The sequence below is a fragment of the Phreatobacter sp. genome, from assembly GCF_022843985.1.
In the GTDB taxonomy this organism is placed as follows: Bacteria; Pseudomonadota; Alphaproteobacteria; order Rhizobiales; family Phreatobacteraceae; genus Phreatobacter.
Genome location: NZ_JALHMP010000005.1, coordinates 111328 through 205061, shown reverse-complemented (window position 1 = coordinate 205061; position 93734 = coordinate 111328). Strand labels below are relative to the sequence as shown.

At 68.1% G+C, this 93734-nt stretch carries 87 protein-coding genes and 2 tRNA genes (1 of these 89 running past the window's edge); 55 read left to right on the top strand and 34 right to left on the bottom strand.

The genetic code is table 11. The features are described from left to right. Positions 1-433 precede the first annotated feature (433 nt). Both Q0C57_RS05510 and Q0C57_RS05505 read right to left on the bottom strand, forming a co-directional pair. On the bottom strand, positions 434-2122 hold the full coding sequence (locus Q0C57_RS05510) for an aconitase family protein (RefSeq protein WP_296573183.1): 1689 nt from the start codon (positions 2120-2122) through the stop codon (positions 434-436). Beyond that, complete coding sequence (locus Q0C57_RS05505; RefSeq protein ID WP_296573181.1) at positions 2119-2652, bottom strand: thioredoxin family protein; 534 nt, start codon at positions 2650-2652, stop codon at positions 2119-2121. The genes Q0C57_RS05510 and Q0C57_RS05505 overlap by 4 nt, the downstream gene beginning before the upstream one ends. 328 nt (positions 2653-2980) lie before the next feature. Between Q0C57_RS05505 and Q0C57_RS05500 the strand changes: the two genes are divergently transcribed. The 23 genes from Q0C57_RS05500 to Q0C57_RS05390 all read left to right on the top strand — a co-directional run bounded on the left by Q0C57_RS05500 (position 2981) and on the right by Q0C57_RS05390 (position 27682). Beyond that, positions 2981-3289 (top strand): hypothetical protein, encoded by a 309-nt coding sequence (locus tag Q0C57_RS05500; protein WP_296573179.1) that lies wholly within the window; start codon positions 2981-2983, stop codon positions 3287-3289. A 108-nt stretch (positions 3290-3397) separates the two neighbouring features. After that, positions 3398-4708, top strand: coding sequence for a TAXI family TRAP transporter solute-binding subunit (locus Q0C57_RS05495; protein WP_296573176.1), 1311 nt, complete (start codon positions 3398-3400; stop codon positions 4706-4708). Positions 4709-4847: 139 nt separating this feature from the next. Then, positions 4848-5012, top strand: a complete 165-nt coding sequence (locus Q0C57_RS05490) for a hypothetical protein (protein WP_296573174.1) — start codon at positions 4848-4850, stop codon at positions 5010-5012. A 103-nt stretch (positions 5013-5115) separates the two neighbouring features. After that, positions 5116-6384, top strand: a complete 1269-nt coding sequence (locus Q0C57_RS05485; protein WP_296573170.1) for an ABC transporter substrate-binding protein — start codon at positions 5116-5118, stop codon at positions 6382-6384. Positions 6385-6418: 34 nt separating this feature from the next. Further along, on the top strand, positions 6419-7546 hold the full coding sequence (locus Q0C57_RS05480) for an iron-containing alcohol dehydrogenase (protein WP_296573167.1): 1128 nt from the start codon (positions 6419-6421) through the stop codon (positions 7544-7546). A gap of 226 nt (positions 7547-7772) precedes the next feature. After that, on the top strand, positions 7773-8540 hold the full coding sequence (locus Q0C57_RS05475; protein ID WP_296573164.1) for an AraC family transcriptional regulator: 768 nt from the start codon (positions 7773-7775) through the stop codon (positions 8538-8540). Positions 8541-8656: 116 nt separating this feature from the next. Beyond that, on the top strand, positions 8657-9673 hold the full coding sequence (locus tag Q0C57_RS05470) for a branched-chain amino acid ABC transporter permease (protein WP_296573160.1): 1017 nt from the start codon (positions 8657-8659) through the stop codon (positions 9671-9673). 3 nt (positions 9674-9676) lie between these two features. After that, complete coding sequence (locus tag Q0C57_RS05465) at positions 9677-10753, top strand: branched-chain amino acid ABC transporter permease (RefSeq protein ID WP_296573157.1); 1077 nt, start codon at positions 9677-9679, stop codon at positions 10751-10753. Next, positions 10750-11538 (top strand): ABC transporter ATP-binding protein, encoded by a 789-nt coding sequence (locus Q0C57_RS05460; RefSeq protein ID WP_296573154.1) that lies wholly within the window; start codon positions 10750-10752, stop codon positions 11536-11538. Before Q0C57_RS05465 ends, Q0C57_RS05460 begins: the two co-directional genes overlap by 4 nt. After that, a complete protein-coding gene (locus Q0C57_RS05455) occupies positions 11531-13756 on the top strand; it encodes an ABC transporter permease (protein ID WP_296573153.1) in 2226 nt (741 codons plus the stop codon). Before Q0C57_RS05460 ends, Q0C57_RS05455 begins: the two co-directional genes overlap by 8 nt. A 3-nt stretch (positions 13757-13759) precedes the next feature. After that, on the top strand, positions 13760-14590 hold the full coding sequence (locus Q0C57_RS05450; protein ID WP_296573148.1) for a phosphoenolpyruvate hydrolase family protein: 831 nt from the start codon (positions 13760-13762) through the stop codon (positions 14588-14590). Positions 14591-14645: 55 nt separating this feature from the next. Beyond that, the gene (locus tag Q0C57_RS05445) at positions 14646-17261 is read left to right on the top strand and encodes a flotillin domain-containing protein (RefSeq protein WP_296573146.1); all 2616 of its coding nucleotides are present in this window, start codon (positions 14646-14648) and stop codon (positions 17259-17261) included. A gap of 11 nt (positions 17262-17272) precedes the next feature. Further along, positions 17273-17710 (top strand): SRPBCC family protein, encoded by a 438-nt coding sequence (locus tag Q0C57_RS05440; protein WP_296573144.1) that lies wholly within the window; start codon positions 17273-17275, stop codon positions 17708-17710. 1 nt (position 17711) lies between these two features. Further along, entirely contained in the window at positions 17712-18164 is a 453-nt protein-coding gene (locus Q0C57_RS05435; RefSeq protein WP_296573142.1) for an SRPBCC family protein, read from the top strand. 2 nt (positions 18165-18166) lie between these two features. Next, positions 18167-18985 carry an FAD binding domain-containing protein gene (locus tag Q0C57_RS05430; protein ID WP_296573139.1) on the top strand — a complete coding sequence of 273 codons (819 nt, stop codon included), beginning with the start codon at positions 18167-18169 and terminating at the stop codon, positions 18983-18985. Between the two features lie 10 nt (positions 18986-18995). Then, a complete protein-coding gene (locus tag Q0C57_RS05425; protein WP_296573136.1) occupies positions 18996-19481 on the top strand; it encodes a (2Fe-2S)-binding protein in 486 nt (161 codons plus the stop codon). Between the two features lie 11 nt (positions 19482-19492). Then, complete coding sequence (locus tag Q0C57_RS05420) at positions 19493-21241, top strand: molybdopterin cofactor-binding domain-containing protein (protein ID WP_296573127.1); 1749 nt, start codon at positions 19493-19495, stop codon at positions 21239-21241. Between the two features lies 1 nt (position 21242). Further along, positions 21243-22277, top strand: a complete 1035-nt coding sequence (locus Q0C57_RS05415; RefSeq protein ID WP_296573124.1) for a molybdopterin cofactor-binding domain-containing protein — start codon at positions 21243-21245, stop codon at positions 22275-22277. Between the two features lie 5 nt (positions 22278-22282). Then, positions 22283-23167, top strand: a complete 885-nt coding sequence (locus Q0C57_RS05410; protein ID WP_296573120.1) for a MoxR family ATPase — start codon at positions 22283-22285, stop codon at positions 23165-23167. After that, positions 23164-24294: a VWA domain-containing protein gene (locus tag Q0C57_RS05405; RefSeq protein ID WP_296573116.1), complete on the top strand. Its 1131-nt coding sequence runs from the start codon at positions 23164-23166 to the stop codon at positions 24292-24294. Before Q0C57_RS05410 ends, Q0C57_RS05405 begins: the two co-directional genes overlap by 4 nt. After that, entirely contained in the window at positions 24291-25160 is an 870-nt protein-coding gene (locus Q0C57_RS05400) for an amidohydrolase family protein (RefSeq protein WP_296573111.1), read from the top strand. The genes Q0C57_RS05405 and Q0C57_RS05400 overlap by 4 nt, the downstream gene beginning before the upstream one ends. Before the next feature lie 18 nt (positions 25161-25178). Then, positions 25179-26027: an MBL fold metallo-hydrolase gene (locus tag Q0C57_RS05395; RefSeq protein WP_296573107.1), complete on the top strand. Its 849-nt coding sequence runs from the start codon at positions 25179-25181 to the stop codon at positions 26025-26027. A 53-nt stretch (positions 26028-26080) separates the two neighbouring features. Next, positions 26081-27682: an isochorismatase family protein gene (locus Q0C57_RS05390; RefSeq protein WP_296573103.1), complete on the top strand. Its 1602-nt coding sequence runs from the start codon at positions 26081-26083 to the stop codon at positions 27680-27682. Between the two features lie 84 nt (positions 27683-27766). On the opposite strand, the gene Q0C57_RS05385 is transcribed toward Q0C57_RS05390, so the two are convergent. Both Q0C57_RS05385 and Q0C57_RS05380 read right to left on the bottom strand, forming a co-directional pair. Then, positions 27767-30058, bottom strand: a complete 2292-nt coding sequence (locus tag Q0C57_RS05385) for an FG-GAP-like repeat-containing protein (RefSeq protein ID WP_296573101.1) — start codon at positions 30056-30058, stop codon at positions 27767-27769. Between the two features lie 12 nt (positions 30059-30070). Next, positions 30071-30256 (bottom strand): hypothetical protein, encoded by a 186-nt coding sequence (locus tag Q0C57_RS05380; RefSeq protein WP_296573098.1) that lies wholly within the window; start codon positions 30254-30256, stop codon positions 30071-30073. 954 nt (positions 30257-31210) lie between these two features. On the opposite strand from Q0C57_RS05380, the gene Q0C57_RS05375 reads away from it, so the two are divergent. The 9 genes from Q0C57_RS05375 to soxA all read left to right on the top strand — a co-directional run bounded on the left by Q0C57_RS05375 (position 31211) and on the right by soxA (position 42079). Continuing rightward, positions 31211-32983, top strand: a complete 1773-nt coding sequence (locus Q0C57_RS05375; protein WP_296573095.1) for a type I secretion system permease/ATPase — start codon at positions 31211-31213, stop codon at positions 32981-32983. After that, positions 32980-34308: an HlyD family type I secretion periplasmic adaptor subunit gene (locus Q0C57_RS05370; RefSeq protein ID WP_296573092.1), complete on the top strand. Its 1329-nt coding sequence runs from the start codon at positions 32980-32982 to the stop codon at positions 34306-34308. The genes Q0C57_RS05375 and Q0C57_RS05370 overlap by 4 nt, the downstream gene beginning before the upstream one ends. Positions 34309-34801: 493 nt before the next feature. Beyond that, positions 34802-37048 carry an FG-GAP-like repeat-containing protein gene (locus Q0C57_RS05365; protein ID WP_296573090.1) on the top strand — a complete coding sequence of 749 codons (2247 nt, stop codon included), beginning with the start codon at positions 34802-34804 and terminating at the stop codon, positions 37046-37048. A 387-nt stretch (positions 37049-37435) separates the two neighbouring features. Further along, positions 37436-37894 carry a (2Fe-2S)-binding protein gene (locus Q0C57_RS05360; protein ID WP_296573087.1) on the top strand — a complete coding sequence of 153 codons (459 nt, stop codon included), beginning with the start codon at positions 37436-37438 and terminating at the stop codon, positions 37892-37894. Positions 37895-37905: 11 nt separating this feature from the next. After that, positions 37906-40080 (top strand): molybdopterin cofactor-binding domain-containing protein, encoded by a 2175-nt coding sequence (locus Q0C57_RS05355; RefSeq protein ID WP_296573084.1) that lies wholly within the window; start codon positions 37906-37908, stop codon positions 40078-40080. Next, the gene (gene soxX / locus Q0C57_RS05350) at positions 40077-40517 is read left to right on the top strand and encodes a sulfur oxidation c-type cytochrome SoxX (RefSeq protein WP_296573081.1); all 441 of its coding nucleotides are present in this window, start codon (positions 40077-40079) and stop codon (positions 40515-40517) included. Before Q0C57_RS05355 ends, soxX begins: the two co-directional genes overlap by 4 nt. A gap of 3 nt (positions 40518-40520) precedes the next feature. Further along, entirely contained in the window at positions 40521-41000 is a 480-nt protein-coding gene (locus Q0C57_RS05345) for a thiosulfate oxidation carrier protein SoxY (protein ID WP_296573078.1), read from the top strand. Positions 41001-41003: 3 nt separating this feature from the next. Next, on the top strand, positions 41004-41333 hold the full coding sequence (locus Q0C57_RS05340) for a thiosulfate oxidation carrier complex protein SoxZ (protein WP_296573075.1): 330 nt from the start codon (positions 41004-41006) through the stop codon (positions 41331-41333). Then, positions 41330-42079 (top strand): sulfur oxidation c-type cytochrome SoxA, encoded by a 750-nt coding sequence (gene soxA / locus Q0C57_RS05335; protein ID WP_296573072.1) that lies wholly within the window; start codon positions 41330-41332, stop codon positions 42077-42079. The genes Q0C57_RS05340 and soxA overlap by 4 nt, the downstream gene beginning before the upstream one ends. Before the next feature lie 26 nt (positions 42080-42105). Here the strand turns inward: soxA and Q0C57_RS05330 are convergent, their stop codons facing one another. The 3 genes from Q0C57_RS05330 to Q0C57_RS05320 form a co-directional block, all read right to left on the bottom strand. Next, complete coding sequence (locus Q0C57_RS05330) at positions 42106-42435, bottom strand: hypothetical protein (protein WP_296573069.1); 330 nt, start codon at positions 42433-42435, stop codon at positions 42106-42108. A 205-nt stretch (positions 42436-42640) separates the two neighbouring features. Next, a complete protein-coding gene (locus tag Q0C57_RS05325; RefSeq protein ID WP_296573066.1) occupies positions 42641-43324 on the bottom strand; it encodes an EAL domain-containing protein in 684 nt (227 codons plus the stop codon). A gap of 164 nt (positions 43325-43488) precedes the next feature. Beyond that, positions 43489-44403 (bottom strand): LysR substrate-binding domain-containing protein, encoded by a 915-nt coding sequence (locus tag Q0C57_RS05320; protein WP_296573063.1) that lies wholly within the window; start codon positions 44401-44403, stop codon positions 43489-43491. Between the two features lie 211 nt (positions 44404-44614). On the opposite strand from Q0C57_RS05320, the gene katG reads away from it, so the two are divergent. After that, positions 44615-46819: a catalase/peroxidase HPI gene (katG, locus tag Q0C57_RS05315; protein WP_296573199.1), complete on the top strand. Its 2205-nt coding sequence runs from the start codon at positions 44615-44617 to the stop codon at positions 46817-46819. A 54-nt stretch (positions 46820-46873) separates the two neighbouring features. On the opposite strand, the gene Q0C57_RS05310 is transcribed toward katG, so the two are convergent. Genes Q0C57_RS05310 through Q0C57_RS05300 form a run of 3 tightly spaced genes read right to left on the bottom strand, consistent with a single transcriptional unit; the run spans position 46874 to position 51860 of the window. Beyond that, a complete protein-coding gene (locus Q0C57_RS05310) occupies positions 46874-47524 on the bottom strand; it encodes a TetR family transcriptional regulator (protein ID WP_296573060.1) in 651 nt (216 codons plus the stop codon). A 4-nt stretch (positions 47525-47528) separates the two neighbouring features. Next, positions 47529-50669 (bottom strand): efflux RND transporter permease subunit, encoded by a 3141-nt coding sequence (locus tag Q0C57_RS05305; protein WP_296573058.1) that lies wholly within the window; start codon positions 50667-50669, stop codon positions 47529-47531. 12 nt (positions 50670-50681) lie between these two features. Next, the gene (locus Q0C57_RS05300) at positions 50682-51860 is read right to left on the bottom strand and encodes an efflux RND transporter periplasmic adaptor subunit (protein WP_296573056.1); all 1179 of its coding nucleotides are present in this window, start codon (positions 51858-51860) and stop codon (positions 50682-50684) included. A gap of 288 nt (positions 51861-52148) precedes the next feature. On the opposite strand from Q0C57_RS05300, the gene Q0C57_RS05295 reads away from it, so the two are divergent. The 5 genes from Q0C57_RS05295 to Q0C57_RS05275 all read left to right on the top strand — a co-directional run bounded on the left by Q0C57_RS05295 (position 52149) and on the right by Q0C57_RS05275 (position 57697). Further along, on the top strand, positions 52149-52412 hold the full coding sequence (locus Q0C57_RS05295) for a hypothetical protein (RefSeq protein ID WP_296573054.1): 264 nt from the start codon (positions 52149-52151) through the stop codon (positions 52410-52412). A gap of 130 nt (positions 52413-52542) precedes the next feature. Continuing rightward, on the top strand, positions 52543-53304 hold the full coding sequence (locus Q0C57_RS05290; protein WP_296573053.1) for an SDR family NAD(P)-dependent oxidoreductase: 762 nt from the start codon (positions 52543-52545) through the stop codon (positions 53302-53304). After that, positions 53301-54497, top strand: coding sequence for an acyl-CoA dehydrogenase family protein (locus Q0C57_RS05285; protein WP_296573051.1), 1197 nt, complete (start codon positions 53301-53303; stop codon positions 54495-54497). Before Q0C57_RS05290 ends, Q0C57_RS05285 begins: the two co-directional genes overlap by 4 nt. Before the next feature lie 51 nt (positions 54498-54548). Then, on the top strand, positions 54549-55709 hold the full coding sequence (locus Q0C57_RS05280; protein ID WP_296573049.1) for an acetyl-CoA C-acetyltransferase: 1161 nt from the start codon (positions 54549-54551) through the stop codon (positions 55707-55709). A 134-nt stretch (positions 55710-55843) separates the two neighbouring features. After that, positions 55844-57697 carry a heavy metal translocating P-type ATPase gene (locus Q0C57_RS05275; protein ID WP_296573045.1) on the top strand — a complete coding sequence of 618 codons (1854 nt, stop codon included), beginning with the start codon at positions 55844-55846 and terminating at the stop codon, positions 57695-57697. Positions 57698-57710: 13 nt separating this feature from the next. Here Q0C57_RS05275 and Q0C57_RS05270 read toward each other — a convergent pair whose 3' ends face one another. After that, positions 57711-58325 (bottom strand): glutathione S-transferase, encoded by a 615-nt coding sequence (locus tag Q0C57_RS05270; RefSeq protein ID WP_296573042.1) that lies wholly within the window; start codon positions 58323-58325, stop codon positions 57711-57713. Positions 58326-58460: 135 nt separating this feature from the next. Between Q0C57_RS05270 and Q0C57_RS05265 the strand changes: the two genes are divergently transcribed. Then, positions 58461-58628: a hypothetical protein gene (locus Q0C57_RS05265; RefSeq protein WP_296573040.1), complete on the top strand. Its 168-nt coding sequence runs from the start codon at positions 58461-58463 to the stop codon at positions 58626-58628. Positions 58629-58652: 24 nt separating this feature from the next. On the opposite strand, the gene Q0C57_RS05260 is transcribed toward Q0C57_RS05265, so the two are convergent. Together Q0C57_RS05260 and Q0C57_RS05255 are read right to left on the bottom strand one after the other, a co-directional pair. Next, positions 58653-59879, bottom strand: a complete 1227-nt coding sequence (locus Q0C57_RS05260; protein WP_296573036.1) for an MFS transporter — start codon at positions 59877-59879, stop codon at positions 58653-58655. A gap of 130 nt (positions 59880-60009) precedes the next feature. Continuing rightward, positions 60010-60085: transfer RNA gene (locus Q0C57_RS05255), tRNA-Ala, on the bottom strand. A gap of 293 nt (positions 60086-60378) precedes the next feature. Here Q0C57_RS05255 and Q0C57_RS05250 point away from each other — a divergent pair. Next, positions 60379-61479: a DUF2336 domain-containing protein gene (locus Q0C57_RS05250; RefSeq protein ID WP_296573034.1), complete on the top strand. Its 1101-nt coding sequence runs from the start codon at positions 60379-60381 to the stop codon at positions 61477-61479. Between the two features lie 33 nt (positions 61480-61512). Here the strand turns inward: Q0C57_RS05250 and Q0C57_RS05245 are convergent, their stop codons facing one another. The 8 genes from Q0C57_RS05245 to rsfS form a co-directional block, all read right to left on the bottom strand. Further along, positions 61513-61761 carry a DUF1150 domain-containing protein gene (locus tag Q0C57_RS05245; RefSeq protein WP_296573031.1) on the bottom strand — a complete coding sequence of 83 codons (249 nt, stop codon included), beginning with the start codon at positions 61759-61761 and terminating at the stop codon, positions 61513-61515. A gap of 54 nt (positions 61762-61815) precedes the next feature. Further along, positions 61816-62244: an Hsp20 family protein gene (locus tag Q0C57_RS05240; RefSeq protein ID WP_296573028.1), complete on the bottom strand. Its 429-nt coding sequence runs from the start codon at positions 62242-62244 to the stop codon at positions 61816-61818. 192 nt (positions 62245-62436) lie between these two features. Then, positions 62437-63513, bottom strand: a complete 1077-nt coding sequence (locus tag Q0C57_RS05235) for a sn-glycerol-3-phosphate import ATP-binding protein UgpC (RefSeq protein WP_296573025.1) — start codon at positions 63511-63513, stop codon at positions 62437-62439. Between the two features lie 9 nt (positions 63514-63522). Next, a complete protein-coding gene (ugpE, locus tag Q0C57_RS05230) occupies positions 63523-64398 on the bottom strand; it encodes a sn-glycerol-3-phosphate ABC transporter permease UgpE (protein WP_296573022.1) in 876 nt (291 codons plus the stop codon). Further along, positions 64398-65279 carry a sn-glycerol-3-phosphate ABC transporter permease UgpA gene (gene ugpA / locus Q0C57_RS05225; protein WP_296573020.1) on the bottom strand — a complete coding sequence of 294 codons (882 nt, stop codon included), beginning with the start codon at positions 65277-65279 and terminating at the stop codon, positions 64398-64400. Before ugpA ends, ugpE begins: the two co-directional genes overlap by 1 nt. Positions 65280-65437: 158 nt before the next feature. Beyond that, positions 65438-66778 (bottom strand): extracellular solute-binding protein, encoded by a 1341-nt coding sequence (locus Q0C57_RS05220; protein WP_296573018.1) that lies wholly within the window; start codon positions 66776-66778, stop codon positions 65438-65440. Between the two features lie 224 nt (positions 66779-67002). Beyond that, positions 67003-67479: a 23S rRNA (pseudouridine(1915)-N(3))-methyltransferase RlmH gene (rlmH, locus tag Q0C57_RS05215; protein ID WP_296573016.1), complete on the bottom strand. Its 477-nt coding sequence runs from the start codon at positions 67477-67479 to the stop codon at positions 67003-67005. A 46-nt stretch (positions 67480-67525) separates the two neighbouring features. Continuing rightward, positions 67526-67990, bottom strand: a complete 465-nt coding sequence (gene rsfS, locus Q0C57_RS05210) for a ribosome silencing factor (protein WP_296573196.1) — start codon at positions 67988-67990, stop codon at positions 67526-67528. Between the two features lie 136 nt (positions 67991-68126). Here rsfS and Q0C57_RS05205 point away from each other — a divergent pair, with 136 nt between their 5' ends. The 3 genes from Q0C57_RS05205 (at position 68127) to Q0C57_RS05195 (ending at position 69513) form a co-directional block, all read left to right on the top strand. Then, positions 68127-68516 (top strand): hypothetical protein, encoded by a 390-nt coding sequence (locus Q0C57_RS05205; protein ID WP_296573012.1) that lies wholly within the window; start codon positions 68127-68129, stop codon positions 68514-68516. A gap of 112 nt (positions 68517-68628) precedes the next feature. Then, positions 68629-68886 carry a hypothetical protein gene (locus tag Q0C57_RS05200; protein ID WP_296573007.1) on the top strand — a complete coding sequence of 86 codons (258 nt, stop codon included), beginning with the start codon at positions 68629-68631 and terminating at the stop codon, positions 68884-68886. A 153-nt stretch (positions 68887-69039) separates the two neighbouring features. Continuing rightward, complete coding sequence (locus tag Q0C57_RS05195; protein WP_296573005.1) at positions 69040-69513, top strand: DUF1579 domain-containing protein; 474 nt, start codon at positions 69040-69042, stop codon at positions 69511-69513. A gap of 4 nt (positions 69514-69517) precedes the next feature. Here Q0C57_RS05195 and Q0C57_RS05190 read toward each other — a convergent pair whose 3' ends face one another. From Q0C57_RS05190 to Q0C57_RS05160, 7 genes are all read right to left on the bottom strand, one after another. Then, on the bottom strand, positions 69518-71047 hold the full coding sequence (locus Q0C57_RS05190) for a hypothetical protein (protein ID WP_296573004.1): 1530 nt from the start codon (positions 71045-71047) through the stop codon (positions 69518-69520). A 58-nt stretch (positions 71048-71105) separates the two neighbouring features. Continuing rightward, positions 71106-71300: a hypothetical protein gene (locus Q0C57_RS05185; protein WP_296573002.1), complete on the bottom strand. Its 195-nt coding sequence runs from the start codon at positions 71298-71300 to the stop codon at positions 71106-71108. Positions 71301-71420: 120 nt separating this feature from the next. Next, positions 71421-72077 (bottom strand): methyltransferase, encoded by a 657-nt coding sequence (locus tag Q0C57_RS05180; protein ID WP_296573000.1) that lies wholly within the window; start codon positions 72075-72077, stop codon positions 71421-71423. 100 nt (positions 72078-72177) lie between these two features. Next, positions 72178-72663, bottom strand: coding sequence for a protein-export chaperone SecB (secB, locus tag Q0C57_RS05175; protein WP_296572999.1), 486 nt, complete (start codon positions 72661-72663; stop codon positions 72178-72180). A 110-nt stretch (positions 72664-72773) separates the two neighbouring features. Next, positions 72774-73238, bottom strand: a complete 465-nt coding sequence (locus Q0C57_RS05170; protein WP_296572997.1) for an FxsA family protein — start codon at positions 73236-73238, stop codon at positions 72774-72776. Between the two features lie 65 nt (positions 73239-73303). After that, on the bottom strand, positions 73304-74281 hold the full coding sequence (locus Q0C57_RS05165; protein ID WP_296572996.1) for a threonine dehydratase: 978 nt from the start codon (positions 74279-74281) through the stop codon (positions 73304-73306). A gap of 1 nt (position 74282) precedes the next feature. After that, on the bottom strand, positions 74283-75200 hold the full coding sequence (locus Q0C57_RS05160) for a hydroxymethylglutaryl-CoA lyase (RefSeq protein WP_296572994.1): 918 nt from the start codon (positions 75198-75200) through the stop codon (positions 74283-74285). Positions 75201-75339: 139 nt separating this feature from the next. Here Q0C57_RS05160 and Q0C57_RS05155 point away from each other — a divergent pair, with 139 nt between their 5' ends. Further along, entirely contained in the window at positions 75340-76320 is a 981-nt protein-coding gene (locus tag Q0C57_RS05155) for a quinone oxidoreductase (protein ID WP_296572992.1), read from the top strand. Positions 76321-76415: 95 nt separating this feature from the next. Here the strand turns inward: Q0C57_RS05155 and hrpB are convergent, their stop codons facing one another. Further along, positions 76416-78875 carry an ATP-dependent helicase HrpB gene (hrpB, locus tag Q0C57_RS05150; RefSeq protein WP_296572988.1) on the bottom strand — a complete coding sequence of 820 codons (2460 nt, stop codon included), beginning with the start codon at positions 78873-78875 and terminating at the stop codon, positions 76416-76418. Between the two features lie 526 nt (positions 78876-79401). On the opposite strand from hrpB, the gene Q0C57_RS05145 reads away from it, so the two are divergent. Then, complete coding sequence (locus Q0C57_RS05145) at positions 79402-80613, top strand: pilus assembly protein TadG-related protein (RefSeq protein WP_296572986.1); 1212 nt, start codon at positions 79402-79404, stop codon at positions 80611-80613. A 100-nt stretch (positions 80614-80713) separates the two neighbouring features. On the opposite strand, the gene Q0C57_RS05140 is transcribed toward Q0C57_RS05145, so the two are convergent. Next, complete coding sequence (locus tag Q0C57_RS05140) at positions 80714-81550, bottom strand: catalase (RefSeq protein ID WP_296572983.1); 837 nt, start codon at positions 81548-81550, stop codon at positions 80714-80716. Between the two features lie 282 nt (positions 81551-81832). Here Q0C57_RS05140 and Q0C57_RS05135 point away from each other — a divergent pair, with 282 nt between their 5' ends. Continuing rightward, complete coding sequence (locus tag Q0C57_RS05135; RefSeq protein ID WP_296572981.1) at positions 81833-82027, top strand: hypothetical protein; 195 nt, start codon at positions 81833-81835, stop codon at positions 82025-82027. A 182-nt stretch (positions 82028-82209) separates the two neighbouring features. Beyond that, positions 82210-82283, top strand: a tRNA-Gly gene (locus tag Q0C57_RS05130). Between the two features lie 17 nt (positions 82284-82300). On the opposite strand, the gene Q0C57_RS05125 is transcribed toward Q0C57_RS05130, so the two are convergent. From Q0C57_RS05125 to Q0C57_RS05115, 3 genes are all read right to left on the bottom strand, one after another. Next, positions 82301-82765: an MgtC/SapB family protein gene (locus tag Q0C57_RS05125; RefSeq protein ID WP_296573195.1), complete on the bottom strand. Its 465-nt coding sequence runs from the start codon at positions 82763-82765 to the stop codon at positions 82301-82303. A gap of 82 nt (positions 82766-82847) precedes the next feature. Then, complete coding sequence (locus Q0C57_RS05120) at positions 82848-85022, bottom strand: TRAP transporter permease (protein WP_296572977.1); 2175 nt, start codon at positions 85020-85022, stop codon at positions 82848-82850. 99 nt (positions 85023-85121) lie between these two features. After that, entirely contained in the window at positions 85122-86093 is a 972-nt protein-coding gene (locus tag Q0C57_RS05115) for a TAXI family TRAP transporter solute-binding subunit (protein WP_296572975.1), read from the bottom strand. 335 nt (positions 86094-86428) lie between these two features. Here Q0C57_RS05115 and Q0C57_RS05110 point away from each other — a divergent pair, with 335 nt between their 5' ends. The 8 genes from Q0C57_RS05110 to Q0C57_RS05075 all read left to right on the top strand — a co-directional run bounded on the left by Q0C57_RS05110 (position 86429) and on the right by Q0C57_RS05075 (position 93631). Beyond that, on the top strand, positions 86429-86947 hold the full coding sequence (locus tag Q0C57_RS05110; RefSeq protein WP_296572973.1) for a peptide deformylase: 519 nt from the start codon (positions 86429-86431) through the stop codon (positions 86945-86947). Next, positions 86944-87876, top strand: coding sequence for a methionyl-tRNA formyltransferase (gene fmt / locus Q0C57_RS05105; RefSeq protein ID WP_296572971.1), 933 nt, complete (start codon positions 86944-86946; stop codon positions 87874-87876). The genes Q0C57_RS05110 and fmt overlap by 4 nt, the downstream gene beginning before the upstream one ends. After that, positions 87876-88658, top strand: coding sequence for a tRNA pseudouridine(38-40) synthase TruA (gene truA, locus Q0C57_RS05100; protein ID WP_296572967.1), 783 nt, complete (start codon positions 87876-87878; stop codon positions 88656-88658). Before fmt ends, truA begins: the two co-directional genes overlap by 1 nt. 42 nt (positions 88659-88700) lie before the next feature. Beyond that, positions 88701-90146, top strand: a complete 1446-nt coding sequence (locus Q0C57_RS05095) for an AMP nucleosidase (protein WP_296572964.1) — start codon at positions 88701-88703, stop codon at positions 90144-90146. A gap of 95 nt (positions 90147-90241) precedes the next feature. After that, on the top strand, positions 90242-91324 hold the full coding sequence (locus tag Q0C57_RS05090; protein WP_296572961.1) for an AI-2E family transporter: 1083 nt from the start codon (positions 90242-90244) through the stop codon (positions 91322-91324). A gap of 85 nt (positions 91325-91409) precedes the next feature. Beyond that, entirely contained in the window at positions 91410-92621 is a 1212-nt protein-coding gene (coaBC, locus tag Q0C57_RS05085) for a bifunctional phosphopantothenoylcysteine decarboxylase/phosphopantothenate--cysteine ligase CoaBC (protein ID WP_296572958.1), read from the top strand. Next, complete coding sequence (gene dut, locus Q0C57_RS05080; RefSeq protein ID WP_296572955.1) at positions 92618-93073, top strand: dUTP diphosphatase; 456 nt, start codon at positions 92618-92620, stop codon at positions 93071-93073. Before coaBC ends, dut begins: the two co-directional genes overlap by 4 nt. Before the next feature lie 123 nt (positions 93074-93196). Further along, entirely contained in the window at positions 93197-93631 is a 435-nt protein-coding gene (locus Q0C57_RS05075; protein WP_296572951.1) for an Rrf2 family transcriptional regulator, read from the top strand. Positions 93632-93674: 43 nt separating this feature from the next. On the opposite strand, the gene Q0C57_RS05070 is transcribed toward Q0C57_RS05075, so the two are convergent. Beyond that, on the bottom strand, positions 93675-93734 hold the end of the coding sequence (locus Q0C57_RS05070; protein ID WP_296572947.1) for an aminotransferase. 1095 nt of this gene lie beyond the right edge of the window; the window shows 60 of its 1155 coding nt (coding positions 1096-1155); its start codon lies beyond the right edge, outside the window; the stop codon is at positions 93675-93677.

Genomic DNA, 93734 nt, shown 5'->3' with positions numbered 1-93734 from the left:
AGTAGCTTTGGCGGAGAAGAAATGCAAATTGTTTAGCGTTTACAGGGAGATAGGCGGACATCGGCGGCTCCTTGCGCTTATTGGCGGAGCTAGCCATATTCCCTCCGAAGGCAAAGGTCGCACGTTCGAATCGTGCCGGGTGCGCCAGTTCCTTAATGCCGCAAAATCAGCGGGTTAAGGCAGGACCGACCCGCAGGACAGAGCCGCGTCGGATCAGCCGCTGACACAGTTGATCACGACGGACGAGAGACGAAGGCTGCACCTTCGCCAACGCCCCAGAGCGGTTCGGGCAGGTGCCCAATCGGCAAAGGTCACCGCCGGCCTGCTGGCGGGGAGCTGCTTGTGCGGCTCACCACGGCAGAACCCTACCTGTGAGCCATCGAAACGGGCGAAGCGCCAGTCCAGCGATGAAAGCCGATGGCGCAGTCTCGGGTCATCCAGCGCCAAGCCAGTCGGGTAGCGTCGCGGGCGCCTTGCCGGAACAGGCGGCCTCGACACATTGGGCGATGGAACCAAAGCGCATCCGGCGCCCGGTCAGCCCCGGTCCGTAATGCGCATATTTTCCGGAGTTGGTCATCACCACGCGGGCTGTCGGCGGAAAGACGGGTTCCGAAATCGAGCACCAGCAAAGATCCGGCACGACCTTCACGCCGGCGGCCCGCAACCGGCCGAGCGTTCCGTCCCGCTCGATCTCCGCCAGGGTCGTCCGGCCGGCCGTCACGATCAGCGCCGTTGCCAGGCTGCGGCTCTCCGGGAGGAGGCTTGCCAGGAAGCGGCATTCGCAGGCCGAGGCGTGCGGGCTGCCGATGGCGATCAGGTCGACTTTTTCGGGGGCCGCGTTGAACAACGCCCAGAGCCTGCGGAAATCATCGACGGTCAGGGTCACGGCATCGGCCCCGTCGACCGGCGGCAAGCTGGCTTCGGGCGTATGCCCGGCGACATGGAGCATCGGCGCCGCCGATGTCGTGCCGAAGGCCGCGCAGAGGGCCTTGAGGTCGTCGGTCGAGGCGGCCAGCCCCTCGCATCCGAGGACGACCGGAATGCGATCGGGAGCGGCCTCGCCGACCAGCCAACCGAGCATCGGCCAGAAGGCGTCGTCCACGGCCGCCGGCGCCGCGATGCGGATGACCCGCTGCGGACGGCGATTGTCCGGCAGATAGACGCCTGAGAGCGGGGCGCGGCCCGTCAGCGCGATGCAGAGATCGAGGAAGTCGGGATGCTTGACCGTCCGGGCACCCAGGACGGAATTGGCATAGATCACCGCGTTCGACTCGGACCAGCCGATATCCTCCCCGGCCTTCGGCGGGTCGGGCAGCAGATAGGGCGCGCAGGTGAAGCTGGGCCGCGCCCCCATCGCGACATAGGCATCGGCGAGGCGGCTGGCCGGCGCCCCGAAATCCTCGGGCACGCCCTGCGCGCGCCAGTTCTCGCGATCAACCGAGATCGCATTGGTGGTTGTCGGCACCACGACCCGCCCGCCCATGGCCACCATCTCTTCGGCGAAGCGCAGATTGGCCGGGCTGGCATAGATGCAGCCGTCGATGTGCACCCGGGTGACGGAGCACAGGGACGTCGCGCCCTGGCTCGCGGCCATGGCAACGAGGATCTCCATCGCGCATTGCGCGGCGAGGCCCTGACCACCGGCGAGGATGGCGCGGTCGCTGTCGGTCAGCCCGAGGACACCAGCCGCCGGCGGCGTCAGGGCGATCGCCTCGCCATCCGCAACCAGGGCTGCCTCGGTGATCGCCACCCTGCCTGCCTTCGCCACGCGATCGAACACCGGGCGCGCAAGCCGTACCACCGGCACGCCGCAGCGGAAGAGCCGCGCGGCAACGAGCGCGCCGAGGGTCAGCACATCCTCGCTCTCGCAGAAGATCAGCGCGGCCGGGGCACGCCGGTTCAGAGCGAGATCGAGGAGGACGCCGCTCCCCGTGCAGGAACCGCGGCTGGTGGGCATCATGAGCACGGCACCGGCGACGCTCACCCCCTGCAGCGGGTGATGCACGTCGATCACCTTCGCTGTCGCCGGATCGACGCCGCCCCAAAAGCTCAAGCCCTCGGAGGTCGCGACGACGGGACCCGCGGCCTCACCGGCCAGGACGATACGTGCACTCAGGGTCATGGGGCGGCCAACCTTGCGTCGCGGGATATGCCTCGCCGCTCTGAACGGCACGGGCTGATAGCGATGGTCCCGGCTGACCGGCCCCGTGCATGGCCACACGTCCCAGTCTGGCCCGAGACAGGTTGGCGCAAGTCCGGCCCGCACCGCAAGCTGGACCGGCGGGCGCTGCCGGGCACCGTGGCGAATGAGCACGAGGGACGGCACCGGTCCGGAGTTGCGCGCGCAACCCGTGAATGACGGACTCCCCGCGCAGGGCAGCTGTGCGCTGCCCTGCTGCGCTTTGCGCCCGCGCCTTCCGCTGCAGGTGCCCCTCGGGCCGGCAGCCAAGCAGCGATAGCGTCCAGTTTGGGCGGGTCACGCGCATGGACGGCCTTGCCGTCGATGACCGCACCCAGTGTCGAGATGCCGAACCCCGCGATCGCGACATCGTCCGTCACCCTGTCGCGCTCGACCGCGATCCCCAGCCTGTCGGCGACCGCCCGAACCATTTCTTCGGTCGCGCTGCAGCGTGCACATCCCCGCCAGCGCACCGGAGGACCGCGGACGGCTCCGGGCCGGGCTGCAGAGACAGGGGGCTCATGTGACGCGGCCCTTCTGGCTGTGCGGAATGGCCCTGATCACAGAGGCAACCGATACGACCATGACCTCTGCGGGCCGGGCCCGAAACCGCGAGATTGCCGCATGGCTGCGGCGGGCATGCTCAGCCGCTCACGGCGCCCATGTCTCACGCTGTGACGGCCGCAGGCATTGGCGCGATGAGGCACATCAATGCCTTGACCGAACGCCGCGGCTAGGGTCCATCAACCCTGAGGCGACTGTCCGGCAATGTTCGAATCTCGCTCCCGCAGAACGGTCCTGATGGCGATGGCGGCAATGGCGGCCACGGACTGCCGTGCCGGTGAGTTGGCGCCCGGTACCACCGAGATATCCGACAGGGTCAAGACCTTGCTGGCCGCGGCCAGCAGAGGCCGAAGCTGGACCACGCCGCGCGGCGTCCAGCGATGGCCGTTGATGGTAGGCGGAGAACAACGCGGCACGCTCTGGGAGGACGTGGATCCCCGCAGCCTGGCCGCCGGCGATTCCTGGGAATCCGGATCGGGGCTACGGGTCGAACTGGTCCACGCCGGACGCGTCGTTGGCATGATGTGGCTCTACGGTGATCGATGATCTGCACATGAAGCGACGGGCATGATGGCCGGATGGCGGAGCGCACTGGGTCTTGGCATCATTCTGGCCGCCGTTCTCGGTGCAGGCGGGGTCTATTGGCGTGTCTACATGGCTCCCATACCCTTGCGGATGGCCGTTGCGCCGGCCGGGAGCGAGGCAGCCACCTTCTTCGCGGCATTTGCCAAGATCAGCGAGGCCCAGGGCTTTCGGGTCCGACTGACCCTCGCGCCCTTGACCAATCTGGCGGAGACGTCGGCTGCCATCGACGCAGGAGACGTCGACCTCGCGATCGCCCGGGCCGATTTCCGATTGCCTGCTTCGGGGCTCGCCGTCGCGAACCTCCACCAGAACATCGCCGTTCTTGCGGTCTGCAACACTCAGGCCGCCCCGTCTCCTGCCCGCCGCGGCACGTCACCGCCCCCGGCCAGACCCAACACGATCCAGGGAATTGCCGATCTCAAGGGGCGGCGGATCGGCATTCTCGGCCGTGGCCCCGGCAATCGCGCCCTTTTCGCCACCCTTGCGGCCTATCATGGCCTGTCGGGCAGCGACGTCACGATCGTCAACCTCACGGATGTGTCGGAGATCGCAAGCCAGACGCGGGTCAAACCGCTCGACGGGCTCTTCATGGCCATGCCACGGGGAGACCAGACGACGGGAATGGCCATCCATGCCATGAACTGTGCGGCGGACCGCCGCATGGTCGTCCTTCCCCTCACCGAGGGAAGCGTTTTCCAGGCACGCAACCGGATTTTTTCCACGGTCGAACTCGTCGCGGGGGAGTTCGGCGCCAATCCGACATTGCCGGCGGAGGCCATCACGACCTTGGCGTTCCCCTCCATCGTCGTCGCCCGGCGCGGGCTCGACAACGACGTGGTCGAAGAATTCGCGAAACAACTCTTCACCCTTCGCCATGGCTTGATTTCGCAGTATCCCGCCGCCGCGCGGCTGGAAGCGCTCCCCACGGACCGTGGTTCAGCCTTCACCCTTCATCCGGGAGCAGCAGCCTATTTCGATGGCGAGACCAAGAGCTTCTTCGAACGCTACGAGACCTTGATCTACATCCTGCTGTTCGGATTCAGCGGCATTCTGTCGGGTATCGTCTGGATCTGGCGCTCGCTCTTTCCGACCCGGCGCCTCCTCGTCCACGAAGAGCACCAAGCCTTCGAACAGCTTCTCGACCGGACGCGCCGAGCGGCCAGCGCCGGAGATCTCGATGTCATCGTCCATGAGATGGACGAGCTTCTCGCCGTTCTGTCGCGAAACATGCTCGACGGGCGCATCGATCTCGAACTGAAACCGGCCTTCGACATTCTTAGTGAGAGGCTCGACACGGCCATCCAGCAGCGGCGGGCCACGATCGCGGAGGAGGCCCCGCCTGCCGCCCCGGAGCCCAGGCCAGCGCCGCCTGCCGACTAGCTCGGCGGATTGACGCAGATCTCCCGGTCCGCTCATCGGTCAGCCGGTGTCATCGATCGGACCCGGTGTCGCGCCTCTCGTGAGGGGATCATCATCATGGCCGGACCTTGCGGTTGTCCGCGGCTCATGACCCGGCTCCATGACCGACGACACCCATGACCTGTGTCATGTCGATCGCGGGGCCAAAGGCCTCGCCGCGATGCGTCTCGCCGGCGAAAAGCAGACGCTTGGGTATGGGCCAGACGCGGCGCTCGCCTCAGCCTTCGTGGCAGGCGTGGCAGGTCAGCTTGCGCTGAAAAAATGACTGAGCCCGCACGTGGCTGAGCCAGGAAACGACTGAGCAAAGACCTCGCCGGCTGCGGTGGAAGCTGCAGACGAGACGAGCCGTCGAACAGGGAGGATCATCGATGCGCAGGACAATTCTCGCCGCATTCGCGGCCTTGGCCATCTGGATGCCAGGCGCCGCCTTCGCCCAGGGCAGCGGCACCATCAAGATCGGCATTCTGGTCGCGCTGGAAGGCGCCTTTGCCGCTGGCGGCGCCGATGGCGTCCGCAATGTCGAACTGGCGCTCAGGCAGATCAACAGCACCATCGGCGGCCGGCGGATCGAGACCGTCGTCGCCCCCACCGATACCCGTCCGGACACGACGGTCCGCATGGCGCGCAAGCTCATCGAGCAGGACAAGGTCGACATCATCATCGGGCCCCTGTCCGGGTCCGAGGGCATCGCCATGCGCGATTTCGCCAAGACGATCCCCGGCAATGTCGTGATCAACGGGATTTCCGGCGCGCTCGAGACGACCTGGGTCGATCCGGCGCCCAACTTCTACCGCTTCAACCTGGACGGCGCCCAGTGGGGCTTCGGCCTCGGCAGCTATGTGGTGAAGCAGAAGAACTGGCGCCGCGTGGTCAGCATCGCCGGCGACTATTCGTTCGGCTATACCAACTTCATGGGCTTTGCGATCGACTTCTGCCGAGCCGGCGGCGACATCGTCCAGCGCTTCTGGCATCCGCTCGGCCAGGCCGATTTCGGCGCCATCATCGCCCAGCTTCCCGACAACGTCGACGCGATCTATCTCGGTCTCGGCGGCACCGATGCCATCAACTTCCTCAACCAGTACCAGCAGGCCGGCGAGCGGACGCGGCTCATCGGCGGCACGATCATGGCCGACCAGACGGTGCTGACCGCCCGCGGCCGCGCCAAGGACGTGCTGCGGGGCACCCCGACCTCCGGCCCCTTCGCCGTCGACAATCCCGACGCCGCCTGGCAGGCCTATGTGAAGCTCTATCAGGACAGCTTCCCGGCCAACCAGCGTTTCCCGACTCCCTCGCTCTTCGGCCTCGGCTACTACATCGCCACCCTCGCCGCGATCCGGGGTCTGGAAGCCGTCGGCGGTGACCTCAGCAACGGCCAGGCGCGCTTCAAGGAGGCCCTGAACAAGATCCAGCTCGACAGCCCGATCGGCCGGATCACCCTCAACGAGAACCGCCAGGCCACCGGCACCGTCTTCATCAACGAAGTTGTCGAAGGCACCGACGGCAACCTGACGAACAAGATGGTCGGCAGGACGGAAAACGTCACCCAGACGCTCGGCATGACCGCCGAACAGTACCGGGCGATCGGACTGCCTTCCCGCAACGTCGTCGACTGCGCCCGGCTGCGCGCCGGCGGCTGACCCCACGGGACCGCTCGCGGGAGAGGCCGGCACCATGCCGGCCTCTTTCGATCAGGCTCCTCTCGCGGATCGACCCGGCACCATCCGGGGCGACAAGGCGGACCGGATGACGTTGATCGGCTATCTCACGCGAACGCAGTTCGCGGATGGCGCCATCGACGATGCCCTGCCCGAAGAAGCTTCGCGGCTCGGCAAGGCGCTGGTGCTCATCGACACCGAACCCGGTGCGGCGGAGGCATTCGCCCGCGTCAGGGATGCCCTGCCGCATCTGCGGCTGGCAACGACCACCGTCAGTGCCGACGCGCCGCTGCGTGCGGAGATCGCCCGTGTGGCGGATGAACTGAAGCGCGCCGATGCCGCCACCATCATCGCCATCGGCGGCGCCGGGGCCATCGGCCAGGCGCGTCTGGCCGCCGATGCGGCTGTCCGGCGCGGCCGGCTCTGCGCCGTCATCGCGGTGCCGGTCAGCCTGTTCGACCTCGGCCTCGGCCGGCAGGTCCGTCCGCGCGACGGCGAGCCGGTATCCTGCCCGCGGCCCGAAAGGGTGATCGCCGACCCGACGGCTCTGGCCCATGTCCCGCCACGACGGCTCGCCGCGGCGGGCATGGAAATTCTGGTCCATGCCATCGAGGCCTATGCCAGTCCGACCTTCAACCCGCCGGCCGACGGCCTGGCCCTGGAAGCGGTCCGCCGCCTCGCCCGCTGGCTGCCTGTGGCCGTGGCGGCGCCGGACAATGCCGAGGCACGGCGGGAGGCGCTGGCCGGCGCCCTGACGGCAGGGCTTGCCATGGAAAAGAGCATTGGCGGCGTCGATGCGCTCGCCCACCCTCTCGAGGACGCATTGGTGGGACGGGCCATGCCGGGCGAGTTGCACGCGCCAGTCCTGGCGGCCTTCGTCGGTTTCAACGCCCGCGCCGTCGGCGACCGCTATGGCGCCCTCTCCGACACCATGGGCCAGGGCGGCGCGGTGACCGGGCTAGACCTCCAGCTCGCCGCCTTCGCCCGTGCGCTCGGCCTGCCGGCGGCCTTGCGGGAAACGGCCACCGACCCCAACCGCTTCGCCCAGGTCGCCGTGCGGGCGGCCGATGATCCTGCCGCTTTCGCCAATCCGCGACTCCTCACCCCCGGTGACTGCGAGCGCATCCTGGAGGCAGCATGGTGAGCCGGCCCAACTCTCTCCCCGTCTCCCCGCCATCGTTCGCGGGGAACCGCGGCAGGCGCGGCGAATCGCCCGTTGCCAGCACGAGAGCCTGCGGTAAGGTCAAGAAAAACGGGCAGCGACAAAAAGAAGCGACGCCCGTTCATCAGGGAGGATCGTTGTGAGTGTTGCTCACGCTGTCGCGCACGGCGTGTTTGGTCGCGTCTGCCTCTACGTGATGGACAAGGCCATGGCGCCGCATGCGCATCGGGAAGGTCACCTCATCTTCCACATCCATGGCCCGCCGGCCGAGGTCGTGGTGGATGGCCGGGCCTATCCGGTGTCTGCCGGCCGGGCCGTCGCGGTCAGCCCCTGGCAGCCGCATTTCTATCGGCCCCTGGTCTCGCGCGAAAACGTCCTCGCCCTGGTGCTCTATATCCGTCCGGGCTGGTTCGTCCATGCGAGCTGTCAGGCCTCGGAAATCCTGCGCTTCGGGCGCGTCGGCGTCGAAGTCTCCGACAGGCTGGGGCGCCTGGTGGCCGATACCAGCCAATTGCTTTCAGCCCGGCGCGGCAACGACGGCGACTTCGAGGATCGCCTGAGCGCCCTCACCCAGGCCTGCTTCGACCAGACCTGGCAATGGACGGCCGAGGGCCAGCACTTCATCGGCCAGGAACGGCCCTTGCGCGATTTCCGCATCCGCCGCGCGCTCCGGCTTCTCGACGCCACGCTCGGGGAACCGGTCGATCTCGCCCGCCTGTCGCGCGCCGCCGGTCTGTCGCGCCCCCACTTCTTCAAGCTGTTCCGCGAACAGATCGGCCTTCCCCCCACCATCTATGTGAATGCGCTGCGGATGGAACGGGCGATCGAACGTCTGGCGCTCGGCAAAGAAACGGTGGCCGATATCGGCCTCGACCTCGGATTCTCGACGCCGGCCAGCTTCTCCCGGTTCTTCATCGCCAATGGCGTCGTGCCTCCGAGCACCTACCGGCGCAGTGTCATGACCCATGCACAGTGACACCGGCGACACCCTCGAAAGAAAAGACCCTCGGTAAAGCCGACCGTCGCAAGTCGGCCTAGCCTTGTTTCGGCTGACGGCGACGGTGCCGCGAGCCTTCATGTGTCGACGGTGTGATGGAAAAGTTCGCCAAGAACCATCCTCTCTGGACGTTGGTGATCGCGCTCCTGGTGGCGGCCTTCCTCTGGCTCGTCTTCGCCCCATGGCCTCCGGAGCTCGAGGCGGCGGTCGGACGCAAGCGGGTTTTCCTCAATGCCCTGCTCGGTGGCGTGACCCTCGGTGCGCTCTATTTCCTCGTCGCCTCGGGGTTCACGCTGATCTTCGGACTGATGCGGACCGTCAACCTGGCCCATGGCTCACTCTTCCTGCTCGGCGGCTATATCGGCTACGAGGTCGCCACCCAGTCGGGATCGTGGCTCCTGGCCTTTCCCGTCGTCTTCGTTGTGGTCGGCTTCGTCGGCCTCGTTATGCAGCGCTTCATCTTCTCGCACATGGAAGGCGAGGAACTGCGCCAGACCCTGGTCAGCATCGGCCTGTCGATCGTGCTGGCGGATCTGATGCTCTGGTACTGGGGCGGGCAATCCTACACGACGCTCGCACCGGCCCTGCTCCGCGGTCCGGTCGAACTGCCCATCATCTCCTCGATCAATCCGACCAGCGGCGAAGCCATCTACATCCGCTATCCCTCGGTGCGCGTCTGGATCCTCGTGGCGGCGATCGTCATCGGTCTGGCCATGTGGCTGGTGCTGAACCGCACCTCGCTCGGCATGGTGATCCGTGCCGGAGTCGACGACCGCGAGATGCTCGCCGCCTCCGGCGTGCGGATCAAGCTGGTGTTCCTGGCCGTCTTCGTCTTCGGGGCCGGCCTCGCCGGCATGGCCGGGATCATCGGCGGCACCTTCCAGTCGCTGTCACCGGGCGAAGACACGCGGTTTCTCCTCGCCAGCCTGGTCGTGGTGATCGTCGGCGGCATGGGCTCGATCGCCGGCGCCGCCATCGGCGCAATCATCATCGGCGTGACCGAACAGATGGGACTGGTCTATGCGCCGACCTATTCGGTGGTCTTCACATTCCTGATCATGGCGGCGGTCCTGGCCTTCCGGCCGCAGGGCCTTCTCGGCGCGGGACGGTGAGCGATGCCGCTGGCTGATCAGGCCCCGCCCCGGGCAAGCAAGGGCGCCACCAAGACCGCCGGGCCGACCTCATGGATCGAGCAGATCCCGGCGGCCTGGTGGGCCGCCGTCCTGGTGCTTCTCGCGATGCCTCTCGTCGCCAATAATTTCTGGCTGTTCCAGGTGATGGGCTGGACCTTCATCCTCGGCATGATCGCGGTCAGCCTGACCTTCCTCGCCGGCTATGGCGGCATGGTGAGCCTGCTGCAGATGAGCATCGCCGGCCTCGCCGGCTACATGGTGGCCATCCTCGGTCCCTCGGGAACGACGTCGATCAGCCTCGGCCTGTCCTGGTGGATCGTGCTGCCTGCGGCCTTCCTGATCGCAGCGATCTTCGCCACCCTGTCGGGTGCGCTCGCGGTCAGGACCGAGGGCATCTACACGATCATGATCACCCTGGCGATCGCCGCGGCGTTCTTCTATTTCACCCGCCAGAACTACACGATCTTCAACGGCTATTCAGGCTTCAACCTGGTTCTGCCGCCCCGGCTTTTCGGCATCGACTGGCGCGATCCGACGGCATTTTACTATCTGTGCCTGGGGTGTGCCGCGCTGTGCTACGGCACCGTCGTCTATGTCTCACGTTCGCCCTTCGGCCTCGCGCTGCAGGGCGTGCGCGACAATCCCCGGCGCATGGCGGCCCTCGGCTTCAACGTCACAGCCCACCGCGTTGCCGCCCATGCCTTCGCCAGCATCTTCGCCTCCATGGGCGGGATCCTGCTGGTCTGGCAGAACGCCCAGATCGCGCCGGGAACGATCGGCATATCCTCGGCCATCGACGTGCTGGTCGTGGCCGTCGTCGGCGGCATGCGGCGCCCGCTGGGCGCCTTCGTCGGCGCCTTCATCTACGTCATGCTCCAGACCTTCTCGCCCGACGTCCTCGGGGCCTTCGGTTTCTCGGCCGAACGCTTCAAGCTGATTATCGGCATCGGCTTTCTGGCTGTCGTGCTGTTCTCGCCCGACGGCGTGATGGGCCTTTGGGACCGCTGGCGCGCCCGGGTCGCGCGACGGGTCGACCCTCTGACGGGGCAGCCGCGATGAGCCTCTCGACCGTCAACGAGCGCCCCGGCCAGATGAACACCGGCAATGCGCTGGAGCTGCGCGGCATCACCAAGATGTTCGGCGCCCTGGCTGCCATCGCCGACGTCACGCTTTCGGTGCGTCCGGGCGAGCGGCGCGCCGTCCTCGGCTCCAACGGTGCGGGCAAGACCACGCTGTTCAACTGCATCACCGGCGACTTCCCGGCGACCGCCGGCATCATCCGCTTTTTCGGCGAGGACGTGACGGCCTTCCCGCCCTATGAGCGGATCCGCCGCGGCCTGCGCCGCACCTACCAGATCTCCTCGCTCTTCGCCGGCCTCAGCGTCCTCGACAATGTCTACCTGGCCTGCCGCGGCGTCTCGCGGAACCGCTATTCGCTCCTGCGGCCGCGCAGCGACGATGCCCTCATCCATGCCGCCGAGATGCTGGTGGAGGCGGTCCAACTCACAGCGGTCAAGGACCGCCTGGTCGGCGAACTCGCCTATGGCCAGCAGCGCCAGCTTGAGATCGCCCTGGCGATGTCGGGCGCTCCCCGCTTCATCCTGTTCGACGAGCCGGCGGCCGGCCTGTCGCCGACCGAGCGCCGCGACCTGGTCACCATCCTGACCTCCCTACCCGCCCATATCGGCTACATCGTCATCGAGCACGACATGGACGTGGCGCTGCGCGTCGTCGAGAGCGTGACGATGATGCACAACGGACGGGTCTTCAAGGAGGGCAAGCCGAGCGAGATCGAGGACGATCCGGAGGTCCAGGAACTCTATCTGGGAGGTGGGCATGGCTGAACGCTTCCCCGTCCCGGCGAAGGCCGGCGTCCCGGTCCTGCAGCTGCAGGGCGTCAATGTCTTCTACGGCCGCAGCCATGCCGTTCAGGGCGTCGACCTGACGCTCCAGTCGGGCGTGCTCTCCGTGGTCGGCCGCAACGGCATGGGCAAGACCACCATGTGCAAGGCCATCATGGGCCTTGTGCCGATTTCATCGGGCTCGATCCGGTTCATGGGCGAGGAGATCGCCGGCCTGCCGCCGGCGGATGTCGCCAGGCTCGGCATCGGCTACGTGCCGCAGGGGCGCCGGCTGTGGCGCTCGCTGACGGTGCACGAGCACCTGCGGCTGATGTCCAAGCCGAAGGGGCGATGGACGCCGGAGCGCATCTACGAGGTGTTCCCGCGGCTGGCGGAACGGCGCAACAATGGCGGCGCGCAACTGTCCGGCGGCGAGCAGCAGATGCTGGCCATCAGCCGCGCCCTGCTGATGAATCCGCGCCTGCTGATCATGGACGAGCCGACCGAGGGACTGGCCCCTGTCATCGTCGCCCATGTCGAGGAAACGCTGGTCCGTCTCGCCGCCGAGGGCGACGTGTCCATCCTGGTCATCGAGCAGAATATCGGTGTCGCCACCCAGATGTCCGACCCGGTGGCGATCATGGTCAACGGGCGGATCAACCGCGTCATCGCCTCGGCGACGCTGGCCGCGGACCGCGACCTGCAGCAGCGGCTGCTCGGCGTCGGGCGACACGGCCATGACGATGCCGAGGCGGGAACCCAGGACGCGAGGGCGGGCGCGACGCCGGCTGCCGCGCCGGCCCCGGCCAGCCAGGGACCGATACGGGTCTTCATGGCCAATCCGGTCATCCCGACACGCTGGTCGAAGGATGTGCCGGCGGCCCAGATCGAGGCCGCGGCCCGCACCGTCTCGCGCCCGACGCTCGCCACCATCGACGGCCGGGTAATCGGCGACACCTCGGCCCTCGCCGCCCGCGGACCGAGCGAGCCCCATGTCATCATCGCCGGGACTCTCGACACCAAGGGCGAGGAGTTGCGCTACATCCGCGATATCATCAAGGCGGCGGGGTTGCGCACCCGGCTGGTCGATGTCTCGACGCAGGGGCGCAACCACGGGGCCGACGTGTCGGCGCAGGAAGTGGCGCTCGCCTCCCCCCGCGCGCTTCCCGGTCTCGCCTCCGGCGATCGTGGTGCCGCCGTCGCGGCGATGACGGAGGCCTTCGCCACCTGGATCGCCGGGCAGCAGGACGTGCTCGGCCTGATCTCGGCCGGCGGCTCCGGCGGCACGGCCATCGCGACCGCCGCCATGCAGACGCTGCCCATCGGCGTGCCCAAGATCATGGTCTCGACCATGGCCGCCGGCAATGTCGCGCAATATGTCGGCTCCACCGACATCACCATGATGCATTCGGTCACCGACGTTCAGGGGCTGAACCGCATCTCGCGGGCCGTGCTCGGCAATGCAGCCCATGCCATGGCCGCGATGGCCAAGGCCCATCTGGCGACCCCCCGGCCGGATCCGCTGCGGGACCGGCCGCTCGTCGGCCTGACCATGTTCGGCGTGACCACGCCCTGCGTCCAGCAGGTCGCCAAACTCATCGCGGCCGACTGGGAGCCGCTCGTGTTCCACGCCACCGGCGTCGGCGGACGTTCGATGGAAAAGCTGGTGGACTCACGGCTGCTGCAGGGCGTCATCGACGTCTCGACGACCGAGGTCTGCGACATGCTGATGGGGGGCCTCCTGCCGGCGACCGAGGACCGCTTCGGCGCGGTCATCCGCACCAGGCTTCCCTATGTCGGATCGGTCGGCGCCCTCGACATGGTCAATTTCGCCGCGCCCGACACGGTCCCACAGCACTATCGCGGCCGCAACCTCTACCCCCACAATCCGCAGGTGACGCTGATGCGCACCACCGCCGACGAAAACACCCGCATCGGGCGCTGGATCGGCGAAAGGCTCAATCTGATGGAGGGGCCGGTGCGGTTCCTCATTCCCGAAGGCGGGGTCTCGTCTCTCGATGCGCCGGGCAAGCCGTTCTTCGATCCGGAAGCCGATGCCGCACTCTTCCAGGCCCTCGCCGACACCGTCCGCATTACGGCCAACCGGCAGCTGATCCGGCTGCCGCACCACATCAACGATCCCGCCTTCGCCCAGGCTCTGGTCCGCGAGTTCCTCGCGCTTCACCAGGGCCGCCGCGGCGCCGCGCGCAAAAGGACTTAAGGCATGCCGCGCTTCTCCAAGTCCGAGTTGCTCGACCGCTACAGGGGCATGGTCGCCCGCGGCGAACCGATCGTCGGCGGCGGCGCCGGAACCGGCCTGTCGGCCAAATGCGAAGAGGCCGGCGGCATCGACCTGATCGTCATCTACAATTCGGGCCGCTTCCGCATGGCCGGCCGCGGGTCGCTGTCGGGGCTGATGCCCTATGGTGATGCCAACCAGATCGTCATGGAGATGGCGGGCGAGGTCCTGCCGGTGGTGACGAAGACCCCGGTCATCGCCGGCGTCTGCGCCACCGACCCGTTCCGCCAGATGGACGTGTTCCTCGACGAGGTGAAGCGCATCGGCTTTGCCGGCGTGCAGAATTTCCCCACCGTCGGGCTGATCGACGGCGTCTTCCGGGCCAATCTGGAAGAGACAGGCATGGGTTACGGCCTGGAGGTCGACATGGTCGCCCTCGCCAACGCCAAGGACCTGCTGACGACGCCCTATGTCTTTTCGCCAGAGGATGCCCGGCGGATGGCGGGCGTCGGAGCCGACATCATCGTCTGCCATCTTGGCCTGACGACCGGCGGCTCGATCGGCGCGGAAACCGCGCTGAAGCTGCAGGACTGCCCCGCCATTGTCGACGCCTGGGCGACCGCGGCCCTCGCCGTGAAGCCGGACGCCGTGATCCTGGTTCATGGCGGCCCCGTCGCCACGCCCGCGGATGCCGACTTCATTCTCAAGAACACCCGCCACTGCCACGGCTTCTACGGAGCCTCGTCCATGGAGCGCCTGCCGGTGGAAGTGGCGATCCGCGATCAAACCCGCGCCTTCAAGGCAATCGGCCGCTGAGGCGGCGCACCCAACACGACGGGCCCACCAAAAGAAACGTCGGGAGGAACATGACATGACCGGACAGCTCATCGGAGCCCTGATCCTCTGGCTGATCGTTGCCGTGATCGCCATCGCGATCATCGTCTATCTCGTCAACTGGCTCTACCGGCGCTCGTCGAAGGAAGTGTCGTTCGTCCGGACCGGCCTCTTCGGCGAAAAGGTGGTGATCAACGGCGGCGCCTTCGTCCTGCCGATCATCCACGACGTCACCCCGGTCAACATGAACGTGCTGCAGATGGCGGTGACGCGCAGCAAGGACACTGCCCTGATCACCCGCGACCGGATGCGGGTCGACATCGATGCCGAGTTCTATGTGCGGGTCAGGCCGGACAAGCCCTCGGTGGCCATCGCCGCCGCCACGCTTGGCCGGCGCACGCTGCAGCCCGACCAGCTGAACACCCTGCTGTCGGGCAAGTTCATCTCGTCGCTGCGAACCGTCGCCGCGGCGATGTCGATGGAGGAGATGCACGAGCAGCGCGGCGTCTATGTCCAGCGCGTCAAGGAGGCCGCCGCCGAGGCCCTCAACCAGAACGGCCTCGTGCTGGAATCGGTGGCGATCACCGACCTCGACCAGACCGACCTCCAGTACTTCAATCCGTCCAACCGCTTCGACGCCGAGGGTCTGACCCGAATCATCGAGGAGATCGAGGAAAAGCGGAAGCTCCGCAACGACATCGAGCAGGAATCGATGATCAAGATCCGCACCCGCAATCTGGAGGCCGAGCGGCAGGCGCTCGACATCGAGCGGGAGAGCGAATCGGCCCGCCTGGAACAGCAGCGCGAGATCGAGATCCGGCGGGCTGTGCAGCGCACCGAGATCGCCCGCGAACGCGCCGCCCGCGACACCGAGGCCGAGCAGGCCCAGATCGTCTCCCGGGAAGAGATCGAAAAGGCCAAGATTGCCAATGAGCGGGCGATCAGCGAGGCGCGCATCGCCTCCGACCGTGACATCCGCCAGCAGGAAATCGCCAGGACGAAGGCGGTCGAGAGCGCCGAAATCGCCGCGCGCGAAGAGATCGAGACCGCCAGGATCGCCAATGATCAGGCGATCCAGGCTGCCCGCATCGCGTCGGACCGCGAAATCCGCCAGAAGGAGATCGAGCGCACGAGATCGCTCGAACAGGCCGAGATCGCCGCACGGGAGTCGGTCGAACGCTCGCGGATCGCCCAGGAGGCGCAGGTGAGCGCCGAACGCATCGATCGCGAGAAGGACATCAAGAACCTCGAGATCGCCCGCAACAAGGCCCTCGACGAAGCCGAGATCGCGGCCCGCGAGGCCGTCGAGAAGGCCCGGATCGCCCAGGACATCGCTCTCACCGCCGAGCGCATCGCCTCCGACGAGGGCAAGCGCAAGCTGGAGATCGCGCGGAACCGCACCATCGAGGAGGCCGAGATCGCCGCGCGCGAGGCGACCGAGGCCACGCGGATCGCGCAGGAGAAGGCGACTGCGGCCGAGCGGATCGCCTCCACCCTCGCCACCCGGCAGCTGGAGATCCAGAGCACGGAGCAACTCGAGGCCGCCGAGATCAAGCGGCGCGATGCGGTCGAACGGCAGCGCATCGCCGCCGAGCTGAAGATCGAGGAGGAGCGGATCGCCTCCTCGCAGACCCGCGAGGTGCTGCAAATCGAGCAGAAGAAGGCGGTGGAGGTGGCGGAGGAGAACCGCGCCATCGTCATGGCCGCCAAGCGTGCCGAGCGCTCGGAGGCCGACAAGACCCTGCGCCAGACCGAGATCGTCGCCAAGCAGGAAGTCGAGAAGGCGGACGTCGCCCGCGAACAGGCGCTGGAAGCGGCCCGGCTGGAGCGCCGCCGCGCCATCGAGCAGCTGGAGGTCGCCCGGGCCCAGGCGCTGCAGGAATCGCAGATCGCCTCCAACGAAGAGGTGGAGCGCGCCCGCATCGCCTCCGACCGCGGCCTCGACGAGGCGCGCGTCGGCCGGCAGCGCGACCTTCGCCGGCTCGAGATCGAGCGGGAGCGCGACGTCGAGAACGCCGCGATGGAGAAGGCGATCACGCTCTACGCCAAGTCTCTCGAGGAGAGTGCCGCAGCCGTGAAGGCCGAACTGGCCAAGGCCAAGGCCGTCGAGGCGGCCGAGCTCGTCCAGACCGTCAAGGAGAGCGAGGGCGCCAAGCGCCGCAAGACCGTCGAGGTGATCAATGCCGAGAAGGCGGCCGAAGAGGTGCGCATCGCCGCCGAGGCCGACAAGATCCGCAAGGCCATCGACGCCGAGGCCCAGAAGCTGCTCTACGAGGCCGAGAACGTTCTCACCGACGGGGCCCGCTACGGGCTCTTCCGTCGCCGCCTGCTCGACCGGATCGAGGGCATCGTGCGCGAAAGCGTCAAGCCTATGGAGAAGATCGAGGGCATCCGCATCCTGCATGTCGACGGCCTGCAGGGCATGGCCGGTGGCGGGGGCGGATCGTCGCGCACGCCGACCGACGAGGTGATCGAGTCGGCGCTGCGCTACCGCGTCCAGGCGCCGCTCATCGACCAGGTGCTGAAAGAAATCGGCATCGAGGGCGGCAACCTTGCCAAGATGGGCGGCCTCATGCGCGAGGCCTCCGACATGCAGCGCGTCGCCAAGGACGCCCAGCCTCCCAAGCCCAAAGATGACGGCGAGAAGAAGTAAGGCAGACGATCATGGCCCGCGTCTATGTCTCCAGTGTCGTCAATGCTCCCGCGGCCCGGGTCTGGGCGAGGGTGCGCGACTTCAACGGTCTGCCCAACTGGGTCCCCGCCGTGGCGGAGAGCCGGATCGAGAATGGCGAGCCCGCCGACAAGGTGGGCTGTGTCAGGGCCTTCTCCCTGCGCAACGGCGACAAGCTGCGCGAGAAGCTGCTCGGCCTCTCCGACTTCGACATGTTCTGCACCTATTCGATCCTCGACAGCCCCATGCCGCTGACGGACTACGTGGCGACCCTGCGGCTGACGCCGATCACCGATCAGGATCGCACCTTTGTCGAATGGTCCGCCGAGTTCGATTGCGCGCCGGAGCGGGAACAGGACCTCGTCTCCAACATCGGCACCAACGTCTTCCAGGCGGGGTTCGACTCGCTCAAGCGCGCCTTCGGAGGGTGATGTGCCCAAGGTCGTCCGCAGCACCATCATCAATGCGCCGGTCGATGCCCTCTGGGCCGTCCTGCGCGACTTCAACGGTCACGACCAGTATCACCCGATCGTCGCCGCCAGCGCCATCGAACGCGGCCATCCCTCCGACAGGATCGGCTGCGTCCGCAGGTTCACCCTGCAGGATGGCAGCGAATTGCGCGAACAGCTCCTGTCCCTGTCGGATCTGGAGATGACCTACAGCTACTGCCTGCTCGACACGCCGATCCCGCTGTTCAACTACGTCGCCCACATCCGGCTCTTGCCCGTGACCGACGGCAACCGCAGCTTCTGGCACTGGGAAAGCCGCTTCACCACGCCCCCGGGCCGCGAGGCGGAGCTGGCCGAGACGGTCGGCAACGACGTGTACTCGGCCGGCATGGAGGCTGTCCGCCACCTCCCCGAACTCCAAGGTGGAGTGCCCTGACCATGCCGATCGAGTTCCGCACCGCATCGACCTTCTCGGACGCCGCCGGCCTCATCGCGGGCGACCGCACCGCCCGGCTGCTGTCCGGCGGAACGCTGATCATGCGTGACATCAACGAGGGCCGGCTCACCGACGGACTGATCCTGCGTCTGGTCGATCCGGCCTACCGGCAGATCAACCTGTCCGGCAGGGTCGAGCTCGGCGCGGGCGTTACCATGGCGGCAATCCTGAAACGCCGTGAACTGGCCTATCTGCATGCTCCGGCCCAGGCCATCGGCGGCCCGGCGGTACGCAACATGGCCAGTATCGGCGGCAATCTTTTCGCCGAGAGCCCCTATGGCGACTTCACCGTGGCGCTGCTGGCCCTCGATGCCCAGGTGATGGTCATGCAGGGCTTCGGTGCGCCGCGCGCCGTGCCGCTGGAGGAGTTCCTCGCCGGCCGGGCGCGTGGCGGCCAGGGCCTGGTGACGGCGGTCCAGTTCGCGCCGCCGCAGAATGCCGCCGATTTCCGCTTCCGCAAGGTGAGCCGGGTCAGGCCCAAGGGCCTCGCCGTCCTGTCGGTGGCGGCGCACCTGCCCATGTCGGGCGGCCGGGTGAGCGGTGCGCGGGTCGCATTCGGCGCCATGGCGCCGGTGCCGATGCGCGCGAAGGCGGTGGAGCGCGTGCTGGAGGGCAAGGCGCTCGATGCCGCCGCCATCACCGCCGCCCGCGCCGCAGCCGCGGAGGGCATCCGGCCTGTCACCGATGCCATCGCCAGCGAATGGTACCGGCGCGAGGTCCTGCCGGTGCATCTGGCCCGGCTCCTGTCGGGTCAGGACTGAGGAGGCACCCATGGCCAAGATTCCCGTCCAGTTCCGCCTCAACGGCTCCGACCGCGCCGCCTTCGTCGGCCCCTCCGATAATCTCCTGACGCTGCTTCGCCGCGGCCTCAACGATTTTGGTCCCAAGTACGGCTGCGGCCAGGGAACCTGCGGGACCTGCACGGTGCTGGTCGACGGCGACCTGCAGCTGTCCTGCCTGACCTTGGCGGCCACCTGCGAGGGCAAGCATGTCGAGACCGTCTCCGGCATGGCCGAGGGGCCGGTCCTGCATCCGCTGCAACAAGCTTTCATGGACCATTTCGCGGCCCAGTGCGGCTTCTGCACGCCGGGGATGCTGACGGCGGCCAAAGCCCTTCTCGCGGCGAACCCGAACCCGACCCGCGCGGAGGTGATCGACGGCATCTCCGGCAATATCTGCCGCTGCACCGGCTACGACGCCATCATCGAGGCCATCCTGGCCGCCGCCCGCGGCGGGCAGGCCAAGCGCACATATTGACGGAGGCGACGATGCTGGAATTCCGCAAGGATCTCTTCGCCGCCGAGCGCGACGACAATCTCAACATCGTCGGCAAGGGCGCCCAGCGCCAGGACATGCCCGGCCATGTCACGGGACGCTCGCCCTTCTTCGACGATCACGCCTTCGAGGGGCTGCTCCATCTGAAGGTGGTGCGCAGCCCGCATCACCACGCCCGTATCCGGGCCATCGACACCACCGCCGCCGAGCGGGCGCCGGGCGTCAAGCGCATCCTGCGCGGCGCCGACGTGCCGCTGAACAAGAACACCCTCCTCAGCCTGATCAATTTCGGCAAGGACGACGAGCCGACGCTGGCGGTGAGCAAGGTCTCCTACAAGGGCGAACCCGTTGTGGCGATCATCGCCGAGACCGAGCAGCAGGCCCTGGCCGCACGGGCGCTGGTGCGCGTCGACTACGACGTGCTGCCCCATGTCTTCGACGTCGAGGAGGCACTGAAGCCAGGCGCACCCGTCGTCAACGAGACCTATCCGAACAATTATTTTGAATATCACGACCGCTACGATCACTCGAAGCTGCGTTTCGGCGACGTCGACAGGGCCTTCGCCACGGCCGACTTCATCGTCGACGACCGCTACCAGATGTCGCCCATCGAGCACGCGCCAACCGAGACCAACGGCTCCATCGCCGCGCCCGAGCAGAACGACCGCTTCGTCGTGCATTCCTGCGCACAGGGCCTGTTCTTCTCCCTCGGCACGGCGGCCAAGATCCTCAAGCTCGAATCCAACCGCCTGCATTTCATCGGCGGCACGGTGGGCGGCGGCTTCGGCGGCAAGGTCGACTCCCTGACCGAGCCGCTGTCGATCCTCGGCGCCATGATGACCGGCCAGCCGGTCCGCTATGTCCTCGATCGCGAGGAGGAGATGCTCTACGGCTCGCCGCGCGGTGCCGAGCGCATCTACATCAAGGACGGCATCCTGCGCGACGGCCGCATCGTCGCCCGCCGCATCCGCAGCTATTTCGACGCCGGCGCCTATACGCGCCTGTCGAGCTACGCCGCGATCAAGTGCACCGCGCATCTGCCGGGGCCCTACACGATCCCCAATGTCAGCGCCGACATCTATGTGGCCTATACCAACCGCTGCCCTTCGACCGCCATGCGCGGCTTCGGGATCACCGCGGTCGATTTCGCGCTGGAGGTCCATATGGACAAGGGCGCGGAGGCCTGCGGCATGGACCCGATGGAATTCCGCATCCTCAACGCCTACCGCGACGAGGACATGAAGGCGCATCGCCGGGTCGCCAAGAACACGGCCCTCATCGAATGCGTGCAGGTCGTGGCGGAGAAGGCGGGATGGCCACTGTCCGACGAGGCGCGACGCCAGTCCTCCCTGACCGGTGGCGGCGGCGCCCGCGCGCTGATCCCGGCGACGCCCATCGACGATAATGGCCGCATCGGCAGGCCGGAAACCCGGACGGGTCCCGCCACCGAGACTCTGCCGGCGGGCGCCATGCGCATTCCCATGACCAAGCAGCCGATCATGGAGGGGTCTGCCGAAGCCCGGCCGACACCCGCTGCCGTGCCGCAATACGAGCCCTACCGGCCGACGCCGGCGAGCATGCCGCCCGCCTACCAGCCGATGCCGGCGGCCCCGCCGCCCGCCATGCCGCCAACGGCCGCCACCGCACCGCCCCCCGCTGCGGCCCCGGCCCCGGCCCCGGCGCAGCCGACACAGCACGGCGCCGTGCGCTTTTCCTCCGTCTTCGGCACGAGGAGGCGCTGACATGGCCCGGCACCGGGGGCGCGGCATGGCGTCCGTCAACTATCCCATCGGCATGAATCTCGGGGGAGACCCGAGCCAGGCACTGATCCACTCCAATCCGGACGGCAAGTTCACCGTCGCGCTCTCGGCCATCGACCTCGGTCAGGGCATGAAACAGGTGACGCGTCAGGTCGCGGCGGAAACGCTCGGCGTGCCGATGGAGGACGTCTATGTCGACACCGCCGACAGCGACACCGGCCCCCACGACATGGGCAGTTTCGCCTCGCGCGGCACGCATCGCATGGGCAATGCCGTCATCGCCGCCGCCCGCGAGGCGCGCGGCGTCCTGCTGGAGGCGGCTGCCGAGGAACTTGAGGTCAATGCCGGAGATCTGGTCACCGACGGGCGTGGCAACATTCACGTGAAGGGGGCGCCGTCGCGGTCGATCACGGTCAAGGCCACCGCCCAGGCGGCGCAGTTCAAGCAGGGCAAGACCATCGCAGGGCGCGGCATCTTCCTCATCCCGCTGTCGACGGTCGATCCGCAGACCGGCGAGTTGAACCCCAACACCGCCTTCGCCCATGCCTGCCTCGTCGCCGATGTCGAGGTCGACGACGAGACCGGCGAGGTCACCGTGCTGAAGATGGCCTCGGCCTACGAATTGGGGCGGGCGATCAATCCGAAGATGGTCGAGCAGCAGCTCGTCGGCGGCGCCTGGATGGGCATCAGCCACGCGCTCTACGAGACGCCGGAGCCCTATTATCCCGACCCAAGCCACGGGCCGCGCGACTTCAACGAATATCTGATGCCGGGCCCCGGCGACACCGCGCCCTATTCGGTGACGATTCTTGAGCGGCCCGCCCCCGACGGCCCCTTCGGCGGTAAGGGACCGGGCGAGATGTGCGCCAACCCGGTGCTGCCGGCCATTGCCAACGCGGTCTACAACGCCGTCGGCGTCCGGGTGAACGACCTGCCGATCACGCCGGAGAAGGTGCTGCGCGGCATCAAGGCCAATGGCGGGGCAAGGCCCCAGCCGCGCCGTGGCGGGGGAGGCTGAGGGCCATGGCGCTGCAACCGCCCATCGCCGGCCTTGCGAGCCCCGAGGCCCTGGCCGAGGCGCTGAGGGCCGCGCTCTATCTCGCCGATGACGGCATCGCCACGGCCGGATTCCTGGCGCTGGCGCTCGGCAAGCCGTTGCTGCTTGAGGGGGCGCCCGGCGTCGGCAAGACCGAGGCGGCCAAGGCGCTGGCGGGCATCCTCGGCCGGCAGCTCATCCGCCTGCAATGTTTCGAGGGCATCGACGCCTCCGCGGCCCTCTACGAATGGAACTATCCCCGCCAGATGCTCGCCATCCGCCAGGCGCGGGAGGGCGACACGGTCGACATCTACCGCGACGATTTCCTCATCGAGCGGCCGATGCTGGCGGCGCTCAGGCGGCCGGAGTCCACCGTGCTGCTGATCGACGAGATCGACCGTTCCGACCATGAATTCGAGGCCTTCCTCCTCGAATTCCTCTCCGACTTCTCCATTTCCATCCCCGAACGTGGCACGCTGCGCGCCGCCGATCGGCCCGTCGTCGTCCTCACCTCCAACCGCACCCGCGACCTGCATGAGGCGCTGCGCCGCCGCTGCGTCTACCACTACATCCCCTATCCCGACCCGGCGCGCGAGGCGGCCATCATCATGCTGCGCTCCTCCGCCGTGGCCGAGGGCACGGCGCGGGCGATCGTCCATGCCGTGGGCCTGCTGCGGCAGGAGCCGCTCACCAAGCCGCCCGGCGTGGCGGAAGCCGTCGACTGGGCGGAGGCGGCGACCGCCCTCCACCGCACCGGCGCGTCCTGGCCTGACGCCTTCCGTCGCTCGATCGGCACAGCCCTGAAGGACGAGGAGGACTTCGCGCTCATGCGCCCGCGCATGGACGCGTTCATCCGGGCGGTGGCGGCATGAGCGCCCCCCTCGCCCCGCCGCGACTGCCGGCCGCCGCCCGGCCCCTCGTCGCCTTCACCACGTTGCTGCGCGCCAACGGCTTCGCCGTCGCGCCGGAGCAGACCGTCCTCTTCCTCAGCGCGGTGCAGCTTCTCGGACCGCGCTCCATCGAGGATGTGCGCAAGGCTGCGGTGGCGACGATCGGCCCCCCCTTCGAGCGGCGGGACACGTTCGACGCGCTCTTCGACAGCCATTTCCTCGGCGCCGCCGGCGAGCCCGGCGAGGACGATTCATGGCAGCCCGACGACGAGATGAAGGTCGAGGAGGAGGGCGCCGGTCAGGAAATCCTGATCGGCGAAGAGGTGCATGAGACCGGCCGCGAGGCGACCAGCGCCGAAGCCCTGGCCGTCCGCCAGTTGCAGCCCCCGGACGACAGCGACACCCTCAACCGATTCACACGCGACCTTCCCGAGGCCCTGCCCCGGCGGCGCGGCTATCGTCAGCGGCGCGCCCGGCGTGGCCCCGGCTTCGACCTCGCCGCCAGCCTCAAGGCCGCCATCCGCAATGACGGGGAGGTCATGGCGCTGAAGCGCTGGCGGCGGAGCAGCCGCGTGCGGCCGGTCCTGCTGCTGATCGACGTGTCGGGTTCGATGAAGCAGCGGACCGACGCCAATCTCGCCCTCGCCCATGCCCTCGTCCAGGGGGCCCCGCGGGTCGAGGTCTTCACCTTCGGAACGCGGCTGACCCGCCTCACCACGGCGCTGAAGCGCCGCAACCGCAGCCGGGCCCTCGGCATCGCCGCCGATCTGGTCGCCGACTGGGATGGCGGAACGCGGATCGGTGACGCCCTCGAGACCTTCCTCGCAGTACCACGATTTGCCGGCTATGCACGCGGCGCCGTCGTCCTGATCCTGTCGGACGGGCTGGAGCGCGGCGACCCCGGCGCCATGATCCGGGCTGTCCGGCACCTCGCGGCACGGGCGCACCGCATCGACTGGCTGTCGCCCCTGGCGACCGGGCGCGACTACCGCCCCGCAACCGAGGGGCTCGCCGCCATCCGGCCCTTCATCACCTCGCTGACCAATGGCGGGACGACCGCCGCCATTTGCCGCCATGTCCTGTCGATCGGCCGGGAGCGCGCGGCATGATCGACGCCCATTTCCATATCTGGCGTCAGGCCGACCTGCCATGGCTCACCGGGCCCATGCAGCCGCGGATCTTCGGCCCCTATGAACCGATCCGGCGCGACTATCCGGTGACCGAATATCTCGCCGATGCCGCGGTGTCGGGCCTGACCGGGGCGGTCTATGTCCAGGCCAACTGGCCGGTGGACCGCTTCCTCGCGGAAGCGGCCTTTGTCGCCCAAGCCGCCGCGGAGAGCGGCTTTCCCATCGCCATCGTCGCCTATGCCGACATGCTGGCCGGCGATGTCCGCCCGCAGCTCGAGGCCCTCGCCCGCAATGCCAGCATCCGTGGCGTGCGCCAGCAGTTGCACTGGCACGAGAACCCGCTCTACCGCTTTGCCGCCGATCCGGATCTGGCCACCAATCCGACCCTGCAGCGCAACATCGCCCGCCTTTCCGACTATGGCTGGAGTTTCGACCTGCAGGTCTTCGCCGGGCAGATGGCGGGGGCTGCCGCTCTCGCCGACGCCTGTCCCGGTGTGACCTTCGTCCTGCAGCATGCCGGCATGCTGGAGGATCTTTCCGAGGGCGGCATGGAGGCCTGGCGGGCTGGCATGGCCATGCTCGCAGCAAGGCCGAACGTCGTCAGCAAGCTATCCGGGCTCGGCACGTTCCTGCGCCGCAACGATCCCGGCCACGTGGCCATGGTCGTCCGGGAAACCCTGGCGCTGTTCGGCGCCGAGCGCTGCCTGTTCGGATCCAACTTTCCGATCGAGAAGCTCTGGACCACTTATGCCGCGCTCCTCGACGCCCATCGGGCCGCCGTCCCCGCGGGGGATCACGCCGCTGTCTTTTCATCAACCGCCAAGCGGGTCTACCGGCTGGCCTGACAACAATCGGAGGGAACGATGCCACTTGAGATCAAGGTCCTCGACTACGGCGACATCGAGCTGGAATCGAGCTTTCTCGTGCTCGGGCGGGGCTGCGGCCAGCGCAAGCGCACCTATACCTACGGCTTCCTCATCCTCGGCGGCCCCTGGCCCGTTGTCGTCGATACCGGCTACCGCCACAACCAGATCATGGAGAGCCTCGGCATGCGCGGGCTCCAGTTCCACGAGAACATGATCGAGAACCAGCTGATGAAATACGGCGTGCGGATGGGCGATGTCCGCTATGTCGCCCATACCCACCTGCACATCGACCATGCCGGCAAGGACGAGCTGTTCCCGATGAACACCACGGTGATCATCAACCGGCGGGAGCTGGAATACTCGGTCTCGGGCCTGATGCACCCGCAATATCCGGCCCCCGACATCAAGCATCTGATCGACCGGCTGCACACGAAACATGCGCTGCGGCTCGAAGATCTCGAACTGACCGGGATGATCGAGCTCTTTCCCGGCTGCTACCTGGAAGCGGCCGGCGCCCACACCGAGGGTTCGATGAATGTCCACGTCGACACGGCCGAGGGCCGGGCCACGATCTGTGGCGACGTGATCTACGATTTCAACGACCAGATCATCAATCCTTTCCATGAGATCCATGCCGACGAGCCCCGGGTCACCGGCAACCACGGGACCTCGAAGCGCCAGGAGAAGGCGGCGATCAAGAAACTCCTGAACTCGTCCCGCTTCCTCCTGCCGGTGCACGACAAGCCGGCCAAGATCGAGGCGGGCCAGGTCGTTGCACGGCTCGACATGTCTGTGCCGGGGCCGGTGACGCAGTCATTGCCGCCACGGTCCTGGTTCCCCGCCTGATCCCTGTCGTCCCCAGGGCCTCCCGGACGGAGGCCACCGAGCGAGATCGCCCCATGACCACCCATGTCGCCGTCACGCCGGCCTTCAACGGCCTCATCGACCTCTGGGCGCCGGTGCGCCAGTTCGGCACCGGCTTCCAGTTCACCGAAGGGCCGATCTGGCACCCGCGCGACGGTCATCTCCTGTTCTCCGACATGCCCGGCGACGTGCGCCGGCGCTGGGACAGGACGGGCATCCGCGAGGTCATGCGGCCGGCCAACAAGTGCAACGGGATGACCTATGACGGCGATCTCAACCTGATCGTCTGCGAGCATGCGACCTCGACCCTGGTGCGCGAGCGGCCGGACGGCCGGCGCGAGGTGATCGCCTCCCATGTCGACGGACGCGAGCTCAACAGCCCCAACGACGTCGTGGTGAAATCCGACGGCGCCATCTATTTCTCCGATCCCTGGTATGGCCGCATGCCGGTCTATGGCGTGGAGCGGCCGCGCCAACTCGGCTTCCAGGGGGTCTATCGCATCCCGCCGGGTGGCGGCGCGCCCCAGCTTCTGGTCGACCGTTACCTGTTCGAACAGCCGAACGGCCTGTGCTTCTCGCCCGACGAGAAGCAGCTCTACATCAACGACACGGTGCAGCAGTTGATCCGCGTCTTCGACGTCCTGCCGAACGGATCCCTCGGCGCCGGCCACGTCTTCGCCTCCGGCATTGCCTCCCCCTCAGAGCCCGGCGTGCCCGACGGCATGAAATGCGACGCGCTGGGCAATGTCTGGGTCTGCGGCCCCGGTGGCGTCTGGGTCTATTCCCCCGCCGGGATTCTGATCGGTAAGGTGCGGGTCCCCGAACTCGTCGGCAACCTGACCTGGGGCGGGGCCGATTTCCGCACCCTGTTCCTCACGGCCACCCACTCCCTCTACGCCGTCGACACCAAGGTCGGGCCGCGCAGCGAGCCCTACATGATCGCCGCCGGCGCGCCGCAGCGGACAGATGGGGGGACGAAACCGGTCGCGGCCGCGGCGGTGTCCCGCAACGGCACGCTGAAATGCGCACCCGGCTATGAACTCGATCCCGGGCGTTGCGCCGTCATCGTGCAGGACATGCAGAACGACGTGGTGATCGAGGGTGGCGCCTTCGCCGCCTCCGGGTCACCGGCCCATTGCCGCGAGCAGAATGCCATCGCCAATGCCGCACGCCTCGCCGCCGCCGCGCGCAGCAAGGGCGTCCCCGTCATCCATGTCTGGTTCCTCGTCGATCCCGGCTGCCCCGGGGTCACCATGAACGCCCCCCTCTTCGAGGGACTTGCCGACGCCAAGGCCCTGGTGCGCGGCACCTGGGGCGCCGCGCCCGTGCCCGGCCTCGAGGCGATGGCCGGCGACCACGTGGTCGAGAAGCAGCGCATGAGCGCCTGGGAGGGCTCCCGCCTCGAAACCGTGCTGCGGGCCCTTGGCCGCGACATCGTCATCGTCACCGGTGCCTGGACCAACATGTCGATCGAGCACACCGCCCGCACCGGTGCCGACAAGGGCTACTACATGATGGTCCCCGAGGATGCCTGCTCGACCATGAATGCCGAATGGCACACGGCCTCGGTCAATTACGCGCTCCAGAACGTGGCCGTGGTGACCGACGTCGACGCCATCATCCGGGCCTGGGACTGACGTACCGGACGCGGGCGCCGCCGGGCTGGGCCTCAGCGCCGGGCGGCCGCGTTTACCCGCGCGACGGCTCGCCGGGCCCCCGCCTCACGCCACCGCGAGCCATTGGGTGCCAAGCGCACCGGAGATCGTGCCCCAGCCATTGAAGACGCCGGCGTCCATGTTGGCGTAATAGGTGATGCCGCTGGAGGTGTTCTGGATGATGACGTCGCGATGGCCGTCGTTGTCGACATCGGCGGTCCCTCGGACCTCCCAGCCGGAGAGGCCGTTGGCCACCACGCCCCAGCCTGCATTGGTGCCGCCGAGCATGTTCACCCACCAGATGTCGCCGGTCACCGAATTGCGGAACACGACGTCGACATAACCGTCGCCGTTGAGGTCGGCGGCCTCGCGCGCCACCCACTGCGCCCCTGCCGGACCCGACACCGTGCCCCACTGGTTGTTGACCAGGTCGCGATAATAGGTCGTGCCGGTCGCGATGTCCTGCACCAGGATGTCGGAGGCACCGTCGCGGTTGAAGTCGCCGAGCCCGACGGTGCGCCAACCGGTGCCGATATTGGGCCCCATGACCCAGCCGCCAAAGGTGCCGCCGGCATTCATGTCGGCGATGTAGTTGATGCCGGTCGTGTTGTCGCGGACCAGCACGTCCGGCGTGCCGTCGCGGGTGACATCACCGATGGCGATCGCCTGGAAGTTGCTGGTCAGGCCCGTGCTGACAACGCCCCAGGCCGGCGTCCCCGACGCAATGCTGAGCGTGTAGATCGCGCCGTTGCTCGTGTTCTGCACCAGAGCGTCAGCCCGCCCGTCACCGGTGAAATCACCAGAGCCCACCAGCCGCCAGCCGGCCGGCAGCGAGCCCAGGACATTGCCAAAGCCCGATGCCGTGCCCGCATTCATGTTCTGGTAGATGATCTGGCCGGTGGCGCTGTTCTGGAACAGCACGTCGTCGAAGAACGAGCCGTCTATGTTGGAGACGAGGTTCTGCTGGATGCCGGCAAGCCCGAAGGCCTGGGCGCCGTTGTTGAAGCCGAGCGTCTCGATGCGGACCAAGGTGTCGACGCCGTCCGTGCCCGTCGCAGCCGTCACCTGGGTGAAGAACTGACCGCCGGACACGAAGGACCGCACGAAGTAACTGGCGCGGCCCAGGGAGAACAGTGCAGCGTCAGCGCCGGTGCCGCCGTCGAGCCCGTCATTGCCGGAGCCACCAACCAGGATATCGTTGCCGTCCCCGCCAAGAACCGTGTCGTTGCCGGCGCCACCCATCAGGTAGTTGTTCGCGGCATTGCCGATGATCGTGTCATTTCCCGAGCCGCCGATGGCATTTTCGATCAGGGAGCGGGCATCGCCGTTGAACTGCAACGCATTGAAGATATTGCCGGGGGCGATATTGAAGTTGCCGAGATTGGCCAGTTGCACCGATGAGGTGATGGAAAAGGCTCCGGGTGTCAGATTGACCGACAGATTGGACGTGTAGTTGGAGAAGTTGTAGGTATCGTTGCCGTTGCCGTCCCAGATGGTCAGGAAAATCCGGTTTCCACCGGGCGCGCCCTGCCCGACGCCGTTGATGAACATCTCACCGGTGGTCGGGCTCCAGCTATAGGTGGTGTTGCCCGAATTGGTGTTGAAGTTCGCACCGTACATGGTCTGCAGCGCGGCGATGTCATACATCATGAACGTCTGTGCATAGCCGTTCGTTTCGTTGGTATAACCGGTCACCGGGCCGCCCTGGTAGGAACGATAGGTCATCACCGAATAGGCCATCTGGTCGAAGGCGGACTGCATCGAGGTGTTTGCGACACCGGCCGTCTCGTGCCCGTGTTTCAGGCCGAGCGCATGACCGAGCTCATGAATCACGGTCGCCCAGGCATATTGGCCGCGAACCGGGTTCTGAAAACTGGCAGTGCTGGTTCCATACCAGATGTCGCCGCCCTTCGTGCCGTCCGAAGGATAGTAGGCCCAGGCCGTCGGAGGCAAACTCGAGAAGGCCGTCCGCACGTCGGCTGCCGACCCGGCGCCGACCTCCGTCGTGACGAGGTTCGTATATTGCGACACCAGGTTCATGGCAAAACGCGTGGCTGTCTGTAACGCAGCCGTCGCCGCGCCGAAATTATTGGCAGCCTCCGAGTACCCCGCTTCATACTGCGAGGCCAGCGTCGGGAAGGAATAGGTCAACGTGGCACCGCCCCAGCGGCTGCCCCAGAGCAGACCGTCGATGTTGATGTTACCCGTCGCTCCCTGGAACGCCCAGAAATTCGGGCCGCCACCACCATGGATCGGTCCGTCCTGTCCGTCATAGACGTCTTGCGCGACGAAGGTCGGCAGCGTCACGCCGACGTTGTCATTCTGCCAATAGGCGTTTAACGCGCAGACTCGGCACATGGTGAGTTCCCCTTAAGGCGAGGGCGACTGGACTGGAGGGGTGATACCGAGCTTCCGCAGACGGGCTTCGGCCTCAGCGCGATAGCGGCTGGCCGGATGGCGCTCGATGAAGAGGATGTAGGCTTCTGCCGTGCCCTTGATGTGCGCGGCGTCAAGCTCCTCGCGCTCGGCAACATGACCGGGGCGGGGCAGTGGCATGGATGCCGACCGGATCGCCCCAGGGACAAGGCCTGACAGTCGCGATCCCTGTTCGGCGGGTGCCTGCTGGGAATAGGCCGGTTCCCCGACATGATCTGGCGGTATCGGCATCATCGTGTCCCGTCGATCCCTATCGTCCCATGCACGATGACAGCTTTCGTGTTACGCGGTAGCTAACAATGTATGCGTCGATGTCACAACAAATGGCGCGAGCCGAAGCGGATGCGATCTCCACCGAATGGGGCCCCAGAAACTCAAACCCCCGTCGCGCGAGAAATACGCGAATGGGCTTGGTGTCCCGAACTTCGACGCATCCCCAGAGACGAGCGACGGAAAGAGGCTCAAAGGAGCCGCAACTGCGATGCCAAAGACGAAGAACCTTTCACCCGCCGCCACAGACTTGACAGAAGAAAATGATAGCCAGCCTCACCTTCTGTTAGCAAGGCATATTTTTCAGACCCAAGCAGAGGTCAGCCGCCTCACAAGCAATGCGGGGGAACTTATGCCCTTGACCGCAGAGTCATGGCGCCTGATGCTTCATGTCGTCAATTGTTTCGGTGTCCCTCTAGTGGCGCGCCTGAGGGTTCCGGTCGAGCCAAAGCGGCCGGCCGGGAAGGCTCGGAGCAATCGGACGCTTGATCGGTGCGACCGTCGCCGTGATCGAAAGACGATGATGTCGGGGTGGCGGAAGCGCAGAGACGGAGATGACGGCCTTTCCAAGCCGAAGTTCGGACACGCCGTCGCGCGATGCGGCCAAGACCCCTTCGCCGCGCTTTCGCTCGCGCCGGCTCGCGCTGACTGTCCTTCCGACAGTCCGCAGCGACGAGCGACCCGCATGAGTGCCCTGGGTGCAGCCCACGTGCGACTGCTTCGACGGGTGAAGCGGTTTCGTTGCGATAACAGGCGCAGCGCGGAGGACAGCCCTCCCGGCAACGACGGATTTCGGAGCCTGGCATGAACACCACCCCGCACATGATGAGGACGGGCGGGCCCGACCCCGTGCTCCGCGCCTTTCGCACGGTTCGCGGCGACTGGTTTCATGTCGCCGTCTTCTCGGCCTTCGTGAATGTTCTGATGCTCACCGGCCCGCTCTACATGCTGCAGGTCTACGATCGGGTCCTCGCAAGCCGCTCGATCCAGACGCTGGTCGCGCTGTCCCTGATAGCCCTGGCCGCATTCCTGCTGCAGGGCGCGCTCGATGCGCTCCGGCTGAAGCTGCTGAGCCGCATCGGTGCCAAGATCGACCGCGAACTCTCGCCTCTCGCTGGGCGTGCCGTCGTCACCTTGCCGCTGATGGGCGCCAAGCCGGGCGCCCCGCAGCAGCCGATCCGCGATCTCGACGCCCTGCGCAGCTTTCTCGGCAGCCTGGGTCCGACGGCGCTGCTCGACATGCCGTTCATGCCGCTGTTCCTGGCGGCCTGTTTTCTCCTCCACCCGCTGCTCGGATGGCTCACGGTGGCCGGCGGGGTGGTGATCCTCGCCCTGACCTGGCTGACGGACCGCAAGAGTGCCGGACCAACCCGCGACGTCACGGTGAGCGGTGCGGAGCGCATGAGCATCGCCGAAAGCGGCCGCCGCAATGCCGAGGCGATCCGCGCCCTTGGCATGACCTCGGCGTTCAGCGCCCGTCACCAGAAGGCGCATGACGGCCATGTCAGGGACGGGCTGGCGCTGTCCGATGCCGCGAGCGGCATAGGCGCCTATGCCAAGGTGGTGCGCTTCGGACTGCAATCGGCGGTGCTCGGCCTCGGGGCCTGGCTCGTGGTGCGCGGCGAACTGACCCCAGGCGCGATGATCGCGGCCTCCATCCTGACGAGCCGGGCCATGGCGCCGATCGAACTGGCCGTCGCGCATTGGAAGAGCTTCGTCGCAGCACGTCAGGGCTATCAGCGCCTGAAGTCGATCGCTGTGCATCTGCAGGATCAGGACAAGGCGATCGAACTGCCGAGGCCCCACAAATCGCTTCAGGTCAGCGAGGCGACGGTCGCCGCGCCGGGGTCCCAGCGAATCATCGTACACGGCGTCAGCTTCCAGTTGAAGGCGGGACAGGCGGTCGGTCTGGTGGGGCCCTCCGGCTCGGGCAAGTCGACGCTCGCCCGCGGGCTCGTCGGCGTCTGGCCGCTGGTCGGCGGCGCGGTCCGCCTCGACGGGGCACGCCTCGACCAGTGGCATCCCGAGCAGCTCGGCCGCGCGCTCGGCTACCTGCCGCAGGACGTCGAGCTGTTCGACGGCACGGTCGCCGAGAACATCGCCAGGCTCGATCCCGCCATGACCTCAGATGCCGTCCTCAAGGCGGCGGCGGCGGCCGGCGCGCACGACATGATCGTCGGTCTGGCGAACGGCTACGATACGGTGATCGGCGAGCGTGGCACGGCCTTGTCTGGCGGGCAGCGGCAAAGGATCGCCCTGGCGCGGGCGCTCTATGGCGACCCATTCCTCGTCGTCCTCGACGAGCCGAACGCCAGCCTCGACAACGAAGGCGACGAGGCGCTCACCGATGCGATCCGAGCGGTCAAGGCTCGTGGCGGTATCTGTGTCGTCGTCACCCATCGGCAATCGGGACTCGTGGCTGTGGATATGGTGGGCGTGATGGCGCTTGGACAGCTGCAGGCATTCGGCCCCTGCGACGAGGTGATGCAGAAGCTGAGGCGGCCGCCGGCGACGGCGCGATCGGTCCCCGCGCGCCAGCCGTTCGGCTCAGTTCGCAGCACCGGAGGTCAGCCATGAGCCGGGATGATCGTCAGCCCGGCCTTGCGCCGGACATCGACCGGGCCAGCGGCAAGGCGAAGCGCGCGGGCTACCTCGCCCTCGTCATTTTTCTCGGCACGCTCGGCGTCTGGGGGGCCCGCGCCTCGATCGCGGGTGCGGTCGTCGCCCAGGGCCACTTCGTCGTCGAGAGCAATGTCAAGAAAGTGCAGCACCAGCAGGGCGGCATCGTCGGAGAACTGCGCGTCCGCGAAGGCCAGGTGGTCCGGGAAGGCGACCTTCTGATCCGCCTTGACGACACCATGGCGCGCGCCAACCTGCAGATCCTGACACGCCAGATCGACGAGTTCATCGTGCGTTCGTTACGGCTGGAGGCCGAGCGCGACCAGGCGGATGCCGTTGTCGTCCCCGAGGGCATTGAAGCGCGTGCCGGCACCGACCCCACTGTGGCCGCCCTCCTGGTCGCCGAAAAGCGCCTCTTTGCCATCCGCAAGACGGCGCTCGAGGGGCAGCGGGCCCAACTCGCCAAGCGCATCGGACAGATGCAGTCCGAGATCGAGGGCCTGTCGCAGCAGCGAGCGGCCAAGATCCGGGAAGCCCAGTTGATCGAGCGCGAGCTGTCGGGGGTCCGCGACCTGTTCACCCGGAACCTCGTACAGATCACCCGGCTGTCGCAGCTCGAACGCGAGGGATCATCCCTCGAAGGGCAGAAGGGCCTGCTCACCGCGCAGATCGCCCAGGTCCAGGGCCGCATCGCCGAGACGGGGCTGCAGATCATCCAGCTCACCGAGGAGCGGCGCTCAGAGGCCATGAAGGAGCTGCGCGACATTCAGGGGCGCATGGGCGAGCTCTTGGAGCGGCGTACGGCCGCGGAGGACCAGCTGAGACGGGTCGACATCCGCGCCCCGGCGTCCGGGATCGTCCACCAGATGCAGGCGCATACGGTGGGCGGGGTGATCAGCGCGGCCGAACCAGCGATGCTGATCGTTCCCTCCGGCGAACTGCTGCATCTCGATGCGCAGGTCGCGGCCACCGACTACGACCTCGTCTCGCTCGGCCAGCAGGCCCAGATCCGGCTGCGCGCCTTCAACCAGCGGACGACGCCGGAACTCACCGGAACCGTCTCGCGTCTCGCGCCCGATGTCACCCGCGAACAGCAGACGGGGCTGACCTACTACATCGTCCGCATCACCATTCCGCCGGCCGAGCTCGCCCGCATCGCACCGCTGACCATCAGTGCCGGCATGCAGGCCGACGTCTTCCTCGCAACCGGCGACCGCTCCCCGGTGAGCTATCTCGTCAGGCCGGTCCTCGACCAGTTCGCCAAGGCTTTCCGGGAACGCTAGCATCGGAACCCGGTCGCCGCAGAAGGTGGACCTCCAGAACCTGAACGCCGGCCGGCGGCTTCGGCATGATGACCGGCGCACTCGGCACGCAATGGCTCGCGGTGGCGTGAGGGCCGACCGCCTGATTGGACCCGGAGAAGGGTGAGCAAGTCGCGACGGCGCATCTGGAGTGCGCCGTGGACGGCCTGCGAAAGCGCGGCTCCGAGATGCCGCCCCCGGCACGAGCGCGCACTCTGTCTCAATTCACCTGCACCTTGTCTCAGGGTGCAGAGGTTCCTCCGCCGATTGATTGACGTCCCGTATCTCTCTCCATAAACGCCACCAAGCGCTCCGCCTGCAGCACGAGTCACGGCTTTCCACGCGCCTCGTTCCCGCAGGCTGGACGCACCACCACGCGCCGTCATCTCAGACGAAGCGGCGGATCATGGGGCAAGCCCAGCGAGCGGCTTTCAGCCTGCCTGGACACCAATCAGACCCGAGAGAGACGTCACTCATGCCCGGTCCGACACGCACATTCACTCCCCTGGTCGGTGCACCCAATTCGATCAACGCCAATATCAACAGTCTGGTCCTGAACACCCAATGGGCGACGGGACAGTTGACGTATTCCTTCCCGACCGACGGTGCCCAGTTCACCGGCTACGCTCCCGGTGACGAACCCTTCGTCGGTTTCGAGGCCGCGGGAGCGCCGTATCAGGCCGCCGCGCGTTTCGCCTATCGCACGGTCGCGGAGTTCACCAATGCGACCTTCACAGAAATCGCGCCTTCCGCCGCGAACCCGGCGACCATGCGCTTCGGCATCACCGCCGATCCGGCACCGCGGCCGGGAACCACCGCGGATCTCGCGGGTTGGGGTTATCTGCCTGGAACGAACGACAACGCCGGTGATGTGTGGATCGTCGCCCGCCAGAACATGAACACACCCTTCCCGGTCGGTGACTTCCGCTGGTCGCTCGTCATCCACGAGATCGGCCATGTTCTGGGCCTCGGGCATCCTTTCGAGCCCGGCGCTGCCGGCGGCACCGTCGTCATGGACCCTTCCCGGGACTCGACCGAATACACCATCATGGCTTACCGCGCCTCGACTTCGGTCCCCTCGGTGAACACGGTCGGCTTTCCCGAGACGGGCGGGGAACCGCAGACCTGGATGCAATATGATGTCGCCGCTCTGCAGGCGATCTATGGCGCCAATTTCAACACGCGCTCGGGAAATACAGTCTATACTTGGAACCCCAATACGGGCCAATCTTTCGTCGACGGAATCGCCTATATGGATGCGCCGGGGATCAACCGCATCCTGATGAACATCTGGGACGGCGGCGGGACCGACACTTACGATTTCTCCAACTACACGACGAATGCGCGGATTGACCTGCGACCCGGCGAATGGTCGGCGCCCTCCGAGGCCCAGATCGTCCTCACCAATACCGACGCCAACCCCGGCGTCCGGGCGCCGGGTTCCATCTCAAACTCCCTCCTGTTCAATGGTGATCTGCGCTCGCTGATCGAGAACGCAAATGGCGGTTCGGGCAATGACACGATCCATGGCAATGTCGCCAACAACGGTCTGAACGGCGGTGACGGCAACGATACGATTCTCGGCGATGCAGGCAACGACCTCATCACCGGCGGCGCCGGCAATGACGGGATCGACGGCGGCACCGGCGCCGATGCCGCGCTGTTCTCGAGCGCCCGCGCCAACTATTTCGTGCGCTCCTTCGTCTCGAACGGGCAGATGTTCACGCAGGTGTCGGCGGCGTCCGGCACCGACGGGGTCGACACGCTGGTCAATGTCGAGGCGCTAGGCTTTGCCGGCAATGCTTTCGGCCTGGCCGGCATCCAGCAGAACCTCGTCTCCAACATGGACGGTTCGCTGTTCGACGACGTCCTCTTCCAGAACAGCGCCACGGGTCAGGTCGCCTTCCAGAACATGAATGCCGGAACCGGCTCCGGCTTCGTCAATGTCCTGGGCTCCCTGCCCGCTGGCTGGCGGCTGGTCGGATCAGACGACTTCACCGGTGACGGGCGGGCCGACACGCTGGTGCAGGACACCAACACGGGGTCGATCTACACGGTCAACATCGCCTCCGGCGCCCCGGTCTGGGGCGTGGTCAACGCCGGGCTGACCAGCGCCTTCCAGGCCATCGCCTCGGGTGACGTGACGCGGGACGGCACTGCGGATGTGCTGGTGCGCGACAATGCCACCGGCTTCAACTATATCGCCGACATGGATTCCGGCGGCACCTTCGGCGGCTGGGTGCTCGGTCCGAACCTCGGCACGGGCTGGCGCACCGTCGGCCTCGGCGACTTCAACACCGACGGCGCCTCGGATGTCCTCGTCCAGAACATTGCCGACGGCACCACCTTTTACCGCGACATCGCCAATGGCCAGTGGGGCTTCGTCTCGGGTGCCGTCGGATCTCAATGGGTGGCGCGCGAGGCCGCCGACATCAACGGCGACGGCTATGCCGACGTCGTCTTCCGCAACACCACCACCTCCGACATCTGGTGGGTCAACATGCTCGGCGGCACCAATGCCGGCTGGAACGTCGTGGCCAACGGCCTCGCCGGTTGGGACGTCCGCGGCTCGGCCGATGTCGACAATGACGGCTGGCGCGACGTCATCGTCCAGAACCTCGCTGACGGCACCACCTACTATGCCGACATGAACGCAGGTGGTTTCGGCGGCTGGGGCCTGGTGAGCGGGGCGCTTGGCACCCAATGGCTCGCGGTGGCATGAGAACTGCCCGGGTGGTTTGAAGCCTGCCATAACGGCATCCTGCACCGGAGGCACCGGCATAGGGCAGGGCCGGCGCGGCCACAGCCGCGCCTTCAAACCCGGCGAACATCCGTCCACCGTTGACGCTGCAAGGTCTGCGATACAGCCTCATGCAAGCGACGACGGAGCGTGGAGCAACCGGCCGGCCGCCCAATGGCACGGTGAGAGCGTGCCGCCAGCCCGCAGAGGCACGACCCTCCACCGGCGCGCCCCTGCCGGCTGATTCGCTGCCCCCTCTCGACAACGTGAAGCGCCAACTTGCAGATACGGGTTGTGCCCCGAGCCGGACGAGGCTCGACTCGGGCTGGCAAAGACTGGTGTCAACCCAGCGATCGGGGGAGAGGGCGCGTGGCAAAGCTGAACATCAACGGCCATTTGGTCGAGGTCACCGCGGCGGATGATACGCCGCTCCTCTGGGCGCTGCGCGAACAGGTGGGGCTGACCGGCACCAAATATGGCTGCGGGATCGCCGCCTGCGGCGCCTGCACGGTGCATATCGACGGCCAGGCGGTGCGCTCCTGTGCATTGCCCCTCAGCGGGGTCACCCCGGAGCAGAAGATCGTCACCATCGAGGGCCTGTCGCCGACCGGGATGCACCCGGTCCAGGTCGCCTGGCGCGACCTCGACGTTCCCCAGTGCGGCTATTGCCAGTCCGGCATGATCATGGCGGCGGCCGCACTCCTTGCCGAGAAGCCCAACCCGACGGACGCGGACATCGACAATGCGATGACCAACATCTGCCGCTGCGGCACCTACAACCGTGTCCGCGCCGGCATCAAGCAGGCCGCCGCGAACCGCCAGGGCTGAGGGAGGCCGACATGACGCTCATCGAGACCACGACGACCTCCCGCCGCGCCGTCCTCAAGGCGGCCGCCGGCCTGACCGTCGGCTTCTATCTGCCGACCGGCGCCATGGCCCAGCAGCCGGCGCCCGCGGCCGCGCCCGAGATCAATGCCTGGGTCGTCATCCGGCCGGATGACACGGTGGTCCTGCGCATGGCCCGCACCGAGATGGGCCAGGGCACACGCACCGGCCTCTGCCAGATGATCGCCGAGGAACTGCACTGCGACTGGTCGAAGATCGTCACCGAATATGTGACGCCCGGCCAGTCCCTGGCCCGCAACCGCGCCTGGGGCGCCTTCCTCACCGCCGGCAGCCAGGGCATCCGCCAGAGCCAGGACTATGTCCGGCGCGGCGGTGCCACCGCCCGCGTCATGCTGATCCAGGCCGCCGCCGATGCCTGGGGCGTTCCCGCGGCGCAGTGCACGGCGAAGGACAGTGTCGTCACCCATGCCGCCTCCGGTCGCCAGGTCCGCTACGGTCAGGTCGCCGCCGCCGCCGCGCGCCTGTCGCCGCCGGCCAATGTGCCCTTGAAGGACCCCAAGGACTGGACCGTCATCGGCACCTCGGTGAAACGTCTCGACACCGCCGCCAAGACCACCGGCGCCCTCGTCTACGGCTCCGACCTGAAGATGCCGGGCATGCTGGTGGCGGTGCCGAAGGAATGCCCGGTCTTCGGCGGCAAGGTCGCCTCCTTCGATGCTGCCAAGGTCGCCTCCATGCCGGGCGTGCGCCACGTCCTCAAGGTCGGCGAAACGGCCGTCGCCGTGGTCGCGGACACGTTCTGGCAGGCCAAGACGGCGCTCGACGCCCTGCCGGTCACCTGGGATTACGGCCCCAACCGCGCCGTATCGTCGGAGACCATCGCGGCCAGCCTGCGCGAGGGCCTGGAGGCCACGGAAGCCTTCGTCGGCAACACCAACGGCGATGCCCGCGCCGCCATCGCCAGTGCTGCCCGCAAGGTCGAGGCGGTCTATTCCTATCCCTTCCAGAACCACGCGCCGATGGAGACGATGAACGCCACGGTGGTGTGGACGCCGACGCGCTGCGACGTCTGGTGCCCGACCCAGAACGGCGAGGCGGCGCTGGCCGCCACCGCCCAGGCCGCCGGCCTGCCACAGACGGCCTGCGACGTCCACCGCGTTGACCTCGGCGGCGGTTTCGGCCGGCGCACGACCCATGACTGGCTGATCCAGGCGGTGACCATCGCCCGCCAGGTCCCCGGCGTGCCCATCAAGACGCAGTGGACCCGCGAAGAGGACATGGTGCAGGGGCGCTACCATCCCGTGACCATGTGCAAGCTCACCGGCGGCCTCGACGCCCAGGGCAATGTCGTCGGCCTGCACATGCGCATCTCCGGCCAGTCCATCCTCTCCTACGTCTTCCCGACGGCGTTGCAGAACGGCCGTGACCCCGTGCAGTTCCAGGGGCTCAATGCCGGCGGCAACGAGGGCCAGATCGGCTATGCCTTCCCCAACCTGCTCATCGACCACGCCATGCGGAACACCCACGTGCCGCCGCATTTCTGGCGCGGCGTGAACCATAACCAGAACGCCATCTATCTCGAGTGCTTCCTCGACGAGCTCGCCCATGCGGCCGGCCAGGATCCCCTGGCCTTCCGGCGCAAGCTGATGGGTAACCACCCGCGCCACCTCGCCGTGCTGAACGCCGTGGCCGCCAAGATCGGCTGGGACACGCCGCCGGCGGCCGGCATTCACCGGGGTATCGCCCAGCAGATGGGTTTCGGCAGCTACGTCGCCGCCGCCGCCGAGGTGTCGGTCGACACCGCAGGCCGGCTAAAGATCCACCGCATCGTCGCGGCCACCGACTGCGGCGTTGCCGTCAATCCGCGCCAGATCGAGATGCAGGTCGAGGGCTCCTTCGCCTACGGGCTCTCGGCCCTGCTCTATGGAGCCTGCACGGTGAAGGACGGTCAGATCGTCGAGACCAATTTCGACAGTTACAATGTCCTGCGCATCGACGAGATGCCGGCCGTCGAGACCATCGTCATGCCCTCCGGCGGCTTCTGGGGCGGCGTCGGCGAGCCGACCATCATGGTTGCTGCGCCCGCGGTGCTGAACGCGATCTTCGCCGCCACCGGCAGGCGCATCCGCACGGTCCCGCTGAAGGACCAGGACCTCAGGCGGGCGTGAGGGCTCCCGTCGCCGCCTTCGCCCTTCTCGGCCTCGCCGGCCCTACGGCGGGGCAGGAGGTCGTCCCCCATGTCGTGGTCGGCGATGCCGTCGCTGCGCCGCTCGGCGGGCAGATCGGCGTAGCGGAGCGCGGGGCACGGATCATACGCAACCGGGAGACGGCGAATTGCCTCATCTGCCATTCCCTGCCTGACCGGTCCGAGCCCTTCATGGGCGAGGTCGGACCGCCGCTCGCCAGGGTCGGCAGCCGCCTCACGCCCGGCCAGATCAGGTTGAGGCTGATCGATCCGACCGTGGTGAATGCGGAGGCGGTGATGCCGGCCTATCATCGCGTCACCGGGCTCGCCCATGTCGACGAGCGCTGGCGCGGCCGTCCCGTCCTGTCGGCCCAGGAGATCGAGGACGTCGTCGCCTATCTGTCCGCCCTGAAGGAGTGAATGATGACCGCCCATCCCTCTTCGAGACGGGTCCTCCTGACCCGGCGCCATGCCCTCGCGGCGACCGCCGCGACCGCGCTGCTGCCGCCGGCTGCGGCGGCCCAGTCGGCATCGTCTGAGAGCTTCGCCGCCGCCCAGCAGGCGATCCTCGCCGGACGCGTGCCGGTGACCACGGGGCTGTCGCTCGACATGCCGACGCTCTCCGAGAACGGCAATGCGGTCGACCTCGCCATCAAGGTCGACAGCCCGATGAGCGCCGATGACCACGTCGCCCGCATCCACATCCTCGCCGAGAAGAACCCCTTCCCGCGTGTGGCGACCTTCCATATCGGACCGCGGGCCGGCCGCGCCGATGTCGCCACCCGCATCCGCCTCGCCGAGACCCAGACCATCGTCGTCCTGGCCGAGACGAGCCGCGGCTTGGTGCATCGCGACAGCCGCGAAGTGATCGTCATCCTCGGCGCCTGCGTGGACGGAGGCTGAGCCATGGCCAATGTCACCATCCCCGCCCGCATCACCATGCCGCCGGAGGCCAGGCACGGCGAGATCGTCGAGATCCGCGTTCTCGCCCGTCACCCGATGGAGCGGGCCATCGACGCCGCAGGCCTGCGCCCGGTACCGCGCAAGATCATCCACACCCTGCGCGTCACCCAAGAGGGGACGGAGATCTTCCGCATGGACCTGTCGACCGGGATCGCCGCCAATCCCTATGTCGCCTTCACCACCCGCGCCACCGCGACCGGCGAGCTCGTCTTCCAGTGGGTCGAGGATGGCGGGGTCACCTATGAGCGCCGGCAGGTCCTGACAGTGACATGACACGCCTGGCCGTCCTTGTCCTGCTGCTCGCCCCGACGGTTGTCGCCGCCGGAGAGGTGCGGGCGCCTGCGACCTTCCTCTCGCCGGACCTGCGCGCCCTGCAGGACGATCCGTCCCGCCATCCCGGCTGGCTGTGGATCGACACCGGCGAGGCCCTGTGGCGGGCGGCACCGGCCGGCGGGCGCCCCTCCTGCCAGGGATGCCACGGCGACATCACGGGGATGCGCGGCGTCGCCACACGCTATCCCCAGGTGGCGCAGACCGGCGATCTCCTCAACCTCGAAGGCCGGATCGAGACCTGCCGCAGCCGCCATCAGCAGGCTCCCGGCTTCGGCTACGAGAGCGAGGCGCTGTTGTCGCTGACGGCGGCCATCGCCTTGCAGTCCCGCGGCCTGCCGGTCTCGGTCGCCACGGACGGGCCGGCGGCGCGCTTCGTCGCGGAGGGCCGCCGCCTCTACACCCTGCGTCAGGGCCAGCTCAATCTGTCCTGCGCCCAATGCCATGACGAGAATGTCGGCCTGCGCCTGCGCGGCGATGTCATATCGAGCGGAGTCGGCACCGGCTTTCCCGCCTATCGCCTCGAATGGAACACGATGGGCTCGCTGCACCGCCGGCTGCGCGCCTGTTCGCTCGGCGTCCGGGCGACGCAGTTTCCGCTCGGCGGCCCGGACTATCTCGCCCTTGAGCTCTATCTGGCGGTGCGGGCGAAGGGCCTTCCCGTCGAGACGCCGGGCATCCGGCGCTAGGTACGCGGCGGCCCGTCCGCATCGTCTCAGGCAATGGACCGGGACGATTCCCTGACCTTGCGCGCCGCCATGTCGATATCCGTCATCGATCGGGCGATCGTGCCCATCGACCGGGAGATGGCCGGCACCCCTGCGGCGGCGACCCGCATGTTGGACGACATCTCGGCCGTCACCGCGCTCTGCTCCTCACCGGCGGAGGCAATCGCCGTGGCGATCTCGCTGATGGTCGAGATGGTCGCGGAGATATCGCCGATGGCGTTGACGGTCGAGGACTGGACGGAGGCGATCTGCCGCTGGACCTGCTTGCGGCCCTGCTGCTTCTTGATGTCGGCGGTGATGTCGGTGGCGAATTTCACCACCTTTGAACGGCTTGCCGTTCATGTCGAGGATCGGATTGCAGGAGGCCTGGACTCTGCACATGACTGTGCTGCGATTGCACGCGATCGGGCCGGAACCTTTTCACCAGAGAGCTGTTCTGCATCGGCGCGGGGATGCGGGTCCGGAGGCCGGGCGAGACAGGCGGTCAGGGACCGTTCGGCATACCCCGGACGGGATGACCCCTCAGGCGACGAATTGCGGCGTCTCGAACCGTTCGAAGGCGGGTCGGGCCAGGGCGTAGCCTTGCAGCAGTTCGACCCCGAGATCGCGCAGAACAGCGAGTTCGCCCATCGTCTCCACCCCCTCGCAGATGGTGACGATGCCGAGATCCGAGAGCATCGCCAGCATATGGCGCACCATGATCCGCTTCGCCCGGTCGGTATCGATGTCACGGATCAGATCCATGTCGAGCTTGACGATGTCCGGCTGGAAGCGGGCGAGCAGTGTGAGGCCAGAATGGCCGGCGCCGAAATCGTCGATCGCGGTGGCGAAGCCGATATCCTTGTAGGTCCGGACGATGTTGAGCAGATGCGCCGTCTCGATCCTCTCGTTTTCCGTGAACTCGAAGATGATGCGCTCGGGCGCGAAACCGACCCGCTCGGCCGTCGCCAGGGTGAGACGGATGCAGGCGCGCGGCTCATAGACCGCGTTCGGCATGAAGTTGATCGACAGGCGCGCCGCGCCGGGTGCGCCGCGACCGGCGAGTTCGATCGCCTTGACGCGGCACTGCTGGTCGAAGGCGTAGCGATTGGTCTCGTTGACGGCACCGAGCACGGATGCGGCGCCCTCGCCCGCCGGCCCCCGCACGAGGGCTTCGTAAGCGAAGACCGCGCCCGTGACCGTATTGACGATTGGCTGGAACGCCATCGAAAAGGCGAACGGCAAGGTGTTTGCGTTACGGCAGACATTACAGCTCATGACAACTCGCCCGAAAAGCCAATCACCTTTTCTACAAGTCATCCCTTAATGATGTCTGGCTCGACCGGCGGCCGGTATACGCGTCGCGAGCGGTAGGACAACAACGCGCACCCTCACAGGGCCGCATGCATGCGCCGCATCGTCTGCGCCGACAGGCGCACGACATCGGCGACCTCCGACAATTGCTTGGCGAGCGGACTCGTCCGGCGCCAGATCATGCCGATGGTGCGCGAGGGCCGCGGATCCTCGAAACGGACAATCGAGACCGGCGCCGACCGCGTCTCCACCGCGACCGCCATGTCCGGGATCAGGGTCACGCCGACCCCGACACCGACCATCTGCACCAGGGTCGACAGGGTGCTGCCATCGAGCATTTCCTTCGGCCTGGCGGCAGTCAGGCCGCAGAACGAGAGCGCCTGGTCGCGGAAGCAATGGCCTTCCTCCAGCAGCAGGAGCCGCATCTCGCGCAGCATCTCGGCGCTCGGCACCGCCTTGCCGGCATCGACGCTGGGCCGCACCAGCACGAAATCCTCGCGGAAGAGGGCGGTCTCTGTCATCGAGGGCTCGGAGACCGGCAGGGCAACGATGGCGGTGTCGAGCCGCCCCTCGTTCAGCTCCTGGATGAGTTTGGGCGTCTGCGTCTCGCGGATGCGGAGGTCGAGCCCGGCATGGCTGCGTCCGAGATCGCCGATGACCGCCGGCAGCAGATAGGGCGCCACCGTCGGAATGATACCGATGCGCAAGCGCCCCACGAGGCCGGCCCGCGAGGCGCGGGCGAGGTCGCCCAGTTCATCGACCGCCCGCAGGATGTCGCGGGCCCGCGCCGAGAAGGCCTCGCCGAAGGCAGTCAACCGCACCTGCCGGACACCCCGCTCGAACAGCGGCGTCCCGAGGCCGTCCTCCAGCTCGCGGATTTGCATCGACAGGGCGGGTTGCGAAATGGCGCATGACTCCGCCGCCCGGCCGAAATGACCGTGGCGCGCCAGCGCGTCGACATAGCGCAACTGCTTGAAAGTGACGTTGATCATAATTCGAGCTTATCGTCACAATCAGATAATTCAACTTAGTCTAATGAAATGACTTCGCTAGAAGGGGTGATCGCCAGCCGGTTGCCAGTCCCGCGCTCCTGTCGGTGGTGACCGTCCCCCGACGGCCGGCGACGGCATTGACGAGAAACAGGGGATTGCGCGCCGCAAGGCCGATACCCCTCCAAGACGATCGGAGATCACCATGGACGGAATGAATCTTGAGGCCGGCAAGTGCCCGGTCATGCACGGGGCGACCAACAACGCGATCCGCTCCAACCGCGACTGGTGGCCGAACCAGCTGAACCTGAAGATGCTCCATCAGAACTCGGCCCTCTGCGATCCCATGGGCGGCGAGTTCGACTACAAGGCCGCCTTCGGCCGCGTCGATTACCAGGCGCTGAAGCAGGACCTCTATGCGCTGATGACCGACAGCCAGGAATGGTGGCCGGCGGATTACGGCCATTACGGGCCCTTCTTCATCCGCATGGCCTGGCACAGCGCCGGCACCTACCGCACCGCCGACGGCCGCGGCGGCTCCTCCTCCGGTACCCAGCGCTTCGCGCCCCTGAACAGCTGGCCGGACAACGCCAATCTCGACAAGGCCCGCCGCCTGCTCTGGCCGATCAAGCAGAAATACGGCAATGCCATTTCCTGGGCCGACCTGATGATCCTCGCCGGCAATGCCGCGCTTGAATCCATGGGCTTCAAGACCTTCGGCTTCGGCGGCGGCCGCGCCGACATCTGGGAGCCCGAGGAGGACATCTACTGGGGCGCCGAGACCGAATGGCTCGCCGGCAGCGACAAGCCCAACAGCCGCTATACCGGCGATCGAGTCCTGGAAAACCCGCTCGCTGCGGTCCAGATGGGCCTCATCTACGTCAACCCGGAAGGACCGGACGGACGGCCCGATCCGCTCGCCTCGGCCCGTGACATCCGCGAGACCTTCGCGCGCATGGCGATGAACGACGAGGAAACCGTCGCGCTGGTCGCCGGCGGCCATACCTTCGGCAAGACCCACGGCGCCGGCGACGCCGCCCTCGTCGGTCCCGAGCCGGAGGCCGCCCCCATCGCCGAACAGGGTCTCGGCTGGATCTCGGCCTACGGCACCGGCAAGGGCGCCGACACCATCACCAGCGGCCTCGAGGGTGCCTGGACCTCCAATCCGATCCGTTGGGACAACGGCTATTTCGACGTCCTCTTCGGCTATGAGTGGGAACTGGTGAAGAGCCCGGCCGGCGCCCACCAGTGGCACGCCCGCAACCTCGCCGCCAAGGACATGGCGCCCGACGCCCATGATCCGGCGAAGCGCGTGCCGATCATGATGTCGACGGCCGACATGGCCATGCGCATGGACCCGGCCTATGAGGCCGTGTCGCGCCGGTTCCACCAGAACCCGGACCAGTTCGCCGATGCCTTCGCCCGCGCCTGGTTCAAGCTCACCCACCGCGACATGGGCCCGAAAGTGCGTTATCTCGGTCCCGAAGTCCCGGCCGAAGACCTGATCTGGCAGGATCCGGTGCCGGCCGTGGACCACCCGCTGGTCGACGCCGCCGACATCGCCGCTCTCAAGGGACAGATCCTCGCCTCAGGTCTCAGCCCGGCCGAACTGATCCGCACCGCCTGGGCCTCGGCCTCGACCTTCCGCGGCTCGGACAAGCGCGGCGGCGCCAACGGTGCGCGCATCCGCCTCGCGCCCCAGAAGGACTGGGAGGCCAACGAGCCGGCCCAGCTCGCGAAGGTCCTCGCGACGCTTGAGGGTATCCGTCAGGCCTTCAACGCCTCTGCCCCCGGCGGCAAGAAGGTCTCGCTGGCCGACCTGATCGTGCTCGGCGGCGGTGCCGCCATCGAACAGGCGGCCAAGGCTGCCGGCCATGCGCTCGAGGTGCCCTTCGCACCCGGCCGCACCGACGCGGCGCCGGAGCAGACCGACGCCGAGTCCTTCGACGTGCTGGAGCCGCTCGCCGACGGCTTCCGCAACTACCAGAAGACGGCCTTCACCGTGTCGGCCGAGGAACTGCTGCTCGACAAGGCCCAGTTGCTGACCCTGACCGCGCCGGAGATGACCGCCCTGGTCGGTGGCCTGCGCGTGCTCGGTGGCAATCACGGCGGCTCGCCGCACGGCGTCTTCACCACAAGGCCGGGCGTCCTCACCAACGACTTCTTCGTCAACCTGCTCGACATGGGCACGGTCTGGCGGGCGGTCTCGGAGGACCAGGACGCTTTCGAGGGCCGTGACCGCAAGACCGGCGCGGTGAAGTGGACGGCGACCCGCGTCGACCTTGTCTTCGGCTCGAACTCGCAGCTGCGGGCGCTGGCCGAGGTTTATGGCCAGGCCGACAATGCGACGAAGTTCGTGCGCGACTTCGTCGCCGCCTGGACCAAGGTGATGAACGCCGACCGCTTCGATCTCGCCTGACCGCCACGCCGATCCCGCACGCGGCACCAAGCGGCCGCGTGCGGGCGCCCGGCTTCACGCCGGCGCAAGAACGGGGATGCCGGCCGGCACGCAGCGGTGCCGATAGGCCTGGAACTGCGCCCGGATCACGCTGCTGCCCCGCTCGACGAGGTCGAAGCGGCGACCGAATTTCAGCCAGTCGACAATCAGCCCGTGCAGCAGCCACTGGAAGGCGGCCGCCGCCGTTCCGTGCGGCCATGACGGCGCCAGGATGCCGCGCCGGTCCGCCTCGGCGAAGGCGCTGGCGAACTGCGCATGGGCACGGTCCATGGTCTCCAGGGTGCGCTGCAGGACCACGCCGAATTCGTCCCGATACTCGCACAGGGTCAGGATCGTGTAGATGCGCTGACGACGCGCGTCGCCGGCCAGCAGCGTCAGCGCGCCGATGGCCAGCTCTTCCACCAGCGCCAGCGGGTCGGGATGCTCACTGAGTGCCAGCGGCGCCAGAAGGTCGTCGTGGATCAGCGGCGCATCGTCGAACAGCGCCATGAACAGGTCCGCCTTGTTGGCGAAATGCCAGTAGACCGCCCCGCGTGTCACCCCGGCCTCGGCGGCGATCTCCTCAAGCGAGGTCGTCGCCACCCCCTTGGCATGGAAGATCCTCTCGGCCGCGTCGAGGAGACCGCGACGCGTCTCCTCCGCCTCCGCCTTGGTGCGTCGCGCCACGGCCCTAGTTCCGAGGATCGGAGGCCGCAGGCGCCTCTGCTGGCGCCGGCTTGTCCCGCCCGCCCATCAGCCGCGTCACCACGACGAAGAAGACGGGGACGAAGAACACGGCGAGGACCGTGGCCGAGATCATGCCGCCGAGCACGCCCGTGCCCAGCGCCTGCTGGCTGGCCGCGCTGGCACCCGAGGCGATGGCGAGGGGCAGCACGCCGAGCGCGAAGGCCAGCGAGGTCATGATGATCGGCCGGAAGCGCAGATGCGCCGCCTCGATCGTCGCCTCGAGGATACCCTTGCCCTCCGCCCTCAGGTCCTTGGCGAACTCGATGATGAGGATGGCGTTCTTTGCCGACAGCCCGATGATCGCGACCAGGCCGACCATGAAATAGACGTCGTTCGGCATGCCGCGCAGGGTCACCGCCGTCACCGAGCCGATGACGCCGAGGGGGACGACCAGCAGCACCGAGATCGGGATCGTCCAGCTTTCATAGAGCGCCGCGAGGCAGAGGAAGACGAGGATGCAGGACAGCGCGATGAGGAGTGGCGCCTGCGAGCCCGCCAGGATCTCCTGCAACGACTGCCCCGTCCATTCATAGCCGAAGCCCGGCGGCAATTGCCCGGCGAGGCGCTGCATCTCGGCGATGGCGTCGCCCGAGGAATAGCCCGGAGCGGCTGAGCCCGAGATGCGGATGGCGGGATAGCCATTGTAGCCGACGATCTGCGAGGGGCCGCGCTGCCACTCGATGCGGGCGAAGGCCGAGAGCGGCACCATGCCGCCGTTGGAATTGCGCACGTTGAGGTTCAGGAGGTCCGAGGTCTGCATGCGGCTCGCTGCATCGCCCTGCACCAGCACCCGCTGCAGGCGGCCGGCATTGGGGAAATCGTTGACATAGGCCGAGCCGAGATGGGTGGAGATCGTCGCGTTGATGTCGGCGAAGGTGACCCCGAAGGTGTTCGCCTTCTCGCGATCGACGATCAGCGACACCTGGGCGGCGTCGGGGAGGCCCTCGACGAAGACCTGCGTCAGGATCGGGCTGCGCATGGCGGCACCGATCAGTTGGTCGCGCGCCGCGGCGAGCTGCTGCTGGGTCTGGCCGCCGCGCGCCTGCAGGCGGAAGGAGAAGCCGTTGGAATTGCCGAGGCCCTGGATGGGCGGCGGCGACAGGCCGAAGACGATGGCGTCGCGCAGCCGCGACAGCGCGATCGTGCCGCGCAGCGCGATGGCATTCGCCGCGTCACCCGGGCCGCGTTCGCTCCAGTCCTTCAAGGTCACGAAGGCCAGGGCGGCGTTCTGTCCCTGCCCGAAGAAAGAGAAGCCGCGCACCGTCACGATACGGGCGACGCCCGGCTCACCGGCAAACTGCTTCTCGGCGGTTTCGATGGCGGCCAGGGTGCGGTTGACGGTGGCGTCCGAGGGCGCCTGGAAGTTGACGATGATGTAGCCCTGGTCCTCGTTCGGCAGGAACGAGGTCGGCAGCCGCATGTAGAGATAGCCGAGGCCGGCCAGCAGCACGACGTAGATGATCATGAAGCGGCCGCCGCGGCGGACCATATAGGAGACGACGCTGCCATAGCCGCGGGTCGTCCGGTCGAGGCCGCGGTTGAACCAGCCGAAGAAGCCGCGCTTGCCGTGATGGTGGCCCGCGGCCACAGGCTTGAGGAAGGTCGCCGCCAGGGCCGGCGTCAGGCTGAGCGCCAGGAAGGCCGAGAACAGGATCGACACGACCATGGTCAGGCTGAACTGCTTGTAGATCACGCCCACCGCGCCGGGGAAGAAGGCGAGCGGGATGAACACCGAGACCAGGACCGCGGTGATGCCGATGACCGCCCCGGTGATCTGGCCCATGGCCTTGCGGGTCGCCTCCTTCGGCGGCAGTCCCTCCTCCGCCATGATCCGCTCGACATTCTCCACCACGACAATGGCGTCGTCGACGAGGATGCCGATGGCGAGCACCATCGCGAACATGGTGAGCACGTTGATGGAGAAGCCGGTGACATACATCACCGCGCAGGTGCCGAGCAGCGCCACCGGCACCACGATCGCCGGGATCAGCGTGTAGCGCAGGTTCTGCAGGAACAGGAACATGACGAGGAAGACCAGCACCATGGCCTCGAGCAGCGTGTGCAGCACCTTCTCGATCGACACCCTGACGAAGGGCGAGGTGTCGTAGGGCACCGCATGTTCGACGCCCGGCGGGAAGAAGGGCGCGAGTTCATCCAGCCGCTTCTTGACCGCTTCGGCGGTCGCCATGGCATTGCCGGTCGGCGACAGCTGGACCGCGAGGGCGGCGGCCGGCTTGCCATTGAGGCGCGCCGAGGTCGCATAGGCCTGGGCGCCGACCTCGATCCGCGCGATGTCCCTCAGCCGGACCAGCGAGCCGTCGCGATTGGCGCGCAGCACGATGGCGCCGAACTCGTCCGGCGACGCGAGCTGCCCCTTGACCATGACGGTCGCGGTCACCTGCTGGTTGATGGGGTTTGGCAGCGAGCCGATGGACCCCGCCGAGACCTGCGCATTCTGCGCAGTGACGGCGGCGGTGACGTCGGCGGCGGTCAGGTTGAGGCCGACCATCTTGTCCGGGTCGAGCCAGATGCGCATGGCGCGCTCGGAGGCGAAGAGCTGGGCCCGGCCAACCCCCGGCACGCGCCGGATCTCGCCAAGAATGTTGCGGCTCATGTAGTCGCCGAGGCCGATATCGTCCATCGAGCCGTCGGTCGAGGTCAGCGTCGCGACGAGCAGGAAGTTCGACCGGGCCTGGTCGACCTGCACGCCCTGCTGGCTCACCGCGCGCGGCAGGCGCGGTTCGACGCGGCGCACGCGGTTCTGCACCTCGACCGCCGCGGCGGCACCGTTGGTGCCCGGCCGGAACGTGGCGGTGATCTGGATCGCCCCGGTCGTGTCGGCGACGGATTCGAAATAGATCAGGCCCTCGATGCCGTTCAGCTCCTCCTCGATCGGCCGGGTGACCGACTGGTAGGCGTCCTCCGGCGAGGCTCCGGGATAGGCCGTGTTGATGGTGATCTGCGGCGGCGCGACGTCGGGATACTGCGCGATCGGCAGCATCGGGATGGCGATGAGGCCGGCCAGCATGATGAGGATGGCGATGACCCAGGCGAAGATGGGCCTGCCGATGAAGAACTGGGGCATGGTCCTGGGTCCTTATCGGCCAGCGGCAGCGGCCGGGGCGGCGCCTTGCGCCGGCGGCGCCCAGGGGCTCGCGGCGACCTTTCCACCCGGTCGCAGGCGCTGGAAGCCCTCGACGACGACGCGATCGCCAGCCGAGAGGCCCTCGTCGATCACTGCATTGGTGCCGACCATGCGGCTCGTCCTGACGATGCGAACCTCCACCGTATCGTCCGCCTTGACGACGTAGAGCTGCGCCCGGCCCGCCGTGTCGCGCTGGATCGCCTGCTGCGGCACGGCGATGGCGTTCGGCTGGATGCCCTGTTCGATCAGCACGCGGACATACATGCCGGGCAGGAGGTCGCCGTTGGGATTGGGGAATTCGCCGCGCAGCGTCACCTGACCGGTGCCGGCATCGACCGTCGCCTCGGAGAACAGGAGGCGGCCCGTATGGGGATAGGGGCTGCCGTCGTCGAGGATCAGCTTCACCGCCGCTTCATCGCCCTGGTCGGGCGTCACGGCACCCGCCTGCATGGCGCGGCGCAAGCGGATGAGGTCGGTCGCCGACTGGGTGAAGTCGGCATAGATCGGGTCCAACTGCTGGATCGTGGCGAGAGCCTCGGCGCCGTTGGCCGCCACCAGCGCACCCTCGGTGATCAGCGCCCGGCCGATGCGGCCGCTGATCGGCGCGGTGATGTCGGCATATTTCAGGTTGAGCTCGGCTGCCGCGAGGCCCGCCTTGGCGCTGGCGACGTCGGCATCGGCCTGGGCGAGTGCCGCGACGGCGCTGTCGAGCTGCTGCGGGCTCGCCACATTGCGCTCGCGCAGCTGCTCGACGCGCTCGTTCTGCTGCTGGGCGAGGAGGCGCGTCGCCTGGGCGCGCTGCATGGTCGCCCTGGAGCGCTCGACCTCCACCCGGAAAGGCTCGGGGTCGATGCGGTAGAGCACGTCGCCCTCCTTCACCAGGCTGCCCTGCTGGAACACCCGGGCAACGATGATGCCGGAGACGCGAGGACGCACCTGGGCGATCCGCGTCGGCGCGATCCGGCCGGGCAGTTCGCTGATGATCGGGACGGCGCCGGCCGTCACCGAGACGATGCCGACGGGCGCCGGCGGCGGCGCCGCCGCCGGCCGCGGCGCCGTGCTGCCGGAATCGTTGCAGGCGGCGAGGCCGACGAGGAGGAGCGCCATGGACAGAAAACGGAAAAACGACATCGGAGGCCCCGATCCCCGCGCCGGCCCGAGGGTCGATCGCCAGAAAAAAGAAAAATACATACAATCGTGAATGTATCGGACTTGCTGCGACGCGGCAAGAGCGCGAAGGCCGGCATCACCTGGATGTGACGACGGTTCGCGCCGGTCGGTCCCGACGCGGCGACAGCGCTTGTGAGCCGACTCCCTGAAGGCTACACGGGAAAGGTCCCGTGATTGGCAGCAGGCCGCAGCCAGGATCCGGGCCAGCCGGCAAAGGCCCGGCCGTTTCCTCCGGTGGATGCCTGCGCCATGAGACACAACCTCGATGACCCCGCAGTCCGGCGCAAATTGGTCGGCGCCCTGCTGAAATTGTCCCCGATCATGTTTGTCGGCTGCTGGATCCTCGGCACCCTCCAGGGCGCTGGAGCCATCGAAGCCACCGTGATCGCCGGTGTGATCGCCGCGATGTGTCTGGCCGGCGCGCTCGGCCTCCACCTGTTCGGCTCATCCGCCCGGTACATTCTCCTCGCCATCACCGGCGTCCTCGGCCTGCTTGCCTTCCTGGTCCGATAAATTGGCAGCCATCCCCCGCTCGACTGATTGACCATCCGCCGTCCCCCGACAAAGGTGCAGGCCTTCGGGACAGGACAACAGCACGGCCGACCGGCAGGCCGGAGGGTCGCGGCGCAGGAGGCAGCGGATCATGGACGCACGGGGTATGGCGGCGATCGTCACGGGAGGGGCCTCCGGGCTCGGCGGCGCCACGGCGGCGCGGCTCGCCAGGGCCGGCGCCAAGGTGACCATCTTCGATCTCAACGAGGAGCTCGGCCGCAAGCACGCTGCCGAGATCGGCGGCCATTTCGTCAGGGTCAATGTCGTCGACGAGGCGGCGGTCGACGCTGCCCTCGCCGAGGCCGAGGGCCTGCACGGCAAGGCGCGCATCTGCGTCAACTGTGCCGGCATCGGCCCGCCCGCCAAGGTCATCGCCCGCGACGGCTCGCCCCTGCCGCTGGGCGACTTCAACAAGATCATCCAGGTGAACCTGATCGGCACCTTCAACGTGCTGTCCAAGTTCGCCGCCCGCCTGCACACCGCCGATCCCGTCGGCGAGGAGCGCGGCGTCATCGTCAACACCGCCTCGGTGGCCGCCTTCGACGGCCAGATCGGCCAGCCTGCCTATGCTGCCTCCAAGGGCGGCATCGTCGGCATGACCCTGCCCATCGCCCGCGAGCTCGCCCGCTACGGCATCCGCGTCGTCACCATCGCCCCCGGCCTCTTCCTGACGCCCCTGATGGGCTCGCTGCCCAAGGAGGCGCAGGATTCGCTCGGCGCCCAGGTGCCCTTCCCCTCGCGCCTGGGCCACCCGGACGAATATGCCATGATGGTCGAGGCCATCGTCACCAACCCCATGCTGAACGGCGAGACCATCCGCCTCGACGGCGCCATCCGGATGACACCGAAATGAGCGGCCACGCCGCCGTCGAGCCCGCCGGTGCCACGCCGCGGGCCAAGGCCATTGCGGCAAAGGTCGAGGCCTTCGTCCGCGATGTCGTCATCCCCTACGAGAAGGACCCGCGCCAGGGCCCGCACGGCCCGACCGAGGAACTGGTCCACGAGATGCGCGGCAAGGCCCGCGCCGCCGGCGTCCTCACGCCCCACATCCTCGGCGACGGCGACCACCTGACCCAGGCCGAGACCGCCTATGTGCTGATCCGCTCCGGCCTCTCGATCCTCGGGCCGACCGCCGTCAACACGGCAGCTCCCGACGAAGGCAACATGTATCTGCTCGGCAAGGTCGGCTCGGAGGCCCAGAAGGCGCGCTTCCTGAAGCCGCTCGTCGAGGGCCGAGCCCGCTCTGCCTTCTTCATGACCGAGCCGGCCATGGAGGGGGGCGCCGGCTCCGATCCCTCGATGATGAAGACCACCTGCCGGCTCGACGGCAACCACTGGGTGATCAACGGCCGCAAGGCCTTCATCACCGGAGCCGAGGGCGCCAGGGTCGGTATCGTCATGGCGAAGTCCGACGACGGCGCCTGCATGTTCCTCGTCGACCTGCCGGACCCGGCCATCCGCCTCGAACGGGTGCTCGACACCATCGATTCTTCGATGCCGGGCGGCCATGCCGTCGTCACCATCGACAATCTGCGCGTACCGGCCGACCAGATGCTGGGGGCGAGCGGCGAGGGCTTCAAATATGCCCAGGTACGCCTCTCACCCGCCCGCCTGTCGCATTGCATGCGCTGGCTTGGCGCCTGCACCCGCGCCAACGAGATCGCCACCGACTATGCCTGCCGCCGCGAGGCCTTCGGCAAGACGCTCATCGACCACGAGGGCGTCGGCTTCATGCTGGCCGACAACCTCATCGACCTGAAACAGGCCGAACTGATGATCGACTGGTGCGCCGGGGTCCTCGATGGCGGCTCGCTCGGCACCGCCGAGAGCTCCATGACCAAGGTGGCCGTCTCCGAGGCGCTGATGCGCATCGCCGATCGCTGCGTGCAGGTCATGGGCGGCACGGGCGTCTCCGGCGATACCATGGTCGAGCAGGTGTTCCGCGAGGTCCGGGCCTTCCGCATCTATGATGGCCCGACCGAAGTCCACAAATGGTCGCTGGCCAAGAAGATCAAGCGCGACTGGAAAAACGCCCGCGCCGGCTGACGCGGCAAGACCCGGCGCCGCACCGGCGGTTGCCCCGAGGGAGGATCGACAATGGCCGAAGCCTATATCGTTGAAGCCGTCAGGACCGCCGGCGGCCGTCGCGGCGGCAAGCTTGCCGGCTGGCACCCGGCCGATCTCGGCGGCGAGGTGCTCAACGCCCTCGTCGAGCGCACCGGCATCGATCCCGCGGCCATCGAGGACGTCGTCGTCGGCTGCGTCACCCAGGGCGGCGAGCAGTCCTTCCATATCGGCCGTAACATGGTGCTGGCGTCGAAACTGCCGCAGAGCGTGCCGGCGGTGACCATCGACCGCCAGTGCGGATCCTCCCAGCAGGCCATGCAGTTCGCCGCCCAGGCGGTCATGTCCGGCACCCAGGACCTCGTCATCGCCGCCGGCGTCGAGAGCATGACCCGCGTGCCCATGGGCTCGGTCACCGGCCTCTACGCCAAGGCCGGCATCGGCGAGGGTCCCTTCTCGCAGCGCATCCAGCGGCGTTTCGGCGTCGAGGGCTTCAGCCAGTTCACCGGCGCCGAGATGATCGCGACGAAATACGGTTTCACCCGCGACGAACTCGACCGCTTCGCGCTGGAGAGCCATCGCCGCGCCGCCGCCGCGACCGAAGCTGGCGCCTTCGCCCGCGAGATCGTCGCGGTGGACGTCGACGGGGAGGCCCACCTGCGCGACGAGGGCATCCGCTTCGACGCCACGCTGGAAGGCATCGGCCAGGTGAAGACCCTGGTCGAGGGCGGCGTCATCACCGCCGCCAATGCCAGCCAGATCTGCGACGGCGCCTCCGGCGTCCTCATCGCCAACGCGCGCGCGATAAAGGCCCATGGCCTGACGCCCATCGCCCGCATCCACACCCTGACCGTCACCGGTGGCGACCCGGTCATCATGCTCGAGGAGCCCTTGCCCGCCACCGACCGCGCCCTCAAGCGCGCCGGCATGCGCATCGAGGACATCGACCTCTACGAGGTGAACGAGGCCTTCGCGTCGGTGCCGCTCGCCTGGCTGCGACATACCGGTGCCGACCCGGCACGGCTCAACGTCAACGGCGGCGCCATCGCCCTCGGCCATCCGCTCGGCGCCTCCGGCACCAAGCTGATGGCAACCCTGATCCATGCGCTGAAGGCGCGTGGCCAGCGCTACGGCCTGCAGACCATGTGCGAGGGCGGCGGTCTTGCCAACGTCACCATCGTCGAAGCGCTCTGACACCCCCGCGCCAGCGCCTCGGCGCCTTTTGTTTTGAATCATTCCACTTTGTGCCGCTGGTCTGTTAGCAGGGACCGGCAGCACGAAGTGGAATCGATCATGGCAGCGGCCCACCGACGACGGCGCACCGCGCGATGCGCCTGACCGACCTCAGGGCCTATCTGGTCGCCGTTCCCGCGGCGGGACTGGTCTTCGGCCTCGCCGCGCGCTGGTTCGACCACCCGACGCTCGCCGATCCCCTCTGGACCGTCGCGACGCTGATCGTCCTCATCGCCCTCACCCTCGAAATCGTCACCAGCCTGAGGCGCGGCGAGGTCGGTCTCGACATCGTCGCCTTTCTGTCCATGTCCGCGGCCCTCGCCGTCGGCGAGACCCTGGCCGCCGTGGTCGTCGCGCTCATGTATGCCGGCGGCCAGAACCTCGAAGCCTTCGCCGAGCGCCGCGCCCGGCGCGAGATGGCGGCGCTCCTCGGCCGCGCGCCGCGCACCGCCATGCGCTACGGCGATGCCGGCCTCACCGAGATCGCCCTCGATGCGGTGGCCGTCGGTGACCGTCTGCTCGTACGCCAGGGCGACGTGGTTCCGGTCGACGGCACGGTATTGGGCACCATCGCCGTCCTCGACGAGGCCGCGATCACCGGCGAGGCCGTCCCCGTCCAGCGCCGCGACGGCCAGCCGGTCATTTCCGGCACGCTCAATGTCGGTGGCCCCTTCGACATGCGGGCGGGGCGCATTGCACGGGACAGCACCTTCGCCGGCATTATCCGCATGGTGGAGAGCGCCCAGCGCTCGAAGGCGCCGATGGCCCGGCTCGCCGATCGCTATGCCCTCGTCTTCCTCGGCCTGTCGCTCGCCATTGCCGGGGCCGCCTGGTTCTTCTCGGGCGATCCCGTGCGGGCCGTGGCCGTTCTGGTCGTGGCCACCCCATGCCCGCTCATCCTGGCGGTTCCCGTCGCCATCGTCTCGGGGCTGTCGCGGGCGGCGGCGCGGGGCATTCTTATCAAGGGCGGCAAGGCGCTTGAGGCCCTCGCGCGCATACGCGTCATCGTCCTCGACAAGACCGGCACCCTGACCCGTGGTGAGGCGCGCATCACCTCCGAGGTCGTCTTCGGCGGCCTGTCGCCGCGCGAGGTCCTGCGCCTCGCAGCCTCGGCCGACCAGGTGTCGAAACATGTCGTCGCCCGCACGCTGGTGGCGGAAGCCGAGGCGCGCGGTCTGACGCTCTCCGTGCCGGCCGAGGCGCGCGAGACCCCCGGCGAGGGCGTTACCGCACGCATCGACGGGCACCATGTCAGCGTCGGCGGTATCGGCTTCGTCACGAGCATGACGGGGGGGGAGGACGCCGACGCGCTGCGCGGCTTGAAGAGGGATAACGGCGTGGTTGTCGCCGTCGCCGTCGACGGACGGCTCGTCGGCGGCCTCCTGATGGTGGACGAGTTGCGGGTCGGCGCCGCCGACCTGCTGCGCCGCCTGCGTGCGCGCGGCATCGGCCGCATCGTGCTCGCCACCGGCGACCGCCGCGCCGTCGCCGACGCCGTGGTGGGCGACCTGCCGGTCGATGCTGTCCACGCCGACCTCGTACCCGGCGACAAGGTGGCCATCGTCATCGCCGAACGGGCCTATGGGCCGGTCATGATGGTCGGCGACGGCGTCAACGATGCCCCGGCCCTCGCCGCTGCGGAGATCGGCGTCGCCATGGGCGCCACGGGATCGTCCGCCGCCTCGGAGACGGCGGATGTGGTGCTGCTGGTGGACCAGCTGGACCGCGTCGCCGAGGCCATTGCCATCGCCGCCCGGTCGCGCAGCATCGCCCTTCAGAGCGTCGGAGCCGGCATCGGCCTCTCGGTCGCCGGAATGATCGTGGCCGCCTTCGGCCTGATCACGCCGGTCCAGGGTGCCGTGCTGCAGGAGGTCATCGACGTGGCGGTGATCCTGAATGCCCTGCGGGCTCTCGGGCCAGGCCGCGACGCGCGGTCCGGCCCGACCTGACCGCGGGACGGGCTCAACCCACCGGCAGCGTCGCCTTCATGGAGGGCCGCTGGGCGAAGCCTTCATACCAGACGGCGAGGCGGTCGTTGCCCTGGCGCCAGCCTAGATCGGGGAAGCGGAAATCGAGATAGCCGAGCGACACGGCAGCGGCCACGGTGCCGATGTCGAGACGGGCTTCCAGATGGCCGATCCATTCTTCGGAATAGGCCTTCACGGTGGTGTGGATCTTGGTGATCTGGCCCTGGTGCCAATCGGCCCAGCGCAGGGCCTCGGGACGCGCCACGGTCTCGTAGCGGGCGAGCAGGGCGGCGTCGAGCATCTCGTCCGCGGCCGAGTGCAGGACCAGCGCCGTCCAGCGCTCCGGCCCTGCCGCCGGGAACAGACCCGGCGCGGCGCCCACTGAATCGAGATATTCGCAGATGACGCGGCTGTCATAGATGGCCATGCCGTCGTCGGCCACCAGGGTCGGCACCTTGCCGGTGGGATTATGCGCCTTGATCGCCGCGTCCTGGTTGATCGGATGAGCGGCCGAGCCGAGCTTGTCGATCTGGCCGTCAATGCCGCGCTCGAGCGCGCAGACCATCACCTTGCGCACGAAGGGCGAGGCGGGAGAGAAGAACAGTTTCACGGGCGCAGATCCTCTTGACGCGGAAAACTGGCCGCAGGCCAGGGCGAGGAGCATGACCGCTGCGGCCAGCGGCGTCGAGTAGGCCGTCGGGCACCCCCGGTGGGAACTTCTCCCCCGGGCGGCGCATTGATCCCGATGACCGAAGATCCGAAGAAGCCCGCCCCCGGCCCCGGCGCCCGTGCATCCAAGGCGCCGCCGGAGGGGCCGCATGCCCGCACCGACCTGATCGACCCGGAGAAGACGCCGGGGTCGGGCATGTTCCCCCAGCCCGGCACCAAGGAATCCGAACCGCCCGCCGGCTGACGCCCGACGGCGGGAGCCACGCGCCTAGCGCCGGGCGCGACGATCCTGGATCAGGGTCAGGGTCACGGTCAGCAGCATGAAGACCGCCGCGACGGCGAAGATCGCCCGCGGCTGACCCTGGTCGAGCAGGGCGGCATAGAGCAGCGGTCCGATCAGGCCGCCGATGTTGAAACCGGTCGAGACGATGCCGAAGACGATTCCCTCGGCCCCCTTGGGAGCCGCGGCGCGGACCAGCATGTCGCGCGACGGCGTGATGATGCCGGACAGGAAGCCGGCCGCTCCGAGGAGGAGCGTCGCCACCACCGCCGAGGGCTGGGTGAGCGCCATCGTGCCGGCGATGACGGATGTCCCGAGAAAGGCGGCGGCCGCGACCAGGCCGTGGCGCCGGGTGCGGTCGGCGAGTGCCCCGCCCGCCAGCACGCCGCCGGCGCTCATGAACAGGAACACTGTCAGGGCGGCATTGGCACCGGCGAGGTCGATGCCGTAACCCATGACGAGAGCGGAGGCGGAGAAGGACTGGATCCCGCCGGTCGACAGGCTCAGCAGCACGTACATGGCCATCAGGCCGATGACCGTGCCGGTGATGAGGCGAACCCGGGGCGGCCGGGGGCGACCGGCCTCCGCCGCCTCGGCCCGCGGCTCCGGCCGGACAACGGGCGCGTTTCCGCCGGAGACGAGCGTCAAAAGTCCGACCCCGAGACCGAGCAGGCCAGCCACCGCGAAGGCCTGCGACACCCCGAGCAGGGCGGCAGTGCCGAGCAGCAGCGGCGGCGCGATCGCCGTTCCGAGATAGCCGGCGAATGTGTGGATCGAGAAGGCCTTGCCCATCCGGGCGCCATCGATGCCGCGGGCGAGCAGCGCATAGTTCGCCGGGTGATAGACGCCGTTGGCGAGCCCCGCCCCCGCCATGGCGACGAGCAGCATGGCATAACCGGGCGACAAGGCCAGCCCGATGAAACTGAGCCCGCCGACAAACAGCCCCGCCACCAGGACAGGGCGCGCGCCGAGCCGGTCGCTGACGAAGCCCATCGGCGCCTGGACGACCAGCGACACAAGATTGAACAGCGTCAGGGCAACGCCGATCTCGATGAAGCTCGAGCCGAAATGCCCCGGCAGCAGAGGCAGAAGGGCCGGCACCGTCATGATGTGGACATGGCTGACGAGATGGGCGAGCGACACCTGGCCGAGGAGCATGCGCTCGGCAGGCCTTGCGGCCGCGAGAGCCGTCTTCGGATCAGGAATCGCAGTCATCGGTCGCAAACCATGGTGCGAGCCCTTAGCACGGATCGACCCGGCTGAGCCCGATGCCACAGCACGACTGTTCTGCACGCGGCAAACGCCTGAAGGGCCGGGTGGAGCGCCGCAGCGGAGTGGAGGATGTTGGTGGAGCCAGGCGGGATCGAACCGCCGACCTCTTGCATGCCATGCAAGCGCTCTCCCAGCTGAGCTATGGCCCCATCAGTCCCCGCAGGGAACAGAGCGGATCGTGGGTCACCCGCCGGGTTCTCGAGGCGGCCGAGGCCGCTCAAGGAGCGCGTGTTTTACATATTTCCTTCCGGGCATCAAGCGCGTCCCGCGAAGTTTTTCAGATGCGTCCGAACGACCCGATCGCCGGCCCTCGCACCACCCGAGCCGGCGAACATCGCGCAAGTCGCGTATCTCATGCTTTCTTGCAACCTCTTTTTAATGGACCGCGCGATACCATCGATGTGCTCCTAATTCCCGAACATTATGAGGGTTTTGCGCGAAAATGCCGGCGGCTTCGATCATTGAGGAACTGGAAGATGCGATCTCGCGCGGCACCAGCGGCCGGCGCGTCGAAACGCTGCGGCGGGTGACCGACCTGTTCCTGCGTGATGCCGAGCGCTTCACCGAATCCCAGATCGAGCTCTTCGACGACGTCATCGTCCGCCTGTCGAGCGTCATGGAGAAGGCCGTCCGCCGGGAACTGGCCGAACGGCTGGCTCCGGTGATGAGCGCGCCGAAGACCATCATCCGCAGCCTGGCGCAGGACGACGAGATCGACGTTGCACGCCCCATCCTGCTGCTGTCGTCACAGCTCGACGATGCCACTCTCGCCGAAATCGCCCGCACCAAGAGCCAGGAGCACATGCTGGCCATTGCCGGGCGGAAGTCGGTCGGCGAAACCGTGACGGACGTCCTGGTGGAGCGGGGGGACTCGCGCGTCGCCATGTCCGTCGCCGCCAACGAGGGCGCGCGCTTCTCCGACAGGGGCTATGACGCGCTGGTCGAGCGCACCAAGGGCGACGACCTGCTGGCCGAATGCGTCGGCCTGCGCAAGGACATCCCGCCCTATCTGTTCCGCGTCATCCTCTCGACCGCCAAGGAAAACGTGCGCAAGCGCCTCGTCGCCACGACGAGCGCCCGCGAAAAGCTCCAGCTGTCGGGCGCCCTCGGCGGCGTCGCCGACCGCATCGCCATCGGCGTCTCCGACGGCGCGCGCGACTATACTGCGATCCAGCGCACGATCGTCGTCCAGCACAGCCGCGGCGCCCTGGGCGAGAGCGAGTTGAAGGCCTTTGCCGAGGCCGGGAAGTTTGACGAGACGGTGTGCAGCCTGTCGGTCCTGTGCGGCGTGCCGCTGGAGATGGTCGAGCGGCTTTTCGTTGGTGATCGGCCCGATCCGATCCTCATCCTCGCAAGGGCCGCCGGACTGTCCTGGCCGACCCTCGGCGCCATCCTGCGGACGCGCCCTGGCTCGGCGGGGACATCCACGGCCGGCATGGAAGAGGCACGGGAGAGCTATGCCAAGCTCACCACCAACACGGCGCTGCGCGTACTGCGCTTCTGGCAGGTCCGCGAGAGTTCGGCCGCCGCCGCGGCCGGCTGACGGACGGCATGCGCCGCCCGCCGGACAGCAGCCTCAGTGCAGGCTGACGGTCTCCAGTTCGTTCTCCCAGGCATTGGCGACGGCATCCTCGCGCCGGTCGCTCACCATGATCGGCATGCCGTCCGCCGAGACCAGCGCGAAGAGGTCCAGCCCGGGCGGCAGGGCCGGCGACTGCGGGAACATGCGGGTGATTTCATCGGAGCGCATCGGCTTCACATAGGCCAGTTTGGCGACGCCGAGCTGGGCGAGGCTCTCCGGGGTGAGGGGGAAACGGTCGTTCATCGGTCGAACCTCCTTCAAAGGCAGGTTGGGTGCCGGCGGGCTGGTCCCTTGGGGTCAGTCCTGCTCGGCGATGTCGATCCGCCGCACGACCCGTTCAGGTTCCGGGCGGGCGAGATCGACGGAGAGGAGCCCGTTCTTCAGGTCGGCCCCCATGACCTCCATCCCGTCCGCGAGCACGAAGACCCGCTGGAACTGACGTGCCGCGATCCCGCGGTGGATAAAGTCGCGCCCTTCGGTGTCGTCCTGCTGGCGCCCGCGGATGAGAAGTTGGTTCTCCTCCACGGTGACCTCCAGCTGCTGGCGCGTGAAGCCGGCAACGGCCAGCGTGATGCGCAGACGTTCGGGCGCCTGGACCGATGAGGCGATGCGCTCGATATTGTAGGGCGGATAGCCCTCGGCCCCCTTGGTGACCCGGTCGAGGACCCGTTCCAGCTGATCGAAACCCAGCAGGAACGGCGACGACAGGGACGGCACGCGCGACATGGCGAAGTCCTCGTGTGAGCGACATCGACCGGGCCCCGAAGGCACCCGGCGCGCCGGGACTGACCGGCGCTTCTCGCATATGGCAACGCGAGAGCGCCCTCGCAAGGACGGGGCGTCAGGCGCGGCGCAGGGCGCGCGTCCGACGAGGGCCATGCCCTTGGCCTTTGCTGGCAGGAACCGGCTGCGGCGGCCTCACGGTCCGAGGCGCTTGCCCGTCTGGCTGTCGAAGAGATGGAGGTGCTCGGCCGTCGCGGCGACCGAGACCGGCGTGCCCGGCGCCAGCAGCGCCTTACCCGGCAGGCGCGCGATGATCTCCTGGCCGCTGCCGCCGATCGGTCCGTAGACGAAGGTCTCGGCACCGACCGCCTCGACCGCCGAAACCGGGAAGGTGATGCCGAGCGCATCGTCCGGTACGGGTCCGGCGACCACCATCAGATGTTCGGGCCGGACGCCCAGCGTCGCCCCCCCTGCAGGAACGGCGAGCCCGCGTCCGCCGGTGAGGCCCGTCGCCTGTGGACCGTTCTCACCCGCGCCAACGGGAATGAGGTTCATCGGCGGCGCGCCGATGAAGCTGGCGACGAAGGTCGAGGCCGGCTTCTCGTAGAGGTCGAGGGGCGACCCCTGCTGCTCGACATGGCCCTTGGACATCACGACGAGGATGTCGGCCAGCGTCATCGCCTCGAGCTGGTCATGGGTGACATAAACCGAGGTGACCCCCAGCGCCCGCTGCAGCTTCTTGATCTCGACCCGCATCTGGATGCGCAGCTTGGCATCGAGGTTGGAGAGCGGCTCGTCGAACAGGAAGACCTGCGGCTTGCGGACGATGGCGCGCCCCATGGCGACGCGCTGGCGCTGGCCACCCGACAGGGCCCGCGGCTTGCGGTCGAGAAAGGGCGAAATCTCCAGGATGCGCGCGGCTTCCTGCACCCGCGCCTCGATCTCGTCCTTCGGCGTGCCGCGATTGCGCAGGCCATAGGCCATGTTGTCGTAGACCGTCATGTGCGGATAGAGCGCGTAGTTCTGGAACACCATGGCGATGTCCCGGTCCGACGGGTCGAGATCGTTGACACGGCCGGCGCCGATGCGGCAATCGCCCTCGGTGATGGTCTCCAGCCCGGCGATCATCCGCAGCAGCGTGGACTTGCCGCAGCCGGACGGCCCCACCAGCACGCACAGCGCGCCATCGGGGATCGCGATGTCGATGTCCTTCACCGCTTCGACACCGCCCGGATAGACCTTGCGGACGCGGCTGAGGCTGAGTTCGGCCATGGGGCCCTCTTACTTCTCGGTTTCGACCAGGCCCTTCACGAACCAGCGCTGCATCAGGATGACGACCAGCACGGGCGGGAGAAGGGCAAGGATCGCGGTGGCCATGACCATGTTCCAGTCGGTCGGCCCGCCCGCCGAATCGATCATCTTCGACATGCCGATGACGATGGTCTGCATCCGGGCGTCGGTGCCGATGAGCAGGGGCCACAGATACTGGTTCCAGCCATAGAGGAACAGGATGACGAACAGCGCCGCGATATTGGTGACGGAGAGCGGCAGCACCACGTCGCGGAAGAACTTCATCGGCCCGGCGCCATCGATCTTCGCCGCCTCGACCAGTTCGTCGGGAATGGTCAGGAAGAACTGCCGGAACAAGAGAGTCGCCGTCGCCGAGGCGATCAGCGGAATGGTCAGGCCGGCATAGGTGTTCATCATGTTGAGATTGGTGATCACCTGGATGGTCGGCACGATCCGCACCTCCACCGGCAGCATCAGCGTGATGAAGATCATCCAGAAGAAGGCCATGCGGAACGGGAAGCGGAAGAAGACCACCGCATAGGCCGAGAGGATCGAGATGATGATCTTGCCGACGGCGATCGACAGCGCCATGACGGTCGAGTTGAACATCATCTCCCAGACCGGCGGCGTCAGTATCCGGCCGGAGCGGCCGCCCTGCAGCAGCGCCTCGCCGTAATTGGCGGCGGCCTGATTGCCAGGCAGCAGCGGCATCGGCGCCTGGGCGATTTCCGGATTGGACAGGGTCGAGGCGACGAAGGCCACCCAGAGCGGGAAGGCCGTGATGAAGATGCCGATCGCGATCACGACATGGGGGATCCAGTCGCGGCGGACGCTCTTCGGCGCGGGGGTGTCGAGCGGCGCGGTCATCAGTAGTGCACCTTGCGCTCGATGTAGCGGAACTGGATGACCGTCAGGCCGATGACGATGAACATCAGGATCACCGCCTGGGCCGAGGACCGGCCGAGATCCTGGGCGATCAGACCGTCATACCAGGCCTTGTAGATCAGCACTTCCGTCGACTTGCCCGGGCCGCCCTGGGTGACGGCATGGATGACGCCGAACGTGTCGAAGAAGGCATAGGTCAGGTTGACCACCAGCAGGAAGAACGTGGTCGGCGACAGAAGCGGGAAGACGATGGTCCAGAACCGCCGGATCTCGCGTGCACCGTCGATGGCGGCGGCCTCGATCAGCGATTTCGGGATCGATTGCAGGCCGGCGAGGAAGAACAGGAAATTGTAGCCGATCTGTTTCCAGGCCGAGGCGATGAGCACGACGATCATGGCGTCCGTGCCGTCGATGCGCGGGTTCCAGTCGATGCCGATCAGCCGCAGGGGATAGGCGATCGTGCCGATCGACGGCTGGAACAGGAAGAGCCAGAGCGCACCGGCGACGGCCGGCGCGATGGCATAGGGAACGACGAGAATGGTCTTGTAGGCGGTGGCGCCGCGGACGACCCGGTCGGCCATCACCGCGAGCAGCAGGGCCGGGATCATCGACAGGGCCGTGACCCCGAACGAGAACAGGAAGGTCCGCTGCATGGTCGCGAGATAGGCCGGGTCCTGCAGCACGGCCTGGAAATTCTCCAGACCGACGAACTGGACGGAAAAGCCGAGCGGATCCTGCAGCAGCGTCGACATCCAGATCGCCTGGCCGGCGGGCCAGAAGAAGAAGACGAGCGTGATGGCAATCTGCGGTGCCAGCAGAAGATAGGGCAGCAGCTTCTGCGGAAAGACGACCTTGCGTTCCATGAGGGTCCCTGACGCGATCCCGGCGCGGCGACGAGGTGGTCAGGCCGTCGGGGGAGGGAATGCCGCCTGATGCCGGCCCCGCTCCGGTCACCAGGCAAAAAGGCACCGCGGGGCGCCGGGCCGGATCGGCCGGACGCCCCGCGGCAGGTCATGGCGGATCAGTTGGCGGCGCCGACCGAGCGCTCGAACTGGCGCAGGGCGTCGTTGCCGCGGCGCACCGTGTTGTCGAGGGCCGCCTGGGCGGTCTGCTGGCCCTGCAGGGCGCGCTCGACCTCCTCGTGGTACATGTCGCGGATCTCGGTCCAGCGGCCGAAGCGGTAGCCCGACGAATTGGCGGTCGGGGTGCCGCGGGTCAGCTGCAGGATCGGGACGTCACGGCCCGCATTCTGCTGGAAGAAGCCCTCGGCCTGCATGGCCTGGAAGGCGGCATTGGTGGCCGGGAGGAAGCCGGTCGCCTTGGCGAAGCGGACATAGGTCTCCGGGCGCGCCAGGAAGGCGAGGAACTGGGCAACGCCGCGCAGCTCTTCGGCCGAACGGTTCGGCGCGTTGAAGACCCAGAGCGAGGCACCGCCGACGATCGAGTTCTTCGGCTCGGCGAGCACGTCGGGCCAGAACGGCATCGGCGCCACCGAGAACTTCGCCTTCAGGTCGCGGGCGATGGCCGCATGGCCACCCGAGGACTGGATCAGCATGGCGCAGGTGCCGGCGACGAACAGCGCGTTGGCGTCGTTCGAGCGGCCGCCATACTGGAACGCCTTGTTGCGGGAGGCGTCGACCAGGGTCTGGATCATGCGGGCGCGCGGCGCATCGTTGAAGTTCAGCACCGCGTTGAGGCCGCCGCGGCCGTTGGCCTCGGTGGAGAGCGGCAGGTCGTGGATGGCCGAGTACTGCTCGAGCATCGTCCAGGCGAGCCAGGTCGTGGTGAAGCCGCATTCGGCGGCGTTCCGCTCGCGGATCTGGTTGGCGGCGGCGATGACCTCCGGCCAGGTGCGCGGCGGCTTCGACGGGTCAAGGCCGGCCTTGGTGAAGATGTCGTTGTTGATGAACATCACCGCCGTCGAGACGTTGAAGGGCAGCGAGTTCATCGTGCCGTCGGGACGGGAGTAATAGCCGCGGGCCGGGCCGATATAGCTGGCCGGGTCGAACTGCACGCCGGCGCGCTGCATCACCTCGGAGACCGGGATGGTGGCGCGCGGCAGGGCGAACATGTCGCCGGTGCCGGCATCGAACATCTGCATGATGTGGGGCGGGTTGCCGGCGCGGAAGGCGGCGAAGGCGGCAGCGCGCTGCTCGGGATACTGGCCGCGGAACTCGACCTTGGCCTCGAACTGGGTCTGGCTGGCGTTGAACTCCTGCGCATAGCGCATGATTTCTTCCTGGGCGGGACCGGTCACGCCGATCCACATGGTGATGGGCGTGCGCGCCTGCTGTGCGAGCGCCGGCGAACATGCCAGGCCGGCGACCGCCGCGGCGGCGAGAAGGGTACGACGTGTGGGCATGGAACAAACTCCCGGTGGACGGAGGGGGCCGATCTGGCTGCGACCCTTCTGGTTGCCGTCAGCGACGGATGGGTGACAGTTTAATGAAGTTTCGATGACGGCGTAAAGCCGGCATGCGCAGGTGCCGGAATGACCCGTGAAAGCCCGGTTTCCGCGCTTTGGGCCCGCTTTTGCGACCCCGCCGGGCCGGTGGCGGGACGACATGTCGCAACCCCCGTCGTCCCTCACGTCCGGTGGTAGGGATGGCCCGAGAGGATGGTGACGGCGCGGTAGAGCTGTTCGAGCACCATGATGCGCACGAGCTGGTGCGGCCAGGTGAGCGCACCGAAGCCAAGGACGAGGTCCGCCTCGGCGCGAAGCGCGGAATCGAGGCCGTCCGGCCCGCCGATGACAAGGGTGGTGGCCTCGTCGCCGGCATCCTTCCAGCGGCCGAGCAGGGCGGCGAAATCGGCGCTGCCGAGGCTCTTGCCACGTTCGTCCAGCAGCACGAGCCGGCCGGCGCGGACCCGCCGGATGGCCGCCGCCTCCTCCGCCTTGCGGGCGCCCGCCTCCGCCGCGCGGCTCTCGTCCAGCGTCACGGTCTCGACGGCGCGGAAGCCGAGCGCCTTGCCCGCCTTGGCGGCACGCTCCTGGTAGCGGGCGGCAAGCTCGCTCTCGGGTCCGGCCTTGGCGCGCCCCACGGCGACGACGATCAGCCGCATGCCGGCGCTCCCAGCGGGAAGGGCGAGGACGGGACGCGGCGGACGGTCAGCCCGCCAGCGCTTCGCCCGGACGGGCCGCGGACCACATCTTCTCGAGATTGTAGAAACTGCGGACCTCGGGCCGGAACACGTGGATGATGACGTCGCCGGCATCGACCAGCACCCAGTCGCAGGCCGGCACGCCCTCGACGCGCACCTGGCGCACGCCGGCGTCCTTGAGCGCCTTGACCAGATAGTCGGCCAGTGCGCCGACATGGCGGTGTGAGCGGCCCGAGGCGACCACCATCGCATCGGCGATCGAGGTCTTGCCCTTGAGGTCGATGGCCTGGACCTCCTCGGCCTTGTTTTCGTCCAGGGAGTCGAGGACGAGTTGGAGGACGTCCGCGGAAGCGGGATGTTCCTTGGAAGTCCCGGTGGGCGACACGCTGGCGGCCGGCCCCGGCAGGGTTGTGGTGGACAGGGTCCAATCCTCTCTGCTTCGCGCCGCGAGGGCGCCATAAGCTGCCATCATAGCCGAAAACGTGACGGTTGGAAAACAGCGCGTCGACAGGGTGTTCGATCCATTCTGGCGGCGACCCGCGGCAAACTCGTAATTTCGCCGGATTCGGGGCAGAAGCGAGAGGGCACGCCCCTCGCGACAGGCCATGATGACCGCCACGCACCGCCATTCCGCTCCGCCAGAGAGGAGCGCCCTCGCCCGGGCCTGTCTCTGGCTGGCGGCGCTGCTGCTGGTCGCGGCGGCGCTCACCGGCGGGTCCGGTGATGTCCGCCGGCCGGTGGCGCTGCAAGACGGCGCGGTTCTGCAGCGGGTAGCCTTCGACCTCGCCGTGCTGCGCCAGAGCGAGGCGCCCTCGGTCCAGCGCCGCATGACGGCGGACGACCGTGCCGACGGGTCCGGCGGGCCGGATGTGGCGGATGCCGCGGCGACCCTTCCTGCACTTTCCGCCGACCGGTCCGCCGGTGCCGCCACCACGGGCGCCCCGGTGCGTCCGGACGACCGGCGGCGGCTACCCGAGGCACGGGCCCCTCCGGCCTGACGGCCGCCGCCCCTTTTCGCCCTGTTTCCGCCTCCCGCCACGCGACCGACCGACCTCTTCGAGGGGCGGCGGTGTCGCGCCATCGCGACCGTGGCCGCTCACGAGCCTCTCCATGTCCATTCAGCAACCGAACACCCGTCGCCAGACGACGCCCGTCACCATCGACCTCGCACCGGTGCCCCCGCCACGGGCCGCAGAGGCCTCTTCCACGGGCTCCGTGCGCCCGGAGGCCGCTGCACAGCGCGGCGACGATTTTGACGTCCTGAAGCTTCCCCCGGCCCGCTGGGACCGCTGGGACCGGCTCTACCGCAACATCGTGCTGGTGCTCTTCGCCGTCGCCATGGTCGCCGGGTTCTGGTTCCGCCGCTGAGGCACGGGAGCGGCGGGTCCCGCCGCTCCCCCTTGACCGGCAGGACAGAAGCCAATACTTAACATTCCAGTTAAGTTTTATCCGCCTGTCGCGACGGGGCCGGTCCCTGCCCGCGATCCGTTCCTGCAAGACCATCTGCCAAGGAGATAGGCCATGTTCGGAGAACCGCAGAAGGAGCACGCCTGGCTGCAACGCTTCCTCGGCACCTGGGACTACGCCCACGACTGTCCGGAAGAGCCGGGGAAGAAGCTCAAGGGGCGCCAGACCTTCACCTCCCTCGGCGGCTTCTGGATCGTCGGCGAGAGCACCGGCGAGATGCCGGCCGGCGGGCCGGCGAGAATGCTGCTGACCATCGGCTACGATCCGGCGAAGGGCCGTTATGTCGGAAGCTGGGTCGGCTCGATGATGGCGAACCTCTGGGTCTATGACGGCGAACTCGACGCCACCGGCAAGGTGCTGACCCTGCAGGCGGATGGCCCGTCATTCTCAGGCGACGGCACCACCGACACCTATCAGGACATCATCGAGGTGAAGTCCGACGACCACTACGAATTCCGCGGGCAGGTCCGCCAGCCCGACGGCGCGTGGCACGTCTTCATGCGCTCGGACTACCGCCGCGCCGCCTGAGGCGTCACACGCGCTTGCGGAACATCAGGATCACCGCGACGGGCACCACGAAGCCGATGACCGTCGCGGTGATGAGCAGGTCGCCGAGCTCGGCATAGTTGCCGCGGCCCACCGTGAAGATCTGGTTCAGATACTTGGTCTGCAGCTGTCCCGCGACCAGCGCGAGGTTCATCAGCGAGGCCATCAGCGCGAACCATGTCGCCCGCCGTCCCTCGGGCGCGTAATAGGCGATGAGCGTGAGGAGCGGGATCATCGACAGCTGCGCGAAGGGCGAGGACGTCGCCGCATCCACGATGGCGATGGTGCGGGCGCCGAAGCCGAAATTCGCCTGGGTCCAGTCGGCGAGGCCGTAGAACAGCCCGATATTGGGCAGCGACAGGATCGTGCCGGCGACGGCGATCCAGAACAGCACGGTCGTCACCGAATATTCGGTGAGCTGCTTGGAGAACAGCCACATGGCGGCGATGGCCAGCACCGCTCCGGTCTGGCGCAGCACGCCGTAGAAGGCCTCGTCGAATTTCAGCACGTCCAGCGACCACCAGAAATAGCCGTCGCCGACGCCGGGCGTCGCCCGGAACGCGAAGATGATCACCGAGGCGAAGAAGATGGCGCGCCGCGTCTTCGGGTCGATGTCGCGGGTGACCAGGTGCAGCAGGGTCAGGACGATGGCCATCGAACCGACGAAGACCACCTCCTGCGCATAGGGAACGCCGCCCAGCGCCACCGAGACGACGAAGGCGCCGAAGCCGAGGCCGCCGCCGAGGATCCGCCAGTCGAGCGGCTGCGGCCTGGCCGTCTCGGCCGGGCCGGCAAGGCTCCCCACCGCCGAGATCAGGGGAATGACCAGCCCGCAGAGGAAGACCTGCTCGCGGGTGAGGTGCTGGGCGAGCCAGCCGGAAAGCCCGGCAACCGAGAGAATACCGATGCCGAGGGCGAGGCGCCCCAGCACCTGAACCATGCCGAGCTCGGCGCGGATGTCGGAGTCGGGGCGCGGTTCCCCCGTCTCGTCCGTGCGGGCGACCACCTCCGAGGACATGGCGTCGGCGACGACGTCCTGGATCACCGCGCCGAGGACGATGAGAAGGGCGCCGAGGACGAAGGCCTGGTCGGGCCTCAGGGTGGCGAGCCGGCCGCCGGCCGAGGCCGCCAGCGTCAGCAGGCCGAACGCGACGAGGGAAGCGCCGATCAGCACATAGGCGCGGCGCTGCGAGCCGAAGAGGGGAACGCTGTCGACCAACTGGCCGAAGACCATCTTGATGGTCCAGGGCAGGCTGAGCCAGACGCCGATGCCGGCAAGGTCGGCCGGTGACAGCGACAGGCTCTCCTTCACCCACATGTCGCGCGCGACATCGATGATGCCGAGGGCGCCATAGGCGAAATAGACGAGGAGAAGCGGCAGATAGGCGGCCCGCACGGCGCGGACGGGACGGGCGACATTGTCGCGCCAGACGCCGGCAAGCCGGGCCACGGGGCCGCCGGGCGCCGGCATGCGGGGTGTCGCTGGATTCACGCCGGTGGGGACGTCGGACTGCATGCCGTCCTGTCTGTCACCGCGGAACCGGGCGGGTCAAGCGACGCGCCCGGCGGCGCGATCAGCCGACATGGCAGGGGGTGCCCCTGGGGGCCTTGGCGCAGGCGAGCGCGCCGAGCGTCTCGGCGATGCGCTGTTCACCCGCCGTGACCGACGTGACCGGCCATTCGGCCACGATCTGATCGGCCTTGCGGAACACGACCTTGAAGGGCCGGCCCTCGAAAGCGCTCGGACGAACTTCCGCTGTCAGTTGCATTGTGGCCTCCCTTGTTCAGTAGCAGTGTTACGACGCCGCCAAGACATCAGATGGTCGCGGCGACACTGTGGCGCATCCCCGCAAATTCCGCGGCACGATCAAAGAATTGCGAGCAGCCGGCTAAGCGGCCAGGACCCAGACCGCCGTCCGCTTGATCGCGAGATCCTCGAGCGCCCGGGTCACCGGCACCTGATATTCCGCCAGCTTGGCGAGACCGGTCTTCGGCAGGTAGGCGCGGCCGGGATCACCGATCAGCACGGCGGTGCCGGTGGCCGCCAGCGGCGTCAGCCATTCCATCATCGCCTCGGTCATGTCGCGCTGGTAGCAGATGTCGCCGGCGAGGATGACGTCGAAGCCGCCGTCGCTGCCGACGGGATCACGCGTCTCGGCGGTCACATCGACCCCGTTCGCTGCCGCGTTGAGCCTGACGGCCACGGCGCAGAAGGCGTCGATGTCGACCGCCGTGACGGCGCGCGCACCCGCTTTCGCCGCGGCAATGGCGACGAGGCCGGAGCCGGTCGCCACATCCAGAACGCGCTTGCCGCGAACGATCTCGGGATGGTCGAGGATGTAGCGGGCCAAGGCCTGGCCGCCGGCCCAGGCAAAGGCCCAGAAGGGCGGCGGCAGGCCGATCTCGCCGAGTTCATCCTCGGTCTTCTGCCACAGGGCCGTCGCCTCGTCGGCGAGGTGGAGGACGATCTCCGGTGCATGCGGCACCGGCATCAGCCGCGTATGGGCGGTAATGAAGGCGGCACGATCGAGGCTGGCGTCGGTCATGGCGGAGCAGCCCCTTCGCGGTGATCGGCGGTGGCCCGGCCCACCCGCGAAAAAGCCGGGCACGGGGCCCGGCTTGCGCGTTCCTGCCTTCAGGGACGGATCACTGCGTCAGCGGCCCGCCGCCCGGCATCTGGCCGCCTGTCTCGGCCATGCGCTGGCGATAGAGGGCGGCGAAATCGACGGGGTCGAGATAGAGCGGCGGGAAGCCGCCGTCGCGCGTCGCATTGGCGATGATCTGGCGGGCAAAGGGGAAGAGAAGGCGCGGACACTCGATCAGCACGATCGGATGAACGGCCTCCTGCGGCACGTTGGCGATCCGGAAGATGCCGCCAAAAATGAGCTCGAACTTGAAGAGCGTCATTTCCTTGGTCTTGGCGTCGCCGTCGATGGTGAGCTCGATCTGGAACTCCTGCTCGCTCATCGGATTGGCGTTGACGTTGATCTGGATATTGATGGCCGGCTGGTCGCTCTGCGGCATCAGCGAGCGCGGGGCATTGCGGTTCTCGAAGGAGAAGTCGCGCACATATTGGGCGAGCACATTGAGCTGCGGGGCCGCGTCGAGGGCGGTGTCGCCGTTCGGGGTCATCAGGAAGTCTCCGGTGGCGCCGCAGTCGGGCGGCTTCGAGGTGGTCTCATCGATCCGAGGCGGGCTCGCTAGCACGCGAGGACCGGTGCGGGCAAGGCTGGGGGCCGATATCAGCGCTGGCCCGGTGGGCCCAGCCGCGGATCGGCGCCGGGCGGCCGGCGCTCCTCACGCCAGTCGGCGGGTTCGAGATCGACGACGCCGGGCGGTGGCGGGCCCTGTCCGGTCCGGGTCAGGCCGCCGCCGGAGAGAAAGCCGCGCAGCGCCGGGATGAGCAGGATCACAGCGATCACGTCGGTGACGAAGCCGGGAATGGCGAGGAGGAGGCCCGCAAAGGCGGTCAGCATGCCGCTGCGCGCCGCCTCGCCGCTCATCAGCACGACGCCGCCCGAACGCACCATCTGGGCAAAGAGGAGCTTCGCTCCGCCCTTCAGCAGCACGATGCCGAGGAAGGAGGTGAGGACAACCCCGAACAGGGCGCCGAGAAAGCCGATCTGGCCCGCCACGAAGAAGAAGGCGGCGAGTTCCAGGAAGGGCAAGGCGATCAGGCCGAGCACGAGCCAGCGCAGATGGATCATCACAAAATCTCCGCGGTCATAGCTGGGATCGGACGGCCTGCGGCGCAAGCCGGCGGCCCGCCGCATCAGGCCGGCACGGGTGTTCTCCCAGCGAGGACCGCGCTCATCACCAACAGGTCGACGTTCTGGCCCGACAGGATGACCCCCGCCTTCCGGCCCTTGAGCCCACCGGCCTCCCGCGCCAGCGCCGCGAGCGCGGCGGCGCCTGCCCCCTCGGCCGCATTGTGGGTATCGGTCCAGTAGACGCGCATCGCCTCGGCGATGGCGTCCTCGGAGACCGTGACGCAGCGCGCCGCGCCGCGGGCGATCAGCGCGAAAGCCTCCGCGTTGGGGATCCGCACCGCCATGCCGTCCGCAAAGCTTGTCGCGTCATTGGTCTCCACCACCCGCCCCGCCGCCAGCGACAGCGCGTAGGCGGGGGCGTTCTCGGCCACGACGGCGACGACCTCGGTCGCAAGACCGAGGAGATCGCGGGCGCCGATGACGCCGCAGATTCCAGAGCCGAGGCCGATCGGCACATAGACGACGTCGAGATCCGGGTGGGCCGTGAACAGCTCCAGCGCATAGGTGCCGACACCCATGACGAGGTCGCGCTGGAAGGAGGCGGCGAATTCGTAGCCACGCTCGCCGGCGATCTCCACGGCCCGCGCCCGCGCCTCGTCGAAGTCGCGGCCATGCTCGACCAGTTCGGCACCGAAGGCCTTCATCGCCGCATTCTTCTCCACCGAATTGCCGTGCGGCACGACGATGACCACCGGCAGGCCGACGCGCCGGGCGGCGAAGGCGAGGCTCTGGCCGTGATTGCCGCGGGTGGCGGAGACAATGCCCTTGACGTGCGGGCGCTCGCGCGCGAGGCGGTCGACATAGACGAGCCCGCCGCGCACCTTGAAGGCGCCGGTCGGCGTGTGGTTCTCGTGCTTGACGACGACCTCGCAGCCATAGCGGGCGGCGAGCAGCGGCCAGGCGAAGGCGGGTGTCGGCGGCATGGCCGTCCGCACCAGGGCATGGGCAGCGGTGAGTTCCTCGAGGGTGAAAGGGGTCATGTCAGGCCGCCCGGGCCGGGAACACGCCGGCGCGGCCGAGGGCCGAGGGCAGCGGCTTGCCGAGCACGCCGGCGAGCCAGCGCGAGGTGTCGAGCAGCCTGTCGATGGCGAGGCCGGTCTCGATTCCCATGCGATTGAAGACATAGACAAGGTCTTCGGTCGCGACATTGCCGGTCGCCGCGGGGGCGAAGGGACAGCCGCCGACCCCGCCGGTCGAGGCGTCGAGGAAGTCGACCCCCGCCTCCACCGCGGCGATGGCATTGGCGACGCCGGTATTGCGCGTGTCGTGGAAATGGCAGCGCCACTTCACCGTGGATGACATCGCGCGCGCGCGCCCCAGCATCTCCGTCACCTGCGGCGGCACCGCGCAGCCGATCGTGTCGGCGAAACCGATATCGAAGGGATCGCTCTGCAGGAGTTCTTCGACGATCCCCATGACCCGCTCCACCGGCACCTCGCCGTCGAAGGGGCAGCCGAAGGCCGTGGCGAGGGAGATGGACAGGGGCACGCCCGCCGCGCGCGCGATGGCCGCGACCTCGCGCGTGCCCTTCACCAGATCCTCCACCGAGGCGTTCTGGTTGCGGTTGGCGAAGGTCTCGGAAGCCACCACGACATAATTGATCTGGCTGCACTCCGCCGCCACGGCCCGCTCGGCACCGCGCGCATTGAGGGCGAGGCCGATCAGGTTGCGGCCGGCCCGGCGCGGCCCGAGACCTGCCATCACGCCTTCCGCATCCGCCATTTGCGGCACCCGCTTCGGATTGGCGAAGGACACCGCCTCGACGTGGCGGAAGCCGGCGGCGAAGGAGCGCTCGACGAGGCTGATCTTGTCCTCCGTCGAGACCATGACCTTCTCGTTCTGCAGCCCGTCGCGCGGGGCGACCTCGATGATGGCGACCGAGCGTGGCGTCTTCGTCATGGCATTCCTCCGCCCCGTGTTTGTCGACAAAGACGACGGCCATGGCAAGACGGCCGGATGGCGGCGCGCCCTGCGCCATGGCATAGCATCGCGCTCCGCCGAAAGCGGCAACGAGAGACGACACGAGGGAGACACGCCCATGGCGACGGCACGCGCGGTCCAGCTTCACAGCTTCGGCGACCCCGAGGTGATGGCGATCGAGACGCTCGACCTGCCGCCGCCCGGCCCGGGGCAGGTGCAACTGCGCCAGACCGCCATCGGCTTCAACTTCATCGACGTCTACCAGCGCCGCGGCACCTATCCGCTGCCCACGCCGACCGGGCTCGGCCACGAGGCGGCCGGCGTGGTCGAGGCCGTCGGGCCGGACGTCACCGCCGTCGCCCCCGGAGACCGCGTCGCCTATATCAATGCCGGCATCGGTGCCTATGCCGACCGCCGCATCGTGCCGGCCGAGCGCCTCGTGAAACTGCCCGCCGACGTCTCGGACGAGGCTGCCGCGACGCTCATCTTCAAGGGGCTGACCGCCCAGTACCTGCTGCGCAAGACCCACCGGGTCGCGCCCGGCGACCTCATTCTCGTCCATTCGGCGGCAGGCGGCGTCGGTCAGATCCTGGTGCGCTGGGGCAAGGCGCTCGGCGCCGAAGTCATCGCCACCGCCGGCGGACCGGAGAAATGCGCGCTGGCGAGGCGCATCGGCGCCGACCACGCCATCGACTACCGGCAGGAGGACTGGCCGGCGGCGATGCTCGCCGCCACCGGCGGCCGCAAGGCGCGGGTGGTTTATGACGCCGTCGGCAAGGACACGTTCCTGAAGTCCCTCGACTGCATCCAGCCCTTCGGCCTCATGGTCTCCTATGGCGCGGCCTCAGGGCCGGCGCCGGACATCCATCCGGAACTCCTCAACAAGAAGGGCTGTCTCTTCCTCACCCGTCCCTCGGTCTTCCCGCACAATGCCGACCCCGCGGTGTTCCGCGAGAATGCCGCCGAGCTCTTCGCCGCCATCGCCGCGGGGCATGTCGCCGTCGACATCGGCGCGCGTTTCGCTCTTGCCGACATCGCCGCGGCCCACAGGGCGGCGGAGGCGCGGGCCACCACAGGGGCCATCCTCATCACGCCGTGAGGCTCCGGCCTGTCGCTGCACGAGCAGCCCTGCCTCGAACGACGCACTTGCACTGTGCCGTGCGCCTCACCGCGGACGGGTCGTTGGGCCGCCCCTCACGTCCCCCGCGGCTTGGCCCGGTGCGTCGCCGCCGCCGCGGCAGGATCATCCGGCCAGGGATGGCGGGGATAGCGGCCCTTCATCTCTGATTTCACCGCCTGGTAGGAGCCCTTCCAGAAGCCAGGCAGGTCGCGGGTGACCTGCACCGGACGATGGGCGGGTGACAGGAGCTCCACCACCAGCGGGATCTTGCCGCGGGCGACGCTCGGATGCACGGCGAGCCCGAACAGTTCCTGCACGCGGATCGACAGGACCGGCTCCTCGCCCTCATAGGTGATCGGATGGCGCTGGCCGGAAGGCGCGTCGAAATGGCTGGGCAGATCGGTGTCGATCCGCCGTTTCAGGTCCCACGGGACCAATTGGTCAAGGGCGTTGCCCAGGTCATCGGCGCCGATCTGCGCCAGGGCCGTCCTGCCGAGGATATGCGGCACCAGCCAGTCGGCGACGGTGGCGGCGAGGGCATCGTCGGAGAGATCGGGAAAAGTCTCGTCGACGCGGCGCAGGAAGGAGATGCGGTGGCGCAGCGCCAGTTGCGGCTTCGACCAGGGCAGGCGGGAAAGGCCGAGCTGCGCGATGCCTTCGGCGAGCGCCCGGGCGCTCGCCTCGGTCGGCGGCACGGCGAGCGTCTGCTCCCCGAGGCTCACGGCGCCGAGGCGGCGCACGCGCCGCGCCCGCAAAGCTGCCGCTCCCCTGTCAAAGGTCACCTCCTCACGCGTCTCGATCCTGTCGGCGAATCCCTCCTCGATCTCGGCGAGGCTGATCGGCGCGGCGGAGAGGATGCGGGCCCGGGCCGCGACGCCGCCGATCTCCGCCACCGCCAGGAAGGACTCGCGCGCCAGGGGCGAGGCCGCATCCACCGAACCGCCCCGACCGTTGGCGAGGACGAAGTCGCCTTCCTTGCCGCGGGCCCGGGCGATGCGGTCGGGGAAGGCGAGCGCCAGCACGGCGCCGGCCCGCTCCGGCCCGGAGCCGGTATCAGGCGCGGAAGTCACGTCGCCCAGCCAGCCCGCCGCCATCCGCCGCGCATCCTCGGCGCGGCGCGAGCGGTCGGTCCTGAGCCGGTCGAGGCGGTGGCCGAGATGGACATCGTCGCCGCCAAGACCGCGTTCGGAGACGAGCAGGGCAAGATCGGCCGCCAGCCGCCCCTCGCCGCGGGCGCTGGCATCCACCACCATGCGCGCCAGACGCGGCGCCAGCGGCAGGCCGCGCAAGAGCTTGCCCTCGGCGGTGATGCAGCCGACGGCATCAAGGGCGCCGAGGCTCTCCAGCAGGGCGCGGGCCTCGTTCAGCGCCGGCCTGGGCGGCGGATCGAGAAAGCCCAGCGTCGCGGGATCGGTGACGCCCCAGGCGGCACAGTCAAGCAGGAAGGAGGAGAGGTCGGCGGCGAGGATTTCCGGCGTCGCATAGGCCGGGAAGGCCCCCTCCTGCGCCTCGTCCCACAGCCGGTAGCAGACGCCCGGCTCGGTGCGGCCGGCGCGGCCGCGGCGCTGGTCGGCGGCGGCGCGCGACACGCGCACCGTCTCCAGCCGCGTCAGCCCGAGATCCGGCTCGAAGCGCGGGACGCGGGCGAGGCCGCAATCCACCACCACCCGCACCCCCTCGATGGTCAGCGAGGTCTCAGCGATAGAGGTCGCCAGCACCACCTTGCGCCGCCCCGCGGGCGCGGGCGCGATGGCGCGGTCCTGGACCTCGCGGTCGAGGGCGCCGAAGAGCTGCACGATGTCGACCGCCGGATCCTTCACGGTCGCGGCGAGAAGATCGGCGGTGCGGCGGATTTCGGCGGCGCCGGGCAGGAAGACCAGCGCCGAACCGGCTTCCTCGGCGAGCGCCCGGCGCACCACCCGCGCCACCTCCTCCTCGAGCCGGGCCGCGGGGTCGCGGCCGACATGGCGCGTCATGACAGGAAAGGCGCGCCCGGCGCTCTCGATCAGCGGCGCACCGCCGAGGAGCCGCGCCACCCGCGCCCCGTCCAGCGTCGCCGACATCACGAGGATGCGCAGGTCCTCGCGCAGGGCACCCTGGGCGTCGAGGGCAAGGGCGAGGCCGAGATCGGCATCGAGGCTGCGCTCGTGGAACTCGTCGAAGAGCACGGCGGCGATGCCGGTCAGCGCGGGATCGTCGAGGATCATGCGGGTGAAGATCCCTTCGGTGACGACCTCGACCCGCGTCCGCGCCGAAACCTTCGAGCCGAAGCGCACCCTCAGGCCGACCCGTCCCCCGACCTCCTCGCCGAGCGTCCTGGCCATGCGGTCGGCGACGGCGCGGGCGGCGATCCGGCGCGGCTCCAGCACCAGGATCTTCCCCGTCCCGGTCCAGGACTCGGCCATCAGTTCCAGCGGCACCCGCGTCGACTTGCCGGCCCCCGGCGGGGCGACGACCACGGCGCGCGGCCCCGCCGCCAGCGCGGCTTTCAGGGCGGGAAGGACGGCGTCGATGGGGAGGGCCGGGAGGGTCACGCGCGGCGTTTACGGTTCCTTCACCCCGTCCGCAAGCGGGACAGGCCGTGATGGCACGAAACCCGCGTCCGGGCCCTGCCCTTGCGAGGCACGTGGCAAGGGCGGCCGGATGTTCCGGAACGGGACGGCGGCGGCCCGCCGGGATGTGGACGCATCCCGGCACTGGTCCGTCCGGACAAGGCTGCCGCCGGGCAAGAGCGGTGCCGCCGGGCGGCGGGGCGGCCGGTCCCCAAGCTCCTCATGGCCGCCTGCATGGAACGGCCCGCGGCCGCCGCCGCGGGCCGTTTGTCCTGGCCGACGGCCAGAGCGCCTGTAACCCGCGCATCGGGCCGCACCCGCCGCTCTTGCAGCAGCATCGGCAAGGCCGACATCGCCCCAGTGCGCCGAGATGATGATTAATGCTGTATTCACCAAGGCGTATCCTCGGTTGAGACGCCGGGCAAATGCTACCCTTCATTAAACGCCGATTCACCGGTCGACAGCATGATGACACGTCATGATTCAAACGTTCGGGGAGTTCCCTGTGTTGACGACCTTTTTTAAACGCTTCATTCCGGAAACCAGCGGCAACATCGCGATAACCTTCGCCCTCGCCGCCCTGCCTCTCCTCGCTACGGTCGGCGCCGGTGTCGACTATTCGCGCATTGCTCAGCAGACGGCCGTGCTCCAGGCGACGCTCGACGCCTCCGTGCTCGCAGGCGCCCGCACCAACGGCGCCGAACTCACGACCGCAGCGAACTACTTCAAGGGTCAGTCCACCGTCGCCGGTGCGACCGCGCGTTTCGCGCTCGACGGGAATGCGGTTTCGGGAACGGCAACAGCGACGATTCCCACGACCCTGATGGCAGTGGTCGGCACCAGTGCCGTCGCCATCTCGGCCAAGGCGACCGCCATTCGCACGACCACCTCGACGGGGGGTGCGGCTCTGCCCTGCATTTTCGCGCTCGCCCCGAACACATCGCAGGCTCTGCTGGTCAATTCCGGCGCCAGGATCAACGCGCCGGACTGCGAGGTTCACGTCCGCTCTACCGCGTCCCCCGCCGCCATCTTCAACGCCGGCACCACGCTGAACCTGAAGACTTTCTGCATTCAGGGCGGCAATATCATCAAGAATACTTCAAGCCCCCTGCCGATTCAAACCAATTGCGCAGCGGCCAGCGATCCCTATGACGGCAAACTGCCTAAGCCTTCGGTCGGAAGCTGTACCAATACGAAGCGGGTCTATGACCCGCCACCCGGTGGCGGGTTCCACACCATGCCGGCTGGGTCAGTCTGGTGCGACCTGAACTTCAACGGCGCACCGCGCATCGTGTTCCAACCGGGCCTGCACATCATCAAGGGCCGGATGGTGATCAATTCCAACGCGATCATCGAAGGGACCGGCGTCACCTTCTATTTCCCCGACACCAATTCGGAGATCCGCTTCAACGGCGGTCTCACCGCCAGGCTCTCCGCCCCGACCACCGGCCCCTATGCCAACATCCTCATGTTCGAGCCGAGCACCAGCACGAACACGACCCAGTATGTATTTAACTCCTCGGTAAGCGAGGAGATATCCGGTCTCATCTACCTGCCGCGCCGCGACCTCACGTGGAACTCGACCTCCACCGTCAACGGTTCGCGGATCCAGATCGTCTCCAACACGATCATCTTCAACAGCCTCGACTGGAGGCTCTCGACCAACAGCGGCCTGTCATCCTCGTCGGGAAGCACGACCAGCGTTCGGCTGACGCAGTAGCGCCCGCCGCGGTCTCCTCATCGCGACATGGAACGGCCCGCGGTTGTCGCCGCGGGCCGCTTCTCATGCGGAGTGGCGGGCCGTCGCCGGCGCGCAGCGCTCAGTTCTGCCGCTTGGTGATCGAGATCGCATAGGCGGGGGTGCGGATCGCGAACATCGGATCGTCAGCCGGTCCCGTGATGCCGTCGGCGAGGATCGTCGGGGCGAAGATCGTGCCGTCGCAGCGTGCCGCCTCGGCCGGCGCGCGGACATGCAGCGTGCCGAGCTCGACGGTGGGGCGGCTGTCCTCGCCATCCCACTGGCGTGTCACGTCGTTGGTCGGGTCTCCGGGACGCTCGATGATCGCGACCATCGTGAAACCGGCGGGCCTCGAGGCGGCGAGCCGGCCGACGAGCTCGTCGGCGAGGAAGCCGCGCGGGCGCGCGCGGGCCTCGTCATCGGTCAGGTTCACGGCGCCGTCGAGAGGATCCATCCGGAACTTGACCACCTGGGACGCACCATTGGCGTTCGTCAGCGTATAGGCATGAAGCGCCCAGTAGGTCACGCCAACCCACGAGCAAGGAATCGGCTTGCTGGCGAGGTAGCGCGCCTGTCCCGCCGTTTCCGGATTGGCCTCCGTGAAGGCGCGCACCCGCTCCTGATCCATCTGGCCGTTGGCGCCGGGGCGGCGGGCCTCGAGGAAGCCGAGCATCTGTGCGGGAGTCCGCGCGAAATTGACGGGCGCGTTGACCATCACGAACTCGGTCTGGCCGGGGCCGTCGGCATCGATGCGGAACGACAGGCCGCCGTTGCCCCCGCGGGAACCGTCGGCCACGGCAGGTTTGCCGCCACCGACCGAGAAGCGGATGAGCGCCTGCGAATTGCGCGTCAGGATCACCGCCTTGGACAGCGCCTGCGCAAGGCCGGCGCCACGAACTCGCCGGCATAGCAACGTCACTTCGCGCCGCTCGGGCGATGGATCCCCGGACCGGCCAAGGCCCTCATGATCTCGACGATCGGCGTCGGATCGGCATCCTGCGCCAAGGCGGGGCCCGCGGGGACGAACAGGCTGACGGCAAGGCCAACGGCGGTTGCTGTGCAATAAACTTTCATGGGTCGCTTCCTCCCTCGTCCCCGAAGCGTTTCACCAGGGACCTTCGGAGCGTATGCGTGGAAAGCCGAGGCTGTTACGTAACGGTACCAGAACGATAAGGAATGGAGCCGACCCTCGGTGTTCCCCATGGCCGTTCCCAGGTCTCCGACATGCAACCTCACCGCGTCGGCGGCCCCGATCCCCGGCGCCAATGCACTCAGCCTCATGGTTCGCATGCCGCGCCGGGACCTCCCCGGCAACGCGGCCTCCATGATCAACGGCTCAACGTCCCAGGTCGTCTCGCGCTCGATCCGGCGCGACAGCCTCGACTGGACACTCTGAACCAGGGTGTCGCCGCCGTCATCGCCGGCGAGTAACCCGGGCCTCACCCGCCCGGCCACCGGGCGCGCGCCACGGGCTTGATCGACGGGGGCCGGAACGGCTACACAGTTGTCCACCGGGGCGCCGTGATGCCTCCGGCGGACGGGAGAGTGTCCGCCGCCAGGCGGCGTACCCCACCCGGCGCGGGTGTAGTTCAATGGTAGAACGGCAGCTTCCCAAGCTGCATACGAGGGTTCGATTCCCTTCACCCGCTCCAGCCCGCTTGCCGCCGGGCTAACGCGGCGTGTCACCGCCCTCGTCCGGCTTGGCAACCACCTCCTCCCGCGTCTCCTCCTTCAGCGGCGTCAGCCATTTAAGCGTGGTGATCGTGAAGACGGCCACCAGCGCGGCGATGCCATAGGCGCCGAGGCCGACCGCCGTGCCGATGGCGCCCGTCGCCCACAGGCTGGCGGCGGTCGCGGTGCCGCGCACCGAAGCGCCCTGCTTGAGGATGGCGCCGCCGCCGATGAAGCCGATGCCGGTGATCAGTCCCTCGACGATCTTGCCCATGGCGTCGGGATGGGCGCCGTATTTCAACTCCGCCGCCTGGACGAAGCCGCAGCAGGCAATAGCCACCAGCGGGAAGGTCCTGAGGCCCGCGCTGCGGTCCTCCTTCTCGCGGTCCCAGCCGATGGGCAGCACCAGGACATAGGCGACGGCCAGCGCCAGCAGATGCGGCAGGAGGTCGGCCCGCACCATGGCGATGAGCGTCTCGGGCATCGGAACCTCCGGGAATGGCCGGAGGTAACGCGACACGCGGCCCGGCGGTTCCCCGTTGCCGTCAGCCGGTCGTGGTCGTCGCCGCCGCGCGCTTGCTGGCGGCGATCTGGGCGAGGCCGGCCGGCACCGCCACGGCGATACCGACAAGGCTGACGGTGAGGTTCGGCGCCATCAGCAGCAGCCCCGAGAGGCCAAGCGACAGGCGTTGCCACAGCGGCATGCGCACGAGTGCGAAGCCGGTGAGCGCCGCCGCCAGGATGAAGACGCCGAGCGCGCAGGTCAGCGCTGTGACGATGAAGTCGGTCCAGGTGAAACCCTTCGTGACAATCAGCAGCGCCGGCCCATAGACGAAGACGAAGGGCACCAGGGCCTTGGCGAGGCCGAGGCGGAAGGCGGTGTTGCCGGTCTTGAACGGATCGGCCCCGGCCATGCTGGCCGCGGCATAGGCGGCCAGCGCCACCGGCGGCGTGATGTCGGCGAGCACGCCGTAATAGAAGACGAAGAAATGGGCGACGATGGGCTCGACGCCAAGCAGGGCGAGGGACGGTGCGGCGACCGTGACCATGATGATGTAATTGGCGGTGGTCGGCACGCCGGTGCCGAGCAGGATGCAGACCACCGCCGTCATCACCAGCGTGAAGAACAGCGTCATGCCCTTGGCGTCGAAGGCCCAGGCCGGCAGGACCGATCCGACGATACCGGCAAGCTGGCCGGCGAAGCTGGTGACGATGTTCGAGATCTTGAAGCCGACGCCGGTCAGGGTGACGATGCCGACGATGATGCCGACGGTGGCCGCTGCGGCGCCGACCGCGATGGCGTATTTGGCTCCGACCACGAAGGCATCGACCATGTCGGCGGTGAGGAACTTGCCTTCGGCGTCGCGCAGCGCGAAGGCGGCCGAAACGGCGGCGACGCCGACGACGATGGCGACCGTCGCCCAGCCCTCCGACAGCAGGCCCGCCGCCGCTGCGGCAACCATCACCACCAGGAACGTGACGGCGACCACCGGATTGCGGCGGGTGAAGCCGACGAGGACACAGGCGGTGATGCCCCAGAAGGCGGCAAGATAGGGCGTGAAGCCCGAAAACAGCACCATCAGCAGCACGAAAAGCGGGATGGCGGCCGGCCAGTCGCGGGCGATGACCTCGCGCGCCTTGGGCAGGTCGGCGGCGGGAATGCCCTTCAGGCCGTTCTTCTTCGCCTCGAAATGCACCTGCCAGAACACGCCGAAGAAGTGCATGAAGGCGGGAATGAGCGCCGCCAGCACGATGGACTGATAGGGCAGGTTGAGGAACTCGATCATCAGGAAGGCGGCGGCCCCCATGATCGGCGGTGTGATCTGGCCACCGGTCGAGGCGGTGGATTCGATCGCCGCCGCCATGTGGCGGGGATAGCCGAGGCGCATCATCGCGGGGATCGTCAGCGATCCGACCGTCACCGTGTTGGCGATCGACGAGCCCGAGATCATGCCGAACATGGCCGAGCCGAAGATCGACACCTTGGCGGGCCCGCCGGAATAGCGGCCGGCCAGCGCCGTGGCGAGGTCGATGAACAGCCGGCCGAGGCCGATGCGCGTCGCCAGCACCCCGAACAGCACGTAGTGGAAGACATAGGTCGCCACCACGCCCAGCGCGATGCCGTAGATGCCGTTGCTGGTGAGATAGAGGTGGTTGACCACCGCCGACCAGCTGTTGCCGGGATGGGCGAGGATCCCCGGCAGCGACTGGCCGTACATGGCATAGACCATCAGGGTCACGGCGATGATGGGCAGCGGCCAGCCGACACTGCGCCGCGTCGCCTCCAGCAGGACGAGGATGGCGATGGTCGCCATGGCGACGTCGAGCGGCTCGGGATTGCCGACACGGAAGGCGAGATCGTCGTAGATCCACGGCATGTAGAGGCTGGCCACCACGGCGCCGGCCGCCAGAAGCCAGTCGTAGAGAGCGATGCCGCCGGGGGCCAGGACTCCGGACTGCGGCGGGGTCCGGTGGTCACGCTTCAGGAGCGGGAAGACCAGAAAGATCAGCCCCAGCACGAAGGCCATGTGGATGCCGCGATGGGTCGCCTCGCGCAGCAGGCCGAAGCCGGCGGTATAGTAGTGGAAGGCCGAGAGGGCGAAGAGCAGGCCGGCCACGAGCCAGGCCGTCGCCGGCAGGAGCGGCCGGAACCGGACCTCCGAATCGAACTCCTCCTCGAGCTTCTGGATGGCGTTCGGATCCAGCGCTTCGGACTTCATGGGCCGCCTCGTCGATGTCGGGGACCCGCATGTCCCGAATGAGAAGGCCGCGCGGTAGCCGCGCGGCCTGGACTGGTCAAGGCGTCACGCCGGTGCCGCTCAGCGCAGCAGGCCTGCTTCCCGGTAGAAGCGCGCCGCGCCGTCATGCAGCGGAATGCCAAGTCCCTGCAGCGCGGTCTCCCTGCGGATGGCCTTGCCCTTGGCATGGCCGGCATCGAGCAGGGCGCGCGTCTTGTCGCTCCACAGCGCCTTGGTGACCTCATAGACGACATCGGCGCTCATCCGGGTCGAGGTCACCCACTGGGCGCCGACCGCAAGCGTCTTGACGCCCTTGACGTCCTTGTAGGCGTTGTCGGGGATCATGTCCTCGGCGAAGAACTTGAACTCCGCCATGATCTTCTTCGCCGGCTCGCCCTCGATCGGCAGCAGTTCGATGCCGGTCGTCGTGGCGAGCTCGGTCAGGGCTGCAGTCGGCCAGCCGGTCGTCATGAAGAAGGCGTCGAGCCCGCCATCCTTCAGCTTCTCGGCCGAGGGGCCCGGCTTCAGGTTCTCGGCGCGATACTCGCCGTCACGGATGCCGTAGCCGGCGAGGATGGCCTTGGCGTTGATGATCGAGCCCGAACCCGGTTCGTCGATGGAGATGCGCTTGCCCTTGAGGTCGGCGATCGATCGGATGTTGAGGCCCTTCTTGACCACGACATGCAGGGATTCCGGATAGAGATTGGCAATGGCGCGCAGGATCTCGACCTTCGGCCGGCCCTGATAGACGCCGGTTCCCGAATGGGCCCAGCTCGCCACGTCCGACTGGCTGAAGCCCGATTCCATCGAGCCGCCGACGATGCCGTTGACATTGGCGACGGAGCCGTTGGTGGCGACCGCCGAGGCGTCCAGCGTGGCGGTGGAGATGGCGTTGGCGATGAGTCCGCCGATCGGATAATAGGTGCCCGCCGTGCCACCGGTGCCGATGCGGAAGAACTGCTTCGTCTGGGCGAAAGCCGCGCCGGGCGCCAGGAGCGCGGCGAGACCGGATGCGCCGGCCAATGCCGTGAACTGCCTGCGGTCGATGGTCATGGTGTTGTCTCCACTCGTCTTGGACTTCACTCCGCCAGCCTGATTCCGTGGCGGAAAGTGTAGATCTGACCACATCATGGGCAGCGATGCCAGCGCGGCCGCCCGTGATGGGGACGGGGCCGTTATGCACATGCAAAGAGGCTTGCCTGCTCACGGCTCTAGGCGGCGTGAGACGCGGCGTCCGCGGAGCAGCGTCGGGCCGCCTGACCGCACGCTCCGGGCCCTTGCCGGCCGGCCGGTAAGAGCCCGCACATTGACCCTGCCCACGGGGACGCTTAACTCAGGCCTTGGCGACGCGTTCCGATCCGAAAACCTTCCGGCAGCAAGACACTCCCATGGCCCTGCGCGAGATCATCGTCCTTCCCGATCCGCGGCTGAAGCTCGTCTGCGAGCCCATCGCCGCCGTCGATTCCACGGTCAGGACACTCGTCGAGGACATGCTGGAGACGATGTACGATGCCCCCGGCATCGGCCTTGCCGCCATCCAGATCGCCGTGCCCCGGCGCGTCGTCACCATCGACCTCGCCCGCAAGGACGAGCCGAAGAAGCCGGTGGTGCTGATCAATCCGGAGATCGTCTGGCAGTCGGACGAGCTCTCTCTTTATGAGGAAGGCTGCCTGTCGATTCCCGAATATTATGAGGAGGTCGAGCGGCCAGCCCGCTGCCGCGTGCGCTATCTCGACCTCGATGGGAAGGCGCAGGAGCTCGACTGCGACGGGTTGATGGCGACCTGCGTCCAGCACGAGATCGATCACCTCAACGGCGTGCTCTTCATCGACCATCTCTCCCGCCTGAAGCGCGAACGGGTCATCAAGAAATATACCAAGGCCGCCAAGCGCGAGGCCCTGGCGTGAGCCTGCGCGTCGTCTTCATGGGCACGCCGGATTTCGCCGTGCCGACGCTCTCCGAGATCATCGGCCAGGGCCACGAGGTCGTCGCGGTCTATACGCGGGCGCCGAAGCCCGCGGGACGCGGCATGGCGGAGCAGAAGTCGCCCGTCCATCGCCTGGCCGAGGGGTTCGGTATCCCGGTCTTCACGCCGCGGACCCTGCGTGACGCCGCCGCCCAGAGCGCCTTCGCCGGCCTCGGCGCCGATGTCGCCGTCGTCGTCGCCTATGGCCTCATCCTGCCGCGCGAGGTGCTCGACGCCCCGGCCCTCGGCTGCCTCAACCTGCACGGCTCGCTGCTGCCGCGCTGGCGCGGCGCCGCGCCGATCCAGCGCGCCATCATGGCGGGTGACGCCGAGACCGGCGTCATGGTCATGAAGATGGATGAGGGGCTCGATACCGGCCCCGTCGCCATGGTCGAGAAGATCGCCATCGGTCCTGCAATGACGGCGCAGGAGTTGCACGACCGCATGGCCGTCCTCGGCGCCGACCTCATGGTCCGGGCGCTGGCGGCCCTTGACCGCGGCTCCCTCGCCTTTGCCCCACAGGCGGTGGACGGGGTCACCTATGCGGACAAGATCGACAAGGGAGAGGCCCGTATCGACTGGCAGCGGCCTGCCGGCGAGATCCACGATAAGGTCCGCGGCCTCTCGCCCTTCCCCGGCGCCTGGTTCGAGGCCGATCTCGGCAAGGGCCCGGAGCGGGTGAAGGTGCTGCGGACCGCCCTGGTGGCAGGATCAGGCCCGCCGGGAACGCTCCTTTCGGACGATCTCTCCGTTGCATGCGGCACGGGCGCCCTGCGTCTCGTCGAAGTGCAGCGCGCCGGGGCGAAGGCGATGAAGGCGGCGGACTTCCTCAACGGCGCCAAGATCGGGCCCGGCGCGGTCTTCGGGTAATGCCGCGCTACAAGCTGACCATCGAATATGACGGCGGCGCCTATCTCGGCTGGCAGATGCAGGGCGCCAGTTTCGGCAAGTCCGTCCAGGGCGAGCTCGTTCGCGCCATCGGCGACTTTTCCGGCGAGGCGGTGGCGGTCGGCGGCGCCGGCCGGACCGATGCCGGCGTCCATGCCACCGGCCAGGTCGCCCATGTCGACCTGACCCGCGACTGGCCGAACCGCGTCGTCCGCGACGCCACCAATCGCTACCTCAAGGACGAGGCCATCGCCGTTCTGGCGGCCGAGAAGATGCCGGATGATTTCGACGCGCGTTTCTCGGCGGTCCGCCGCCACTATCTCTACCGCATCATCGACCGCCGTCCGCCGCTGACACTGGATCGCCTGCGCGCCTGGTGGTCGCCCAAAGCCCTGGATGACGACCGGATGCGGGAGGCAGCGCGCCTGCTGATCGGCCGGCACGACTTCACCACCTTCCGCTCTACCGAATGCCAGGCAAAGTCGCCGGTCCGCAACCTCGACCGCTTCGACGTGGCACGGACGGACACCGGCATCGAATGCCGGCTGGACGCGCGCTCCTTCCTGCACAACCAGGTGCGCTCCATGGTCGGTACGCTGAAACTGGTGGGCGAGGGCCTGTGGACGGCGGACGACCTCGCGGAAGCCCTCGCGAAGCGCGACCGCAAGGCCTGCGGCACGGTCGGCCCCGCCCATGCGCTCTACCTGACGCAGGTCGACTACCCCACCCACTGGGAGCCTCTCGCCGATACGCCCGAGACGTGAGGTCGCCTTCTTTGGTCAAGGCGCTGGGCCTATAGTCGCGCCATGACCGAACGCCTGACGCCCGACGCCGCCATCGATCGCCTGGAGACCCTCTATAACGAGGCGGCCACCGCCCTGCGCGCCGCCCTCGCCCGCTACCTCGACGGTGGCGCCCCGCCGACGCCCCAGGAGCGTGCCCGCTTCGTCTATCCCGAGATCGCCGTCACCTATGCGCCGGAACGTGCCGCCCCCCGCAACCGGCGGGCCTATGCCAAGTTCTCTCGGCCGGGCCTCTACGCGACGACGGTGACCCAGCCCGGCTTCTTCCGCCGTTACCTGCTCGACCAGTTGCGCCCGCTGGCCGAGGAATATGGCGCGGTGCTGGACGTCCGGCCCTCGACTCAGGAAATTCCCTATCCCTATGTACTGGAAGGCGTCGACGAGTTCTCCGCCGGCGGCCGCACTCCCGCCGAACTGGCGCGCCATTTTCCCGTCCCGCTGCTGTCGCTCGTCGGCGACGAGGTGGCAGACGGGACTTTCGAGGCCCTGGCGACGGGCGTGTTGCCGCTCGCCCTCTTCGATGCCGTCAGGGTCGATTATTCCCTGCGTCGGCTGGTTCACTACACGGGCACCGACTGGCGTGCGGTGCAGCCATGGATCCTGCTCACCAACTACCACCGCTATGTCGACCAGTTCGTCGGCTGGGCGATGGGCGAGATCGGTGCCGGCCGCGCCGAACGGCTGGTGGCGCCGGGCGGCCTCACCATCACCCGCGCGACGATGGAGGGCGGCGGCGCCCGCATCGCCGCCTCGCCCTGGCACCGCTACCAGATGCCAGCCTATCATCTCGAACGTCAGGGCTCGGCAGGAATCACCCTCGTCAATATCGGCGTCGGCCCCTCCAACGCGAAGAACATCACCGATCATCTGGCGGTGCTGCGGCCGCATTGCTGGCTGATGATCGGCCATTGCGGCGGTCTGCGGCAGGCCCAGGAGATCGGCGATTATGTCCTCGCCCATGCCTATCTCCGGCGCGACCGCATCCTCGACGCCCTGGTGCCGCCGGAGATCCCCATTCCCGCCCTCGCCGAGGTCCAGACCGCGCTCCAGGAGGCCTGCGCCGCAGTCACCGGCATGACCGGCGAGGCGCTGCGGCACCGCCTTCGGACCGGAACCGTCGTGACCAACAATGACCGCAACTGGGAGCTGCGCTACACCCAGGAGGCGCGCCTCTTCAACCTGTCGCGGGCCATCGCCGTCGACATGGAGAGCGGCACCATCGCGGCCCAGGGCTACCGCCTGCGCGTGCCCTACGGCACGCTGCTCTGCGTCTCCGACAAGCCGCTGCACGGCGAGATCAAGCTGCCCGGCGCGGCGAATGCGTTCTATGCCAGCGCCGTCGCCCAGCATCTCCTCGTCGGTCTCGATGCGGTCGAGCGCCTGAAGCGCGCCGGCGGCACCATCCATTCGCGCAAGCTCCGCAGCTTCGACGAGCCGCCCTTCCGCTGAGGCGAAAACGGTGTCGCGCGGCCGGGTTCCTTTTGCGTCCTCGTGCGTTTTCAATCGTCTGGCCTCTCCCGGGGAGGCCCGCCACGAGGGCGACGATGCGCAAGATCGACGATATGGGATTCGCAGCGCTGCTGATGGTCGTCAGTCTGCTCTTCGCCTGGATCCTGTGGCCGTTCTTCGGTGCCATCCTGTGGGCCGTGGTCACCGCCATCGTCTTCGCACCGGTCAACCAACGTGTCACCCGGGCAATGCCGGACAAGCCGAGCCTGGCCGCGCTCGTCACCCTCCTGGCCATCCTGCACATCGTCATCCTGCCCTGCCTCGCCATCGGCGCGAGCCTGGTCGCGCAAGGAGCGGAAACCTATGCCGCCATCCAGGACGGTCGCATCGATGTCGCCGCCCTGATCGGTCGCGTCATCGCCAGCCTGCCGGCATGGGTCACCGATTTCGCTGCCCGCTACGACATTTACAATGCGGATGACGTCCAGAAGCAGATCGCCGCCTGGGCAACCGCCAGCAGCGAGTCTATCGCCTCGCGGGCCGTCAGCATCGGCCAGGGCACGGCCGGCTTCGTCATCAGCCTCGGCGTGATGCTCTATCTGCTATTCTTCCTGATGCGCGACGGCGGCCGGCTGATCCGGCGCATCGCCAACGGCCTGCCGCTGCAGCCACATCGCCGCCGCGCGCTGCTCGACAAATTCACGCTGGTGGTCCGGGCGACGGTCAAGGGCGGCATCCTCATCGCGCTGCTGCAGGGCGCCCTGGGCGGCGTCATCTTCTGGCTTCTCGGCCTTCCCTCCCCGCTCCTGTGGGCCGCTCTGATGGCCTTTCTCTCGCTCGTCCCGGCGGTCGGCGCCGGGCTCGTCTGGGGTCCGGTTGCCATCTACCTCCTCGCCACCGGATCCCTTTGGCAGGGCGTCGTCCTCATCGGCTTCGGCGTCATGGTCATCGGGCTCGCCGACAACGTGCTTCGCCCCCGCCTGGTCGGCAAGGACGTCAAGCTTCCCGACTATCTGATCCTGATCTCCACCCTCGGCGGCATCGAGATCTTCGGCCTCAACGGCTTCGTGGTCGGCCCGCTCATCGCCGCCATGTTTGTCACCGTCTGGCAGATGCTGGCCGAGACTCTGCCTGACGACGAGGAGGGGGAGACACCGGACAGCAGCGGCCCCGACTAGACCCCGATTAGGCTCAGGCAAGCGCGGACTTTGCAGCGCAGCACACAACGGCTAGGGTCGCCGCCTCGCTGGAAGGCCCGGACCCATGCTCGTCGGCAAGCGCATTCTTCTCATCATCGGCGGCGGCATCGCCGCCTACAAGGCGCTGGACCTCATCCGCCGGCTGCAGGACCGCGGCGCCCGGGTTCGCGCCATCCTGACGCGGGCCGGGACCGAATTCGTCACGCCGCTGTCCGTCGGTTCGCTGACCGGGGACAAGGTGTTCCAGGAACTGTTCTCGCTGACCGACGAGAACGACATGGGCCATATCGAACTGTCACGCGATGCCGACCTGCTGGTCGTGGCGCCGGCCACCGCCGATCTGATGGCCAAGATGGCCAATGGCCACGCCAACGACCTCGCCTCGACAGCCCTGCTCGCCACCGATAAGCGCGTCCTCCTCGCCCCCGCCATGAATGTGCGGATGTGGCTGAACCCGGCAACGCAGCGCAACCTCGTCACACTGCGCGCCGACGGCGTTGCGGTCGTCGGTCCGAACGACGGATCCATGGCCTGCGGCGAGTTCGGACCCGGCCGTATGGCGGAGGTGCCCGAAATCATCGCCGCCATTGAGGCGCTGATAAACGGCTCCGCCGCCGGGCGGCCTCTGACCGGTCGCCATGTCGTCGTCACGTCCGGCCCGACCCGCGAGGCGATCGATCCGGTCCGCTACATCTCCAACCATTCCTCCGGCAAGCAGGGTCACGCCATCGCCCGCGCCGCCGCCGCTGCCGGCGCGGCGGTGACCCTGGTGACCGGGCCGGTGGCCCTGCCCGATCCCGCCGGGGTGACCACTGTGCATGTCGAAAGCGCCCGCCAGATGCTGGCCGCAGTCGAGGCCGCCCTGCCGGCCGACATCGCCGTCTTCGCCGCCGCCGTCGCCGACTGGCGCGTCGCCGAGATAGCCGGGGGCAAGATCAAGAAGGGGGCCGGCGGTCCGCCGACCCTTGCCTTCGTCGAGAACCCGGACATCCTCGCCACCATCGCCCGGCGGACGGCCGGCCGGCCAGGCCTCGTGGTCGGCTTCGCCGCCGAGACCGACGACGTGCTCGGCAACGCCCGCGCCAAACTCACCCGCAAGGGTTGCGACCTCATCGTCGCCAACGATGTGGCGGCCGGAACCGGCACGTTCGGTGGCGATTCGAATCTCGTCCACATCGTCACGAGCGACGGCCTGGAGACCTGGGAGCGCCAGTCGAAGGATGCCGTGGCCGAGGCTCTCGTCTCGCTTCTTGCCCGCCGGATCACCGCATCATGACCAGACTGGACATCCCCGTCCGGGTCCTCCCCCACGGAGAGGGTCTGCCACTGCCCAGCGCCCAGAGCGCGGGCGCGGCCGGCATGGACCTCGTCGCCGCGCTCGCCCCGGACGCGCCGCTGGTTCTGGCGCCTGGCGCCCGCGCCGCCGTGCCGACCGGCCTCGAAATGGCCATTCCGTCCGGCTACGAGGGACAGGTCAGGCCGCGCTCGGGGCTGGCCTTCAAGCACGGCCTGACGGTGGCAAATGCACCGGGGACGATCGATTGCGACTATCGCGGTGAAGTGAAGGTCCTGCTGATCAATCTGGGGACGGAGCCGGTGACCCTGGCGCGCGGCGAACGGATTGCCCAGTTGGTCGTCGCGCCGGTCACCGCCGCGGTTCTGCGACCGGTCGCGACATTGGACGAGACGGCCCGGGGCACCGGGGGGCTTGGCTCTACAGGCAGGTGAGAATTTTCTTCTCTGCGTTGTAGACACAGGCCTCATGCACGAAATGGTCTTCTACGATTTGTATTATGTGTGATTTTGTTCGGAAGGGGTGAACGACGTCACCCCCAAGCATTTGAGGGACCCATGTCGATCCTGTCACGTCGTGGCCGGTTGGCAATTGCCGCCGTAGTCGATATCGCCGTGCACGCGGTTCATGCACCCGTGTCGGCGAAGGCGCTGGCCGCACGCCACAATCTTCCGCCCCGCCATCTCAAGCCGCTGCTTCAGGCACTGGTCCGGGCCGGCATCCTCAAGGGCATGCGCGGCCCGCGCGGCGGCTATGATGTCGCCCGCGAGCGGCACCGCATCAGTTGCGCCGAAATCGTCCGTACGGCCGTGGGAGCCGGCATCGACGATTTCGACACCATCTCGCCGCTGATCGAGGCCATCATCGTTCCGGCCATGGCCGAGGCCGAACGGGATTACTTTGACCGGCTGGGCCGGATATCGGTCGCCGATCTCTGCGACAAGGTGGCCGAGGCGCGCGAGACGGTGCCGGGACTGCTGGAGCCGGCCTGACGGCGGTTCGGCCGGAATCCCGCCGGCCGCTACTGCCAGCGCCTTAGGCTGCCTTGGCGAAGACACTCACCAGCCGGTCGAGGGCGCCGTTCAGCGTCTCGTC

Excerpts from the sequence above, each read along its gene's own strand:
- Q0C57_RS05120 (WP_296572977.1), bottom strand. The coding sequence starts at position 85,022 with ATGAAGTCCGAAGCGCTGGATCCGAACGCCATCCAGAAGCTCGAGGAG.
- Q0C57_RS05155 (WP_296572992.1), top strand. The coding sequence starts at position 75,340 with ATGGCGACGGCACGCGCGGTCCAGCTTCACAGCTTCGGCGACCCCGAG.
- dut (WP_296572955.1), top strand. The coding sequence starts at position 92,618 with ATGACCAGACTGGACATCCCCGTCCGGGTCCTCCCCCACGGAGAGGGT.
- Q0C57_RS05180 (WP_296573000.1), bottom strand. The coding sequence starts at position 72,077 with ATGACCGACGCCAGCCTCGATCGTGCCGCCTTCATTACCGCCCATACG.
- Q0C57_RS05160 (WP_296572994.1), bottom strand. The coding sequence starts at position 75,200 with ATGACGAAGACGCCACGCTCGGTCGCCATCATCGAGGTCGCCCCGCGC.
- Q0C57_RS05115 (WP_296572975.1), bottom strand. The coding sequence starts at position 86,093 with ATGACCATCGACCGCAGGCAGTTCACGGCATTGGCCGGCGCATCCGGT.
- Q0C57_RS05490 (WP_296573174.1), top strand. The coding sequence starts at position 4,848 with ATGACCGACGACACCCATGACCTGTGTCATGTCGATCGCGGGGCCAAA.
- Q0C57_RS05355 (WP_296573084.1), top strand. The coding sequence starts at position 37,906 with ATGACGCTCATCGAGACCACGACGACCTCCCGCCGCGCCGTCCTCAAG.
- Q0C57_RS05320 (WP_296573063.1), bottom strand. The coding sequence starts at position 44,403 with ATGATCAACGTCACTTTCAAGCAGTTGCGCTATGTCGACGCGCTGGCG.
- Q0C57_RS05395 (WP_296573107.1), top strand. The coding sequence starts at position 25,179 with ATGCCACTTGAGATCAAGGTCCTCGACTACGGCGACATCGAGCTGGAA.
- Q0C57_RS05170 (WP_296572997.1), bottom strand. The coding sequence starts at position 73,238 with ATGATCCATCTGCGCTGGCTCGTGCTCGGCCTGATCGCCTTGCCCTTC.
- Q0C57_RS05370 (WP_296573092.1), top strand. The coding sequence starts at position 32,980 with ATGAGCCGGGATGATCGTCAGCCCGGCCTTGCGCCGGACATCGACCGG.
- Q0C57_RS05510 (WP_296573183.1), bottom strand. The coding sequence starts at position 2,122 with ATGACCCTGAGTGCACGTATCGTCCTGGCCGGTGAGGCCGCGGGTCCC.
- Q0C57_RS05480 (WP_296573167.1), top strand. The coding sequence starts at position 6,419 with ATGCCGGCCTCTTTCGATCAGGCTCCTCTCGCGGATCGACCCGGCACC.
- ugpA (WP_296573020.1), bottom strand. The coding sequence starts at position 65,279 with ATGGAACGCAAGGTCGTCTTTCCGCAGAAGCTGCTGCCCTATCTTCTG.
- Q0C57_RS05485 (WP_296573170.1), top strand. The coding sequence starts at position 5,116 with ATGCGCAGGACAATTCTCGCCGCATTCGCGGCCTTGGCCATCTGGATG.
- Q0C57_RS05440 (WP_296573144.1), top strand. The coding sequence starts at position 17,273 with ATGGCCCGCGTCTATGTCTCCAGTGTCGTCAATGCTCCCGCGGCCCGG.
- katG (WP_296573199.1), top strand. The coding sequence starts at position 44,615 with ATGAATCTTGAGGCCGGCAAGTGCCCGGTCATGCACGGGGCGACCAAC.
- Q0C57_RS05075 (WP_296572951.1), top strand. The coding sequence starts at position 93,197 with ATGTCGATCCTGTCACGTCGTGGCCGGTTGGCAATTGCCGCCGTAGTC.
- Q0C57_RS05260 (WP_296573036.1), bottom strand. The coding sequence starts at position 59,879 with ATGACTGCGATTCCTGATCCGAAGACGGCTCTCGCGGCCGCAAGGCCT.
- Q0C57_RS05380 (WP_296573098.1), bottom strand. The coding sequence starts at position 30,256 with ATGCCACTGCCCCGCCCCGGTCATGTTGCCGAGCGCGAGGAGCTTGAC.
- soxA (WP_296573072.1), top strand. The coding sequence starts at position 41,330 with ATGACACGCCTGGCCGTCCTTGTCCTGCTGCTCGCCCCGACGGTTGTC.
- Q0C57_RS05110 (WP_296572973.1), top strand. The coding sequence starts at position 86,429 with ATGGCCCTGCGCGAGATCATCGTCCTTCCCGATCCGCGGCTGAAGCTC.
- Q0C57_RS05400 (WP_296573111.1), top strand. The coding sequence starts at position 24,291 with ATGATCGACGCCCATTTCCATATCTGGCGTCAGGCCGACCTGCCATGG.
- ugpE (WP_296573022.1), bottom strand. The coding sequence starts at position 64,398 with ATGACCGCGCCGCTCGACACCCCCGCGCCGAAGAGCGTCCGCCGCGAC.
- rsfS (WP_296573196.1), bottom strand. The coding sequence starts at position 67,990 with ATGATGGCAGCTTATGGCGCCCTCGCGGCGCGAAGCAGAGAGGATTGG.
- Q0C57_RS05470 (WP_296573160.1), top strand. The coding sequence starts at position 8,657 with ATGGAAAAGTTCGCCAAGAACCATCCTCTCTGGACGTTGGTGATCGCG.
- Q0C57_RS05195 (WP_296573005.1), top strand. The coding sequence starts at position 69,040 with ATGTTCGGAGAACCGCAGAAGGAGCACGCCTGGCTGCAACGCTTCCTC.
- rlmH (WP_296573016.1), bottom strand. The coding sequence starts at position 67,479 with ATGCGGCTGATCGTCGTCGCCGTGGGGCGCGCCAAGGCCGGACCCGAG.
- Q0C57_RS05475 (WP_296573164.1), top strand. The coding sequence starts at position 7,773 with ATGGCGCCGCATGCGCATCGGGAAGGTCACCTCATCTTCCACATCCAT.
- Q0C57_RS05250 (WP_296573034.1), top strand. The coding sequence starts at position 60,379 with ATGCCGGCGGCTTCGATCATTGAGGAACTGGAAGATGCGATCTCGCGC.
- Q0C57_RS05245 (WP_296573031.1), bottom strand. The coding sequence starts at position 61,761 with ATGAACGACCGTTTCCCCCTCACCCCGGAGAGCCTCGCCCAGCTCGGC.
- Q0C57_RS05135 (WP_296572981.1), top strand. The coding sequence starts at position 81,833 with ATGGCCGTTCCCAGGTCTCCGACATGCAACCTCACCGCGTCGGCGGCC.
- Q0C57_RS05445 (WP_296573146.1), top strand. The coding sequence starts at position 14,646 with ATGACCGGACAGCTCATCGGAGCCCTGATCCTCTGGCTGATCGTTGCC.
- Q0C57_RS05390 (WP_296573103.1), top strand. The coding sequence starts at position 26,081 with ATGACCACCCATGTCGCCGTCACGCCGGCCTTCAACGGCCTCATCGAC.
- Q0C57_RS05405 (WP_296573116.1), top strand. The coding sequence starts at position 23,164 with ATGAGCGCCCCCCTCGCCCCGCCGCGACTGCCGGCCGCCGCCCGGCCC.
- Q0C57_RS05095 (WP_296572964.1), top strand. The coding sequence starts at position 88,701 with ATGACCGAACGCCTGACGCCCGACGCCGCCATCGATCGCCTGGAGACC.
- Q0C57_RS05265 (WP_296573040.1), top strand. The coding sequence starts at position 58,461 with ATGACCGAAGATCCGAAGAAGCCCGCCCCCGGCCCCGGCGCCCGTGCA.
- Q0C57_RS05465 (WP_296573157.1), top strand. The coding sequence starts at position 9,677 with ATGCCGCTGGCTGATCAGGCCCCGCCCCGGGCAAGCAAGGGCGCCACC.
- Q0C57_RS05240 (WP_296573028.1), bottom strand. The coding sequence starts at position 62,244 with ATGTCGCGCGTGCCGTCCCTGTCGTCGCCGTTCCTGCTGGGTTTCGAT.
- Q0C57_RS05235 (WP_296573025.1), bottom strand. The coding sequence starts at position 63,513 with ATGGCCGAACTCAGCCTCAGCCGCGTCCGCAAGGTCTATCCGGGCGGT.
- Q0C57_RS05190 (WP_296573004.1), bottom strand. The coding sequence starts at position 71,047 with ATGCAGTCCGACGTCCCCACCGGCGTGAATCCAGCGACACCCCGCATG.
- Q0C57_RS05425 (WP_296573136.1), top strand. The coding sequence starts at position 18,996 with ATGGCCAAGATTCCCGTCCAGTTCCGCCTCAACGGCTCCGACCGCGCC.
- Q0C57_RS05125 (WP_296573195.1), bottom strand. The coding sequence starts at position 82,765 with ATGGTGCGGGCCGACCTCCTGCCGCATCTGCTGGCGCTGGCCGTCGCC.
- Q0C57_RS05375 (WP_296573095.1), top strand. The coding sequence starts at position 31,211 with ATGAACACCACCCCGCACATGATGAGGACGGGCGGGCCCGACCCCGTG.
- Q0C57_RS05415 (WP_296573124.1), top strand. The coding sequence starts at position 21,243 with ATGGCCCGGCACCGGGGGCGCGGCATGGCGTCCGTCAACTATCCCATC.
- Q0C57_RS05275 (WP_296573045.1), top strand. The coding sequence starts at position 55,844 with ATGCGCCTGACCGACCTCAGGGCCTATCTGGTCGCCGTTCCCGCGGCG.
- Q0C57_RS05455 (WP_296573153.1), top strand. The coding sequence starts at position 11,531 with ATGGCTGAACGCTTCCCCGTCCCGGCGAAGGCCGGCGTCCCGGTCCTG.
- Q0C57_RS05185 (WP_296573002.1), bottom strand. The coding sequence starts at position 71,300 with ATGCAACTGACAGCGGAAGTTCGTCCGAGCGCTTTCGAGGGCCGGCCC.
- Q0C57_RS05305 (WP_296573058.1), bottom strand. The coding sequence starts at position 50,669 with ATGCCCCAGTTCTTCATCGGCAGGCCCATCTTCGCCTGGGTCATCGCC.
- Q0C57_RS05495 (WP_296573176.1), top strand. The coding sequence starts at position 3,398 with ATGGCTCCCATACCCTTGCGGATGGCCGTTGCGCCGGCCGGGAGCGAG.
- Q0C57_RS05420 (WP_296573127.1), top strand. The coding sequence starts at position 19,493 with ATGCTGGAATTCCGCAAGGATCTCTTCGCCGCCGAGCGCGACGACAAT.
- Q0C57_RS05345 (WP_296573078.1), top strand. The coding sequence starts at position 40,521 with ATGACCGCCCATCCCTCTTCGAGACGGGTCCTCCTGACCCGGCGCCAT.
- coaBC (WP_296572958.1), top strand. The coding sequence starts at position 91,410 with ATGCTCGTCGGCAAGCGCATTCTTCTCATCATCGGCGGCGGCATCGCC.
- Q0C57_RS05410 (WP_296573120.1), top strand. The coding sequence starts at position 22,283 with ATGGCGCTGCAACCGCCCATCGCCGGCCTTGCGAGCCCCGAGGCCCTG.
- Q0C57_RS05295 (WP_296573054.1), top strand. The coding sequence starts at position 52,149 with ATGAGACACAACCTCGATGACCCCGCAGTCCGGCGCAAATTGGTCGGC.
- secB (WP_296572999.1), bottom strand. The coding sequence starts at position 72,663 with ATGACCCCGAACGGCGACACCGCCCTCGACGCGGCCCCGCAGCTCAAT.
- Q0C57_RS05430 (WP_296573139.1), top strand. The coding sequence starts at position 18,167 with ATGCCGATCGAGTTCCGCACCGCATCGACCTTCTCGGACGCCGCCGGC.
- Q0C57_RS05365 (WP_296573090.1), top strand. The coding sequence starts at position 34,802 with ATGCCCGGTCCGACACGCACATTCACTCCCCTGGTCGGTGCACCCAAT.
- Q0C57_RS05460 (WP_296573154.1), top strand. The coding sequence starts at position 10,750 with ATGAGCCTCTCGACCGTCAACGAGCGCCCCGGCCAGATGAACACCGGC.
- Q0C57_RS05200 (WP_296573007.1), top strand. The coding sequence starts at position 68,629 with ATGTCCATTCAGCAACCGAACACCCGTCGCCAGACGACGCCCGTCACC.
- Q0C57_RS05500 (WP_296573179.1), top strand. The coding sequence starts at position 2,981 with ATGGCGATGGCGGCAATGGCGGCCACGGACTGCCGTGCCGGTGAGTTG.
- Q0C57_RS05285 (WP_296573051.1), top strand. The coding sequence starts at position 53,301 with ATGAGCGGCCACGCCGCCGTCGAGCCCGCCGGTGCCACGCCGCGGGCC.
- Q0C57_RS05325 (WP_296573066.1), bottom strand. The coding sequence starts at position 43,324 with ATGGCGTTCCAGCCAATCGTCAATACGGTCACGGGCGCGGTCTTCGCT.
- Q0C57_RS05280 (WP_296573049.1), top strand. The coding sequence starts at position 54,549 with ATGGCCGAAGCCTATATCGTTGAAGCCGTCAGGACCGCCGGCGGCCGT.
- Q0C57_RS05165 (WP_296572996.1), bottom strand. The coding sequence starts at position 74,281 with ATGACCCCTTTCACCCTCGAGGAACTCACCGCTGCCCATGCCCTGGTG.
- Q0C57_RS05450 (WP_296573148.1), top strand. The coding sequence starts at position 13,760 with ATGCCGCGCTTCTCCAAGTCCGAGTTGCTCGACCGCTACAGGGGCATG.
- Q0C57_RS05290 (WP_296573053.1), top strand. The coding sequence starts at position 52,543 with ATGGACGCACGGGGTATGGCGGCGATCGTCACGGGAGGGGCCTCCGGG.
- Q0C57_RS05300 (WP_296573056.1), bottom strand. The coding sequence starts at position 51,860 with ATGTCGTTTTTCCGTTTTCTGTCCATGGCGCTCCTCCTCGTCGGCCTC.
- Q0C57_RS05090 (WP_296572961.1), top strand. The coding sequence starts at position 90,242 with ATGCGCAAGATCGACGATATGGGATTCGCAGCGCTGCTGATGGTCGTC.
- Q0C57_RS05220 (WP_296573018.1), bottom strand. The coding sequence starts at position 66,778 with ATGCCCACACGTCGTACCCTTCTCGCCGCCGCGGCGGTCGCCGGCCTG.
- Q0C57_RS05340 (WP_296573075.1), top strand. The coding sequence starts at position 41,004 with ATGGCCAATGTCACCATCCCCGCCCGCATCACCATGCCGCCGGAGGCC.
- Q0C57_RS05385 (WP_296573101.1), bottom strand. The coding sequence starts at position 30,058 with ATGTGCCGAGTCTGCGCGTTAAACGCCTATTGGCAGAATGACAACGTC.
- Q0C57_RS05205 (WP_296573012.1), top strand. The coding sequence starts at position 68,127 with ATGACCGCCACGCACCGCCATTCCGCTCCGCCAGAGAGGAGCGCCCTC.
- truA (WP_296572967.1), top strand. The coding sequence starts at position 87,876 with ATGCCGCGCTACAAGCTGACCATCGAATATGACGGCGGCGCCTATCTC.